This window comes from Streptomyces sp. NPDC034049 (assembly GCF_055575575.1).
The window spans coordinates 1-82,132 of the sequence record NZ_JBVISJ010000024.1; the positions used below are offsets into that span (position 1 = coordinate 1).

The 82,132-nt window shown below is 71.9% G+C and carries 70 protein-coding genes and 1 pseudogene; 30 read left to right on the forward strand and 41 right to left on the reverse strand.

Annotated features, from left to right (window positions below; genetic code table 11):
- Together ACZ52C_RS39425 and ACZ52C_RS39430 are read right to left on the reverse strand one after the other, a co-directional pair.
- Nucleotides 1-623 (reverse strand): ABC transporter permease (locus tag ACZ52C_RS39425; RefSeq protein WP_469079350.1); only part of this gene is annotated, 623 nt, incomplete at its 3' end.
- Between the two features lie 7 nt (nucleotides 624-630).
- The gene (locus ACZ52C_RS39430) at nucleotides 631-1,650 is read right to left on the reverse strand and encodes a sugar ABC transporter substrate-binding protein (RefSeq protein WP_469079351.1); all 1,020 of its coding nucleotides are present in this window, start codon (nucleotides 1,648-1,650) and stop codon (nucleotides 631-633) included.
- A 338-nt stretch (nucleotides 1,651-1,988) separates the two neighbouring features.
- Here ACZ52C_RS39430 and ACZ52C_RS39435 point away from each other — a divergent pair, with 338 nt between their 5' ends.
- From ACZ52C_RS39435 to ACZ52C_RS39455, 5 genes are all read left to right on the forward strand, one after another.
- A complete protein-coding gene (locus ACZ52C_RS39435; RefSeq protein ID WP_469079352.1) occupies nucleotides 1,989-2,957 on the forward strand; it encodes a LacI family DNA-binding transcriptional regulator in 969 nt (322 codons plus the stop codon).
- 318 nt (nucleotides 2,958-3,275) lie between these two features.
- On the forward strand, nucleotides 3,276-4,313 hold the full coding sequence (locus ACZ52C_RS39440) for a LacI family DNA-binding transcriptional regulator (RefSeq protein WP_469079353.1): 1,038 nt from the start codon (nucleotides 3,276-3,278) through the stop codon (nucleotides 4,311-4,313).
- Nucleotides 4,314-4,715: 402 nt separating this feature from the next.
- The gene (locus ACZ52C_RS39445; protein ID WP_469079354.1) at nucleotides 4,716-5,804 is read left to right on the forward strand and encodes a sugar ABC transporter substrate-binding protein; all 1,089 of its coding nucleotides are present in this window, start codon (nucleotides 4,716-4,718) and stop codon (nucleotides 5,802-5,804) included.
- 96 nt (nucleotides 5,805-5,900) lie between these two features.
- Complete coding sequence (locus ACZ52C_RS39450) at nucleotides 5,901-6,962, forward strand: ABC transporter permease (RefSeq protein WP_469079355.1); 1,062 nt, start codon at nucleotides 5,901-5,903, stop codon at nucleotides 6,960-6,962.
- Between the two features lie 2 nt (nucleotides 6,963-6,964).
- Nucleotides 6,965-7,756 carry an ATP-binding cassette domain-containing protein gene (locus ACZ52C_RS39455; RefSeq protein WP_469079356.1) on the forward strand — a complete coding sequence of 264 codons (792 nt, stop codon included), beginning with the start codon at nucleotides 6,965-6,967 and terminating at the stop codon, nucleotides 7,754-7,756.
- Nucleotides 7,757-9,032: 1,276 nt separating this feature from the next.
- Here ACZ52C_RS39455 and ACZ52C_RS39460 read toward each other — a convergent pair.
- The 3 genes from ACZ52C_RS39460 to ACZ52C_RS39470 form a co-directional block, all read right to left on the reverse strand.
- Nucleotides 9,033-9,200 carry a hypothetical protein gene (locus ACZ52C_RS39460; RefSeq protein ID WP_469079357.1) on the reverse strand — a complete coding sequence of 56 codons (168 nt, stop codon included), beginning with the start codon at nucleotides 9,198-9,200 and terminating at the stop codon, nucleotides 9,033-9,035.
- 322 nt (nucleotides 9,201-9,522) lie between these two features.
- Nucleotides 9,523-10,278: a class I SAM-dependent methyltransferase gene (locus ACZ52C_RS39465; protein WP_469079411.1), complete on the reverse strand. Its 756-nt coding sequence runs from the start codon at nucleotides 10,276-10,278 to the stop codon at nucleotides 9,523-9,525.
- 204 nt (nucleotides 10,279-10,482) lie between these two features.
- A complete protein-coding gene (locus ACZ52C_RS39470; RefSeq protein ID WP_469079358.1) occupies nucleotides 10,483-11,694 on the reverse strand; it encodes a hypothetical protein in 1,212 nt (403 codons plus the stop codon).
- A 31-nt stretch (nucleotides 11,695-11,725) separates the two neighbouring features.
- Between ACZ52C_RS39470 and ACZ52C_RS39475 the strand changes: the two genes are divergently transcribed.
- From ACZ52C_RS39475 to ACZ52C_RS39490, 4 genes are all read left to right on the forward strand, one after another.
- Entirely contained in the window at nucleotides 11,726-12,448 is a 723-nt protein-coding gene (locus tag ACZ52C_RS39475) for a tyrosine-type recombinase/integrase (protein WP_469079359.1), read from the forward strand.
- Between the two features lie 216 nt (nucleotides 12,449-12,664).
- Nucleotides 12,665-14,341, forward strand: a complete 1,677-nt coding sequence (locus tag ACZ52C_RS39480) for an MFS transporter (RefSeq protein ID WP_469079412.1) — start codon at nucleotides 12,665-12,667, stop codon at nucleotides 14,339-14,341.
- A 123-nt stretch (nucleotides 14,342-14,464) separates the two neighbouring features.
- The gene (locus tag ACZ52C_RS39485; RefSeq protein ID WP_469079360.1) at nucleotides 14,465-14,950 is read left to right on the forward strand and encodes a hypothetical protein; all 486 of its coding nucleotides are present in this window, start codon (nucleotides 14,465-14,467) and stop codon (nucleotides 14,948-14,950) included.
- Nucleotides 14,951-15,117: 167 nt separating this feature from the next.
- Entirely contained in the window at nucleotides 15,118-15,315 is a 198-nt protein-coding gene (locus tag ACZ52C_RS39490; RefSeq protein WP_045560456.1) for a hypothetical protein, read from the forward strand.
- 290 nt (nucleotides 15,316-15,605) lie between these two features.
- Here the strand turns inward: ACZ52C_RS39490 and ACZ52C_RS39495 are convergent, their stop codons facing one another.
- On the reverse strand, nucleotides 15,606-17,021 hold the full coding sequence (locus ACZ52C_RS39495; RefSeq protein ID WP_469079361.1) for a DUF2252 domain-containing protein: 1,416 nt from the start codon (nucleotides 17,019-17,021) through the stop codon (nucleotides 15,606-15,608).
- 203 nt (nucleotides 17,022-17,224) lie between these two features.
- On the opposite strand from ACZ52C_RS39495, the gene ACZ52C_RS39500 reads away from it, so the two are divergent.
- The 5 genes from ACZ52C_RS39500 to ACZ52C_RS39520 all read left to right on the forward strand — a co-directional run bounded on the left by ACZ52C_RS39500 (nucleotide 17,225) and on the right by ACZ52C_RS39520 (nucleotide 22,177).
- Entirely contained in the window at nucleotides 17,225-17,935 is a 711-nt protein-coding gene (locus tag ACZ52C_RS39500) for an HdeD family acid-resistance protein (RefSeq protein ID WP_469079362.1), read from the forward strand.
- Nucleotides 17,936-17,961: 26 nt separating this feature from the next.
- Entirely contained in the window at nucleotides 17,962-19,386 is a 1,425-nt protein-coding gene (locus ACZ52C_RS39505; RefSeq protein WP_469079363.1) for a hypothetical protein, read from the forward strand.
- Nucleotides 19,387-19,499: 113 nt separating this feature from the next.
- Entirely contained in the window at nucleotides 19,500-19,973 is a 474-nt protein-coding gene (locus tag ACZ52C_RS39510) for an SHOCT domain-containing protein (protein ID WP_086803931.1), read from the forward strand.
- 43 nt (nucleotides 19,974-20,016) lie between these two features.
- A complete protein-coding gene (locus tag ACZ52C_RS39515) occupies nucleotides 20,017-20,430 on the forward strand; it encodes a DUF7144 family membrane protein (RefSeq protein ID WP_469079364.1) in 414 nt (137 codons plus the stop codon).
- Nucleotides 20,431-20,791: 361 nt separating this feature from the next.
- Nucleotides 20,792-22,177: an LCP family protein gene (locus ACZ52C_RS39520; protein WP_456340140.1), complete on the forward strand. Its 1,386-nt coding sequence runs from the start codon at nucleotides 20,792-20,794 to the stop codon at nucleotides 22,175-22,177.
- 59 nt (nucleotides 22,178-22,236) lie between these two features.
- Here ACZ52C_RS39520 and ACZ52C_RS39525 read toward each other — a convergent pair whose 3' ends face one another.
- Complete coding sequence (locus tag ACZ52C_RS39525; protein ID WP_469079365.1) at nucleotides 22,237-23,127, reverse strand: DUF4394 domain-containing protein; 891 nt, start codon at nucleotides 23,125-23,127, stop codon at nucleotides 22,237-22,239.
- Between the two features lie 333 nt (nucleotides 23,128-23,460).
- Here ACZ52C_RS39525 and ACZ52C_RS39530 point away from each other — a divergent pair, with 333 nt between their 5' ends.
- The 3 genes from ACZ52C_RS39530 (at nucleotide 23,461) to ACZ52C_RS39540 (ending at nucleotide 27,054) form a co-directional block, all read left to right on the forward strand.
- Nucleotides 23,461-24,705, forward strand: a complete 1,245-nt coding sequence (locus tag ACZ52C_RS39530) for a PucR family transcriptional regulator (protein WP_469079366.1) — start codon at nucleotides 23,461-23,463, stop codon at nucleotides 24,703-24,705.
- 154 nt (nucleotides 24,706-24,859) lie between these two features.
- Nucleotides 24,860-25,477, forward strand: a complete 618-nt coding sequence (locus ACZ52C_RS39535) for a phosphoribosylanthranilate isomerase (RefSeq protein ID WP_469079367.1) — start codon at nucleotides 24,860-24,862, stop codon at nucleotides 25,475-25,477.
- A 161-nt stretch (nucleotides 25,478-25,638) separates the two neighbouring features.
- Nucleotides 25,639-27,054, forward strand: a complete 1,416-nt coding sequence (locus ACZ52C_RS39540; protein WP_469079368.1) for a cytochrome P450 — start codon at nucleotides 25,639-25,641, stop codon at nucleotides 27,052-27,054.
- Nucleotides 27,055-27,244: 190 nt separating this feature from the next.
- On the opposite strand, the gene ACZ52C_RS39545 is transcribed toward ACZ52C_RS39540, so the two are convergent.
- Nucleotides 27,245-28,150 carry an amidohydrolase family protein gene (locus ACZ52C_RS39545; RefSeq protein WP_469079369.1) on the reverse strand — a complete coding sequence of 302 codons (906 nt, stop codon included), beginning with the start codon at nucleotides 28,148-28,150 and terminating at the stop codon, nucleotides 27,245-27,247.
- A gap of 269 nt (nucleotides 28,151-28,419) precedes the next feature.
- On the opposite strand from ACZ52C_RS39545, the gene ACZ52C_RS39550 reads away from it, so the two are divergent.
- The 5 genes from ACZ52C_RS39550 to ACZ52C_RS39570 all read left to right on the forward strand — a co-directional run bounded on the left by ACZ52C_RS39550 (nucleotide 28,420) and on the right by ACZ52C_RS39570 (nucleotide 32,912).
- Nucleotides 28,420-29,646 (forward strand): ABC transporter ATP-binding protein, encoded by a 1,227-nt coding sequence (locus ACZ52C_RS39550; RefSeq protein ID WP_469079370.1) that lies wholly within the window; start codon nucleotides 28,420-28,422, stop codon nucleotides 29,644-29,646.
- Nucleotides 29,643-30,308, forward strand: coding sequence for an ABC transporter permease (locus tag ACZ52C_RS39555; RefSeq protein ID WP_469079371.1), 666 nt, complete (start codon nucleotides 29,643-29,645; stop codon nucleotides 30,306-30,308). The genes ACZ52C_RS39550 and ACZ52C_RS39555 overlap by 4 nt, the downstream gene beginning before the upstream one ends.
- Nucleotides 30,305-30,994 (forward strand): ABC transporter permease, encoded by a 690-nt coding sequence (locus ACZ52C_RS39560; RefSeq protein ID WP_469079372.1) that lies wholly within the window; start codon nucleotides 30,305-30,307, stop codon nucleotides 30,992-30,994. The genes ACZ52C_RS39555 and ACZ52C_RS39560 overlap by 4 nt, the downstream gene beginning before the upstream one ends.
- A gap of 17 nt (nucleotides 30,995-31,011) precedes the next feature.
- The gene (locus tag ACZ52C_RS39565) at nucleotides 31,012-31,950 is read left to right on the forward strand and encodes an ABC transporter substrate-binding protein (protein ID WP_469079373.1); all 939 of its coding nucleotides are present in this window, start codon (nucleotides 31,012-31,014) and stop codon (nucleotides 31,948-31,950) included.
- A gap of 119 nt (nucleotides 31,951-32,069) precedes the next feature.
- Entirely contained in the window at nucleotides 32,070-32,912 is an 843-nt protein-coding gene (locus ACZ52C_RS39570; protein WP_469079374.1) for a MurR/RpiR family transcriptional regulator, read from the forward strand.
- Nucleotides 32,913-32,961: 49 nt separating this feature from the next.
- Here the strand turns inward: ACZ52C_RS39570 and ACZ52C_RS39575 are convergent, their stop codons facing one another.
- From ACZ52C_RS39575 to ACZ52C_RS39590, 4 genes are read right to left on the reverse strand one after another with little or no spacing between them, the layout of a single operon-like run.
- A complete protein-coding gene (locus ACZ52C_RS39575; protein ID WP_469079375.1) occupies nucleotides 32,962-34,899 on the reverse strand; it encodes a protein kinase domain-containing protein in 1,938 nt (645 codons plus the stop codon).
- A 53-nt stretch (nucleotides 34,900-34,952) separates the two neighbouring features.
- A complete protein-coding gene (locus ACZ52C_RS39580) occupies nucleotides 34,953-35,558 on the reverse strand; it encodes a hypothetical protein (protein WP_469079413.1) in 606 nt (201 codons plus the stop codon).
- On the reverse strand, nucleotides 35,450-36,274 hold the full coding sequence (locus tag ACZ52C_RS39585) for a family 78 glycoside hydrolase catalytic domain (protein ID WP_469079376.1): 825 nt from the start codon (nucleotides 36,272-36,274) through the stop codon (nucleotides 35,450-35,452). Before ACZ52C_RS39585 ends, ACZ52C_RS39580 begins: the two co-directional genes overlap by 109 nt.
- A complete protein-coding gene (locus ACZ52C_RS39590) occupies nucleotides 36,271-36,495 on the reverse strand; it encodes a hypothetical protein (RefSeq protein ID WP_469079377.1) in 225 nt (74 codons plus the stop codon). The genes ACZ52C_RS39585 and ACZ52C_RS39590 overlap by 4 nt, the downstream gene beginning before the upstream one ends.
- Before the next feature lie 330 nt (nucleotides 36,496-36,825).
- Here ACZ52C_RS39590 and ACZ52C_RS39595 point away from each other — a divergent pair, with 330 nt between their 5' ends.
- Complete coding sequence (locus ACZ52C_RS39595; protein WP_469079378.1) at nucleotides 36,826-40,200, forward strand: pyruvate carboxylase; 3,375 nt, start codon at nucleotides 36,826-36,828, stop codon at nucleotides 40,198-40,200.
- Between the two features lie 74 nt (nucleotides 40,201-40,274).
- Here the strand turns inward: ACZ52C_RS39595 and ACZ52C_RS39600 are convergent, their stop codons facing one another.
- The 14 genes from ACZ52C_RS39600 to ACZ52C_RS39665 form a co-directional block, all read right to left on the reverse strand.
- A complete protein-coding gene (locus tag ACZ52C_RS39600) occupies nucleotides 40,275-40,802 on the reverse strand; it encodes a hypothetical protein (RefSeq protein ID WP_469079379.1) in 528 nt (175 codons plus the stop codon).
- Between the two features lie 108 nt (nucleotides 40,803-40,910).
- Complete coding sequence (locus ACZ52C_RS39605) at nucleotides 40,911-42,659, reverse strand: ABC transporter ATP-binding protein (RefSeq protein WP_469079380.1); 1,749 nt, start codon at nucleotides 42,657-42,659, stop codon at nucleotides 40,911-40,913.
- Nucleotides 42,656-43,528: an ABC transporter permease gene (locus ACZ52C_RS39610; protein ID WP_469079381.1), complete on the reverse strand. Its 873-nt coding sequence runs from the start codon at nucleotides 43,526-43,528 to the stop codon at nucleotides 42,656-42,658. Before ACZ52C_RS39610 ends, ACZ52C_RS39605 begins: the two co-directional genes overlap by 4 nt.
- Nucleotides 43,525-44,457, reverse strand: coding sequence for an ABC transporter permease (locus ACZ52C_RS39615; RefSeq protein WP_045560555.1), 933 nt, complete (start codon nucleotides 44,455-44,457; stop codon nucleotides 43,525-43,527). Before ACZ52C_RS39615 ends, ACZ52C_RS39610 begins: the two co-directional genes overlap by 4 nt.
- A gap of 92 nt (nucleotides 44,458-44,549) precedes the next feature.
- Nucleotides 44,550-46,136 (reverse strand): ABC transporter substrate-binding protein, encoded by a 1,587-nt coding sequence (locus ACZ52C_RS39620; RefSeq protein ID WP_469079382.1) that lies wholly within the window; start codon nucleotides 46,134-46,136, stop codon nucleotides 44,550-44,552.
- 92 nt (nucleotides 46,137-46,228) lie between these two features.
- Nucleotides 46,229-47,023, reverse strand: a complete 795-nt coding sequence (locus ACZ52C_RS39625; protein ID WP_469079383.1) for a class I SAM-dependent DNA methyltransferase — start codon at nucleotides 47,021-47,023, stop codon at nucleotides 46,229-46,231.
- Entirely contained in the window at nucleotides 47,020-48,282 is a 1,263-nt protein-coding gene (locus tag ACZ52C_RS39630; RefSeq protein ID WP_469079384.1) for an MFS transporter, read from the reverse strand. The genes ACZ52C_RS39625 and ACZ52C_RS39630 overlap by 4 nt, the downstream gene beginning before the upstream one ends.
- A complete protein-coding gene (locus ACZ52C_RS39635) occupies nucleotides 48,266-49,351 on the reverse strand; it encodes a mandelate racemase/muconate lactonizing enzyme family protein (RefSeq protein WP_469079385.1) in 1,086 nt (361 codons plus the stop codon). The genes ACZ52C_RS39630 and ACZ52C_RS39635 overlap by 17 nt, the downstream gene beginning before the upstream one ends.
- Nucleotides 49,348-50,436 (reverse strand): PLP-dependent cysteine synthase family protein, encoded by a 1,089-nt coding sequence (locus ACZ52C_RS39640; protein WP_469079386.1) that lies wholly within the window; start codon nucleotides 50,434-50,436, stop codon nucleotides 49,348-49,350. Before ACZ52C_RS39640 ends, ACZ52C_RS39635 begins: the two co-directional genes overlap by 4 nt.
- Nucleotides 50,433-51,320, reverse strand: coding sequence for a Rossmann-like domain-containing protein (locus ACZ52C_RS39645; protein ID WP_469079387.1), 888 nt, complete (start codon nucleotides 51,318-51,320; stop codon nucleotides 50,433-50,435). The genes ACZ52C_RS39640 and ACZ52C_RS39645 overlap by 4 nt, the downstream gene beginning before the upstream one ends.
- Nucleotides 51,317-52,573: an ATP-grasp domain-containing protein gene (locus tag ACZ52C_RS39650; protein ID WP_469079388.1), complete on the reverse strand. Its 1,257-nt coding sequence runs from the start codon at nucleotides 52,571-52,573 to the stop codon at nucleotides 51,317-51,319. Before ACZ52C_RS39650 ends, ACZ52C_RS39645 begins: the two co-directional genes overlap by 4 nt.
- Nucleotides 52,574-52,745: 172 nt before the next feature.
- Nucleotides 52,746-53,990: a vWA domain-containing protein gene (locus tag ACZ52C_RS39655; protein WP_469079389.1), complete on the reverse strand. Its 1,245-nt coding sequence runs from the start codon at nucleotides 53,988-53,990 to the stop codon at nucleotides 52,746-52,748.
- Nucleotides 53,987-55,240, reverse strand: a complete 1,254-nt coding sequence (locus ACZ52C_RS39660) for an AAA family ATPase (protein ID WP_469079390.1) — start codon at nucleotides 55,238-55,240, stop codon at nucleotides 53,987-53,989. Before ACZ52C_RS39660 ends, ACZ52C_RS39655 begins: the two co-directional genes overlap by 4 nt.
- Before the next feature lie 55 nt (nucleotides 55,241-55,295).
- The gene (locus tag ACZ52C_RS39665) at nucleotides 55,296-56,801 is read right to left on the reverse strand and encodes a hypothetical protein (protein WP_469079391.1); all 1,506 of its coding nucleotides are present in this window, start codon (nucleotides 56,799-56,801) and stop codon (nucleotides 55,296-55,298) included.
- Between the two features lie 358 nt (nucleotides 56,802-57,159).
- On the opposite strand from ACZ52C_RS39665, the gene ACZ52C_RS39670 reads away from it, so the two are divergent.
- A complete protein-coding gene (locus ACZ52C_RS39670; RefSeq protein WP_469079392.1) occupies nucleotides 57,160-58,647 on the forward strand; it encodes an MFS transporter in 1,488 nt (495 codons plus the stop codon).
- 37 nt (nucleotides 58,648-58,684) lie between these two features.
- On the opposite strand, the gene ACZ52C_RS39675 is transcribed toward ACZ52C_RS39670, so the two are convergent.
- The gene (locus tag ACZ52C_RS39675) at nucleotides 58,685-60,322 is read right to left on the reverse strand and encodes a cellulase family glycosylhydrolase (RefSeq protein ID WP_469079393.1); all 1,638 of its coding nucleotides are present in this window, start codon (nucleotides 60,320-60,322) and stop codon (nucleotides 58,685-58,687) included.
- Nucleotides 60,323-60,401: 79 nt separating this feature from the next.
- Nucleotides 60,402-61,508, reverse strand: coding sequence for a GDSL-type esterase/lipase family protein (locus ACZ52C_RS39680; RefSeq protein ID WP_469079394.1), 1,107 nt, complete (start codon nucleotides 61,506-61,508; stop codon nucleotides 60,402-60,404).
- 161 nt (nucleotides 61,509-61,669) lie between these two features.
- On the opposite strand from ACZ52C_RS39680, the gene ACZ52C_RS39685 reads away from it, so the two are divergent.
- From ACZ52C_RS39685 to ACZ52C_RS39695, 3 genes are all read left to right on the forward strand, one after another.
- Nucleotides 61,670-62,533, forward strand: a complete 864-nt coding sequence (locus ACZ52C_RS39685; RefSeq protein WP_469079395.1) for a hypothetical protein — start codon at nucleotides 61,670-61,672, stop codon at nucleotides 62,531-62,533.
- A gap of 117 nt (nucleotides 62,534-62,650) precedes the next feature.
- Nucleotides 62,651-62,923: a hypothetical protein gene (locus tag ACZ52C_RS39690; protein WP_469079396.1), complete on the forward strand. Its 273-nt coding sequence runs from the start codon at nucleotides 62,651-62,653 to the stop codon at nucleotides 62,921-62,923.
- 176 nt (nucleotides 62,924-63,099) lie between these two features.
- Nucleotides 63,100-63,420 carry a hypothetical protein gene (locus ACZ52C_RS39695; protein WP_469079397.1) on the forward strand — a complete coding sequence of 107 codons (321 nt, stop codon included), beginning with the start codon at nucleotides 63,100-63,102 and terminating at the stop codon, nucleotides 63,418-63,420.
- Here the strand turns inward: ACZ52C_RS39695 and ACZ52C_RS39700 are convergent.
- Nucleotides 63,364-64,761, reverse strand: coding sequence for an RICIN domain-containing protein (locus tag ACZ52C_RS39700; RefSeq protein ID WP_469079398.1), 1,398 nt, complete (start codon nucleotides 64,759-64,761; stop codon nucleotides 63,364-63,366). The two genes, ACZ52C_RS39695 and ACZ52C_RS39700, sit on opposite strands and share 57 nt — an antisense overlap.
- A gap of 239 nt (nucleotides 64,762-65,000) precedes the next feature.
- Between ACZ52C_RS39700 and ACZ52C_RS39705 the strand changes: the two genes are divergently transcribed.
- Entirely contained in the window at nucleotides 65,001-65,972 is a 972-nt protein-coding gene (locus ACZ52C_RS39705) for a peptidoglycan-binding domain-containing protein (RefSeq protein WP_469079399.1), read from the forward strand.
- Between the two features lie 51 nt (nucleotides 65,973-66,023).
- On the opposite strand, the gene ACZ52C_RS39710 is transcribed toward ACZ52C_RS39705, so the two are convergent.
- The 10 genes from ACZ52C_RS39710 to ACZ52C_RS39755 all read right to left on the reverse strand — a co-directional run bounded on the left by ACZ52C_RS39710 (nucleotide 66,024) and on the right by ACZ52C_RS39755 (nucleotide 76,709).
- Nucleotides 66,024-66,323 carry a tetratricopeptide repeat protein gene (locus ACZ52C_RS39710; RefSeq protein WP_469079400.1) on the reverse strand — a complete coding sequence of 100 codons (300 nt, stop codon included), beginning with the start codon at nucleotides 66,321-66,323 and terminating at the stop codon, nucleotides 66,024-66,026.
- Nucleotides 66,320-66,541 carry a hypothetical protein gene (locus tag ACZ52C_RS39715; protein WP_469079401.1) on the reverse strand — a complete coding sequence of 74 codons (222 nt, stop codon included), beginning with the start codon at nucleotides 66,539-66,541 and terminating at the stop codon, nucleotides 66,320-66,322. Before ACZ52C_RS39715 ends, ACZ52C_RS39710 begins: the two co-directional genes overlap by 4 nt.
- A 32-nt stretch (nucleotides 66,542-66,573) precedes the next feature.
- Nucleotides 66,574-67,767: a hypothetical protein gene (locus ACZ52C_RS39720; RefSeq protein WP_469079402.1), complete on the reverse strand. Its 1,194-nt coding sequence runs from the start codon at nucleotides 67,765-67,767 to the stop codon at nucleotides 66,574-66,576.
- Nucleotides 67,768-68,209: 442 nt separating this feature from the next.
- A complete protein-coding gene (locus ACZ52C_RS39725; protein WP_469079414.1) occupies nucleotides 68,210-69,265 on the reverse strand; it encodes a family 2 encapsulin nanocompartment cargo protein terpene cyclase in 1,056 nt (351 codons plus the stop codon).
- 140 nt (nucleotides 69,266-69,405) lie between these two features.
- Nucleotides 69,406-70,833 carry a family 2B encapsulin nanocompartment shell protein gene (locus tag ACZ52C_RS39730; protein ID WP_469079403.1) on the reverse strand — a complete coding sequence of 476 codons (1,428 nt, stop codon included), beginning with the start codon at nucleotides 70,831-70,833 and terminating at the stop codon, nucleotides 69,406-69,408.
- 472 nt (nucleotides 70,834-71,305) lie between these two features.
- Complete coding sequence (locus ACZ52C_RS39735; protein WP_469079404.1) at nucleotides 71,306-72,565, reverse strand: glucarate dehydratase family protein; 1,260 nt, start codon at nucleotides 72,563-72,565, stop codon at nucleotides 71,306-71,308.
- Entirely contained in the window at nucleotides 72,562-73,470 is a 909-nt protein-coding gene (locus tag ACZ52C_RS39740) for a 5-dehydro-4-deoxyglucarate dehydratase (RefSeq protein ID WP_469079405.1), read from the reverse strand. Before ACZ52C_RS39740 ends, ACZ52C_RS39735 begins: the two co-directional genes overlap by 4 nt.
- A gap of 25 nt (nucleotides 73,471-73,495) precedes the next feature.
- A complete protein-coding gene (locus ACZ52C_RS39745) occupies nucleotides 73,496-74,449 on the reverse strand; it encodes a carbohydrate ABC transporter permease (protein ID WP_469079406.1) in 954 nt (317 codons plus the stop codon).
- Nucleotides 74,446-75,387: a carbohydrate ABC transporter permease gene (locus ACZ52C_RS39750; protein ID WP_469079407.1), complete on the reverse strand. Its 942-nt coding sequence runs from the start codon at nucleotides 75,385-75,387 to the stop codon at nucleotides 74,446-74,448. Before ACZ52C_RS39750 ends, ACZ52C_RS39745 begins: the two co-directional genes overlap by 4 nt.
- Nucleotides 75,384-76,709: a sugar ABC transporter substrate-binding protein gene (locus ACZ52C_RS39755; RefSeq protein ID WP_469079408.1), complete on the reverse strand. Its 1,326-nt coding sequence runs from the start codon at nucleotides 76,707-76,709 to the stop codon at nucleotides 75,384-75,386. The genes ACZ52C_RS39750 and ACZ52C_RS39755 overlap by 4 nt, the downstream gene beginning before the upstream one ends.
- 203 nt (nucleotides 76,710-76,912) lie before the next feature.
- Here ACZ52C_RS39755 and ACZ52C_RS39760 point away from each other — a divergent pair, with 203 nt between their 5' ends.
- Complete coding sequence (locus ACZ52C_RS39760) at nucleotides 76,913-77,776, forward strand: fructosamine kinase family protein (RefSeq protein ID WP_469079409.1); 864 nt, start codon at nucleotides 76,913-76,915, stop codon at nucleotides 77,774-77,776.
- 168 nt (nucleotides 77,777-77,944) lie between these two features.
- Here ACZ52C_RS39760 and ACZ52C_RS39765 read toward each other — a convergent pair whose 3' ends face one another.
- Both ACZ52C_RS39765 and paaK read right to left on the reverse strand, forming a co-directional pair.
- Nucleotides 77,945-80,116: a TerD family protein gene (locus tag ACZ52C_RS39765; protein ID WP_469079415.1), complete on the reverse strand. Its 2,172-nt coding sequence runs from the start codon at nucleotides 80,114-80,116 to the stop codon at nucleotides 77,945-77,947.
- Nucleotides 80,117-80,445: 329 nt separating this feature from the next.
- Nucleotides 80,446-81,765 (reverse strand): phenylacetate--CoA ligase PaaK, encoded by a 1,320-nt coding sequence (paaK, locus tag ACZ52C_RS39770; RefSeq protein ID WP_469079410.1) that lies wholly within the window; start codon nucleotides 81,763-81,765, stop codon nucleotides 80,446-80,448.
- A gap of 196 nt (nucleotides 81,766-81,961) precedes the next feature.
- Here paaK and ACZ52C_RS39775 point away from each other — a divergent pair.
- Nucleotides 81,962-82,132 (forward strand): annotated as a pseudogene (locus tag ACZ52C_RS39775) (1,2-phenylacetyl-CoA epoxidase subunit PaaA); the annotation flags it as partial.

Sequence of the window (82,132 nt, forward strand, 5' to 3'; positions counted from 1 at the left end):
AAGATCGTGATCTTGAAGTCGACGCCGCCGATGGTGATCTCGGAGGCGAAGATGCTCTTGGCCTGGTCGAAGCCGTCCATGTCGGCGATCGAGTCCGACGCCACATTGTCCGTGAAGATCTTCGTCACCGCCAGGTTGGAGCCCTGGAGGATCAGGAACGACCCCAGCGTGACCAGGAAGCTCGGCAGACCCGTCCGGATCAGCAGCCAGCCGTTGAACGCCCCCACCGCCAGCGACACGACCAGCGCGACGATCACACCGGTCCACACGTTCACCGTCAGCTGGAAACTCAGGATCGCCGCCGTCAGCGCGGACGTCGTCACCGCGACACCGGCGGACAGGTCGAACTCCCCGCCGATCATCAGCAGCGCCACCGGCAGCGCCATGATGCCCATGACCGACGCCTGGTAGAGCACCGTCGCCAGCGAGGACGCCTCACGGAACGAGGGCGCCACGGCGAAGAAGAAGGCGTAGACACCGATCGCGGCGATGAGCGCGCCGACCTCGGGGCGGGCCAACAGGCGTCGGCCCAGGGAGCGTTGGGCGGTCCGGCCGTCCTTCTGGGCGGCTGGCGGAGCCGGCGACGAGGAGGACCCCGTCGCCGGTGCCGTTGCTTGGGTCATGATCGGATCACCGGGTGCCCTTCGCGGCGAACTTGGCGATCGCGTCGACATTGCTCTTGTCGACGAACGCGGGACCGGTCAGGACCGGCGCCTCACCACCGCCGCTGTAGTTGCCGTTGTTCTTGTAGAGCCACAGCGAGTCCACTGACAGGTAGCCCTGGAGGTACGGCTGCTGGTCGACGGCGAACTCGATGTCGCCCGCCTTGATCGCGGCCGTCAGCTCCTTGTTGAGGTCGAACGTCGCGACCTTCGCCTTGCTGTTCGACTCCGACGCCGACTCCACCGCCGTGAGCGCGAACGGGGCGCCCAGGGTGACGATCTGGTCGATCGAGGAGTCCTGCTTGAGCTTGGCCGAGATCGTCGACTTGGTCGCGGGCATGTCGTTGCCGTTGACGTAGAGGTTCTCGGTCTCGCCCTTGAAGGTCTTCTTCACCCCGGCGCAGCGCGCCTCCAGGCCCACGTGTCCCTGGACCTGGACGACACAGAGAGCGTGCTTCGCGCCGGTCTCGTTGAGCTTCTCGCCGAAGGCCTGGCCGGAGACCGACTCGTCCTGTCCGAAGAAGGAGAGCAGGCCCTGCTCCTTCCAGACGTCCATGCCGGAGTTGAAGCCGACGACGGGGATGCCGGCCTTGTCCGCCTTGGCGATGGCGTCCTTGAGGGCGTCCGGCTTGGCGAGGGTGACGGCGATGCCGTCGACCTTCTGGTCGATCGCGTTCTGGATCAGGGTCGCCTGGCCGCTGGCGCTCTCGTCGTTGGAGTAGATCAGCTCGACGTTGTCCTTCGCGGCGGCGGCCTCGGCGCCCTTGCGGATGATGTCCCAGAAGGTGTCGCCGGAGGGCGCGTGGGTGACCATCGCGATCTTCATGCGGGGCGTGTCGGCCTTGCCGGCCGCGGCGTCCGCCCCGCCTTCCTCGGCCTCCTTGCCCCCGGAGTCGCTGGAACAGCCCGCGAGGACCAGGGTGGCCGCGGCGGCCACGGCCACGACGGAGGCGGTTCTGCGGGAACGGGGGAGGAACGTGCGCTTCATGATGCGTGCACCTCACTGTGCAACTGGGAGTGGAGCGGGAGCGTGGATCGCAAGCCGTCGCCCGTTCATCGGGCGGTAGGGGTGGGCCTGGCGGAAGCGGAGCGTGCGAGCAGTGCGGGTGGCTGTCGCGCTCTGAAGACTGCTTCGTTGCTCTTGAGCGTGGTTCGTTGGAACAACAGGACAATTTAAAACGCTTTAATTGCTGGTACTATCAACCTTGTTTCGTGAGTGTGTCAAGGGTGTGGCGCAAGGAGATTTGCCCCGGGGAGGCACAGGTGGACCACAGCGATACCGCGCGTCACCGGAATGGCGCGCGCCGGCGCCCGAGGCTCGACGACGTGGCCACCCGCGTCGGCCTGTCCTCGGCGACCGTGTCCCTGGTGCTGCGCGGCGTGCCCGGCCCGAGCGAACGGACCAGGCAGCGCGTTCTGAAGGCGGCTGCCGACCTCGGCTACCAGGTGGACCGCACGGCCAGCGCGCTGGCCAGCAGGCGGAGCCGACTGCTCGGTGTCATGGTCGACATTCGCAGCCCGTTCCATGCCGAACTGGTCGAGCATCTGCACGTCGCCGCCGAAGGCGTCGGTTACGACCTGGTGCTCAGCACCCTCACGCGGACCCGTGACGAGAGCACCGCCGTCGAGACGCTGCTGGCCTTCCGTAGCGAGGCGTTGATCCTGCTCGGACCGACATCTTCCGTCGACGCGCTCGCCGTCCTCGACAACAAGGCCCCCGTGATCGCCGTCGGCCGCCGGATCGCCGACGCGGTGCTGGATGTCGTACGCAGCGCGGACGACGACGGCGTCGGGCAGATCATGGACCACCTCGTCGCCCTCGGGCACCGCGAGATCGCCTACGTCGACGGCGGCAAGGGTGTGATCGCCACCGACCGGCGCCGGGGCTACCGCACCGCCATGCGCCGCCATGGCCTTGACGACCGGATCCAGGTTCTCGCCGGGGACAACACCGAAGCCGCCGGTGAACGTGCGGCCCGACATCTCCTGGGCGGAGTCCGCCTGCCCACCGCGGTCGTCGCCTACAACGACCAGTGCGCCATTGGTGTCATGACCGCCCTCGCCCGCGCCGGCATCGACGTCCCCGGCCGGGTCTCCGTGGTCGGCTACGACGACGACACGCTCTCCCGGCTGAGCTGCTTCAACCTCACCACGGTCAGCCAGGGCGCCCGCGAGCAGGCCCAATATGCCGTGGGCGCCGCCGTCGAACGCCTCGACCAGGAGCGCACCGAGCCCCGCGAGGTCGTCCTCACCCCGCACCTGGTCGTGCGCGGCACCACGGCGGCACCCGCCTGAAACCAGGTTCGCGTCTGATCGTTTCGCTCCTGTGCCGCTGGGCGGCGTCCTCCTGCGGCGGCTCGGCGGACCGGATCGCCGACCGGTACATGTGTGACGGGTGCGCCGGGTGAGAAACGTCCTCGCGTCCGTGCGGCAAGGATTCGACGCGGGTGGTCACCGGCTGCTCGTACGGCGTGGTGCCGGAGGCCGGCAATGTGTCGACGATTCCGCGGAAGGATTCCACGCGGAGCGAGTTAAAACGATTTAAGTACTGTTACTATCGGCGTCCTCGCAGGGGCATGTCAAGGGTGGTGTCGTAAATCGACAGGAGACCAAATGGACGACCTCGACTCCGCTTCCCCGGCGCGCGGCGGTGACGCGACCGCCCGCCCCCGGCTGGAGGATGTCGCCGCGCGCGTCGGCCTCTCCATGGCGTCGGTGTCCCTGGTGCTGCGCAATGTGGCTGGGCCCAGTGAGCGCACCCGGCAGCGTGTCCTGAGGGCAGCCGCCGAACTGGGCTACCGCCCTGATCGCACGGCCAGTGCGCTGGCCAGCAGGCGCAGCCGGCTACTCGGTGTCACGGTCGACATTCGCAGCCCGTTCCAGGCCGAGCTGGTCGAGCATCTGCACATCGCGGCCGAGGCCGTCGGCTACGACCTCGTCCTCAGCGCCCTGACGCGCAGCCGTGGCGAGAGCGCGGCCGTCGAGACGCTGCTCGCCTTCCGGTGCGAGGCGCTGATCCTGCTCGGCTCGGTGTCCTCCGCCCCGGCTCTCGCGGAACTGGACCGCCAGGCCCCCGTGATCTCCGTGGGGCGCCGGATCGCCGAGGCCGATCTCGATGTCGTACGTACCGCCGATGGCGACGGGGTCGGTCAGATCGTCGCCCACCTGGTGGGTTTGGCGCACCGGCGCATCGTCTACGTCGACGGCGGCAGGGGGGCCATCGCCACCGACCGGCGGCGTGGCTATCGGGACGCCATGCGTCGCCACGGTCTCGACGAGTACATCAGGGTGCTGCAGGGGGATCGCACCGAGGCGGCGGGCGAGCGGGCGGGCCGGCACCTGCTGGCGAGTGGTGACCTTCCCACCGCGGTCGTCGCATACAACGACCAGAGCGCGATCGGGCTCCTGACGGCCTTGCGGCGGGCCGGAGTCGATGTCCCCGGCACCGTTTCCGTCGCCGGCTACGACGATGACGCGCTGTCCCGGTTGGCCTGCTTCGACCTGACCACCGTGAGTCAGAACGCCGAGGAGCAGGCCCGCCAGGCCGTGACGGCGGTCATCGAACGCATCGACCACAGCCGCACCGAGCCTCGCGAGATCGTCCTCGCGCCCTCTCTGGTCGTACGCGGGACCACGGCCCGCACCAGCTGACCCTCCCACGGTGCGTGAAGTGGCGGTCGAGGCATCCAATTCGGAGCGAACCCTTGACACGTTCCTGAAACGCAAGCATGCTCTGCGCACCACTTAAAGCGATTTAAAGCAATGGTGGGGCGAATGGCTTCCCCTTTGCCGCGAGCGGTGTCGGGACACACCCGGAAAACAGTCCCGACGTAACGAATGGGCCACACCGCAGGCCCGCCCCACGGACGGCTCGCGACACCACCGTCCTCGCCCCATCAGTCACTGAGGATCTCTCCGCCTCGGGGCGCAGCCCCTTCCCCCCGCGCTGTTGCGTCCCGCACTGCCCGACGACGTCTCACGGCACCACCGCACCGACACGGTCGGGCACCCGCTCCCCGCCATCCAGGCATCGCACGAAGGAGTACCCAGCACATGGAACGCAAGCAGCCCGGCCGACCGCTCGGCCGCCGTCTTTCCCGAAGAGTTCTGACCGGGGTGAGCCTGCTCGCCGTGACGGGGGCCGCTCTGACCGGCTGCGCCAGCGGCAAGGCCACCGGAGGCGACAGCGAGGCGACGGCGTCGGCCGCTGAGGGTGGATCGGCGTCCGGCTCGGGCGGCGGCAAGAACTCCATCTACGTCATCGGTGGCAAGGCCGACGACCCGTTCTGGTCCGCGATCAAGCGAGGCGGCGAGGACGCGGCCAAGGTCGTGAAAGAGGATGGCGGGAAGGTGACGTTCCTCGGTCCGCAGAACTACGACAACCTCGGCCCGGACGCCGCCAAGCTGACGCTCACCGCGCTGTCGCAGAACCCGTCGGCGATCCTGGTGCCGGACTGGGTGCCCGAGAACCAGGACGCCGCGATCAAGCAGGCCATCGCCAAGGGCGTCAAGGTGTTCATCTACAACTCCGGCGGCGTCGACGCGGCCGAGCGGACCGGCGCCGTCAAGTACATCGGGTCGGACGACTACGAGGCCGGCAAGGCCGGCGGCGCCAAGTTCGCCGAAGAGGGCGCCAAGAACATCCTGTGCGTCAACACCGTGCCCGGCTCGGCCAACCAGGAGGCCCGCTGCAAGGGCATCAAGGACGGCGCCGAGAGCAAGGGCGCCAAGTCCAAGCAACTGCCCCTGCCCTCCTCCAACTTCGGCAACCCGTCGGCCGTCACTCAGGCGATCAAGGGCGCGTTGCTGAAGGACGACAGCATCGACGGTCTCGTCACGATCGGTGTCCAGGACGCGGACAGCGCCGCGGCGGCCATCGAGCAGGCCAAGGCAGAGGACAAGGTCGAGCTGGGCACCTTCGACCTCTCTCAGAGCCAGCTCGACCGGATCAAGGACGGCAAGCAACTGTTCGCCATCGACCAGCAGCCCTACCTCCAGGGCTTCTACGCGGTGTCGATAGCCAACCAGTACCTGTCCTACGGCGTGCTCCTGCCACAGAACCCGCTCCTGACCGGCCCGCTCCTTGTCACCAAGGACAACGTGGCCGCGGCGATCGCGGGCACCAAGGCCGGCGTTCGCTGATCCACCCGAGGGGTGTCGGGCCCGGGCCGGGCCCGACACCCTCCCCGAGCCATCCCCTCGCACCACATCCGGATCCACGAAGGTGACAGCACTCCGATGACAACCTCAACTTCCGAGACGACGGCGGAGAAAGAGACCGCCGCCGTACCCCCCAAGCAGTCCGAGAGCCCGCTGGGGCAGCTGCGACACCGGCCCGAGGTCGGCGCGCTCATCGGAACGATCAGCGTCTTCGTCTTCTTCGCGATCTTCGGAGGGGAGAAGTTCCTTGCCCCGGCGGGTGCGGCAAGCTGGCTGAACATCGCCGCCGAACTCGGCATCATCGCCATCCCCGTCGGGCTGCTGATGATCGCCGGTGAACTCGACGTGTCCGTGGGCTCGGTACTGGCCGGCAGCTCGATGACCCTGGCCATCGTCTCCGGCCACTGGGGCGCCCCGATGATCGTCGGGATCGTCTGCGCGCTGGGGCTCGGTCTGCTGGTCGGCCTGCTCAACGGGATCCTCGTCACCCGTACCAATGTGCACTCACTGGTCGTCACCCTGGCCACGCTGTCCGGCCTGGCAGGCCTCACCCTGGGGTTGTCCCGGGTGACGACCGGTACCACGAGCGTCGCGGTCAGCCCCGACCCGCTGTCGAAGGCGCTGTTCGGGACGCTGATCGCCGGCCAGTTCGAGGTCGCGATCTTCTGGTGGGTGGGCCTCGCGGCGCTTGTCACGGTGGTGCTCCAGGCGATGAAGTACGGCAACTGGATCTTCGCGATCGGCGGTGACAAGGAGAGCGCCCGCGCCACCGGCATCCCGGTCGACCGGGTGAAGATCGCCCTCTACATGGCCAGCGGGTTCGGTGCCGCCCTGGTCGGCGTGATCCAGACGATCCTCTACAACGGCGCCCAGGTCGCCAACGGCCAGTCCTTCGTCTTCAACTCGATCATCGCCGTGGTCATCGGCGGTGTGCTGCTGACCGGCGGCTACGGTTCCGTGGTGGGTGTCGTGCTGGGCACGCTGACCTTCGCCATCGTCAACCAGGGCATCTACTACACCGGTTGGAACTCGGACTGGGCCAGCCTGATCCTCGGCATCCTCATCCTCGCGGCGGTGCTGATGAACAACACCTTCCGCCGCCTCGCCCTGTCCTACAAGCCCCGCACGAAGAAGGCCTGACCATGACCGCACCCCTTCTGCGCCTGGAAGGCGTCAGCAAGTCCTTCCTCGGCACCCACGCGCTGCAGGACATCTCCCTCGAAGTCAACGCGGGGAAGGTTCTGTGCCTGCTCGGCGACAACGGCGCCGGCAAGTCCACCCTGATCAAGATCCTCGCCGGGTTCCACAAGCCGACCACCGGCACCATCGAGATCAACGGCGAGCCGATCGTCTTCGACAGCCCCCGCGACGCGTCCGCGCACGGCATCGCCACCGTCCACCAGTTCGGCGGCACCTTCCCGCTGATGGGCGTCGGCCGCTGCTTCTTCGTCGGCGCCGAACCCACCAAGGGCTTCGGCCCGTTCAAGCTGTTCGACAAGAAGCTCGCCGGTGAGATCGCCGTCCGTGAGATGCAGTCCCTCGGCATCACCCGCGTCACCGACGGCGCCCGACTCGTCGGCAGTCTGTCCGGTGGTGAACGGCAGGCCCTGGCCATCGCCCGCGCCGTCTACTTCGGCGCCAACGTCCTCATCCTCGACGAACCCACCGCCGCGCTCGGCGTCAAGGAGGCCGCCCACGTCCTGCGGATCGTCATGCAGGCCCGCGCCAAGGGCGTCGCCGTCATCCTCGTCACCCACAACGTCCGCCACGCCATGATGGTCGGCGACCACTTCGCCGTCCTCATCCGCGGTCAGAAGGCCGACGACTTCCGCAAGGGCGAACGCACCCGCGAGGAGATCACCGACCTCATGGCCGGTGGCGAGGCCATGGCCGATCTGGAAGCCGAACTGGCTCACCTGCAGGCCGACGCCTGACCATCTCGGCTGTTCGTACGCGGGGAGTCGCCACCGAAGCCCGGTGGCGACTCCCCGCGGGCCCGTGACCGACGTCGTATCGCTGTCGGCACTTGTGCGGAACCGGCCGGATCCCCCCTCGTCGTCGGACGGGCCGTCTCGGTGGGCAGGTCCACGACCAGCGCCGACAGCGGGTCCGCGCGGTCGCCGTCCGCCATCCGGCCGCAAGACCCGCTTGGGACCGGGAAGCCGAATCCCGGATCACGCGGTTCGAGGGCGAGGCGGTATTTCCATTCCGGACGACAGCGAACGGCGTCCGCCGCCTGCCATCCGGTGAGGTGCTTGCTGTACCGCGACATCGACACATCCGTGACGGGCGGGTGATCAGTGTCCTGCCCCCCACACCTCTCCGTGATGCCACAGGGCGCGTCATCCTGTCTGGCACGCGGTCCCTCATGGGGTTCGGCCCGGAGGCGACACACTGGCGTACGGCGTCCTCGCCCCCAGCCGGACCGCCGCCCGGCAACGCGTCGTCCTCTGGGCCCTGAGCCGCGAGCGCGCGCGGACCACCCTCGGCCTGCCTACGTCGGCGCCGGGGCGGGCCGAGGAGTCGGTCTGGCGCTGGACCCAGGCGGTCGCACCCTGTACACCGCGCGTGACACCGTCATCGGCAAGCGTGGGTACGAGGTGTGGGACACCGTCCGCCACCGGCGGACCGGCGTGTTCCCGTCGGACGGCGACAACCTGGCCGTCCGGCCGGACGGACGGCTCCTGGCAGGGAACGACCGCGTCATCCGTCTGCCGTCCGGGCCGGCCACCGGCAAGGTCCTCGCTCCGGGCGCGCAGACCAGTGCCATCACGTTCGCCCCCGACGGCACCCGCCTCGCGGTGGGCGACAACACCGGCCGAGTCGCCCTGTGGACCACGGCCATACGACACCGCACCGGTGTGCTGCGCAACGTGTTCCCCGCTCCGATCGACGAAACCCCCGAGGCGGCCGACGCCCTCACCGTCAGCCCTGACGGCCGTGCCCTCGCCGTGGGCGGCAGCGCCGGCACCCTCCAGCTCTGGGACATCCCCACCCAACAACCACTCGGCAGCCCGCTCGCCCCCGGTGACCCCGTCGGCTCTTCGCCTTCAGCGCCGACAGCACGACCCTCTACGCGGCCGGCGCCCATGTGCCGCTCCAGCGGTATCCCATCGACCCTGCTCGAGCAGTCACGCAGGTCTGCGCCCGGACCGGGAACGCCGGTCTCACGAAAACCCAGTCGCACACCTACATCTCCGACGCGCCCTACTACGGCATCTGCGGCGGCTGACCGGATGCCCAGCCGCGCGGTATCCGGGGCGACTCGAGCCGCGTCCAGCCGTGTTGTGCCGCGCGCCAGCCGAGCTGGATGCGGCTGTCCGCGCCCACGAGATCCATCAGGTGGCGGATTCTGCGGGTGACGGTACGCAGGGACACTCCGAGGTCGCCTGCGACGGCGCGGTCCGTGAGTCCGGCCAGCAGGAGGTCCAGGTTCCTGGCGTCGAGCGCGGGGAGGGGGCGGACCCGAGGCAGGGCCCTCGTTCGGGATCGGGACGCCGTTCGTGGCTGTGCTGGAGTTCAGGTGGTATGCCTCGTTCCATGTCTTCTCGACGAGCAATCGCGAGAAAGCCCGTCACCTAGGTGCTCCTCCCGACCGCCCTGGTCGCGTGCACCGGCATGTCATCCGAACCGCAGCGGCAGATCCTGCGCTGGAAATGCAGCAACCGCGCGGTCCGGCCAGGGACTGTGAGTCCGATGTTTATACCTTGCTCGCGACCACCATGTAGTTCTCGGCCTCAAGATCGAACGTGCTCAGTTCCGTCTGGAGTCCGACCCGGTGCAGCTCGACTTCGAGTTCCTCGTACCGGTAGGGCCAGCAGGACAGCAGTTCCGAGCGGACAAGAACCGGCCCCGTCGCATCAACTTGGGCGATCGCAATCTCGATATGGTGCTCATCCTCCCAATGCGGCGCAATCTCCCAGCGGTAAATTACGACGGCATCGCGACCGTTTCGGCGGACGAGTCGATCCCAGATGTCCAGCCGGGAACCTCTGGCCCTCACGAGTTCCCAAGTCCGGGATGTGAGCACCAAGCGCCCTCCCGGGCGCAGAAGCCGTGACATCGACTCCAGAGCAGCACCCCTGCCTGTCGCGCCCACGGCATGGTGAAGCGAGTTGCCAACGCAGAACACCATGTCGAACGTGTTGTCCTGGAAATGGTCGGGCAACTCTTCCCAGTTCGCCCGTACGGCCCGGACGGATGCCCCGAACTCCTCGGACAACTCTGCAGTCCGACGAACCATCGCCTCGCTGGCGTCAGTTGCGACAACCTGCATGCCACGACCGGCGAGGCCCACCGCCAACTGGCCGGTTCCGCACGAACAGTCGAGGACGTGAGCGTTCGACGGCAGGAGATTGAGGACGTCGTCGAACGACGCAGCGAACTCGGCCGGAGGCAACTTTGCATCCGAGATGAGCCATTCGTACACCTCGGCAAGCACGTCATAACCTGTCACAACCACTACCTCCGTCACGCGGCAGACCCAGGGCAGGACGTCAGTCCATCAGCGGAGCAAGCCGCTTACCAATGGTTTTCGCGGTCAAAGCCAGTCAGTAATTCGGTGTCGAAGTGCATGACGAATTCGGTGGCCGGGTGAGCGAGTGCTTCGCCGCCGGAGCGAGTGGGTCGGTGACGGGGACGCAGCCAGGGCGGTTGCCAGTCACGGCGTGTCCTCCTGGTCTTGGTCGGCCAAGGGGTCGCGGGTGTGTGGCCAGCGAGAGTGCCGGAGGTGGATGTAGTCGGCAGCGGCCTGACGGGTGAAGGCGTCGAGAGGGTGGTCGATGTCGCCGTGCATGAGCCGACCGCCGGTGAAGTCGAAGGCAGCCAAAGGCAATTCCCGGGCCTGGTGGGGGTAGCGCGCGTGAATGCCGATGAGGGCGATCAGCAGCTTCAGGGCGGGGTCGCCCTCGGCGGCCGCGGCCAATGTCTGGATCGCCTCGGGGCTCAGTGGCGTGGGCCCCGAGCCGGGCCTGGCCCCCAGGCTCAGGCCACGTGCGGGGTTGGCGAACAGTAGCCGTCGGCTCTTGAGCGTTTTGAACATGTTGCGCAGTGCGACGGCTTCGTTGTGCGGGGCCGCGCACTGGGACAGCCACTGCGTGAGGTCGGCGCGGGTGACCTGGCGAAGGGTGCGGTAGCGCTTCGAGCAGTCGAGGAGGAATGGGATCGAGGCATCGACCTGGTTTCGGACAGTGGCGGTCGAGCGGGGACGGCGGCGGGGCCCGCCGCGTCGGACGATGCGGATCCACACGAGGGCTTCTGTGCGGATCTCCGGGGGTACGTTGCTGAGCCGGCGTTGGATCCACGCGTCGAGCGGGTCGATGCGGTCGTCGTCGAGGAGGTCGAGGTGGGCGAGGACCTCGGTGACCCGGGTAATAGCGCGTTCGGCTCGCTGGCGCGGCAGCGTGGCGACAGTGCTGGCCTTGATGTTCTCGTGCGGGCCGTGGACGGCGGTCAGCAGATACAGGCTTCGCAGCACGCGCTCACGCAAGGCCGGTGACCAGCCTCGGGTCTCGGCGCTGGCCTCGGCTTGCGCCGAGACGTAGGCGGTGAAGGCGGGATCGATCGGCGCGACGTCGGGCACGGTGACTCGCGACATGTCCCGCTCGGCGATGAACAGGGGATCCTGACGCCACCGGGGCAACGCCCAGGAGGAGGCGCCGGCGGGCTGGTGCGCTTCGGGTGAGCCGCGCTCCCGCGGTCGGGCGGCGAGGTGGACCCGCCGGACCAGATCGGCGATGAACAGCTGCTGCCCGGTGGTGGCCGCCGTGGTGAGGTCTGGACGCTGCCAGGTCCGTGGAACGGCTTGGGCCTGGCAGCGGCACAGCCGGCATACCCCGTGCCCTATGCACGCGAGGTCCGTGCGGTGGCCCAAGGAGCCACAGGAACGTCGCGAGGCTTGGGCGTTGGACACGGCGTTGCGAGTTCGAGATGCCATCAACCCGCGATATCGCATAGCCGTTGTGCTCGGCTTGGGCTGTGGGCTCCGGCAAGGCGAGGTGTTCGGACTCGGCCCTGAGGACATCGATCATGTGAAGGGCGTGCTTCACGTCCGCCGCCAGGTCCAGTCGTTCAAGGGGAGGCTGTACTTCACCCTGCCGAAGGGAGGGAAGACCCGCGTTGTCGACATGCCGTCTTCGGTGGCGCGGGAGCTGAAGCGGCATGCAGAAACGTTTCCCTCTCTGGAGGTGGAGCTGCCGTGGGAGAAGCCGGAGGGGCGGCCGAGGAAGTGCCCCCTGGTACTCACCGCGCGATACGGCAACGCCATCGCGGTAGTCGGGTGGAACACCAACACGTGGAAGCCTGCGTCGGCTGAAGCCGGTGTCATCCCGCCGCGGCCCGCGGGGGCGAAGCCTTGGCAGTGGCAGGCGGCGCCGAGGGACGGCTTTCATGTGCTGCGGCATACGTACGCCTCGATCATGTTGGAGGCGGGGGAGTCCGTGGTGACCGTGCGCGGTGGCTCGGCCACTCCTCGCCGACCGTCACGCTTCGTTACTACGCTCACTTCATTCCGGAGGCGGGCAGGAAGGGGCGCACTGTCATCGACGGGCTGCTGGGGAGCCAGGGGAATCGGTCTGCCGGTCGAAACTCCCCAGATTCTCCCCAGGGCTGATCGTGACCGATTGTGAGGCGGTGCGGCGGACGCATGGGTCGCCGTCGTGGAGACCGGTTCATGGCTCCGACGGAGCGTCGTCATCGGGTGTGGGGAGTTGCTACCTCGCCCGTGGCGGGTGAGGCGGCGGCAGGGGTTCTGAGCTGGGATGGAGGGTGGCGGCCGGTCGGTGGCGGGCGCTGCTCGGATGGCGCTCGTCGGCGTCCCGGGCCGACTCGGCGAGGTGGATGCCGTGAAGCACTGGCGGGCTCTGATCGTGCTCGGGACGGCCCAGTTCCTGATGGTCCTGGACACGTCCGTCATGAACGTCTCGATCAGCCAGCTGGTCGAGGACTTCGACACCGAGGTCACCGCCATCCAGGCCGTCATCACGCTGTACGCGCTGGTCATGGCCGCCTTCATGATCATCGGAGGCAGGTTCGGCGACATCCTCGGCCGCCGTCGGCTCTTCTTCCTCGGCCTGGTGGTCTACGGCACCGGCTCGGCCCTGACCGCCGCCGCGCCCACCCTGTGGGTCCTCGCCCTCGGCTGGTCGGTCATCGAGGGCCTCGGCGCCGCGATGGTGCTCCCGGCCATGGCCGCCCTCGTCGCCGAGTCCTACCCGGGCCGGGACCGGGCCGTCGCCTACGGCGTCATCGGCGGGCTGGCCGGGGCCGGCATCGCCGTCGGCCCGCTGCTCGGCGGCTGGGTGACGACCTATCTCACCTGGCGGCTCGTCTTCGCCGGTGAGGTCGTGGTCGTCCTGGCCGTCCTGTGCTTCCGCCGCGTGATCACCGAAGCACCCCGCACCGGGCCCCGGCCCCGGATGGACGGCGTCGGCGCCGTGCTGTCGGCGGCGGGCCTGGGCCTGGGCGTGCTCGGTGTGCTGCAGAGCAGCACCTGGGGCTGGGTGCAGCCCCGCAACCCGCCCTTCACCGTCATGGGCTTCGCACCGACCCTCTTCGTCGTCGGCGCCGGAGTGATCGTCCTGGCCGCCTTCGCGCGCTGGGAGCACCGACGCACGGCCCACGGCACCGAACCCCTGGTCCACCTGCCCCTCCTGCACCTCCCCGCGCTGCGGTCGGGACTGCTGGCCCTGCTCAGCCAGAACCTGATCCTGCTCGGGCTGTTCTTCACCATCCCGCTCTACCTCCAGGTCGTGCAGGGCTTCAACGCCTTCCAGACCGGACTGCGGCTGCTCCCCGTGTCCATCACCATGCTCGTCGCCTCCTTGATCGCCTCCCGGCTGGGCCGACGGGCCGGACCCCGCCGCGTCGTCCGCTTGGCCCTGGTGACCCTGGCCGGGGCCATCGTGTGGCTGCTGTCCACCATCGACCCCGTCATCGACGACACCCAGTTCGCGCTGGCCATGGCCCTGCTCGGCATCGGCATGGGGCTCCTCGCCTCGCAGCTGGGCAACGTGGTGCAGTCCAGCGTGGGCGAGGAGGAACGCAGCGAGGTCGGCGGTTTGCAGTTCACGGCCCAGAACCTGGGCTCCGCCCTCGGCACCGCGCTCATCGGATCGCTGCTCATCGGCGCCCTGGCGCAGGCCTTCACCACCCAGGTCGAAGACGACCCCGCGCTCTCGCAGGAGGCCAAGCAGCAGACGAGTGTCGCGCTCCAGGCCGGGATCAGCTTCGTCCCCACCGATCAGGTGCGTACGGCGGCCGAGCGCGCCGGACTCCCTCCGTCCGAGGTCGACGCCCTCGCCGACTCCTACGCCTCGGCCCAGCTGGACGGCCTGAAGGCGGCGATCCTCGCCACCGGCGGCATCACCCTCGCCGCGTTCCTGGTCACACCACGACTGCCGGGCGGGCGGACGGACGGCCCGACGCCCTCCGCCGCCGACCGCCCGAAGCCGCCGGGCAAGGGGCGGTCCGTGCCACGCGGGACCGGCACTCCGGCCGCCCGGCGCCGCTCGGAACGCTGAGGTGGCGGCGGCACGGGGGCGTGCGGAAGCGGCCGGTCGGACCGTGCGCTCGTCGGGTCGGTCGGACCGTGCGCTCGTCGGGTCGGTCGGGGCGGCCCGGCGGGGCGAGAGGAGGCGATGAGGATGTCCACGACAGGGGAAACCGCGTCCGACTACACCGGCGGCGTCTACGGATCGATGCTCGCCTCCTCCGTGGTCGTCGGCGCCGGGACCCTCGGGGCGCACCCCCGTCTGGAACTCGTCCTTCTGCTGCTGCTCACCGGCCTGGTGTTCTGGATCGCGCATGTGCACGCCCAGCTCTTCGGGACCCGGCTGGCGCAGCGGTCCCTGGACCGCCGGATCGTGGGCGAGGTCTGCCGCGAGGAGTGGCCGATCGTCGAGGCCGCCGTCCCGCCGGCCGCCGCCGTCGCGGTCAGCCCGCTCCTCGGCCTCGATGTGCCGGGTGCCCTCTGGCTGGCGCTCGCGGTCGCCGTGGCGGGCCAGGTGGGGTGGTCGGTGGCGGCGGCACGCCGGGCCCACGCCCCGTGGGGTCTGGTCGTCATCACGGCCTCGGTGAACCTGCTGCTCGGCCTTCTGATCATCGCGGTCAAGCTCTATCTGACGCATTGATCCGGTGCCCCGCCGTTCCCCGAGCACCGTCCACCGACGTCCAGCCGTGCACGGTGGCCCGCGACTCACCTCCCCGGGGTGAGGCCAGGCCGGTGTCCCAGGACGGACGATCGCAGAGAGAGAAGGAGCGCAGTCCACCCGTACCCGGCCATGGGGGCACACCGCTCATGCGCTACGAGATTCGCGTCGACGGAAAGCTGTCGAAGGCGCTGACCGGTGCCTTCCCCGAACTGGACCATGTGGTGATGTCCGGCCACACCGTCCTGTTCGGGCACGTCGTCGACGAGGCGCATCTGTACGGGCTGCTGGCCCGTTGCCAGTCCCTGGGGCTGCGCGTCCTGGAGATGCGTCAGCTGCCGGAGTGAGCGGCAGCGGCTGCCCGGGGTGAGCCGGGAGCCGCTGCCGCTGGGGGGTTTCGAAAGTCCTGTGCGGTGCCCGCGGCGTCCGGTGCGTGCTCTCGGCGTGCCGGACGAAAGCCCTTGTACTGGACGTACTTGGGCTTTTGGCCGGTGCGGCGGTGGGGGCCCCTCCCGCTCGAGCGAAGCCGAGAGTGGGGGAGCGTGCCGGGCGCCGTGGGTGCTGTGCGGGACTTTCGAAACACCCCCGTAGGAGCGTCGGGCCGCTGGAACGTCGGTGGGAGCGACGGGAGGGCGATTCAGAGGGTTTCGGCGTGGACCCGGCCCGTGCGCGCGGCCACGCCCAGCGCCTCGAAGTCGCGGTCGTTCCGGTCGGCGTAGGACTGCGCGAACTCGGTGAGCGCACGGTCGAAGCGATCGCTGCCGCCCAGGTACGCGGCGATGGCGACGGGGTCGCCGGAGCGGGCGTGGGCCCGCGCCAGGCTGGCGCCGCACACCCGGGCGAAGAGCCGCAGCAGGCCCGGATCCATGGTCTCCGGGCGCGCGATGCCCTTCCAGTCACGCAACTGCCGTACGTAGAAGTCGCGTTCGCGCCCGTCCAGACCGACGACATGGGTCCAGCCCAGGAAGATGTCGCTGGTCGTCTGCATCAGTCGCTGCCCCGACACCACCCGGCGGCCCTGGTTGTCGTAGCTGTCGCCGCCGAGCTGGGCGGAGAGGACCGACTCCTGCGCCTCCTTGGCCTGGAGCAGCAGCGGGTCGGTGTCGTCGCGGCCGAGCAGCAGCACGATCCAGCAGCGCGTGCCGACGCTGCCGACGCCCACGACCTTCCGGGCCATGTCGACGACGTGGTAGCGGCGCAGCAGATGCCGGCGTTCGGACGACAGGGTCCGTACGTACTGCTCCAGCACGCTGTGCAGCTCCTTCTCCTGGCGCCCGCCGGAGGAGTCCGCCAGCAGGTCCCGCAGCGGGGTGATCAGCGGGGGGTCGGGTGCGATCCGCCGGCCCTCGGCCGTGACGCGGGTCAGTTTCTCGAAGGCCTGCATATGGGTGCGCGTACGGGCCTTCGCTGCCGCCTCGGCCGTACGGCGCCTGCTCTCCTTGTCCATCGACGAGGCCATCAGCTCCCGCAGTCGGTCGGCGTCGTCCTGGGCGTACCAGATGTCCAGGGTGCGCATGCCGGCGAACTCGCGCATACGGCGCCGGTACGTCTTCACGCACGTCCGCACCGCTCCGTTCTGCTCCTCGGTCGGGAAGCCGTTGGCACGGGCCGCGATCACGAAGCTGGCCGCCAGCCGTTTCACGTCCCATTCGAACGGCCCGGCCAGGGTCTCGTCGAAGTCGTTGATGTCGAAGACGAGATGGCGTTCGGGCGAGGCCAGCAGCCGGAAGTTCAGCAGATGGGCGTCACCGCAGAGCTGCACGGACAGACCGGTGTTGGGGAGCGGGCCGAGATCCGACGCCATGACGGCCGCCGCTCCCCGGTAGAAGCGGAACGGGGATTCGAGCATGCGGCCGTAGCGGATGGGCACCAACTCCGGCAGCCGGGTGACCGACTGACGCTCGATCACCTCGATCGGGTCGGTCCGGTCGGCGTCCGCGTCCGACTCGAACCAGCCGTGGCAGGAACGGGAGGCACGCTTGCGCGCCTCCCGTCCGTGCGCGGCCCTCTCGGCCACGGTCGGTGTCGCCGCGGATGCGCTCGCACTGGTCATGACACGTACCTCCTGAGCCGCCGACCGGCGTACCGTCCACCCTCCTCGGCCGGGCGGTGCGCGGGGATCACCCGCCGGGGGTGATCCGACGGGCGGGGCGGGGGCGGGACGCTGGCCGGGTGAGTCACCGCGCGCCGCCGCGCGCCGACGGTGCGGAAGCGGGCCGCGAGCACGCGAGGACCCGACGACGCTTGGAGGAAACCATGACCGAGTCCCCTGGCCCGGCACCGCGTACCGGGGCGGACGACCACAGGACCGGTGGGGCCGAGCGGGGGCCGGGGGCAGGGGAGCGTGCGCCCGGCGGGGAGGCCGCGGGGATGCCGGTTGACCCGGCGGAGGCACTGGGCAGGGTCGGGCGGTCCTGGAAGTGGATCCTCGGGTCGGCGCTGGCCACGCTCGTGCCGGGCGTCATCGTGCTGGTCTGGCCGGACGGGACCCTGCATGTTCTCGCGGTCCTGCTCGGGCTGTACCTGCTCGCGATGGGGGTGTTCCGGTTCGTCGACGTCTTCGCCCGGGAGGAACCCGGCGAGCGGTTGTCCGGGCTGCTCCTCGCGCTGCTGTACGTCCTGGCCGGCGTCCTGTGCCTGCGGAACCCGCTGCAGACCATCACGGCGCTCTCCCTGATCCTGGGGATCGTCTGGCTGGCGACGGGCATCCTCACGCTCCACACCGCCCTCGCCGCCAAGAACCTGCCCCACCGGGGCTTCGTCCTCGGCGTGGCGGTGCTCGGCATCGTCGCGGGGATCGTGGTGCTGGCCCTGCCGACCGAGTCGGCCACGGCACTGACCCGCCTGCTCGGGCTGTGGCTCGTCCTGCTGGGCCTCGCCGAGGCGACGGTCGCCCTCGCCTGGCGGGCCGCCCTCCGCCGGGCGGGCCTCACGGGCTCCCGGGCCCGGACCACGGACGCCGTCTGAGTCTCCCCACCACCCGAGGAGGAGCCATGTTCCCGGGCAACGACTCCGTACCACCGAACTCCGACCCGACCGACAGTACGGACCCGAAGGACGAGACCGGCCCGGGCGGCGGCACCGGAGCCGGTGAGGGGGCCGTTTCCGGTGGAGACGTGCTCAGCGCGGAGGAGCGGGACGAGTACGAGCGGTTGCGGCGGCATGCCGGGGTGCGGCATCGGCGGTTGCGCAAGGCGGGGGCCGCCGTACTGCTTGTGGTGACCCTGCTGCTCGCACCCCTCGCCGTCGTCGCGGCGTGGGTGCAGGACACCGTCGCCGACACCGACCGGTACGTCGAGACGGTCGCTCCGCTGGCGTCCGACCCGGCGGTCCAGAACGTCGTGATCGAGCGGCTGACCGACGAGGTCGTCAAGAACGTGGACGTCAAGGCGGTGACGGACGCCCTCACCAAGGTGCTCGCCGACAACGGCGCGCCACCGCAGGTCGTGGCGGGCGCCGGCGCCCTCGACGGCCCGCTGCGCTCCGTGGTCAGGACCGTCGTGGACCGCAACGTCACCCGCGTCATCACCAGCGAGTTCTTCCAGCAGGTCTGGGAGGGCTCGAACCGGCGGGCACACGCGGCCGTGGTGCACATGCTCACCGGCGAACGGGAGGGCGCGCTGCGTGCCACCGGCGACACCATCCAGCTCGACGTCGGCGCCGTCGTCGACCAGGTCAAGGAACGCCTCGTGGACGCCGGCTTCGACAAGGCATCCGCGATCCCCGACAGCGACCGCACGATCACGCTGTTCCACACCGACGAACTGGGCAAGGCCCAGGACGCCATGCGGCTGCTGAACATCCTCGGCACCTGGTTGCCCGTCATCGCGATCGCCTTCGCCGCCCTGGCGGTGTGGACAGCGCCCGGCCACCGGGTGATGCTGCTGATCACCTCCCTGGGCATCAGCGTGATGATGGCGGTGCTGCTCGTCGCGCTGGCCGTCGTCCGCCGCGTCTACCTGGACGCCGTCCCTGCCGCGACCCTGCCGCCCGACGCGGCCTCGGCCATCTTCGACACCTTCCTGCGGTTCCTGCGCGACAGCACACGCACCCTGCTCGTCCTCTTCCTGGCCACCGCCCTCGCCGCCTACCTCTACGGCCCCGGGCGGGTCGCCCGATGGGTGCGGGGCACGGCCGGGCGCGGCACCACGGCCGCCGGGCGGGCGCTGGGGCACGCCGGCCTGAGCACCGGGCGGACCGGACGCCTCCTGGCGGACCACCCCCGGTGGACCAACGGCGTCGTCCTCGGCGCGGGCGCGCTCGCGCTCCTGCTGTGGAACCGCCCCACGGTCGGCGCGGTCGTCCTCGTGGCGGTCCTGGTGGTGGCCGTACTGGCGCTCGTGGCGGTCGTCGCCGCGGCGACGGACGTCGCCCCGGACGAGGCTCCGGCCGACGCCGCTCTCACCCGCCCGGGGTGAGGCCGCGCGGCTGTGGTCGTGGGCACGCTGAGAACGGCGCCGACCGTGGCGCCGCGGGCGAGCCGAGGACGGCAGAACACCTGCCGGGCGAGCGCCCGGAACGGAGGAGAGACATGAGTGGTCCGACGTACCTCGCGTACGACTACCCGCTGCTGAGCGTCTTCTGGTCCATGCTCCTGCTGTTCCTGTGGATCATGTGGTTCGTGCTGCTCTTCCGGGTCGTCGTCGACATCTTCCGCGACGACGACATGAGCGGCTGGGCCAAGGCGGGCTGGCTGGTCCTCACGATCCTGCTGCCGTTCCTGGGCGTCTTCGTCTACGTGGTCGCCCGGGGCAAGAACATGGGCCGCCGCGAGGTGGCACAGGCACGTGCGCAGCAGGCGGCCTTCGACGACTACATCCGGCAGACGGCCAAGGGCGGCGAAGGACGCTCCACCAGCGTCGACGAGCTCGCCAGGCTGTCCGAGATCCGTTCACGCGGCGACATCACGGACGACGAGTTCCGCCGCGCGAAGGAACTGGTCCTGAGCGGCCACGGAGCCTCGGCGGGCACGGGCGTCGGCCCGACCGCCGCCGGGCACCGATGACGGACCCGACACCCACCGCACGACACCGAATCGAGGCAACGGTATGTCCGCCACACACACCGGACGCATGCGCATCACCAAGCGGTCACGGCCCTTCGCCGAGGGGCTGACGGCCTTCGCCGCCGTCATGCTCATGATCGCGGGCGTTCTCGACATCTGCCGGGGCATCATGGCCATCGCGGAGGACGACGTCTTCGTCGCCACCCGCGACTACGTCTTCCAGTTCGATCTCACCGGCTGGGGCTGGGTCCACCTCGCCCTCGGCGCCGTGGCCGTGCTCGTCAGCCTGGGCCTCTTCCAGGAGTCCCTGTGGGCCCGCGTCGCAGGCGTCGCCATCGCGGGCCTGATCATCATCGCCAACTTCCTGTCCCTGCCCTACTACCCCGTCTGGTCCATCGTGATGATCGCCTTCTCGGGGTTCATCATCTGGGCCCTGTGCGTGGTCAGGCGCGACTAGGAAGGACGCGATCGTCGGTCCGGTCCTCGGAGCGGAGGCCGCTCGACGGATGCCGTGCGTGTCATGGCGGCCTCCTCGGGCGGCCGCACCGCGTCGGGCGGCGACCCGGACACCTCCGTGACCGGGGCCGTGGGCACGGTCGTTGCGGTGGTGTTCCGCGGCGACTCGGCCGTGACGGCGGTCGTCCTTCTGTACGCTGCGACGCCTCTGTGTCGTTCGTGCGTGCGGGGAACGGTGAGTCGCGTGCGGCACCGATCCGTATATCTGCATGCATGTAGAGTCCTGCGGGTTCGGTGATCACGACCGCCGGACGTACAGGGGGAGTCGACCGGCCGAGTGCGGCCGAGGCGGGGGAGGGCCGGTGAGTGGTACGGGGAGGCGGCGCGCGGGTGCCGGAGGCGGGGGGACGCGTCTGACGCGGCGGGGCCGGACGGTGAGCTGGCTCGCCGGCGGCGCGGCACTGCTCGTCCTCGGCGTAGGTGGCGTCGGTGCCTGGATCTACAAGGACCTGGACGGCAACATCACGGGCGCCGACGTCGACAGCAAGCTCGGCGGGGACCGCCCGGTCAATCTGAGCCCTGGTTCGAAGAACATCATGGTGGTCGGCTCGGACAGCCGTGACGGGGCCAACGCCAAGTACGGCAAGGACCTGACCACCATGCAGTCCGACACGCTCATGGTGCTGCATCTGCCCGCGAACCGTGAGTGGGCCACCGTGGTGTCGTTCCCGCGTGACTCCTGGGTCGAGATAGCGGCGTGCGAGAAGGGCGACGGCAGCACGTCGGGCCCGCACCTGGCGAAGATCAACGAGGCGTTCGCGATCGGCGGTTCGGGCGGCGAGGTCGCCGGCGCGGCCGCCTGCTCGATCAGGACGGTCGAGGCCAACACGGGTCTGCGCATCGACAACTTCATGTCCGTCGACTTCCAGGGCTTCAAGGGCATGGTCGACGCCCTGGACGGCATAGAGGTCTGCCCCGAGCAGGCCATCAAGGACGACAACGCCCTCCTCGACATGGAGGCCGGCTGCCAGACCGTCGACGGTGAGACGGCACTGGGCTATGTGCGCACCCGCTACGCCGTCGGCGACGGGTCCGACATCGGGCGCATCGGCCGGCAGCAGGAGTTCATGGAGACGCTGGCGGCCAAGGCCAAGTCCCGGCTGACCAGCCCCACTTCGCTCTACGACTTCCTTCAGTCCGCCACCAAGTCGCTGACCACGGACGAGGATCTCGACGGCATCGATCCGCTCTACGACCTCGCCTCCCAGCTCAAGGGCATCCCGAGCGACCGGCTGACCTTCCTGACCGTGCCCAACTACCCCCGCGAGGCGGACGTCCCCGCCGACAGGGCCAACATCGTCTGGCAGTACCCGCAGGCCGCCGACCTGTTCACCTCCCTGGCCAACGACAAGGAGGTCGACAAGAAGAAGCTCCAGGCACAGGCCAAGGACGAGCTGATCTACGCCTCCGACGTGCGCGTCCAGGTCCTCAACGGCACCGGTGTCTCCGGGCGGGCCGCCGCCGTCGCCGAGGAGCTGCGCAAGGCGGGCTTCACCGTCGTCGGCACGGGCAACGCGCCCGAGAACACGGACACCACCACGGTCGCCCACCCTGCCGACCTCGCCCGGCAGGCGAAGGTCCTCGCCTCACGGCTGCCCGACGTCAAGGCCGCGCGTTCCGCGGACGCGGCGGCGGGCGTGGTGACCCTGGTCGTGGGCTCGGACCTCGACCTGGAGAAACTGCGGTAGCGGGACCGGACTCGCCGCGGCCGGTGGTGGCCGGGCCGCGGCGAGGGGGCGACGGGGTATCAGCTGCCGGTCAGCGAGACGGCCACGTCCGTGATGTTCAGGGGGAACTTGGACTTGGCGGCGTCGTTCACGAGCGTGGCCTGCCCGGTGAAGACGTTGAGGCTGTAGAGGGAGGGCGTGCTCGCGCCGGAGGCGGTGAGGCTGGCGAAGGCGATGTTGTCCACCGCTTTACCGCCGCTCAGGGTGCTGTAGATGTCCATGCCGGCGTTGATCTGGGCATCGAGGCCGAGGCCGCCGGTCGGGGCGAGCGTGCCGTTGTTGGCCGGGGACTGGATGACGACCTGGTCGCCGGTCGTGTTGATGTCGAACAGCGTGGTCGCGGTGGACCCGTCGAGGTCGTTGTTGGTGTAGGCGGCGGCGGAGACGCCCTTGGTCGTGCCCTCGGTCGGCGGGGTGGTGAGGTTCAGGTCCTGGATGGTCGTGTGGTCGTTCAGGTTGTGCCGCAGGTTCTGGCCGTTGTCGCTGATCACACGCAGCCGGTCGGCCGCCGGGTTGAAGTCGACGCCGAAGTTCGTGCCGTTCAGCGCGTACTGGAGCTGGGACACCTTGGTGACCACGACGTCCTGGGTGCCCGTCGGGATCTTGATCGTGTAGATGCCCCCCTTGTCGCCCACGCCGTACAGCGTGCCGTTCTGCACCCGGAAGTCGATGCCGATCAGGGCCGTGTCGCCGCTGAGGCCGGTGACGGCCCTGACCCAGTTGAGCACGTCCGCCCGGTCGGTCCAGAACGCGGCCATCAGGGTGCCGTCACCGGTGATCCCGTAGGCGCGCAGGCTGGGGGTGGCGGCGGGGGCGGCCGAACCGGTACCCGGTGCGGCGAGCATGAGCGCGCTCGACGTGACCACGACCACCAGCGCCGCCGTGATTCTCTTTCGCGTTCCTGCTTTCATCGGAGTTTCCCTCCCGTTTGGACGTGCGCCGATGTCCGACGCACGGCTGAGGAATTTCCGTACACCGGCCCGTACTGATTGTCGGAACCGCTCCGGAACCGGTCCGGAATGATGGCGACGCTCTTCCCCCACGGCCGGGTACGCGGCTCTCATTAAGGCTGCTTTACGACTCCTGCACAAGCGGAAGCGGTGACGGGAACGACCCGATCCGGGAATTTTGCGGACGGTGACAAAAACCCGGTCGGCCCCCTTGTCGCCGATTTATGCGGAGTGATGAACGCCGTCCGGATCTCGACTGTCGGCTCGTTCGTCCCGAATGACATGCTCGCCTCCATGGGGAGCCTCTTCGCCGAACTGGCCCGCCGGGCGTCGACCAACGCCCGCCGGGAGGTAGAGACGTACACACGCGAGATCGAGGAGTTCCGGTTCCTGGACAAGGACCCCCGGGCGCGGGCCGAGACGTTGGGCCACGCGGTCTGGCTCCGACACCGTACGGTCGAACTGTCGCCGCACAACGGCGAGTTGAGCGGCGACGATCTCGAGTACATCGCGTCCATGGGGGAGCTGCGGGCCGGCGCGGGCATGTCGCTCGACGCGCGGCAGCAGGTGCTGCGGGTGCACACCGCGCTCATGCTGCGCGAGATCAACGAGGCGACCGAGACCCAGCGCGGCTGCGGGGTGGACGAACTCATGCGGATGATGACCTGGTTCGCCCCACAGGGCGAGCGCGGCATCGTCGCCTACCGCCAGGGATTCGTCCGCGTACTGCGCCGTCGAATGCCGTACGTCGAACAGGTCGCCCTGCTGGCAAGGTCATTGCTGAACGGGGACCCGATTGCGGCGGAACTCGCCGAGGCCGTCGACATGGAACTGTCGGACCGGTATGCGGTGACGGTGTTCCGGCTGCCGGACCCGCCCCCTGTGGACCGCGTCCTGGAAAACGAGATCGAAACACTCGTGAAGAGTCACCGGACCCCGATCGTATGGGGTGCGCGGGGCGGTGACGGGAGCGGTGAGCTGATCGCTCTCGTCCCCGTGAATTCCGATGCCGCGCGGGTGGAGAACGGGCCGCCGCACACCGCGGTCGACCTCCTGCTCGACCTCGCCCCGGAGCATGTGTCGGACCTCGTGCGGGACGTGGCCCGGGCCCTCGGCCGGCCCTGCGCCGTCGGCACCGCCACCGCGCCGCTGCCCGAACTGTCCGAGGCGCTCGACGAGGCCCGTCGGATCAGTGACACCGCCCCGCTGCGACGGGCCCCGGCCCGACTGCGCCCGCACACCCTGGCGGACCTCTTCGTCGAACTCGCCGTCGCGGACGTGCCGTTCGTCGACGCCTGGCTGCGCGGGCTGTCCGACCGACTGGCGGCCGGCCCGGACCTGCTGGTCACGCTCGACATGTACTACCGCCACGACATGCGGCGCGGTGCCACGGCGACCGCACTCAACGTCCACACGCGCACCCTCGACTACCGTCTGCGCCGGGCCCGGGAACTCACCGGCATCGACCCGGGCTCGACCCGGGGCGTGCGCGCGCTCAGCGCGGCCGTCGCCCGGCGGCTGTCGGGAGCGTGGCGCTGACCGGAGCGGGGGCAGGACCGGGATCGTCGGGGCGCAGGAGCGGGACCGCGCCGGGGCCGGACCGGGGCCGTGCGGGAGCCGGACCGGGGCCGTGCGGGAGCCGCGCCCGACGGTCGCCGTTCCCGCGTCGGAGCGGATACGGCAGGCTGGGCCCGTGAGCAACAGTGACTCCCTCTTCATCAAGATCTGCGGTCTGAAGACCGAGCAGGACGTCGACACCGCCGTCGAGGCGGGCGCCGACGCCGTCGGCTTCGTCTTCTCGGCCAGCCCGCGCCGTATCGACGCCGCGACCGCCGCCCGGCTGAGCCGCCGCGTGCCCGAGCACGTCCTTACGGTGGGCGTCTTCCGCGAGGAGCCCCTGGACGACGTGCGGTCCCTGGCCGCCGAGTCGGGGATCCGGGCGATCCAGCTGCACGGCCCCGACGACCGCGCCTACTACGACGAGCTGGCGACCGGGGACCGGACGCTGATCCGTGCCGCCGCGTTCGGCGACTCCGTACCGCGCTGCGGCGAGTTCGGGGAGGACATGCTCCTCCTCGACGCACCCGTCCCCGGGTCGGGCATCGCCTGGGACTGGGCGAGCAAGCCGCTCGCGGCCGCCGGGGAGAAGTGGCTTCTCGCCGGCGGTCTCACCCCGGAGAACGTGGGGGGCGCCGTCGCCGCCGCCGACCCTTGGGGTGTCGACGTCTCCAGCGGTGTGGAGCGGCAGCGAGGCGTCAAGGACCACGCTCTGATCAGGGAGTTCATCAGGGCGGCCCGCTCGGCGAGGTGACGGACGACGGCGGTGGTGCCGCGCGCACGGCTGTGGGTGGCGAGGCCGGAGCTGTGAGTGATGCCGCCCGGCGTTCCCCCGGAAGTGACCCTGGGGTAGGGTCCGAGCGTTCCGGCTACCGGCTGAAGGTGGGCGGGTACGGGGAGTGTCGGAGGGGCGGCATGGTGAGGGAAACCCAGTCGGGTGAGGGTGTGTCCGTGGAGCTGGACGGTGCGGGGCTGGAGCAGTTGTCTCCCGAACCGTTGCTGACCCGGGACTACGAGACGCGGCCGTCGTTGGTGTACGAGCGGCTGCGGCAGCGGCACGGCGCGGTGGCGCCGGTCGATCTGCTGGGCGTTCCCGCCTGGCTGGTGCTGGGCTACCGCGAGGCGCTCCAGGTGCTCCAGGACGACGCCGGCTGGCCCAAGGGTCTGGAGAACTGGCGGGCCAGGACCGAGGGGCGGGTCCCCGCCGACTGGCCGCTCGGCCCTTCCCTGGAGGTCAACCACGTCCTCATCCAGGGCGGCCCCGGCTACCGGACCCTGCGGACCGCGTGGGACCAGGCGCTCAAGCCGTTCCAGGACCCGCGCAACCCCCAGGCCAAGCGGCTGAAGGCGGCCGTCACCGTCTACGCCGACGAGCTGATCACGCTCATGGGCCAGGCGGGCGGCACCGGGCTGGCGGACCTGTCCGCCCAGTTCTCCCGGCCCCTGCCGCTGATGGTGGCCAGCCATCTGCTGGGCTTCCCCGGCTCGCAGGGCGACGACGCGCTGATGGACATGTGGCGGGTGCTGGACGCGGGGCCCGACGCGGGGCCCGCCCTGGACCGGCTGCTGGGCGCGCTGGCGGAGCTCGCCGAGCTGAAGCTGAAGACGCCGGGCGAGGACTTCCCGTCCTATCTGCTGGCCGCCCACCCGGACCTCTCGCTCGACGAGCTGGCCCGCGAGTTGTTCATGCTGCTCGGTATGACCTCCGACCATGTCGGCATCCTCGTCTCCAACACGGTCGTCGAGGTCCTCTCCGGCGAGGACAGCGTGCGCGCCAGCCTCTCCGCCGGCATGGTCCGGGAAGCCATGAACCGGGTCGTCATGCGCAAACCGCCGCTGGTGAACTTCGTGCCGAGGTTCGCCGCGGAGGACACGAAGCTCGGGGAGTACACCATCCGCGCGGGTGACCCGGTCTGGGTCTCCTCGGCGGCGGCGCACGCCGACCCGCTCTTCGCCGACCATGTGGCGCCCAGCACCACCGTCAGCACCCGGGCGCACCTGTCCTGGGGCGCCGGCCCGCGCCAGTGCCCCGCCCGTGAGCTGGCGTCGACGGTCGCGGCCGTCGGGGTGGGCCGGCTGTTCGAGCGGTTCGCCGACCTGGACCTCGCGCTGCCCGTCGACCAACTGCCGTGGCGTTCCTCGCCCTTCATGCGGGGCCTGCGCTCGCTGCCCGTACGGTACGAACTCGCGCCGACGGCGGACCTGACGGTGCCGGAGCCGACGGAGCCCGACACGGACACGACGACGCGGGCGGTGCCACCGGACCCGTCCGCCCGCCAGCGTTCCTCCCTGTGGCGCTACCTCACGGACCTGATCCGCCCCGGCCGCTGACCGCCCCCCCACCGCCCACGCCGGTGTGGCGGAGGGGTTGCGGGGCGTCTGGTGAGAGGACGCGGGCGCGGGCGTAGGTCGGTGGGGTGTGTTGGAGGGGCTCTGTGCGCCGCGGACGTCAGGGCGGCGAGGGAGGCGCCCTGCTGTTCGGCTCCCCACCTCACCCCCCGTGCCGTTCCGCCGCCCGTTCTCAGCCCCCCGTGCCCGTCAGCAAGCGGCGTGGGTTCGTGATGCGGAAGGCGTACGCGGCTGCTCCGCCCAGGCCGAAGCCGGGCTGCTGGGGTGGTTCGGCGTAGGGGCGGTCGGAGCCCTGGACCACGGCGTCGACGCCCAGGGCGCGCACCACCGCTTCGACGGCCGTGGGCCCGTACGAGGACGTCTCCACGAACACGCCCGGGTCCACCCCGGCGTCACGGCCGTCGCCGCGGGCGGCGAAGCGCTCGCCGTGGAGCGGGGCGAGCCCGGCCAGCAGGGCGAAGCAGACCCGCAAGCGGGGGTGGCGGGGCCGGCCGAAGGCGCGGAAGGCGAACCACGCGGCGTGCATCTGCTGGACGTAGGGGACCATCGCGGGCCACCAGCCGGGCCCCTCGGCGCCGCCGGGCGCGGGGCCCGGATGGACGAACAGCGGGAGGTCGCGCTCTTCGAGGAGGTCGAGCAGCGGGGCGCAGCGCGCATGACCGGCCGCGTCGGCGAGGGCGTTCGCCGGGAGCTGGAGGCCCACGAAGCCCTGGTCGAGCGCCTCGGCGGTCGCCTTCGCGTCGATGTCCCGTACACAGGCGGCGGCCCACGCGCCGAACGGCTCCGGGAGCGCCGCGGAGCCCTCGTGGTAGGCGTCGAGCAGGGGACGCGCCTCCGCCGCGGGCAGCCACTCCACACCGATCGGGGAGGAGAGCGAGACCAGGGCCCGCCCCAGGCCGTCGCTCTCGGCCAGCGACGTACGGCGGGCGATGTCATGGTCGGCGGGCGGGAGCGCGTAGGGCGGCTCGCCGTCGAGGAAGAGGGTCCAGCCGTCCAGGAACGGCGGTTCGCGGCGTGACCTGAGAGCCGCCACCAGCGCGGGGGTCCACAGATGCTGGTGCACGTCGCAGTTGGTCATGACGCTCCTCCCACCAAGGCCGGCGCCTCCCTGGTCAGGGCGCGCGCGGGGACCGACCACCCGGTAGCGGGCTCGCGCCGAACGGTACCTCCCCGATGCCGTCGCCGTGGCCCCTCACCCAGGGGAGCAAAGGCGCGGAAGACGGGTGAATCAGACGCCCCTGGATGCGGTTCGGTGTGAACGTAACGTGCCGTTCACGTAATTCCATTGACTGTCATTCAGGCACCGACAACTCTGCATGACCATATGCAGTCGGGTAAGGGGCAGTCTTGATCAGATTCGACACGGTGAGCAAAAAGTATCCCAACGGCACCACGGCGGTGGACGACCTGTCCCTGGAACTGGCCGAGGGCGGCATCACGGTCCTGGTCGGTCCTTCCGGCTGCGGCAAGACCACCACCCTGCGCATGATCAACCGCATGGTGGAGCCGACCACCGGCACGGTGAGCCTGCGCGGCCGGGACATCCGGGAGGTCGACGCGCCCGAGCTGCGCCGGGGCATCGGATACGTGATCCAGCACGCGGGGCTGTTCCCGCACCGCACGATCCTGGACAACATAGCCACGGTTCCGCTGCTGCTGGGCTGGGGCCGCAAGAAGGCCCGCGCCCGGGCCGCGGAACTCCTCGAACTCGTGGGCCTGCCCGCCGAGATGGCCAAGCGCTACCCCAACCACCTCTCCGGCGGGCAGCAGCAGCGTGTGGGAGTCGCCCGGGCGCTGGGCGCCGACCCGCCGGTGCTGCTCATGGACGAGCCGTTCAGCGCGGTCGACCCGATCGTGCGGGCGGAGTTGCAGGCGGAGTTCGTCCGGCTGCAGAAGGAGCTGCACAAGACGATCGTGTTCGTCACCCACGACATCGACGAGGCGATCAAGCTCGGCGACAACATCGCGGTGTTCCGCACCGGCGGCAGACTCGCCCAGTTCGACACCCCCGAGCGGCTGCTCGGCAGCCCCGCCGACGACTTCGTGGCCGACTTCGTGGGTCAGGACCGGGGCATCCGGCGGCTCTCCTTCGTCGACGCGGCCCGACTGCCGCTGCGCGACGGCCCGGTGCTGCCGTCCGGGGCCGGCGTCGCCGAGGCGCGGGCGGCGGACGCGCCCTGGGTGCTCGTCGTCGACGACGAGCGACGACCGCTCGGCTGGGCCGCCACCGTCGGCCTCCCGTCGGCCGGCACCCTCGCCGACGCCCCCCTGACCCCCCTCGGCCACACCTTCAGCCTGGACGGCGACTCCGCGCGGGCCGCCCTCGACTCGGCCCTCCTCTCACCCGCCCGCCTCGCCGTCGCCGTCGACGCGAAGGGCGCGGTCGCGGGAGTCGTCGACGCGCACGAACTCTCCACCGCGGCGAGCACGGCGACCGCTACGACCGCGGAGAGCACGGAGAGCACGGCGACCGCGGCGACCGCGACCGGTTCGGCCGGGACGGCGACGCGGAAGTCGAAGCCGTCGGCCGGGGCCGAGTCCGCCCCCGACGCCCGGGGCGGTGGTGACCGATGACCGGTGACGAGCCGCTCGTCCGGTGGCAGTGGATCGCCGACCACACCGGCGAACTCGCCGAGTACACCGGCATCCATCTCCGACTCGGCCTGCTGCCCGTGCTGTTCGGACTGATCGTCTCCGTGCCGCTCGGTGTCCTGTGCCACCGCTGGCGGTGGCTCTACCCGCCGGTGCTGACCGTGTCCAACATCCTGTACTCGATCCCGTCACTCGCCCTGTTCATGATCTTCGTCCGGTACACGGGGCTGAGCGAACAGACCGTGATGATCCCGCTGACGCTCTACACCCTGTCCGTGCTGGTCCCCAACGTCGTCGACGGTCTCGCCTCGGTGCCCGAACCGGTACGGCTCGCCGCGACCGCGATGGGCTTCGGCGCCGTACGCAGGGTCGTCCAGGTCGAGCTGCCGATCGCCGTCCCCGTCGTCATCGCCGGTGTGCGCGTCGCCGCGGTCTCCTCCATCAGCCTCGTCGCCGTGGGACAGCTGATCGGGCAGGGCGGCCTCGGGTACTACATCACCCGCGGCCTCCAGCTCGACTTCCCCACCCCGATCGTCACCGCGATCGTGCTGATCATGCTGCTGGCGCTCACCACCGACGCGTTGCTGGTCCTGGCGCAGCGACTGCTCACCCCGTGGTCCCGGAACAAGGTGACGTCGGCATGAACGACTTTGTGAACCAGATGCGGCTCGTGGGGGACTGGCTGACCTCCTCGGCGCAGTGGCACGGCGACGACGGCATCCCCCGGCGGCTGCTGGAGCATCTCACCTACAGCGGACTGTCGTTGCTGTTCGCCGCCCTGGTCGGGCTGACCTTCGGACTGCTCGTCGGACACACCGGCCGGGGCGCCTTCGCCGTGGCCACCGTGGCGAACCTCGCCCGCGCGATCCCCACCTTCGGCCTGGTCGTCCTCGTCGTCACGCTCGCCGGGCTCAGCACCACGCCCGTCCTGGTCGCCCTCGTCGCGCTCGCGGTGCCGCCGATCCTCATCAACACCTTCGAGGGCGTACGGGGAGTGGACCCCGCCACACGGGACGCCGCGCGCGGTGTCGGCATGACCGAGTGGGAGGTCCTGACCCGGGTGGAGGTGCCGATGGCGCTGCCCCTGATCCTCCTCGGTCTGCGGGTCGCCGCGATCCAGGTCGTGGCCACCGCGACCGTCGCCGCGTATCCCGGTCTGGGCGGTCTGGGCCGCTACATCGTCGACGGACTCTCCCGCAACGACTACGAGTTGGTCATCGGCGGCTCCACGGTCGTCGTCGTCCTCGCGCTCGTCGTCCAGGTCGTGTTCACCGCGTTGCGACGCGTCGTAGTCTCGCCGGGCCTGCGGGCCTCGGCTTCGAAGTCCTGAACCAGAGAGGAACATCCATGCGAGGCAAGTCCCGAGGCGCCGCGTTCGGCCTCATCACCGCGCTCACGCTCACGCTCACCGCCTGCGGCGGGGGCGGCGGCAGCGACGACAACCCGCTGAACGAGGGCGGCGACAGCGGCGGAGGCAAGTCGATCGTCGTCGGCTCGGCGAACTTCCCCGAGAACCAGCTGCTCGCCGAGATCTACGCGCAGGCCCTGGAGAGCAAGGGCCTGAAGGTGACCCGCAAGTTCGACATCGGGGCCCGCGAGGTCTACTACGACCAGGTCGTCAAGGGCGGCATAGGCGTCTTCCCCGAGTACAACGGGGCCCTGCTGTCGGTGGCGGTCGACAAGAACAGCACCGCGACCACCACCGAGGACATCAACGCCGAACTGAAGGAGAAACTCCCCTCGTCGGTGGAGATCCTCGACTCCGCCGCCGCCGAGGACAAGGACTCGGTGACCGTCACCGCCGAGACCGCCGCCAAGTACAAGCTCAAGACCCTCGCCGACCTCAAGCCCGTCGCGGGCGACCTGACGCTCGGCGCCGGATCGGAGTTCAAGACCCGTACGCAGGGCGGCGTCGGCCTGGAGAAGGTCTACGGCGTCAAGTTCGGCAAGTTCCAGCCGCTCGACGCCGGGGCCCAGACCACCCTGGTGAAACTGCTCAAGGACGACAAGGTGCAGGCCGCCAACCTGTACACCACCGACCCCGCCATCGTCGCGGACAAGCTGGTGGTCCTGGAGGACCCGAAGAACCTCTTCTCCTCGCAGAACGTCACCCCGCTGGTCTACAAGGACGCCGTGGACGACAAGGCGAAGGGGGCGCTCAACGCCGTCTCCGCCAAGCTCACCACCGACGACCTGCTGGCGATGATGAAGAAGCTCGTCAACGACAAGGAGGACGCCGACACCGTCGCCGAGGACTGGCTGACCTCCGCCGGCCTCGTCGGCTGAACCGGGGCGCGGCCGACCGGCTCGGCGGCGCCCCCACCGTCCGCCCCGCCCTGCCCGGCACCACGTACCCCGCCGGGCAGGGGGAGGGGACCGAGCACGACGACCGGCTGGAGGACCGTATGACGGACGCCGACGGCGCGGCCGCGCGTCTTCAGCGGCTCTTCGAGGGCCGTCGGCTCACCCCGACCCAGCGCCGCATCGCGCGCTGCCTGGTCCGGCAGGCCGCGGACGTGCCCTACCTGTCCAGCGTGGAAATGGCCCGTCTGGCCGGGGTCAGCCAGCCGTCCGTGACCCGCTTCGCGGTCGCCCTCGGCTTCGACACCTACCCGGCCCTGCGTGACCACCTGCGGGCGGTCGCACCCCCCGGGCACCCCGTCGACGGGCGGCCCGCCAACGTCTACCAGCGCGCCGTGCGGGCCGAGATCGACAATCTGCGGCACCTGGCGTCCCTGCTCACCGACCCCGCGCCCGTCGAGCGCGCCGGCCGTCTGCTCGCCGCGTCCCGGCCCCTCCCGGTGCTCGGCCTGCGCGCCTCCGCGGCCCACGCGCGCGGCTTCGCCCACTTCGCGGCGAAGATCCACCCCGACGTACGACTCCTCGACGAGGGCGGCTCCCTGCTCGCCGACCACGTCGACGCCGCCCACCGGGCCGGCGCGAGCGCGCTGCTGTGCTTCTCGCTGCCCCGCCATCCGCGTGAACTCCTCGACACGCTCGCCCACGCCCGGACCGTCGGCCTGACGGTCGTGACCGTCGCCGACGGCACCTTCGCCCCGGTGGCCGCCCACAGCGACCTGCTGCTTCCCGCGGCCGTCGGCACCGGACTGGTCTTCGACACCGCCGGTGCTCCGCTGCTGCTGGGCCAGGTCCTCCTGGAGGCGATGTGCGACGCCCTCCCGGGCGCCCGGACCCACCTGGAGGACTTCGACGCCCGGGCCGCCGCGCGCGGCCTGTTCGTCGACTGACGGGCCCGGCCGCGCCGGTGGACGGGCCCGGCACCGCGAGCGGCACGGCTCACTCGGTGGAGCGCAACGCCTTCCAGACGGGCGGTCGTACGACACCGTCGGCGGCCGGGAGCCCCTTGTCCTGCTGGAAGCTCTGCACCGCGGCTTCGGTGTCGGCGTCGAACTCGCCGTCCACATCGACGTCGTACCCGCGCTTGCTCAGCATGCACTGCGCCTGGAGGACGCGGTCGCCGCTGTCCCCGAGGCGGGTGCGGCCGTTGCCGTAGTAGTACGTGCAGTCCGTGAGCCAGGCCGGGGTCGAGGGCTCGGTGGACGCGTCGGTCGGCTCCTCGGACGGCTCCGTGGGGGCGCCGCTCCCGGAAGCGGGCGCGGACGGGTCGGATCGCGGGTCGTCGTCCGCGTCGGCGCCCTTGCCGGAGCCGGGGTCGGAGGCCGTCGCGTCGGGGCGCGCGGGATCGCCGTCGACGGAGGTCCGTTCGTCCTTGCCGGACACCTCCGAGTCGCTGGAGCCGCCGTCCGGGGCGGCGTCCGCGCCGTCCTGGCGCGAGGCCGCCGAGACCGAGGCGTCGTCGTCGGGGAGGGCATCGGCGGACCGTGTCGTACCCCGCTGCGGCGAGGCGGTGGTCGTGGCGGGGCTCAGCAGGGTGAGGACGACGACACCGGCGGTCGCCGTGCAGACGGCGACACCGGCGGCCCCGACCAGCACCCGCTTGCTGCGCAGCCGGGAGCGGAGCGGTGCCGGAGCCGGCGGCTGCGCCGAGGGGTCGGCGGAGGGACCCGACGGCGGGTCGGTGACCGGAGCCTGTCCGACGGCTCGCGCCGGGCCGGGTTGTTCCAGGGGGAGGCGGCGCAGTGTCTCGTAGGCCCGCTGGCGGGCGAGGACCCGGCCGGCCAGCGGTTCGGGCCAGTCGAACGCGCCGGGCGGGCGGGGGCCCTGGGCGGCCGGTGTCTCGGACGCGGATTTCTCGCCCCCGCCGCCCCTACCCGTCCCGTCCCTCAGGGGCTGTACCCCTTCGACCCCCCTGTGCGGGTTCGGCAGGGGCTGGTCGCGCAGTTCCCCGCGCCCCTCCGGGAGCAGGGGCTGCGCCCCGCTCCCGGAGGGGGCCAGGTCCTCGAGCAGTTGGCGCGGTGTCGGCCGCTGTTCCGGCTCCTTGGCCAGGCACGCGGCGAGCAGGGCGGCGAGCGGGGCGTCGGCCTCCGCGATCTCGGCGAGAACCTTCGGGTTGGGCTCCTCGAACGCCACCCGGTGCATGACGTCGACGCCGGTGCCGTCACCGAACGGGGCGCTGCCGGTCGCCGCGAAGACCAGCGCGCAGGCCAGCGAGAACACGTCCGAGGCCGTGTCGCAGGCGCCCGTGCGCAGATACTCCGGCGACATGTAGGCCGGGGTGCCGACCCGGTTGCCCGTGCCGGTGATCGCGCTCGCGTCGGCCGCCTTCGCGATACCGAAGTCGATGACGTGCGCGCCCCACGCGGACAGCAGGATGTTGGACGGCTTCAGGTCCCGGTGCACGATCCCGGCGGCGGAGAGGTCGGCGAGGGCGCGTCCCAGCTCCGCCACCAGCCGCCGCACGGCGACGACGGGCAGCGGACCGTCCTCGTGCACGGCCGCCGCCAGATCCAGCCCCGGCAGGAACTCGGTGGCCATCCACAGCAGTTCGTCCCGGAAGCCCGTCCCGGCCAGCCGCGGCATGCGCGGCGTGCGCACCCGGCCGTGGACCGCCGCCTCCCGTTCGAACCGGCGGCGGAACCGCTCGTCCTCCGCGTACTCGGGCCGGATCACCTTCACCGCGACCAGGTCGGGGCCGCCGTCGGCGGGACGCGCCAGATAGACGCGCCCCATACCGCCGCTGCCGAGCAGCCCCAGCGACACATACGGACCGATCCGGTCCGGGTCGCCGGGACGCAGAGGCAGCGCCCCCGCCTGCCGCAGCGCCGGAACCCTGTCCGCCGAACCCGGTGGCGGCACCGGCCGCTGGTCTGACACAACACCCCCGAAATAACTTTTGGCGTACGCCAGTTCGCCCCCAGAAGCTGAGGCTAGCTCAGCGAGGGCTCGCGGTCCGGGTTTCGGTCACTTCCGGCCCACCGGCGGCTCAGGATCCCGTGCGTCGCAACCCCCGTCGTCTCCCCGAGCCGACCGGACCGCTCCGCAGCACCCTCCCCGTGAGATCGGTGAACGACTCGACCCGCACCCGGCCCCCTCCGCCCGGCGCGGTGCCCTTCACCCGGTACGCCGCCGGGTCGGCGTCCCCGATCTCGACCTCCACGACGGCACGGGAGTTCGGCGGCACGGTCACCCGTGTGAAGTGCGTGTCCGCGGAGCGGCGCACCAGGACCGACACCGGTCCGCGCACGGACGTCGTAGTCCCTGGCGAGCTGCCGGTCGTCGTTGGTGGCGAGATGGTCCTCCCACGCGGAGATCGCGCACATCAGCCGGTACTCGGTGGGCCAGGTGCCCTTGCGGACCAGATAGTCGTTGGAGAAGCGGGCGCGGGCGCAGGAACGCTGGACGCCGTGCTCCGAGAGCTGGTTGATCAGCGCGTCGCCCTCGTACGGGCCGCGCTCGCGGGTGGGGGTGTCCGTGTAGAGGTCGCCCCGGGTGGCCTCGACGGAGTAGCGGCACAGCTCCCAGACCCGGTCCAGGTCGGCGTCGGAGCTGCGGAACGAGGCGTGCGAGTCGTCCCGGTCGAGCTTCCAGGCGCGGCCGGTGACGACGGCCTTCGACAGGTCGAGCGTGGTGCGCAGTTCGGCCCAGCGGAAGCCGCGGTAACCCGAGTGCTCGAAGCGCTGCTCGCCGTCGCGCAGGTCCACACCTCGTGGTAGGTGTTGGTGGCGCGCAGCTGGTACCGCACGGTGCCGTCCCTGTTCAGCTCCTCGCCGAGCCGCACCTCGACCGTGTCGCCCGCCTCACCGGTGACCTCCAGGGCCGGCCCGCCGACGATCCCCCGGCCGAGGCCGACCAGCCAGCGCCCGTCGGCGACCTGGGTGACGGAGGCGGGGGTGACGCCGTGCGTCCGTACTGCCTCGATCAGCGCGGGCACGAGACCGTCGATCGCCGTACGGACGGCGGGTGTCAGCCAGTCGCCGTCGTCGAAGCCGGGCCGCGTCCAGCCCACCGGCTCGCGGCGCAGGTCCCAGTACTCCTGCGGAACGGTGAAGTAGCTGCTGCCCGCACTGCCCTTCGCGGGCAGCAGCCCGGCCTGGCGGCGCGCCCTCCAGTGATACCCGGAGGCGATGGTCGACCGGCTGCCGTCGGTGTACGTGATCTCGAGCTGGGCCAGGAACTTCTGCTGCGAGGTGGTCCAGCACAGCGCGGCGAGCGCGTTGGGCTTCCCGTCCGCCCGCAGTGTGGAGGTCACGTCGAAGGCCTGTAGGCGGTTCCCTCGCCGGAGCGGACGGATGCGTAGCCGACCGTGGTGCCATTGCTCCACACCTTCGCGACGTACTGCCGGGCCGGATCGGGCGAGGTGGCCGCGACATAGAGGATCGCGGCGGCCATCTGCTTGCCGGAGGCCGTCTCGTACTCGTGGCGCAGCAACGCCCAGGTGTCGTCGGCCCCGTAGGAGGAGAGCGAGGTCACGAGTGGGCCGAGGGGATCCGCGTCTTCCGCTGTGTCGCGGCGGCGCGGACCGATGACGGCGAGAAGACGGGCAGCCGGTTCGCGGTGGGGAGTTGACGGGAAAACGGCGCAAGGAGGCGACTCGTGTGGCACTGAGGGTCACGCGAGGTGCAAGGCTGCGATGGCGCGATCGTCCCCGGGCGCGCCGACTGGGTGGAATGTCCGGCAGTCGTACAGTCTGGGCTCAGGAAGTGACTGGGCTCACATGGCACTGAGTGACACGATTGCTGTGGTGTGACGGCATCATTGCCGGAACCATGGTGTCCTCATGGCAGCTCGAAGGGATCAGGGATGCTCCGCAAGGTACTGGTCGCCAACCGTGGCGAGATCGCCATCCGCGCGTTCCGCGCGGGCTACGAAGTGGGCGCGCGGACGGTCGCCGTCTTCCCCCACGAGGACCGCAACTCGCTGCACCGGCTCAAGGCCGACGAGGCCTACGAGATCGGCGAACCGGGTCACCCCGTGCGGGCGTACCTCTCCGTCGAGGAGATCATGCGCGCCGCCCGGCTGGCCGGCGCCGACGCCGTCTACCCGGGCTACGGCTTCCTCTCCGAGAACCCCGAGCTGGCCCGTGCGTGCGAGGAGGCCGGCATCACCTTCGTCGGCCCCAGCGCCCACATCCTGGAGCTGACCGGCAACAAGGCGCGCGCGGTGGCCGCCGCCCGCGCCGCCGGCGTACCGGTCCTCGGCTCGTCCGAGCCCTCCACCGACGTCGACGAACTCGTCCGCGCCGCCGAGGAGGTCGGCTTCCCCGTCTTCGTCAAGGCCGTAGCGGGCGGTGGCGGTCGCGGCATGCGCCGCGTCGAGGACCCGGCGACCCTGCGCGAGTCCATCGAGGCGGCGTCCCGCGAGGCGGCCTCCGCCTTCGGCGACCCGACCGTCTTCCTCGAGAAGGCCGTCGTCGAGCCCCGTCACATCGAGGTGCAGATCCTCGCCGACGGCCACGGCAACGTCATCCACCTCTTCGAACGCGACTGTTCGGTGCAGCGCCGCCACCAGAAGGTCATCGAGCTGGCCCCGGCCCCGAACCTCGACCCCGCCCTGCGCGAGCGGATCTGCGCCGACGCCGTCCGCTTCGCCCGCGAGATCGGCTACCGCAACGCGGGCACCGTCGAGTTCCTCCTCGACCGCGACGGCAACCACGTCTTCATCGAGATGAACCCCCGCATCCAGGTCGAACACACGGTCACCGAAGAGGTCACCGACGTCGACCTCGTGCAGTCCCAGCTCCGCATCGCCGCCGGGGCCACCCTCGCCGACCTCGGGCTCTCCCAGGAGACCGTCACCCTGCGGGGCGCGGCCCTCCAGTGCCGCATCACCACCGAGGACCCCGCCAACGGCTTCCGCCCGGACACCGGACGCATCAGCGCCTACCGTTCGCCCGGCGGCTCCGGCATCCGCCTCGACGGCGGCACCACCCACGCCGGTACGGAGATCAGCGCCCACTTCGACTCCATGCTGGTCAAACTGACCTGCCGGGGCCGGGACTTCACCACCGCCGTCAACCGGGCCCGCCGCGCGGTCGCCGAGTTCCGCATCCGGGGCGTCGCCACGAACATCCCGTTCCTCCAGGCCGTCCTCGACGACCCGGACTTCCAGGCCGGTCAGGTCACCACCTCGTTCATCGAGCAGCGCCCGCACCTGCTGACCTCCCGGCACTCCGCCGACCGGGGCACCAAGCTGCTCACCTATCTGGCCGACGTGACGGTCAACAAGCCGAACGGCCCGCGCCCCGACCTGATCGACCCCGCCACCAAGCTCCCGAGGCCCACCGCCGCCGAACCCCCGGCCGGCTCCAAGCAGAAGCTCGTCGAACTCGGCCCCGAGGGCTTCGCCCGCTGGCTGCGCGAGTCGCCGACCATCGGCGTCACCGACACCACCTTCCGCGACGCCCACCAGTCGCTGCTCGCCACCCGGGTCCGCACGAAGGACATGCTCGCCGTCGCCCCCGTCGTGGCCCGGACCCTGCCGCAGCTGCTCTCCCTGGAGTGCTGGGGCGGCGCCACCTACGACGTCGCCCTCCGCTTCCTCGCCGAGGACCCCTGGGAGCGGCTGGCCGCCTTCCGGGCCGCCGCCCCCAACATCTGCCTCCAGATGCTGCTGCGCGGCCGCAACACCGTCGGCTACACGCCGTACCCGACCGAGGTGACCGACGCCTTCGTCCAGGAGGCCACCGAGACCGGCATCGACATCTTCCGGATCTTCGACGCGCTCAACGACGTCGGCCAGATGCGGCCCGCCATCGACGCCGTACGCGCCACCGGAACGGCCGTCGCCGAGGTCGCCCTCTGCTACACCTCGGACCTCTCCAACCCCGCCGAGCAGCTCTACACCCTCGACTACTACCTCCGGCTCGCCGAGCAGATCGTCGAGGCGGGCGCCCACGTCCTCGCCGTCAAGGACATGGCGGGCCTGCTGCGCGCCCCGGCCGCCACCAAGCTCGTGACCGCCCTGCGCCGCGAGTTCGACCTGCCGGTGCACATCCACACCCACGACACCGCGGGCGGCCAGCTCGCCACCTACCTCGCCGCGATCCAGGCCGGCGCCGACGCGGTCGACGGGGCCGTGGCCTCGATGGCGGGCACCACCTCCCAGCCGTCGCTGTCGGCGATCGTCGCCGCCACCGACTACTCCGACCGCCCCACCGGCCTCGACCTCACGGCCGTCGGCGACCTGGAGCCGTACTGGGAGAGCGTCCGCCGTATCTACGCCCCCTTCGAGGCGGGCCTCGCCTCCCCGACCGGCCGCGTCTACGACCACGAGATCCCCGGCGGCCAGCTCTCCAACCTGCGCACCCAGGCCGTCGCGCTCGGCCTCGGCGACCGCTTCGAGGACATCGAGGCGATGTACACCGCCGCCGACCGCATTCTCGGCCACCTGGTGAAGGTCACCCCCTCCTCCAAGGTGGTCGGTGACCTCGCCCTGCACCTCGTCGGCGCCGGAGTGACCCCCGCCGACTTCGAGGCCACCCCGGACCGGTTCGACATTCCCGACTCCGTCATCGGCTTCCTCCGCGGCGAGCTGGGCACCCCGCCCGGCGGCTGGCCCGAGCCGTTCCGCAGCAAGGCTCTCCAGGGCCGCGCCGACGCCAAGCCCGTCCAGGACCTCGGCGCCGAGGACCGCGCCGGGCTGGAGAAGGACCGCCGCGCCACCCTCAACCGGCTGCTGTTCCCCGGCCCGACCCGCGAGTTCGAGACCCACCGCCAGACCTACGGCGACACCAGCGTCCTCGACAGCAAGGACTTCTTCTACGGTCTCGGCCCCGGCAAGGAGTACGCCGTCGACCTGGAGCCCGGGGTGCGGCTCCTCATCGGTCTGGAGGCCGTCGGCGAGGCCGACGAACGCGGGATGCGCACGGTGATGTCGACCCTGAACGGCCAGTTGCGGCCGATCCAGATCCGCGACAAGGCCGCCTCCTCCGACCTCCCCGTCACCGAGAAGGCCGACCGCTCCAACCCCGGGCACGTCGCCGCCCCGTTCGCCGGGGTGGTCACCCTCGCGGTCGCCGAGGGCGACGAGGTCGCGGCCGGTGCCACGGTCGCCACCATCGAGGCCATGAAGATGGAGGCCACCATCACCGTCCCGAAGGCCGGCCGGGTCTCCCGCCTCGCCATCAACAAGATCCAGCAGGTGGAGGGCGGCGACCTGCTCGTCGAGATCGTCTGACACCACATGAGGCCGAGGCCCCCATGCCCTGGGCAGGGCATGGGCGCCTCCGCTGTTCGTCCGCGCCCGACCGATCAGGCGCGGGGGAAGAACTCCAGCACCGCCGTGCCGCCCTTGAGGGACTTCACGCGGAAACCGAGGCCGTTGAGACCGCCGGTGCCACCTTCGCCGATCGAGGAGCTGAGGTGCGTACCGGCTCCCGAGGACTGGAGCACGACGGTGTCGGCGGTGACCTCCGTGACGCGGAGATCGCCGACGCCGAAACGGCTGTCCACATCGATGGACAGGGGCCCGGACACGGTGAGTTCACACCGGCCGTCGAAGCATGCCCCCGTGCCGGTGCCGGTGCCGGTGGCGTCGGCCGCGCCTCTGCCGCCGTCGTGGTCGCCCTTCTCGGCGGGGGCGTCGTCGCCGTCGTCGGCTTCGGGCTCGGCGGCCGTCGCGGTGGTTGGGGTCGTCGTCGGCTGCTGTCGGGCCTCCGACGGTGGCCTGCCGCTGCCGCCGGAGCCGTCGTCCTGCACGCCGTTCCCGCCGCAGCCGGTGAGCGCCCATGCCAGGGACGCCGCCACCGCGACGCCGATCCGGCCCCTGCCCGTGCCCATACGCCAGCTCTTCAACTCGTACGCCCCCACGCTCTGTTGATCCCCTTTGGCGGGACCCGTCCCTTTATACGGGGTGCGCGGGCTCGTACGGTCCGTCGTGGTCGAACCTCACCCTTGGGGGACGGGCGGCCGGGAGACCGTGGCGACGAGCGAGGCCGTGAAGGGGTGCCGTGGTGCGGTGAGGATCCGTCGGGCGGGGCCTTGTTCGACGATCTCCCCCGCGTCCATGACGGCGATGCGATCGGCGACGGAGGCGGTGTCCAGGTCGTGGGTGATCAGGACCAGCGCCGGTGCGGCGGGAGCCGTTCCGGTGTCCGCGCCGGTGCCGAGCAGGCCCGTGAGGACGTCGAGGATGCCGCGCCGGCTGACCGTGTCCAGGCCGGAGGTGATCTCGTCGCAGATCAGCACACGGGGGTGGGCGAGGAGCGCGCGGGCCAGGGCGGCGCGCTGGAGTTCGCCGCCCGACAGCCGGCCGGGGTGGCGGTGGGCCAGTTCCGGGAGGAGGCCCAGGCGGCTCAGCGTCGCCAGCGCCTCGGTCTCGGCGGTCCCGGCGTCGACTCCGCGCAGCCGGACCGCCGTGCGGGCGACCTGCCGCAGGACCGTGCGGTGTTCGTCGAACGCGGCGCGGGCGTCCTGGAAGACGTACTGTACGGCCGCCAACTGCCCCCGGGTGCGGGCGCGCAGGCTGCGGGGCAGTGGCGTGCCGTCGAGGAGGACCTCGCCGTCGTGGTCGCGGTGGAGCCCCGCGAGACAGCGGGCCAGCGTGGTCTTGCCGCTGCCCGAGCGGCCGACGACGGCCAGCAACCGCCCGGCGTGCAGGTCCAGTTCGGGGGCACGCACGGTCACCGGTGCGCCGCGTGCGCCGTCGCGGTGGTGGGCGACGAGGTCACGTACGCGCAGCACCGGCCGGGCGTCGTACGCGGTCACCGTGCCGTCTCGACCGGCGGAGGCCGTCGGTGCCGTCGAGGTCATCGAGGCCGTCGGCATGGTCGTCGCAGGGGCCGTTGTCGTCGCTGCCCCCGTGTCCCTCTCGCTGTCCACCTGCCCGGCCGCCGCGCCCAGGTCGGTGAACGAGGCGTGTGCGTCCAGGAGTCGGCGGGTCCAGGGGTGCCGGGGCGCCGACCACACGTGCTCGGTCGGGCCCGACTCCACGACCCGTCCCGCGCGCATGACATGGACCTCGTCGGCGAGCGCGCGGACGACGTCGAGGTCATGACTGAGCAGGACGACCGCGATGCCGCGCGCCGCGATCGTCGCCAGCTGCTCGACGACGAGGCCCTTGGTCAGCGCGTCCTGGCCGGTGGTGGGCTCGTCGGCGACGACGACCTCGGCGCCGAGCAGGAGGGCCTGGGCGAGGACGACACGTTGCTGCTGGCCGCCGGAGAGCTGGTGCGGGTGGCGGCGCAACAGGGTCTCGGCGTCCGGGAGCCGGGCGTCGGCCAGTGCTCGGAGCACCTGTGCCCGCGCGGCGGCCCGGCGCCGGCCGAGAGACAGATGACGTACCCGTGGGCGGGCGATGTCCGTCAGGAGTGCGCTGATCCGGCGGGCGGGGTTCAGGACGGAGGCCGGATGCTGGGGCACGTACCCGACGAGGCCCCCGGCCCCGCCGAGCCGTTCGGCGGCTCGCCGGACCTCGCCGGTGACGCGCGCGCCCGCCGGGAACTCGCCGAGCAGCGCCAGCCCGGTGGTCGTCTTCCCGCTGCCCGATGCACCCACCAGCGCGGTGACCCTGCCGGGCAGCACCCGCAGACTCACCCCGTCCACGATCGCCCGCCCGCCCACCTCGACCCGGAGGTCCGTGAGTTCGGCCAGGGGTGCCGGGGCGGCCGTGCCGCTCCCGTCGTCGTACCGCGTCACGAACGTCGTTCCTTCCGTGCCTGTCGCCCACCGGGCTTCTCCAGCGCCGCGTCGAAGAGGAGGTTCGTGCCCGTGGTGAGCGCGACGATCAGCAGGGCGGGCACGACCACGGCCCACGGCTGCACGAACAGGCCGGTGCGGTTGCGGTCGACCATCACCGCCCAGTCGGCCGCGTCCGGGGTCACCCCGACGCCTAGGAAGGCGGCCGTGGCGACCAGGTACAGCACCCCGGTCAGCCGGGTGCCGGCGTCGGCGCCGAGGGTGCGCAGGATCGTCCGGCCGACGTAGCCGACGGCCGTGCGCCACCAGCTCTCGCCCTGGAGTCGGAGCGCCTCGACGACCGGCCGGGCGGCGGCCTCCGTGGCGGCGGCGCGCACGAGGCGGGCCGCGTCGGGCACGTTGACCAGCGCGACGAGCAGGGCGAGGCCGACGGCTCCGGTGGTGAGCACCGACGCGACCAGCAGGATCAGCAGCAGCGACGGGACGGCGATCAGGATGTCCAGCGGACGCATCAGCAACTCCTCCAGCCACCGCCGGTGCGTCAGCGCGGCGACCAGACCGACCGGCAGGGCGACGAGATAGGCCAGCGCTCCGGCGCCGAGCGCGGTCAGCACGACCGGCCGGCCGCCGTGGAGCACCTGCTGCCACACGTCCCGGCCCACGAAGTCCGTGCCGAGCCAGTGCCCGTCGCCGAGGGTGAAGGACGCGGCCCGTGCGGTCGGTTCCCCCGCGAACACCGGTCCCAGCAGGGCGAGAAGGAGGGGGACGGCGACGACCGCGAGGCCGAGCGCGAAACGGCCGGTGGGCCGCCACAGGGTGCGCGGGGCGGTGTCCGTGCCGGGCGGGCCGGTGTCCGTGGCCGTCGTCATGCCGCCACCTCCGCCCGGGGCGCCAGCCGTCGGGCGACCACGTCCGCGCCCAGGTTGAGCACGACGGTCAGGACGCCGAAGACCACGGCGAGGCCCTGGACCACGGGGACGTCGCGTTCGGCGACGGCGTTGAGGAGGACGGTGCCGAGTCCGGGAATCACGAAGAGGGCCTCCACGACGATGACGCCGCACAGCAACCAGTCGATGGTGCGAGCGAGTTGCTGGGCGGCGGGGGCGAGGGCGTTCGGGAGGGCGTGGGTGTAGCGGACGCGGGCGCCGGACACGCCGTACCGGCGGGCGTGGGCGACGTACGGTGAGGCGAGGGCGTCGACCATGCCGGCCCGGACCAGCCGGACGAGGGAGCAGACCGGCCGGGACAGCAGGACGAGGACGGGCAGGACGAGGGCGGCCGGGTGGGCCAGGAGGTCGGTGCCGTAGCCGACGGCGGTCGGCGGCAGCCAGCCCAGTCGCAGCGCGAACACGGTCACCAGCAGCACCCCGAGCGCGAACTCGGGGACCGCGTACACGGCGAGCGTCAGGGAGCTGACCAGCCGGTCGACCGGCCCGCCCTCGTGGCGGGCGGCCAGCACGCCGAGGCCGAAGCCGAGCGGGACGAGCAGTGCCACGGTGAGCGCGGCCAGCAGCAGGGTCGGCCCGAAGCCGTCGGCGATGTACTGGGTGACCGGGCGGCCCGAGGTCAGCGAGGTGCCGAAGTCGCCGTGCAGCAGGCCCGTCGCCCAGTCGGCCAGCCGTTCGTGCACCGGCCGGTCGAGGTGCATCGCCTCGCGGATGGCGGCGATGCGCGCCGGGTCGGGCTGGTCGCCGGCCAGCGCGACCGCGGCGTCGCCCGGCAGCGCCTCGGTGAGCGCGAAGACCAGCAGGACGACGGCCACGGTCTGGGCCGCGCCGAGCAGGAGGCGCCGGGCCACGAAGGGGAGACGGGGCGTCGGGCGAGTGCCGCGCCGTCGTGGCCGCTCGCGCGGTTCCCCGCGCCCCTTCGAGGCGCCGTCGGACTCTGGAATCACGCCAGCCACACCTTGTCGAAGCGGGCCCAGTCGAGGGTGTTGGCGGGGGCCTTGGTCTCCACTCCCTTCACCGTCTTGGCGGTGCCGAGGATCCAGTCGGCGAACCCCCAGATCAGGAAGCCGCCCTCGGCGTAGAGCCGGCGCTGCATCCGCTCGTAGACGGCGGCCCGCTCCGTCTTGTCCCGTGTCGACTGGGCCTGCTGGTACAGGGCGTCGAAGTCCTTGTGCTGCCACTTGGTGGCATTGGTGGTGGAGTCGGTGAGCAGCCGCTGCGAGATGTGGGCCTCGATGGGCATGGCGCCGGACCGGTAGCAGGCCAGGGTGCCGGAGTCGAGGATGTCGCTCCAGTACGAGTCCTTGCTGCCCATCCGCACGTCGACGGTGACGCCCGCCTTCGCGGCCTGGTCCTTGAAGATGCTGGCGGCCTCGGTGAACCCGGCGGCCACGGCCGAGGTGTCCAGGGTGACCTTCAGCTTCTCCGCGCCGGCCTGCTTCAGCAGGGCCCTGGCCCGGTCGAGGTCCTGCTCGCGCTGCGGGAGGTCGGCGGCGTAGTACTCGTAGCCCTTGCCGAACAGGTCGTTGCCGACGACGCCCGCGCCGGACAGGGCGCCGTCGACGAGTTCCTGCCGGTCGGCGACCAGGAAGAACGCCTCGCGGACCCGCTTGTCGTCGAAGGGCGGCCGGTCGGTCTTCATGCAGAACGCCTGCATGGCGCTGCCCCGCAGCCGGACGATCTCGATCTGCCCCTTGCCCTCGTGGGCGCGGGCGGTGGTGGGGTTGAGCTCGTGGGCGTACTCGACCTGGCCGCCGAGGAGCGCGTTGACCCGGGCCGACTCCTCGTTGGCGACGACGAACTCCAGTTCGTCGAGGTGCGGCGCCCCCTCCCAGTAGGCGTCGTGGCGGCGGAAGACGGCCGAGCGGCCGGGGGAGAAGGAGACGAAGCGGAAGGGACCGGAGCCGATCGGCTTCCTGTCGAAGTCGCCGGCGTTCTTCCCGGCGTTCTCCGGCACGATGTACGCGCCGAACGCGGCCAGCACATTGGGGAATTCGGCGGTCGGCCGCTTCAGCACGAACTCGATGGACCGCTCGCCGGTGGCCCGGCTCGCGTCGAGGTCGATGGGCTCCAGGGACGCCTTCGCGCGGAACGCCTTCTCGGGGTCGGCGATCCTGCGGTAGCTGTAGAGGACGTCCTTCGCGGTGACCGGCCGGCCGTCGTGGAAGGTGGCCTCGCGGAGCGTGACCTGCCAGCGGTCCAGGGTCTTGTTCGACTCCCACTTGGTCGCCAGGCGGGGGCGCGCGGACAGATCGGCGCCGTAGTCGGCGAGCTTGTCGTAGAGGGCCTTGGCCCGGGCGACGTCGGCGAACAGGTTGGCCAGGTGCGGATCGAGGGTCTCGCTCGCGCCGCCGCCCGCGAACGCGGCCCGCAGCCGTCCGCCCCGCTTCGGGGCGCCGTCGTCGCCGCTCGGTGCGGAGTCGGTGCCGTCCGCGCCGCACGCGGTCAGGGCGAGAGCGCCGAGCGTGGCGGCGCCCGTGGCGGCGAGGAAGCCGCGTCGGCGCAGACCGGGGAAACGTTCGTCGTGCATGAGGGTTCCTTGGGTGTCGAGAGGGAGGAGAGGGCGAGGAGGGATCAGTGGGTCGGGGAGGGGCCAGTGAGTCGGGGAGGGGGCGAGGAGGGTCAGTGGGTGGGGGAGGCGAGGCGCGCGACGACGTGCAGCCGGTCCGCGTCCGCCGTGTCTCCCGGCAACCGGCCTTCCTGCCACGGCGGTTCGGTGCGCGGGCCCGGTCCGTCGTGCAGTTCGAGCACCTCGAAGCCGTGCGCGGTCAGGAAGTGGCGCAGCTCCTGCGGGAGCAACAGCCGCCAGGCGGACCGCTGTTCGACGGGGGGTGCCCCGTCGTCCGAGGTCCAGACGCGGACACGGCGCAGCAGTTGGGCGGTGCGGTCCACGGTGAGGGTGGTGGTGGACCGGTAGGCGGTGCCCTGCCAGGTGAAGGCGTTCACGGCCGGGGTGTCGAGCAGGTCGGTACGGCCCAGGAAGTAGGCGCCGTTGCGCATCTCGGCGACCAGCAGTCCGCCGGGTGCCAGCGCCCGACGGCAGGAGGAGAGGAAGCCGTCGAGTTCGGCGTTGGTGTGGCAGTACAGCGGGGAGCTGTCAAGGCAGACCACCGCGTCGAAGGCCGCCCGGCCCAGGTCGAAGCCGTGCAGATCGGCCCGTACGTAGGCGGGACCGGGATGCCGGGCGCGGGCGTGCGCGAGCATCGCCTCCGAGAGGTCGGCGCCGGTCACCGTACGTCCGGCCGCGTGCAGGTGGGCGGCGTCGCGCCCGGTGCCGCAGCCCAGGTCCAGGACCCGCCGCCCGGCCCCGTGGCGCCGCAGACAGTCCTCGGCCCAGCGCCCGGCCAGCCGATCGGGGTCGGGGAAGCGGGCCTCGTACAGCTCCGGGTTGTCGGTGAGGAGGTTGGCGTCCGTCATGCGCTGCTCTTCTCGCCGGCCATGGCGGGGGCGGCGGTTTCCGGGGTCGCGGGCAGCGCGCCCAGCCGGCGCAGCCAGCCGACACCGGCCGCCGACATCAGGCCGAACACGGCACAGCACACCCACGGCAGCCACGCGTGGCCGCCGCGCTCCCCGGTGTCCATGGCCCACCCGACGACGGTGTTGCCGACGGCGGCCGCGACGCCGGAGACCACGTAGAAGATCCCGAAGTACGTGCCGGTCAGCTCCGGCCGGCCGAAGCGGGGGATCAGCTCCATCACGAACGGCGAGGCGATCATGAGGCCCAGGTAGAGGAGCAGCGCGCCGAGGAGCACGGGTACGGCGGCGGTCCAGCCGGAGGCACCGAGCCCGCTCCCCAGGGCCGGCGGCAGGAACGCCAGACCGGTCACGGCGAGCCCGGCGCCGATCCAACGGGCCCGGTCACCGCGTGACTTGAGCGCCTTGGTGATGCGCAGCTGCAGCGCGAGGTTGGCGAGGGTGCCCACCAGGAAGACGAGACCGGCGGCCCCCTCCCAGCCGGTCGCCTCCCGGGCCCCGGCCGGCAGCAGCAGGTACAGCTGGTTCTCCAGGGTGAACATGCCGACCATGGCGAGCGCGAAGGCCAGGAAGGCCCGGTTGCCGAGCACCTCCCGCCAGTCCCCGAGGACACCGCCGCCGCTCGGCGCGACCTTCCGCGCCGGCAGGACGAGGGCCTGGGCGACAGTGAGGACGGCGAAGATCCCGGCGGCCGTGAGCGCGGACGTACGGAAGTCCACCAGCAGCAGGACGCTGCCCAGCAGCGGCCCGATCAGCGCACCGGTCGTCGCGAACACGTTGAACAGCGCGAACGCCTCCGCCTTGCGCTCCCCGGCCTCCTGCGCCAGATACGCCCGCACCGCCGGGTTGAACAACGCCCCGGCGAGCCCGCTGAGCACCGACGCGGCGAGCAGCACCGTCAGTCCGTCGCCGAGCGCGAACAGTCCGAACCCGACGGTCCGCAGGGCGCACCCGGCGATGATGACGCCCCGCGCGCCGAGCCGGTCCGAGGCGGAGCCGCCGATGATGAACAGGCCCTGCTGACTGAGGTTGCGGATGCCCAGGACGACGCCGACGACGGCCGCCGACATGCCCAGGTTCTCGGTGAGGTGCGTGGCGAGGTAGGGGATCAGCAGGTAGAACCCGATGTTGACGCCGAGCTGGTTGATCAGCAGCAGGCGGACCGCGAACGGGAAGCGGCGTATCTCATGCCACGTCCGCACGGTGCGCCTCCCCCGTCTCGTGGGCCGCGCGGAGCCGAACTCCGAGGCCGGGCGCGTCCGTCGTGCGTACGACGCCGTCGGTGCCGCCGATGCCGGTCCACGGGTCGTCGGCGAGCAGGAGGTGCCCGTCGAGGTCCACCCAGCGGGCGCGGTCGGCGAGATGGACGGCCGGGGCGAGGCCGAGGCTGCTGGCGGTGAGGCAGCCGAGCATCAGCTCGGTCCCGCTGCCCTCGATCAGCTCGGCGATCCGCAACGCCGCGTGGACGCCGCCGCACTTGGCGAGCTTGACGTTGACCCCGTGCACCCGACCCGCGAGCCGCCGGACGTCCTCCAGCCCCACGGCGTCCTCGTCGGCGACGACCGGCAGCGGGGAGCGTTCGGCGAGGGCGGCCAGCGCGTCCGGGTCGCCCGGGGCCAGCGGCTGCTCGACGGCCTCCACGCCCAGCTCGGCGAAGCGCGGCAGCAGCGTGTCCGCCTGGGCCGGCGTCCAGGCGCCGTTGGGGTCGAGGAGGAGCCGGACCCGGGGCGCGGCCTCGCGGACGGCCCGTACCCGTTCGACGTCGCTCTCGGGGTCGGGGGCCCCGGCCTTGACCTTGACGACCTGGAAACCGCTCGCGGCGAGGCGGCGCGCCTCGGCCGCGGCCCGGGCCGGCGAGCTGATGCCGATGGTCCGGGCGGTCGCGGCCGCAGGCGCGCTCGGCGCGCCCAGCAGACGGTGCGCCGGGGCTCCGGCCCGCTTGCCGACGAGATCGAGGAGCGCCGCGTCGACGGCGGCGGTCACGGCCGGGGGAACGTCCAGATCACCGGCGGGTCGGCCGCTCCGCAGGGCCTCCAGGGCGCTCTCCGGATCGGGGTACCGCCGCAGGCCGGCGGCGGCGTCCGCGAGGAGCCGGTCCAGCGTGTCGGTGTCGAGGCCGTAGTAGACGCTGGTGACGGCCTCGCCGTGGCCCTGGACCCCGTCGTCGTCCCGCACGGTGAGCCACACCGCGTCCCGTGCGGCCATGGTGGAGCGGGAGATGCGCAACGGCTCGGTGAGTTCGAGGCGTACGGTGCGCCGGCTTGCCTTCACAGTCTCTCTTCCGAAGGGGGGACGTCGAGGGGGTCGGCGACCCTGCCGCACCGCACCCAGCCGACGGCCTCGGCCGCGCGGGGATGGGGGATCTCGACGGGCCGCGCGGCGGCGGAGGCCGGGTCGAGGCCGTGGGCGGTGGCGAAGTCGTCGTCGAAGACGCTGCCGAGGTAGCGGTGCGGGCCGTCCGGGAAGACGGTGGCGACGACGGCGCCCGGGTGGACGCGGGCCGCCCAGGCGGCGACGAGCGCGACCGCGCCGGTGCTCCAGCCGCCGCTGACGAAGCTGCCGCGGGCCAGACGGCGACAGCTGTCGACGGCCTCCGCCGGGCCGACCCAGTGCACCTCGTCGAAGGCGTCGTAGGCGACGTTGCGGGGATGGATGCTGCTGCCGAGGCCGCGCATCAGCCTGGGCCGGGCCGGCTGGCCGAAGATCGTCGAGCCGGTGGAGTCGACGCCGATGAGGCGCAGCGCGGGCCAGTGCCGGCGCAGCGGGCCGATGATGCCCGCGCTGTGGCCGCCGGTGCCGACACTGCACACCAGGATGTCCAAGTGGTCGAGCTGCACGGCGAGTTCGGCGGCGAGCGAGGCGTAACCGGCGGTGTTGTCGGGGTTGTTGTACTGGTCGGGCCAGTACGCCCCGGGCAGTACGGTGAGCAGTTCCCGCAGCCGGGCGAGGCGTGCCGCCTGCCAGCCGCCCCGTGCCGCCGGGCGGTCCACCAGCTCCAGCCGTACGCCGTACGAGCGCAGCAACTGCCGCATGGACGGCTCCAGTTCGCTGTCGCCGACCAGCACGACCGGATGGCCGAGGGCCTGTCCGGCGAAGGCGAGCCCGATGCCCAGGGTGCCGGACGTCGACTCCACCACCGGTGCGCCGGGCCGCAGTTCACCACGCTCCCGGGCGCCCATCAGCATGGACACGGCGGCCCGTGCCTTCATCCCGCCGGCCGCGAGCCCTTCCAGCTTGGCCCAGAACCCCGGCTGCGGACCGGGCAGATCGGCGGTGATGCGCGCGAGCGGTGTCCGTCCGACGAGGGACAGCAGCTCCGGTCGGGCGACGGTGCGCAGGACGGTCGACGAGGTCACCGGCCCACCCCTGACACCGGACAGGACGCCGCACCGGCTGTCGCCGTGGAGCGGGGCTCGTCCTGGCGGTAGCGGTGCAGCGTGCCCGCGCCCGCGTCCAGCCAGAAGAACGGATAGGGCTCCGCGCACACCGCGCTCACCCCGTGCCCGAGGAACCGGGGCAGCACCGCGCTGCCCGTCTGCGCGAACATCACCAGCTGCTTGCCGTGTGACAGGGCGTGGCGCCGCAACGGCTCGAACGTGCCGTTGCTCAGTGTCATCCCGGAGACCAGCAGCGCGTCACAGCGCCCGGCCGCGCCCAGCGCGTCGGTGACGACCTCCTCGCCCCACTCGGTGACCCCGCCCTTCAGATCGCACGGCACATAGCGCAGTCCACGCGAACGCAGCGCCTCCAGAAGGGAGTTGACGACGCCGACGACGAGCACGGTCGCGTCCGGCGGCAGGTCGAGCAGTTCGACGACGGCCCGCGCCCGCGCCCGCGACTTCTCCAGCGACGTACCGGCCGGGAGGGGGTACGGCTGTGCCCCGTTCCCGGGGGTGTGCGGGCGGACGTGCATCAGATAGGCGTCCAGCGCGGCGACCCGCACCGGCGGCAGCGGATGGTCCAGGAGCCGGGCGACATCGGCGCCGACGCACGTGTCGATCGCCGCGTCCGGCAGGGCCCCGGGCTCGACCGCGCAGGACCCCACCGCACCGGCGAGACGCAGACTGAGCACCTCGTTGCGGTAGCCGGTGCCCCGCCCGTCGTGCCGCACGGCCTGCCGGGTCACGAACGCCACCGCGATGCGCAGCGTCGCGGGATCCGGGCCGAGCAGGCCGGCGCGGGCCCGCTCCAGCAGCTCGTCGTAGGTGACCGCCCCGGTCACCGGCGCGACGGTGCTCACCGGATCACCAGCCCGGCGCTCAACTCGGCCGACAGCGCCTCGACATGAGCGCGGGCGCCGAGGCCGGTGGGGTCCCCGGCCATGACGTGGCCGAGGTACTCGTTGTTGCTGCCGGCCGACCTGACCTGCCGGCCCGGCTCGGCGAGCTGCACCTCCAGCACGTTCTCGGCGTCGGCGAGGTCACCGCCGTCCAGGGACACGAGGGTGCCCGAGGTCTCCGGCACCAGGAAGGCGACGGCGGCGCTGCGCAGGCCGGTCTCCCGCCGCCGCAGGTCGGGTGCGCGGCCGAGGGCGACGTCCACGGCGGCCGCGGCGAGGTCGATGCCGGTGACGTGGCGGACCAGTTCGGTGATGCGGTTCCCGGCGGGCCGGGGGTTGACCTCGACCACCCGCGGGCCGTCCGGGGTCAGCTTGATCTCGGTGTGGGCGACGACGCCGTCGGTCAGCCCGAGCGCCTTGAGCGCGCCCAGCGCGGTCTGTTCGGCCGCCTCGGTGTCGGCGCCCGTCAGCGCGGCGGGGAACATGTGCCCGGTCTCGATGAACGCGGGCGCCCCGCCGACGCTCTTGTCGGTCACGCCCACGACGTGCGCCGCTCCCGCGTGGGACACGGTCTCGACGCTCACCTCGGGGCCGGTCAGCAGCTCTTCGAGGAGGACGGCGGGCACCCTCCGCTGTCCGCGGGCGTTCAGCGGGAAGTCCGCCAACGCCCGTACCGCTGAGGCGAGTTCGGCCTCGTCGTCCACTCTCCGCACATACATGCCCGCACACAGGTCGACAGGTTTGACGACCAGCGGGTAGCCGATCTCCCGTGCCGCGCGGGCGATGTCGGCCCACTCCTCGTGGAGGGCGAAACGGGGTCCGGGCACACCTGCGTCGGCGAGGACCCGGCGGGTGGCGTCCTTGCGGCAGGCGTCCGCGACGGCCTGCGGGCCGGGCCCGGGGAGTCCGAGGTGCCCGGCGATGCGGGCCACTGTCGGCAGGTAGTAGTCGCAGGAGGAGATCACCCCGTCGAAGCCGAACACCGCGTGCAGGCGCTCGGTCTCCGGCAGCAGGGTGTCGAGGTCGTTGGTGTCGGCCGTGACCACGTTCCGCGCGCCCAGCAGCGGATGGGACGTGCCCTCGGGGGCCGAGCGCAGATAGTGGTGCAGGTCGCGGGTGAGGAACGTGAACTCGTGTCCGCCCTCCCGGATGGCCCGTGGGAGCAGCCTGCTCATCGATCCGACCCAGCTCTCGACCACCAACAGATGAGCCACAGCTCCCCTTTTCGTGCGGTGCGTTCAGGCGTCAGGGCAGCCCGACGGCACCTCGACAAGGAGGTGCCCGGCTTGACATGTGCACCTTATCGATAATCGTTTTCATTGTCATGGGGGGATCGTGGCGGATCGTGAAGGAAGCCGGGAGCGGACGCCGAGGTGGGTCTCCGGCCTAACCGATGTGGACCACGCGGGCCCAGTCGGGCGGTGAGTCCGGTACGTAGTCGGGGTCGTCCTCGTCCCACGTGGTGTGCTCGTGGTGCCGGGGGAACAGGCCGACCACCGTCCGGCACGGGGGCCGGGAGTCGGGCCAGGGGGTCTGGCCGTCGGTGAGGACCACGACGACATCGGGCCTGGGGTGGCTGCGGAGCGCCTTGGCGAACCCGGCGCGCAGGTTCGTACCGCCGCCGCCCAGGAGCGGGATGCCCTCCGCCCGGCACAGCGGATGGGCGATCCGGGCCGCCGCGTCGCACGGCACGACGGTGACGAGGTCGCGCCGCCCTCCCACGGCCCGCGAGATCGCGGCGACCTCCAGCAGCGCGCTGCCCAGCTCCGCGTCGCTGACCGACCCCGAGGTGTCGATGATCACGGAGACATGGGGCGGGCGGCGCCGCAGGCTCGGCAGCACCGTGCCCGGTACACCGGCGGAGCGCCGCGAGGGCCGGCCGTAGCTGTAGTCCTCACCGGCGCCCGGCGCGGAGGCCGCCGACCGGACCGCCGCACCCAGCAGCGCCCGCCACGGCTGCGGCGGATGGAACGCCTCGTCCGCCCAGCGCTGCCAGCCCTCGGGCGCGGACCCCGGACGGCCCTTGATGCCCTGGGCCACCCGGAACCGGACCGCGTCCCGCTCCTGCTCGCTCAGGGCGTGCGCCCCGTCCGGACCCAGCTCCCACTCCCGCTCCAGACCGTCGGCACCGCTGCCGCAGTCCAGCCACGCCAACTTCATGGTGCGGGCACCGAGCCGGAACTCCCACAGGTAGTCCTCCATCAGCTGTCCCGTGGGCAGCTTCAGGGACGACGGCAGCACGGCCCCCGCGGGCGTGACCAGTCCGTCGCCGAACGCGTCGTCGTTGATCTCGCAGTCGGCGGCGATGTTCATCCGCAGCCGGTCACCGGGGCCGGTCAGGTCCCGTTCCCTGGCGACCCGGTCGCTGCGCCCGTGATGGTCCCGCAGCAGATGCGACACCTCGTGCACCCACACCGAGGCCAGCTCCTCCACCGGAGTACGGTCCACGAAGCTCGGCGAGACGTAGCACCGCCAGTACCGGTCCACGCCCATGGTGGGCACCTGCCGGGACTCGACGGTGTGCAGCGCGAACAGCGCCGTCGCCAGATACGGCCGGGCCCGCGCCGCCTGGAGCCGGGCGGTGAAGAGCTTGTCGAGGTCGAGGGTGCCCTCGTGGCCGGCGGTGCTCATCGGCGGACCTTCGTCGCCGTCTTCACACGGGCCGCCGCCTCGTCCGCACGCCGGGAGAGCAGGACGACCCCGGCGAGGTTCTCGATCTCCGTCGGGACGTCCCAGTCGTCGCGGCGCAGCGAGGCCAGGGTGGTGGCGGGGACGACCACCAGGTCCGGCGCCCCCGTCTCCAGTGCCCGGACCAGCACCGCCCAAGCCGCGTCCCAGCGCGCCCGGTCCGGCCGCGACCGCACCGCCGCCACCACCCCGTCGAGCACCGCCTGGCGCAGATCCCCGCGCTGGGGCAGTTCCTCCGCCTGGGGGTCGGCGAGCAGCACCTCGGGATCGGGCAGGTCCAGCCGGTCCAGGGCGGCCAGCAGCTCCAGTCCGGGACCGTCGCCCACCGTGCCCCTGACCAGGAGGGACAGCACGTCGCGCGAGACACCGGAGGCGGTCGCGAAGGCGATCAGACGCAGCGTCATCTCCCAGCTTCGCGGCGACGGCCAGGGCCCGCCGCGCCGGCTCTCGCTGTTCGGCAGCTGATGCACCAGCTTGGGGCGCGCGGCCAGCAGTGTGCACACCGCGCGCCGGGCGAACTCCACCGCCTCCGCCAGCCGTTCCGGTGCCAGCCGCGGCAGGGTGGCCCGCGGCCAGGTTCCCCCGAGACCCCGCACGACGACCTCGTGGTCGTGGGTCCACTGCAGATGGACGAACCGGTTGGCCAGCGGCGGGCTCAGCTCCCAGCCGTCGGCCGCCGAGGACCTGGGGTTGGCGGCGGCCACGATCCGCACCTCGGGCGGCAGTTGGAGCGTGCCGATCCGGCGCTCCAGCACCAGCCGCAGCAGCGCGGCCTGGACGGCGGGCGGCGCCGTCGACAGCTCGTCCAGGAACAGCAGCCCCCGGCCGGCCCGCACCAGGCGCACCGCCCAGTCCGGCGGTGCCATGGGGACGCCCTGCTCGGCGGGATCGTCCCCCACGATCGGCAGGCCCGAGAAGTCGGACGGCTCGTGCACGCTGGCGATCACGGTCGTCAGCGGGAGATCCAGGGAGGCCGCGAGCTGTGTCAGCGCGGCGGTCTTGCCGATGCCCGGCTCACCCCACAGCAGGACGGGCAGGTCCGCGGCGACGGCCAGGGTCAGCGCCTCCAGCTGGACGTCGGGGCGCGGTTCGGTGGTGGTGGTCCGCAGAAGGCTCAACAGGTCGGCAGCCACGTCGAGTTGGGAGAGCGGGACGGTGTCGGAGGGCATGGCGAAAGGAGCGCGTGTGGGCATGTGTGATCACCTTGGGGTGTAGTGGGCTGAAGTCGGACGCGCGCGAGGTGCGCGGTCAGAAGAAGGTCGCCGTCCGGGGACGGCGCTGACGGGAGGGGCGACGGCCGACGTTGGAGCGGACCCGGCCGGGCAGGGGCTCGGCGAGACCGGCGCGGTAGAGGCCGTAGGCGATCCTCCGCTGTGCGGCGGACTCCAGCTCGTCCCGCAGGGGGCCGTCACGCAGGACCGCCTCGGGACCGAGGAGCCCTTCGACAACCGCGAGCGCGCCGTCCACGTCCCCGTGGTCCAGCCGTTCGCGCACACCGGACAGACAGTCCGGACGGCGATGCGCCTCGTCGATGGCCCGCAGACAGGGGAGCGGGGTACCGGTCAGCGCGACCAGCAGTTCCTCGCGCCGGAGTTCGGCCGGGTCGTGGTCGAGGGCCACCAGCACCCCGCCGACCAGGCCGATCCGATGACGCTCTCCCCGGCACTCCACGATCCGCGGCTGCCCCGCCCGGTCCGGCGCCTCGGCCGGAGCCGACGGCACATGATCCGGTACGAGCGCCGACGCGACCAGCGGATGCAGCCGCCCGGCGTCGATCACCCCGGCCCGGATCAGCTCCAGGTCCGGCAGCACCCAGGTCGCGGCCTCGGGCAGCACCGGCAGCGCGCCGAGGGCACCGTCGTCGCCGTGCACGGCCGTGATCCGCGGCACCGCCGGCCGGGTGCCGTCGTCCGCGTCCGGGTGGACGTCCTCGGCCGGGCCCCGGCCCCTGACGGTGTCCGGGCCCAGGTCCAGCAGGAGCCGCCGTCGGGCGCCGCATCGTACGAGGACGGAGCCGGTGGACCGCCCTTCGGCACGCAGCACGATCTCCGCTTCCGCCGCCCACCGCCCCACGTCACCACCGCGCTCCGCCGCCCACGCCCACAACTCGTCCGAAGCCGTCGGCGGCGTCGGGTGCGCGCCCGGGTGCGGGAGCGAGTACGCGTGTGGGTGCGGCGGTGGTGCGCCGGTGGCGGCCGGACGGTCCGCTCCGGCACGGGCCCGCAGTTCAGGGGCCCTGCGCGCATCCCAGAGATGGCGGTGCAGATCGAACCGGTGACGACGGCTGGGCCGTGGATGCGGATGACCACGGGCGTCGGGCCCGGACCGGGAACCCTCCCACACGGCGAGCCCGATCCGCTGACCGGCGTCCGCCCAGGCCGGCGGAGTGCGGGCCACCAGATGCACGGGCCCCGGCCCGGCACCGCCCGCCGCCCCGTAGGTGGCCAGGGTGAGGGTCAGGCCCGGGCGCAGCAGGCCGTCGGGGGCGATCCGCGGCATGTGCCACCGCAGCAGGTCGGGCGCCAAGTGCCGTAGATCCGCCCGGACTCGGGACACCAGCGCCGAGCCGTGACGGCCGGCCAGGGAACGCAGGTCGAAGTCGATGTCGACGGCTGCGGCGGCACACGCACCGGCCCAGTCGCCGACGGCACGGCGGGCGGCCGCCGTCTCGATCATGGAGGGTGGCACGGCGAACTCGCGCACGCGCAACCAGAAGGAAAGCCGGGGATCCCCGTTCGCGACGTCGGTGAGCATCAGCACTCACCTTGCGCGGACGGGACCCCCATTCTGCTGAGGGAAGGAGTAGTCATCGCGGGGATCGTAACGCCACCCCGCTCCCTTGCACACCCGTTTTTCGATCGGGTGCGCGATCGGGTGCACCCGCGCAGCCTTCCGACACCCCGGACGGGCCGGCGTTCGCGCCGCCGCCCAAGTGGTGCGGGCACGGGTGGCGGCGTACGGTCGAACAGTGAACGCGGCGGTGGGCGCGACCGTCCGCCGCACCCTGCCTCGGTGACACGTCACCCTGCCTTTGCGACACGTCATGAGCGAATCGCAGCCGACCTCCCCAGCGCGGACCACCACCCCGGAATCAGGTGGTGGCGGAAGCGCGATGGCGCTGTTCGTCATCGCCTCGTGCCAGTTGATGGTGGTGCTGGACATCACCATCGTGAACATCGCGCTGCCGGACATCCAGCGGTCGCTGGACTTCTCCACGACGAGCCTGGCGTGGGTGGTGAACGCCTATACACTCACCTTCGGCGGGCTGTTGCTGCTGGGTGGACGGGCCGGCGACATCCTCGGCCGGCGGCGGGTGTTCATCTTCGGTGTGCTGCTGTTCGTGCTGGCCTCCCTGCTCGGCGGTCTCGCCCAGAACGAGGCCCAACTCCTCGCCGCCCGCGCCCTCCAGGGCGTCGGCGGCGCCATCGCGTCCCCGACCTCGCTGGCACTGATCAGCACGACGTTCCGTGAAGGACCCGAACGCAACCGGGCGTTCGGGGTGTTCGCGGCCGTCTCGGCGGGCGGCGGCGCGATCGGGCTGCTCGCGGGAGGCATCCTCGTGGAGTGGCTGAACTGGCGGTGGGTGCTGTTCGTCAACGTGCCGATCGGACTGCTGATCGCGCTGGCCACGCCCCGCTGGATCAAGGAGTCCGAACGCCACCCCGGTCACTTCGACATCACCGGCGCCCTGACCTCCACCCTGGGCATGGTGCTCCTGGTGTACGGCTTCATCCGGGCCGCGCAGGAGGGCTGGCGGGACGGGCTGACGCTGGCGTCGTTCGCCGGAGCCGTCGTGCTGCTCGTGGTGTTCGTGCTGGTGGAGCGGCGGTCCCGGCAGCCGATCACCCCGCTGCACATGTTCGCCGACCGCAACCGTGCCGGCACCTACGGGATCATGCTGTGCCTGGCCGCCGCGATCTTCGGCATGTTCTTCTTCCTGACGCTCTTCACCCAGAACGTCCTCGGCTTCAGCCCGCTGGCCACGGGCTTCGCGTTCCTGCCGGTCAGCGCGGTCATCGCGGTCGGCGCCGGACTGACCTCACGGTTCCTGCCCGTGTACGGGCCCAAGCCGTTCATGGTGGTGGGCGCGATCCTCGCGGCGGCCGGCCTGGGCTGGCTGACCCTGACCGACGTCCACTCCACCTACGCCGGCAGCGTGCTCGGGCCGATGCTCGTCTTCAGCCTGGGCATGGGCATGGAGTTCGTGGCGCTGACCCTGATGGCGCTCTCCAATGTCACCCCCGCGGAGACCGGCGCCGCCTCCGGGCTCCTCAACGCCACCCAGCAGGTCGGCGGTTCCCTCGGTCTCTCCATCCTCGTGACGATGTTCGGCACGGCCAGCACCAACGAGGCCGAGAAGCAGGTCCCGGACTTCCTCTCCCAGGCGACCCCCGCCGAGCGACTGGAGTTCCAGCGGACCGGGCAGTTGCCGCCGCCCTGGTCCGACGAGGTGCTCACCGCGGGTGTCTCGGCCGCCTTCGTCATGGCCGCCATCTTCACCGTGATCGCGGCCCTGATCGCCGTGCTGGCCATCCAGGTCCGGCCCTCGGACCTGGAGCGGCTCAAGGGCGGGGCGGGCCCCGGCGCGCCACCTGGCTGAGGCGCGGTACGCCGGCGCACTCCATGCCGCCTGCATGTCAACTCGACGTGCAGGCAGCCCCGTTGAGCGTGAACGCGGTCGGTGCCGGGTTGGTGGAGCCACGGGTCGCGGTGAAGCCGAGGGTCACCGAACCCGACGCGGGGATGTTCGCGGTGTAGGTGGCCGCGGTGACGGTCACGTCCGCGCCGGACTGGGTCGCCGTACCGCCCCAGAGGTTGGAGACGCGCTGACCGCCGGCGAAGGACCAGCGCAGGGTCCAGCCGTTGATCGCCGAGGTGCCGGTGTTGCGGAGGACGAGCTCGCCCTGGAAGCCGCCGGACCACTCGCCCGTCACCCGGTAGCCGACGGCGCAGGCCGCGGTGGAACCGCCGGAGGACGTCGTGAGGGTCACCGTTCCCGAGCGCGGCGAGCGGTTGCCGGCCGCGTCACGGGCGTAGACGGCGAAGGTGTACGACGTCGCGGGAGCCAGGCCCGTGAGTGTGGCGGAGGTGCCCGTGGTGGTCGTCGCGGCGGACTCGGACGTGCCGTTGACACGGACCACGTCGTAGCCGGTGACGCCGGTCGCGTCGGTGGCGGCGGCCCAGGTCAGCGTCGCCGACGACGAGGTCACCCCGGAGGCGGCCGGGGTGCCGGGCGCGGTCGGGGCAGTGGTGTCCCCGCCGGAGGCGGAGTAGATCGCGGCCTCCTTCGAGGTGGCGGCGATGCCGTTGGCGCCGTTGAAGAGGCGCTGCCCCCAGTCGGTCAGCTGGTTCGGGTCGAAGCCCGTGACCATGTCCAGGTACTCGACGCCGCCGCCGTTGCCGCTCCAGGACCAGCCGAGGTAACCGAGGCCGAGGCGCTGGGCGGTGGCGAGGATCGCGTCCTCGTCGGGGTTGCCGTCGGAGTGGTCGTGCCCGAACTCGCCGATCACGAGGGGGAGTTTCGCGGCGACGAACCGGTTGAGGTAGTCGCTCACCTCGGCCGCCGTGTCGAAGACGCCGTACATGTGGATGGAGAAGACCGTGTTGGCGTCCGGGTCGGCGGCGAAGACCGACGCCGCGTTGTCGCGCATCGTGAACGCCCAGTCCTGGCCCCAGTTGGGGGCGTCGACCATGAGGGTGTGACGGAATCCGGCGGCACGCAGCTTCTGGATGGCCGCCTTGGTGTCGGCGGTCCAGCCCGCGTAGTTGTTGTTGCCGTACGGCTCGTTGCCGATGTTGACGATGACGTGGTCCTCCTGGCCGGTGAGCGCGCTCTGCACACCGATCCAGTAGTCGGCGGCCCGCGACAGCGTGACGGCCCCGCTCTGTTCGCCGTAGCCAGTGGTGTCGTGCACCTCCAGGACACAGATGAGCCGGTTGCGCTTGCACTGCGCCACGACGTTCGCCACGTCGGCGGTGTCGTTCCGGGTCCAGCGGTCACCGCTGGCGAGCACCACGCGGACCGTGTTGGCGCCCTTGGCCTTGATGTGGGCCAGTGCGCCGATCTGGTTCGGATACCAGGTGTGGGCGTGGTTCACGCCCCGCATCACGAAGTCGTTGCCGGAGCGCTCCAGCAGGCGGCCGTTCTCGACGCGGAAGCCGGCGGGGGCGGCCTGCGCGGGTGAGCCGGACATCATCAACAGGGGCAGGAGCAGCCCGAGGAGGGCTGCGGCGACCGTGGCCGCACGGCGGACGGTCGGCGTACGGGATCTCATCGCGGCTCCAGACGGGGTGGGGGGAGAGCGGTGCGGGGCCGGGCGTGTCGTGCGGAGGGGCGTCCGACGGGCACGGCCGTCACGGAGCGGCGGCGGTCCGCACCGTGCAGGTGACGGTCGCCGACGGCGTCCCGGTCGTCGACGGGGTCTCGGCGATGAAGCCGAACGTGGCGCGGGCGCCCGGAGCGAGCGTGCCGTTCCAGCCGGCGTCGGAGACGGTGGCCGTCCCGTCGGCGGCCGAGCCCAGCGTTCCGTTCCAGACCTGGGTCAGCCGGGCCCCGCCGGCCAGTCGGACGGCCGCGGTCCAGCCCGGGACGGCGGAGGCGGACGTGTTGGTCACCGTCACCTCGCCCTGGTAGCCGCCCTGCCAGACGTTGGTGGCGCGGAAGGCCGCCGCGCACGAACCGTTGCCCGGGTCACCGGGATCGCCCGGGTCTCCCGGCTCCAGCAGCGCGCTCAGCGCCGGATACCAGCGAGCGGCGATCTTGTCGTCACCGGCGGCGTTCGGGTGCACTCCGTCATAGGTGTCGGCGGCCGTGTCGAAGCCCGTCCACTGGTCGACCACGGTCACCGGCGAACGGCTGGTGGTCGTCGCCTGTGCCCAGGCCGGGATCCGCGCGTTGAAGTCGACGACGCGCTGCGCGCAGCCCGTGCAACTGCCGGGATTCATGGGGATGATCTGCGCGACCAGGATCTTCATGTCGGGGTTGGAGGCCCGCATCTGCCCGACGAGCTTGGTGTAGGCGGCGAGGATGCGGTCGGGGGAGATGCTGCTCCAGACATCGTTCGTGCCGAAGTGCATGACAACGATGTCCGGAAGGGTCGCGGCGAGTCGTCCCGGCAGCAGGTTCTGGTCGGCCACGTTGGTGACGAGTTCACCGCCGTGGCCCTCGTTGTCGCCGTCGTGCGGCTGTCCGCAGCCCTGGGGGCCCAGCGTGCCGACGAAGTCGACGTCCGTGTAGCCGGCGTTCTGCAAGCGGTTCCACAGAACGGCCCTCCAGCAGCCGGGCGAGCCGGTGATGGAGTCGCCCAGCGGCATGACGCGCACCGGGTCCGCGGCCGTCTCCCGCGCCGTGGCCGCGGTGGCCGGCGGCGCGAGGGCCATCGTGACGGGGAGGAGCAGCGCGGCCAGGAGGAGGCCGAGCAGCGGAGGGATCCGTGAGGAGGAGTGGCGGGTGCTGCGCATGTTGTTCCCTTCCCTGGTGAGATGGGAGCGCTCCCAGGGGAACATGCCACTCTTGTCAATCACGAGTCAAGATGCGTGCGCCCAGTGGCCTGATTCCCGTGCGGCCAGAGGGAGTTGACCCTTCTGGAAAGGAGCTCCGGCACCGGGCGCCGGACCACTGGGTGGCGCCGTCCACCACCCGCGCCGGGGACGCCCGGTACACGGCGTACTTCCGTGAGGACCTCGCCGAGGGCTATGTGTACGACAAGGTGCCCGACGGCGCCCCCGACGACGGCGTCTACTCCTGCCCCACGGCCACCGGGCCGGTGTACCACCTCACCGCCTTCCGTGAGGGCCGTGTCCCCGCCGACCTCACCGGACGGGTCCGGGACGCCGGGCTCGCGCGTACGGAGGCGCGTTGCACCGCGGCCGAGCAGTCCGGGGCCTTCGACCGGCCCTTCCCGCTGAAGGCGAAGTCCGCCATCGCGACCGTGCGGGGCGTCCCGGCCGGCGGACGCCGCGTCAACGTTCCCTCGCCGGGCACCCGAACCGAGTTCTTCACCGCGTCGAAGGGCGTCGCCTGGGCGCAGGAACTGCGGTGGAGCCGGCAGAACGCGGACGGCCTCGACCCGCTCGAACACCGTGCGCTGTTCACCGAGCCCCAGGTCTTCCGGCCGGGTCCCCGCACCGAGCACTGGAACCGTCCGGCGGGCACTCCCGCGCTCGCGGCCGACGGCCGGCAGCTCACCCGGACCGGCGACACCGTCACCGTGGACCTGCCGCTGGACGGCGACTCGGACCCGCGGCACCTGTTCACCTACGACGACCTCTACGCCGACTGCACCTACACCCTCAGCCGCGACGGCCGGCAGCTCGCCAAGAGCCGGGACGGTGCCGAGGAGTTCCCGCGCGACACCGCGCTCGCCGCCTGGGACGTGCCGGCGGACACCGGCGCGTACACGCTCAGAGCCCACGCCGACCGCTCCCGGTGGAACAACGTGAGCACCGAGGTCGAGGGGGTGTGGACGTTCCCTCCGGCGGGATGAACTCGGGGCGGGTCGCCGACGGACGGACGGCCGCGTTGCCCCTGACCGGGGTGAGCTTCGCGCCGCCGGTCGACCGGTGGTCGCGGGCGGCGGACGGCGGACGGCCGTACGGTGGCCGTGCCGTTCACGATCCGGCGGACGGGGGACCAGGCGCGGGGCACGGTGCGTGCGCTGACCGTCGAGGCGTCCTTCGGCGGCGGTGCGACCTGGCGGCGGGTGCCGGTGAGCGAGAACCGGGCGCTGACAGCGCATCCGGCGCTCGCCACGCTGCCCGCCGAGCACATCGACCGCAACGGGCACGGATATGTCAGCCTCAGGGTCAAGGGCGCCGACCGGGCGTCGACCTTCGAACCGACCGTGAACAAGGCGTACAGACTCAAGAAGTTCTGACCCGGTGAACCGGTGGACCGATGGAGGGCCGTCGCGCACCCGCGCGGCCCTCCATCGGTGTTTCATGCCGCCGCGTCCCGGCGACAGGCGGTACCGGGCGCCCTGAGTATCTCGGACGGGGCGACTGAGTATGTGGTCGGATGCCCGGCGCCCCGGCCCGGTGATGCACTGTCGTCATGGACACGCACACCTCGCGCCCACGCCCCCTCCGCCAGGTCACCGCAACGGCCACCGCCACCGGTTCGGCCCTCGCGGTGGTGCTGCTGCCGCTGGTGGTCGGGGCGCTGGTGGCGCGGACGGCCGGCGCCGACCCGATGGCGTCGGTCAACGCCCTGATCGCGGGCGGCGGCGAGCGCGCGAAGCTCTCCCGGAGCCATCTGCCCGTCCTGCGGGACATGCGCTCGGCGCCCCGCAGGGTGGGCGCGCGGCTGACCCGGCGGCTACTGGCCGGGCGTGAGGACGTACGTGTTGAGGTTCCCGACGGTCGTGAGCGGTGACGGTGAACCCAGCTCGTAGCGGTCCACGGCGAGGTAGTTGGGCTTCTTGCGCGCGGCCGGGGTGCAGAAGTTCTGCGCCCGGTTGCCCAGTTTGGCGTTGTCCGTCTCCGCCGTGCCGCTGATCGTGTAGTCGCGGAAGTGGTTCATCACGAACAGAGGACGGAAGGCGGACGACTCCGTGGTGAGCGGTCTGGCCGTGCCCCAGCGGCTGTAGCAGGACCAGTCGGAGCCGCCGAGCCCGCCGCCCATGGACCAGTAGTTCTCGACGGTCCACTCGCGCTGGTACATCACGCCGAAGGTGTCACGGGTGACGTACCCGGCGGAGGTGTCGCTCGCGCGGGTGCGGTCGCTGAAGATCAGCAGCTGCTTGCCCCGGGCCGCGAGGTCCGCCATCCTCGGCCAGCCGCTCGTCGCCACCCCCTCCTGGTCCGGGCGGTACAGCACGTCGGACAGGCCGCTCACGTCGGCCAGCGACGACTTGAGCACGTCGGAGGAGGTGTAGTCCTCCAGGAAGACAGTGACGAACTGGCCCGGGTTGGCCTTGAGGAAAGTGACCATCCGCTGGAGGTCGGTGGCCAGCGGGACCGGACTGCTCACCCCGTCACAGCTGTTGTGGCAGAGCATCGCCCGCCCCGACACGGTGTAGGCGTCCAGCATGAACCCCCGGACCCCGTCGGTGAGTTGTTGGCTCACGCCGCGCGCCTGGTTGGGGAAGAGGCTGACGGGGAACGAGGCGAAGTCGCCGTCGGCGCCGTTCGCGTAGGCGTTGTGCGAGGTGAGGAAGGAGACCTGGTCGAGGGTGCGGGTGTCGGCGGAGGGCATGGCCGACGTCGCGTAGGAGACCGGGGTGAGGTGCCAGCGGGCGTAGGAGCCGCTGGATCCGAGCTGTACGAGGGAGGCGTCGGAGGACGTACCCGTCAGGTACTGCGAGGTGCCCGGTACGCCGATGGTGTACGTGCCGTTCCCGGCCTCGGTGACCGTCCACGTGGTGCCGTCCGCTCCGCAGTCCGCGGTCACCGCGGAGGTGCCGCCGCGGCCCAGGCAGATCCCCGACCGGTCGGCGCTGCGCAGCTGGTGGCCACCGGAGACCGCGACGGGCGTCCACTGCTGGTGGTCCTCGTTGCCCTTGGGGTTGTGCGCGGCGACCGTACCGCCGCTGTCCGCCGCGTTGAGGCCGGTGACGGAGTTCTGTAGGTACACCGCGTACGTGGGGACGGCCGCCGTGGCGGGGCCCGGGAACGCGACGGGCACGCCGAGCGCCAGCGCGGCGACCGCGCCGAGGGCGCGGGCGCGGACACGCGGGCGGGAACGGGGACGGGGGCGGGGACGGCTCTGACTCACGGGGTTCCTTCCACTCCGGGCACACCGGGCGCGGCGCGTTTGATGTCAGAGGCATGACACACCGAAGGCCGGGTCGTGCACCAGACCCGACGCAAGAAGTCCTCATGGGCGTGAACGCGCCGTTCTGTGGCGGGACTTGAGTCAGCCTCACTCCCTGGTTCGGGTTTCAAGCAATTCTTGGCGATTCCGTGGAGAAGATCTGTTTGAATTCTGAAAACCCGTTCGAAGAGAGACCGCGCGTGAGTGAACCGACAGCCCCCGTCTGCCCACGATGCGCGACGCCCCGGGCGGCGGACGGCACCCCGGCCTGTTCCTGCGGCCGCCTCGCGTCGGAGGCTCACCGGGACGTCCGGGCGGCACAGGCCGAGGCCGTGGAGGACTTCGACCCGGTACGCATACGCCCGTTCGTCCAGGTCGGAGGCGACGGCGAGCCGCACGGCACACCGCACATGGAGGGCGGGCCGCGTGGGGCCGCGGAGGAGGCCGAGGCGCCGGCCGGCGAGCAGGACCTGGCCGATGAACGGGACGTCGCCGACGAACGGGTCGGGGCGGGGGAGCCCGTCGCGCGCGACGCGTCCACCGCGGACGACGCACAGCTCTCGGACGGGCCCGCCCCGGGTGGTCGGCGGCGGCGCAGGGTCGCGCTGGCCGCGGGAGTGGGCGCCGCCGCGGCCGCCGTCCTGGTGACGGGCGGGATCATCGGAGGCCTCTTCTCGTACGAGGCTCCCTCGCGCGACGGCTCCGGCACCGACGACATCAGGGGCGGCCTTCCCGAGGCGGCGGGCGCCCAGGAGGCGTCGCGGTCGGCGACCCCGTCCCCCACGGGCTCCACGGCGTCCCCGTCCGGCACCGCGAGCGCCTCGCCGGAGGCCGCCCCGACCCCGACCCGGACCACTCCCACCCCGTCGGCCGGCCCGACCAGGGCCCCCTCCGGCAGCGACACCACCGTGACGGCGGCCCCCGCGCCGACCGCCCCCGACGGGCCGCCGCCCGTCCTCGGGCTCGGCGACCGGGGCGCGGAGGTCACCGAACTCCAGCTCCGGCTCCGCCAGGCCGGCCTCTACAACGGCGACGCCGACGGCGACTACGACCGCGAGGTCGAGAGCGCGGTCCGCGGCTACCAGCTGACCCGTGTCCTGCTGGAGGACGAGTCGGGCGTGTACGGCGAGACCACCCGCGCCGCCCTCGAATCCGAGACCTCGGAACCATGACCCCCACCCCCGGGCCACGAGCCGACGACCGGGGCGTGAGCGCGGCCGGCCTCACGGGGACGCGGCGGTGAGGTGGCGGCGGGCCTGGTCCGCCGTCTCGCCGTGGGGGGACTGCTCGGCGATCTGCTGCCAGACGTCGCGGGCCCGGTCCACGCCCTCGGGATCGTCACGCGCTTCGAGGGCCAGGGCGAGGTGGGCCCACTGAGAGGCATGGCCGCCGGAGTGCTCGACGGCGTCCTGGAGGAGGTCGACGGCCTCCTCCAGACGCCCCTGGCGATAGGCGACCCAACCGCAGGCGTCCTCGCACAGGGCCATCCGGCCGGGCTCCAGCACCTGCCGCGCACTCTTCACGAGCGCAGTGCGACGATCGCGTCGTCCGAACGGCCCAGCAGATCGAGGACGTCGGCCAGCTCCTCGTGCATCCGGGCCTCCAGGTCCGCGCTCAGCGACGCCTCCAGCGTGGCGTCGACCAACTCCTCCCGCGCCCGCTCCAGCAGTCCGGCACGCTCGTCGCCCTGCGTGGTCTCCGCCCGCCGGCGATGGGTGACGGCCAGTTCGAGGCGCGCCAAATCCCGCTGCTCCCCGGCCGGGAGCAGCTCGATCAGCCGCAGCAGTTCTGCTCCGCCAGGTCGTACTGGGCCCGCTGGTCGCGGTACAGCCGCGCCAGCGTGAACCGGGGATACGCATACAACGGCGCCGGCTTCAGCGCGTCCCGGCACTCCCGCACGGCGTCGCCGGCCCGCCCCTGCGGTACGTACACCGTGGCGCGCCCCGCCAGGGCCCGTGCCCGGGTGGGCAGGTCCGAAGGCTCGGCGGACAGCTCCGTCAGCCGCTCATGGCCCCGGCACCCCGAACGGTAGCGGGGGCACACGGTCTTCGGCGGCCGGTCCAGGACCGCGTCGTACTGCCCGCCGGCCCGCCGGTAGTGCTCCGCGGCCGACTCCCGGTGGTCGGCGTCGGACAGCGAGTCGCCGAGGGCAGCGAACGCGTCGCCCAGATCGACGTTCCACTGCGGCGGTGCCTCCAGCCCCGCCGGCAGGCCCTCGCGGACCGCGCGGGCCAACTCCTCGACCGCCACCGCCCAGTGGTGACGCGGCCGGTCGGAGGGCCGGATCAGTCCGGCGAGCGCGCCCTGCAACACCCCGATCTCCCGTGCCGCCAGGGCGATTTCGGGAGCGCGGGCGCCCGGAGCGGCCCGTAGCGACGCGATCTCGTCCAGTGCCTCCCGCAGCCCGCCCTCGTCGAAATGCTGCTGCGCCTCCCGGGCATGGGCCAAGGCCCGCGCCCAGCGCAGCATGAAGGGCTTCCTCCGGACCGGTGCCGCACCACGCGGTCGGCTTCGCCACGATGGCCCCCGTCGGTCCCGCCATGGCCGTCGGCCTCGGCATGGCCGCCGGTCGCGCCACGATCGTCGGCCTCGGCACGGCCGCCGTGCGGCGACGGCCATTTTCGGGGCCTCGACGTCGGGGTTGCTCGGCCTGTTCGAGCGCGGCTCTGGCGAGCTGGATGCGGGCGGGGCGAGCGTCGGGTCGAGGGTGACGGCCTTCTGCCACATCAGCGTGGCCGCGCTGCGCACCACGGCCGAGGCCCGGAGCCCGATGTCAGTGCGGATGCGCCGGTGTTCGCGGTAGACGAGCCCGAGGTCGTGATAGGCGGCGGCGTAGCCGGGGCTGTGCGAGAGAGCGGCGCGGAAGTGCTCCCCTGCCGCGTCGAGATGGTGCGGCAGGCCTTCGCGCTGGAAGCGCTGGTAGCTCTCCAGACCGTCCACCAGACGCTGGAAACCGTCGACACCCACGTCGGCGCCCGACTCCGAGGCGCCGGGCCGGCCTCGGAGAGGTCCTGGATCACCCCCGTCACGGCGAGGACGACCAACGCGACGGCGAGCGGCACGACGGCCGAGTTGGCGCTGAGCGCGGTCCTGAACCGTCCGGCGATCCGCCGTGCCCGCCGTGCTCCGGCCGGGGGCCACGACCGTGGGACACGGCCGGTCTCCCGGGCGAGATGTCTGACCGAGGGCATGGCGTCGCGCCCTTCTGCCGGCGCCCCGAGAGCCCTCCTCCTTCCAGGCTGCCCCCGGAACCCCCGCCCGGCAATTCGCTCCGGCGTTTTCCGCGCCCCCGCCGCCCCTTGCCCTTCCCGCCCCCAGGCCTTTCAGGGGCGCGGGGAACTGCGCGAGAAGCCCCACCGGACGGACGTGTGGGGGGCGAAGGGGCGAAGCCCCTTCGGGACGGGACGCGCTACCAATAGTCGGGCAGGCTGTAGCGGTCGGTGTGGGTGGCGTGCCATTCGTGGTTTCCCGCCATCCAGGCCGCGAGACCGGCGGCATAGCGCCCCACCGGCGGTGAGCTCGCGGACAGCGCCGCGGACTCCTCCTCGAACGCCTCCATGATCCGGTTGTGGATCTCGACGGCCTCCAGATACGCGGCCCTCAGCCCGCACCGCTCGTTCGCGGCGATGACGACGGGCAGATTGAGATGGCCCGCGTCGTTCGACAGCTCCCTGGTGAAGGAGTACAGGTCGTTGACGATCGTGGCCGCGTTCCCGGCCAGCGCGGTGATCCGCTGCACCTCGGGCCGGGCGTAGAGGGGCTCCGGCAGCTCCCAGCCGTCCACCGCGTCGACCACCGACAGACAGGGCCGGAAGTTGTTGAACTGCCGCATCACCAGGTACTCCCAGACCTGCGGCACATGGTCCGTCTCGGCCCAGGCCGCCTCACCGAGGTAGCCCAGATGCAACCGGGCGAGGTCGTGCAGGAGCCGGTCGGTCTGGCTGGGCGTGGCGAGGGCGGCGTAGTCGCGCAGCGCGAAGTGGTACGACCGCAGCGGACCGTCGGCCCGTACGCCCCGCCTCCACCGCTCCTCCGCCCCCGGGGTGCTGTGCAGCGGGTCGAGCGCCGACTGGGCCGCCAGCAGCCGGGCACCGAGACCGCGCGGCGAGCCGCCCTTGCCCTCGTCGACCTCGCAGTAGACGTTGTCGACCAGATGCTCCGCGAGCAGCAGCTTCCCGGCGGCCGTCAGGTGGTCGAGGCCGGCCCCGCCCGGATGCGCCAGCACGATCGCCCGGCCCAGGCCGAAGCGGGCGAACTGCCCCCGCCACTCCCGGGGGAACAGGTCGAGGCGCTCCGCCCAGGTCTCCAGCAGGCGGTCCACCTCCGCGACCCGCGCCGGATCGGCGGGCATGGCCGGCTGGTACCGCAGCCCGGGAACAACGCCCGACCGCCGGGCCTGCCGCGCCCGCACGGGACTGGCCGGACCCGGCAGCCCCGTACGGGCGGTACTCGGAGGGCCCGGCAGTCCCGTACGGGCGCTACTCGGAGGGCCCGGCAGCCCCGTACGCGGGACACTTGCAGGCCCCGGCAGCCCCGGACGCGCGGAACCCGGCGGTTCCGGCGGCCGACTGTCGCGGGAGGGCACTGCGGCCATGGACGGCTCGTTCATTCCGGCATCCACCCCACCTGCACGTTCTCCAGGATCCCGGCCGCGTCGGGCACCAGGACGGCCATCGAGTAGTAGGCGGTGACCAGATAGCTCATGATCGCCGTGGTGTCGACGCCCATGAAGCGCACGTTGAGGGAGGGCTCGTACTCCTCGGGGATCCCCGTCTGGTGCAGCCCGACGACCCCCTGGTCCTTCTCGCCCGTGCGCAGCGCGATGATGCTCGTGGTGTGCTGCGGGGTGATCGGGATCTTGCTGCACGGGAGGAGCGGCACCCCGCGCCAGGCCGGCATCTCGTGGCCTTCGACGTTCACCGTGCCGGGCACCAGGCCCCGCCGGTTGCACTGCCGGAAGAACGCCGCGATCGCCTTCGGATGGGCCAGATAGAGGCGCGTCTTGCGGCGCATCGACAGCAGTTCGTCCAGGTCGTCGGGGGTCGGCGGCCCGGAGAAGGTGCTGATGCGCTGGCCGTAGTCGATGTTGTGCAGCAGCCCGAACTCACGGTTGTTGACCAGCTCCCACTCCTGGCGTTCGCGGATCTCCTCGATGGTCAGGCGGAGTTGCTGCTCCGTCTGGTCCATCGGGTGGTTGTAGAGGTCCGCGACCCGGGTGTGGACCCGCAACACGGTCTGGGTGAGGGAGAGTTCGTACTCGCGGGGCGCGAGGTCGTAGTCGACGAAGCCACCCGGCAGCGTCAGCTCGCCCACATGACCGGCCTCCAGGGGGACATCCGCCTCGCCCTTGCGGTTCATCGGCTTGCGCTGCTGCTCGGCGAAGACCTCGAACTGGGCCGCGAGGGAGGGCGTGCGCTCCACGAACGCCATCAGCACGTCCCAGTTGAGCGCCAGCACCACCCCGGCCGTCTCGGCCCGCACCGAGCTGAGCCAGAGCGGGTCGGCGTGTCCGATGGCCTCGTCTCCCAGCCCGTCGCCGTCGCTGATGACGCCGAGGACCTCCTCCTCGCCGTACTTGCCGGTGGTGTACCGGGTGAACCTGCCGTGCACCACGAGATACGCCTCGGTCACCGGCTGCCCCGCGTCCACCAGCACCTGGCCGGCGCGCACCTCCCGCACCCGGAAGCGGGCGGAGACCTCCCTGAGGGCCGGGAGGTCGGAGTAGCCGCGCAGCGCCGGGAGTTCGGTCAGGGTCTCCGGGATGACCTTGACGTCGTCGGCGCCGTTCTGGTCGAACTGCACCCGGCCGCGCCCGATCCGCAGCTGGAGCCGGCGGTTGACCCGATAGGTGCCGCCCTTGACGTCCACCCACGGCAGTGTCCTGAGCAGCCAGCGCGAGGTGATGGCCTGCATCTGTGGTTCGGACTTGGTGGTCGTCGCGAGCTGCCGCGCGGCCCGGGTGCTGAGACTGGTGAAGTGCTGCTCGTCGGCGGGCTCGGGTGTGCTTTCCGAGGAGCTTACGGGGGCGGTCACATTCCCTCCCGAGGGGTTGAGCGGACGTGCGGGACGTACGAGGGCGCGCCCGGACAGGGGCGGACGCCGGATGCGGTCGAGACGAGACAGGGGACTCGGGTGGCGCGCGTACGACGTGGCCATGGGCGGATTCCGAGAGGATTCCGAGACGAAGGACGTCGGCGAGGCGGCGAAGAGAGGGGGGACACGCGGCTGGGCGGCGTGTGTCGCAGGTCAAGCCAAACAGGCGGGGTGGCGGTCGGGCACCGCGTGAAAGGGGCGGCTTCGCCTCCCGGGGATGCGGAAACCAACGACTGAGGCAGAGCACCGGCGGAGCCGCGCTTCCACGCCCGTCGCCCACCTCCCACGACCGGCGCGAAGGGCGCACGAGGCGGGTGGTGAGCAGGGCGCACGCCCCGCCGACACGATCAGGGGCCGCCCGAAGGCGGCCCCTGATCAGCGGCGGTTCACCGGTGTCTCCGCCCCGGCCGGCTCACCAGCGCGGCAGGCGCAGCTCGTACCCCGGCTGGATCCGGCGCATGTACCCGGTGTCGTCGCGGGAGCGCATCCCCGAGTCGACGTACAGCCGGTGCAGCCGGTCGAGGGCGTCGTGGTCCAGCTCCACGCCCAGCCCGGGCCCTGTCGGCACCGCGATCTCCCCGTCCCGGAACTCCAGCACGCCCGGCACGATCACGTCGTCCGCCGAGTTCCACGGGTAGTGCGTGTCGCAGGAGTGGTCGAGATTCGGGATGGCGGCCGCGACATGGGTCATCGCGGCCAGGCTGATGCCGAGGTGCGAGTTGGAGTGCATGGACAGCGCGAGCCCGAACGCCTCGCAGACGGCGGCCAGTTCACGGGTGCGGCGCAGCCCTCCCCAGTAGTGGTGGTCGGTGAGCAGCACCTGCACGGCGTTCCGCTCGACGGCCGGCCTCAGATGCTCCCAGGCCACCACGCACATATTGGTCGCGAGCGGCATCGGCGACTCCTCGGCCACCTCCGCCATACCGGGGATGCCGGCGGTTGGGTCCTCCAGGTACTCCAGCACGCCGGCCAGCCGGCGCGCGACGTACTTCGAGGTCTCCACCGTCCAGGCAGTGTTGGGGTCCAGACGCAGGGGCTGCCCGGGGAAGGCCTCCGCCAGCGCCTCCACGGCGGCGATCTCCTCGTCCGGCGGGAAGACACCTCCCTTCAGCTTGAACGACCGGAAGCCGTACCGCTGTTGCATCAGCCGGGCCTGTGCGACGACTCCGGCCGGGTCGAGGGCCTCGCCCCAGTCGTCGCCGATCGCCGGGCGGCCGTCGAGGGCGGGGTGTTCGGCCCACTTGTAGAAGAGGTACGCGGCGAACGGCACGGTGTCGCGGACCCGGCCGCCGAGCAGGTCGCTGACCGGGCGGCCGAGCAGTCTGCCCTGCGCGTCGAGACAGGCGACCTCGACCGCCGAGGTGGTCCAGCCGCGCTCGTGGGAGCCGGGCACGGTGGGCCGCAGGGCGGTGTCGATCGCGGCCGTGACGGCGGTCGTGTCGAAGACGTCCAGACCGACCACCGCCTTCGCGGCGATGTCGAGCCGCTCCAGGCGGACGGTGCCGCCCGTCGACTCGCCGAGCCCCACCGTGCCGTCCTCCAGCACGAGTTGGAGGACGGTCCGCAGCGCGAGGGGCTCGTGGACGCCGTTGGAGTTCAGCAGCGGCGGGTCGCGGAAGGCGATCGGGGTGACGATCAGCTCGCGGATCCGGGTGCCGGGCGTGCCGGTCATGCGCCCACCACCCCCAGCCCGTGGTCGATCAGTTTCGCGAGCCGGGCCACGTGCTCCGGCGTCGGATCGACCAACGGCGCCCGTACGCCGCCGACGTCGAGCCCGCGCAGGGTCACCCCGGCCTTGATCAACGCCACGGCGTAACCGGGCACCTCGTCGCGCAGCTCCACGAGCGGGCCGTAGAACTCGTCGAGGAGCGTGGCGACCAGCGTCTCGTCGTGCTCGGCGAGGGCCCGGTGGAAGGCGAGGGCGATCTCCGGGGCGAAGGCGAACACGGCGGAGGAGTAGAGGCCGACGCCGATGCCTCGGTAGGCGGGTGCGGTCATCTCGGCGGTGGGCAGCCCGTTGAAGAACTGGAAGTCCTCCGTGCCCGGCACGGCCCGTACCGCGCGGACGACGCGGTGCATGCGTTCGATGTCTCCGATGCCGTCCTTGAGGCCGACCACTCCGGGCAGCGCGGCGATCTCGGCGGCGGTGTCCGGGGTGAGACGGGCGGTCCCGCGCTGGTAGAAGACGACCGGCAGGGCTGTGGCGTCCGTGACCTCCCGCACGTACCGGACCAGGCCCTGCTGCGGCGCGCTCACCAGATACGGCGGCAGCAGCAGGATGCCGTCGGCGCCGGCGCGTTCGACGCGGGCGGCCTGGTCGCGGGCGACCGGCGGTGGGCCACCGGCGGCGGACAGGACCGGGACCCGCCCGGCCGTGGCCGTCACCGCGACCCGGGTGGCCCGCTCGATCTCCTCGGGCGTCAGCGCGTGGAACTCGCCGGTGCCGCAGGCGACGAACACGCCGCCGGCCCCGGCCGCGACCCCCGCCTCGATGTGCTGTGCGAGCCGTTCCTCATCCACCGAACCGTCCGGAGCGAACGGTGTGACCGGAAAGAACAGCACTCCTTGGAACTTCATGTCTCCCTCGAATGTGGGGGTCGGGTCAGCCCTTGGTGGCGCCGGCGGCGATGCCGGTGACCAGCGAGCGCTGGAGAAGCAGATAGACGATCAGACTGGGGACGAGGGCGATGACCGCGCCGGCGAGGACGACGCCCGAACCGACCTCGGGGTCGGTGCGCAGGATGGACAGGGCCACGGTGACCGTGTAGTCGGTCGGGTCCTTCGCGGCGATCAGCGGCAGCAGGTACTGGTCCCAGATCATGATGAAGCCGAGCACCCCCGCCACACCGAGCGCGGGCTTGCACAGCGGCAGGACGACCTGCCACAGCATCCGCAGCTCGCCGACACCGTCGAGGCGTGCGGCCTCCTCGATCTCGCCGGGGATGTCCTTCATGAACTCGGTCAGCAGCATCACCGAGAAGCCCCAGGCACCGAGCGGCAGGATGACGCCCCAGACGGTGCCCTTCAGGTCGATGCCGACCACCGGGACGTGGCCGAGGACCAGCGACAGCGGGATCGCGATGACCTCCTCGGGGAGCATCATCGTCAGCATGAACAGGGTCATGACCAGGGCTTGGCCGCGGAAGCGGTGCCGGGCCAGCGCGTACGCCGCGAGCACGCACACCGCGAGCTGCAGGAGCAGTCCGCCGCCCGCTATGACGAGCGAGTTGGTGAAGTAGTCCCAGATGCCGCGCTCCCCGGCCACCCGGAGGTTGAGCAGCGTGCTGTCGTGCGGGACGAACGTCAGCGACGAGCCGCTGGGGTGGGTGCTCAGGGCGCCCGAGACGATCGTCAGGAAGGGCGCGGCGAAGATGCCGAGCGCCAGCGCGCACAGCAGGATCCGCAGGACCCAGGAGACGCCGGGGCGGTCGTTCCAGCCGAGCGCGGTGTCGAAGCGGGCGGGCGTCGCCCGGGCCCGCTCGGCGGTTCTCCCGGACGAGACGACGGCCTCGTCGGACGACGGCGTCCGGACGGGGTCGAGGGCGGGTGCGCTCATCGCGCGTCTCCCCTCTTGCGGAAGTGGTTGACGGAGACGGTGAGCAGCAGCGTCACCGCGAGGAGGACGACGGAGGCCGCCGACGCGCCGCCGATGTCGTTGCGGGTGAAACCGAGGGTGTAGGCCCGGGTCATCCAGACCTCGGTGGACCCGGCCGGGCCGCCGCCCGTGAGGACGTACACCTCGGTGAAGACCCGCAGACCGCGGATGGCGGCCAGGGTGAGGACGATGCCGAGGGCCGGGCGGATCGCCGGCAGGGTGACGTACCGCAGCCGCTGCCACAGCGACACCCCGTCCATCGCGGCGGCCTCGTACAGCGTGCGGTCCACGCCCGCGAGTCCGGCGAGGATGATCACCATGTTGTAGGGGGCGGTCATCCAGATGCCCATGACCATCGTGGCCCACAGCGCGGTGTCCGGGTTGTCGAGGAACGGGGTCGGGCCGAGGCCGAGGAAGCCGAGGGCGCTGTTCACCAGGCCGTCGGAGGTGGGGTGGTACATCAGCCGCCACAGCTCGCCGACGACGGCGGTCGCGGTGACGACCGGCAGGAAGACGGCCGTGCGGATGAGCTTCAGCGAGCGGGCCTGGCCCTCCAGGAGCAGCGCCAGGAGGAAGCCGACGGCGATCGCGCCGAGCGACTGCCCGATGCCGAGGAGCAGGGTGTGGCCGACCGCGTCCTGGAAGCGGTGGTCGGTCAGGACCCGGGTGTAGTTGTCGAGGCCGACCCACTTGTCGCCGAGGAACGGCCGCACGTCGAAGAAGCTGAGCCAGATGCCCTTGCCCATCGGCAGGAACTTGAAGACGAGGGCGAGCAGCAGGCCGGGGGCCAGGAACAGCCACGGGAGGACGGTCTTCCTGCGGAAGAGCCGCCGGGTGAGGCCTCCGCGCCGGTCGGGCGCGACGGCGGACGGGGTGGTCGCGGTGGTCGCGGTGGTCATTTCAGCAGGTCCTGGTCCTTGAGGTCGCCGGCGAGGGTGTCGTCGAGTTCCTTGAGCCCGGCGCCGACATCGCTGCCGCAGTAGGTGAAGACCGCGTTGAGCGCGTCGGCGGTGTCCTGTTTGATCGGGGCGAAGTCGGGCGCGTTGGGGAACTGCTCGGAGGCGTCCTCGTAGGCCTTCTGCACGACGCTCCAGCGCGGGTCGTCGCGCACCTGGGCCGCGTCGAGCGTCGTGTTGACGGGGATGCGGACCACGGGCTGGTTCTTGCCCGTCATGGCGAGGCGCTGGCCCTCGGGGGAGATCAGGAAGGCGGCGAGCGCCCGTTCCTGCTTCGTCTTGCCGGTCCGTGCGCCGAAGTAGATGTTCTCGCCGTCGGCCAGCACGGTGGACCCGGCCGGGCCCGCCGGGAAGGGGACGACTTCGTACGTGTCCTTGCCGGGCGTGGTGTCGTAGGTGGCGATGTTGTACGGGCCGGTGAGGTACATCCCGGCGTTGCCGTCCTGGAAGTTGGTGGCGGTGCCGGTGACGGCGCTGATGGCGCCGGGCTGGATGACACCGTTGTCACCGCAGAAGAGGTTGTCCTTCATCCAGGTGACGGTGCGTACGGCGGCGGCCGAGCCCATGGCGGGGCGGTAGCCCGTGCCGTCCCTCTCGATGATCTTCGCGCCGCCGGACCAGAGGAAGCTGGCGCCCCACCAGGCGGCGTAGCCGTTCTGGGCGCTGCCGGGGACGACCATGCCGTAGGTGTCCCTCTTGCCGTTGCCGTCCGGGTCGCGCTCGGCGAAGGCCTTCGCCACGGAGAGCATCTCCGCCCAGGTGGTCGGCGCCTTCAGCCCGAGCCTGCGCAGCCAGTCCGAACGGATCATCAGGGTCTGGGCCTGGCGGGAGTACGGGATGCCGTAGTGCCGGCCGTCGATGCCCACGGTGGAGGCCCAGGTCTTGTCGGTGATGTGGTCGTGGCCGTCGATCGAGGCCGGACCGATCGGCTTCAGCAGGCCCTGGCCCTGGTAACTGCCCATCAGCGCCGTGTCGTTGATCATCACGTCCGGGAGGTCCTTGGTGGACGCCCGGCTCTGGAGCTGCTGGTCGAAGTTGATGACCGGCTGATAGTCGATCTTGATGCCGGTCTTGGCGGTGAAAGCGGCGAACACCCGCTCGTACGTGGCGGCCGGGTCCGGGTTGCTCCGGGTCCAGACCTCCAGCGTGTTCGGGTCAGCGCTTCCGGCGCTGTCGGATCCCGGTCCGCAGGCCGCCGCCCCGAACGTGAGTCCCGCGACGGTGATCATGGCGGCCAGGCGGCGACTTCGTCGGCGAACGCCCATCGGCACACTCCGTTGTTCCTCCGGGCCGTCCGCCCGGCTGTTCATATCCGTGAACGTGCTTCACGAATCTAAATGATCGGCCAAGCTACGGAGCGTTTCGTTTGCATGTCAAGACATGGGTAGGAGATTTCACCGGTGCCACACCCCGCCTCTGCGGGATCCTGTGGAGCGCCTGAGGAGATCGGATCGGGAGGTGGTTCGCCGTGGCCGAGCGCACGGCACCGAGTGCCCTGGCGGCCCGGCTCACCGGCCGTACGGCGACCGGTGCACGCCGGCTGTCCGGCTCGCTCACCGAGGTCGCCCTCGACGACGGCCGGAAGGTCCTCGTCAAGCTGGGCGACGGCCCCGGCGCGGCCCGGGCCGAGGCGGCCGGACTGCGCTGGCTCGCCGAGGCGGACGCGGTCCGCGTCCCGACGGTCCACGGCCACGACGGGAACCGCCTGGTGATCGACCTGGTGCGGCAAGGGGCACCGAGTGCCGGGGCGGCGGCCCGCCTCGGCGCCGGACTCGCCGCCCTGCACCGCGCCGGCGCGCCCGCCTTCGGCGCCCCACCGCCGGGCGGCCCCGCGGACGCGTACATCGGACGCGCGCCCCTGCGGAACGTCCCCGGCGGCGACTGGCCCGCCTGGTACGCCGAGCACCGCGTCCTGCCGTATCTGCGCCGCGCGGTCGACGACCGCGTCATCCGCCCCGCCGAGGCCGGCCCGATCGAGGAGGTCTGCGCCCGGCTGCCGGACCTGGCCGGCCCCGCCGAGCCGCCCGCCCGGCTGCACGGCGACCTCTGGAACGGCAACGTCCTGTGGGGCGCCGACGGCCACGCCCACCTCATCGACCCGGCCGCGCACGGCGGCCACCGCGAGACCGACCTGGCGATGCTGGCGCTCTTCGGCTGCCCCCACCTGGCCCACGTCCTGGACGGCTACCAGGAGGCGGCCCCCCTCGCCGACGGCTGGCAGGACCGCGTCGGCCTCCACCAGCTCTTCCCGCTGCTGGTGCACACGGTCCTCTTCGGCCGGGGCTACGCGGAACAGGCCCTGGCGGCGGCGCGGACGGCCCTGGGGAAGTGAGTCACCCCGGTGCGCCGCGTCGCGGCGGCCGCACACACACCACCGGGAGGCGCCGCGCGGGCGCCTCCCGGTGGAAGCGGAGGGCGAGGAGAGCGAAGGAACTCGGTTTCATTTGGAGTGAATGAGAAGGAAGCCCCTTCATGGCCTCGCCGCAGGCCACGCTAGCACTCAGCCCGGCACCAGGTCGCGCAGATTTTCGAGGGTGACGACCCGGGAGTCCGGGTGCAGCCCCTCGGGCCGTTCGAGACCGATGTACGTCACGGGCTCGTCCGGCACCGACCCGCCGTCCCACAGGTCCACGACCGTGGCCTCACGCGTCATCAGGTCGACCAGATACCCCACCGTCAGCTGCTCGCGCTCCACGACGGCCCGCACCAGCCTGGACACGGACGCCTGGTTCTCCTCGACCCGGTTGGCCGACGCGATGCCCTTCAGGTAGAGGTGCAGCCACTTGGCGTGCCACCGGCCGTCCTCCCCGCGCCGGAACACCAGCGGCAGGGCCACCCTGCCCACGCCGCGCAGCTCCGACTTCATCCGCACCGTGCGCGGCTCGAACGGCCGGCCCTGCTGCGCTCCCTCGCGCACCATGAACCCGAAGAACGACTCCTCGACCTCCTCGAAGCCCTCGCCCGCGTAGATGTTGACCTGCGGCACGATGAACGTGCCGCGCACCCGGTCCAGGCTCAGCTCGATGAACTCCGAGGCACCGTCGGGCGCCTCGGTGACATCGCCCGAGTGCCGGCCCCCGACAGCGGTGAGGGAGGTGTAGGAGAGCCAGGAGTCGGTGCTGTAGTCGCTGTGCAGGAGCAGCGCCGAGAGGTCGTAGTCGGTGCGGTGCTCGGTCTGCTTCCAGTACACGAAGAAGCGCAGCCGTTCGCCCTCCACCTCCGAGACCGACCCCCGCGGCAGCACACCGAGCCCGGCCGCCGTCGCCCGGCCGCTGAGCGGGAGCGCCACGTCCAGGACGTCGGGGTCGAGCAGCAGCCGGCCCGGCACCGGGAGCCGGCGGCGCAGCTCCTCGTCGAGCGCGGCGACCAGCCGGTCACGGTCGGCGGCCGGTACCGGCGGCCGGACGTCGGGGGTCACCCAGGCGCGGCCCCGGCGGTTGACGAAGACACGGAGCTCGTCGCTCTCCCGCTCCCGGTTGTGGAAGTGCTCGCGCACCGAGAGCACGACCCGGCCGGAGACCTCGGGCGCGACCCGCACCGCGGCGGCCACCACCGCGTCCCGCTCCGCCTGGTCGGCGGCCACGCGCAGCAGCAGGTCCAGGGCGCGGAACAGCTTGCCGGGGGCGGACTCCAGCAGCCGCGCCGCACCGCGCACGTCGAACGCGTCGAGCGCCTGCTCCACGCGGCTGTCGAAGGACCGCGCCTCCTTCTCGCCCCGCGCGACCGCGAAGACGTCGGCGGCGTGGGGCCAGCGGGGGTACTCGTGCGGGTGGAGGCGCTCGCCGAGCCGCTTGAAGGGCTCCCGGTGGGCGTGCACGTCGGCGAGCTTCGCGGGGCTCGCCGCGACCACGGCGTCGAGGCCCGCGAGCAGCGCCCGGCGCACCGGACGCGACAGCGACCGGAACCGGGTCGGCTCCTGGAGCGTCACGTCGCCGCCCGACAGCGCCGCGGCCAGCCGCAGCACATCGGTGACGGTGTCGAGGAGCAGGTCCGCGCCGGCGGCGAGCCGTGCCTGGTTGACGACGGCCCGGTTCTCCCGCACCGGGATCCGCTCCGGCTGGGGGCCGAGCGCGCACCGCTCCGCGAGGATGCCGAGGTCGCGCAGGTCGTCCTCGCCGAGCGGGGTCGTGCTGCCCGCCAGGGCCAGATACAGATCGGTGAGTTCGTCGTCCAGGTCCCGGCCCAGGTGCAGCACGGTGACCCGGTCGCCCGCCGACGCGATCAGCTCGTCCTGCGCGGCGAGCATCTCCTCGTAGGTGTGCTGGTACCGGCCGTACGTGGGGAGGCTGAGCAGGTCCAGCACCCCGTTCGCCAGCTGGGTCAGCACGCCCTCGCGCGCCTTCTCGTCGCCGAGGGCCCGCGCCACGCACCGCGTCCAGAACTCCTCGGTGCTCGGGACGCCGGCGGGGAAGTCGATGAAGTAGGAGTTGTGCCGGACGTGGTCGCCGACCATCTCGGCGACCGTGCGCAGGGTCCGCCGGGCGGTGTGCACGACGGCGGCCCCGGAGAGCCCCGACAGCCTCTCCAGCAGCTCGGCCGAGAGCTTGAAGCCCACGTCCATCAACGCGGCGTCGAACTGCCGCGCGGCGGCCGCGCCGTCACCGGCGGAACCCTTCGGCACGGGCAGACGGTGCGTGTGCCGGACGATCAGCGATTCGAGACTCTGCGCCATTCCCGGATGATCGCAGAGGTGTGCGAATCGACGCACGGGAGTTTTCCCGTACGCCGCCCGGCCCCGGCCCGGCCGGCCCGGCCCGCTCCGGCCCACCTTCGCGCGCGTCTCCAGCCGGTGCCGCGCGGGTGCGAGGAAACGGTCGAGGGCCAGCTCGAAGGCGGCGAGGTCCAGGGCCGAGCCGACGACGTATTGGTCGAGGACACACCGGGTCGAGCACATCGAGTCGGTGCCGGACGATCTGGTGGCGCGGGCCTGGCGGCTGCGCGACCTGCGGGCCGACGGGGGCTGATCGCGCAGTTCCCCGTCCCCCTGACAGGGCGCGGGGGTCAGACCTCGGCGTCGCGGAGGTCCTGCACCCGCTTCAGTTTGCCGACCGAGCGTTCCAGGGTCTCCGGGTCGACGATCGTCACCTCCACCGTGACGCCCACACCGTCCTTGACGGCCCGGGCGATCGCCGAAGCCGCCGAGGCCCGCTGCTCCGCGGCGGTGTCCGGCCGGGCCTCCACCCTGACCGTCATGTGGTCCAGGTGGCCCCGGCGCGTCAACCGGATCTGGAAGTGCGGGGCCACGGCGGGCGTCCGCAGCACGATCTCCTCGATCTGGCTGGGGAACACGTTCACTCCGCGCAGGATGATCATGTCGTCGCAGCGGCCGGTGACCTTGCGCATCCGGCGGAAGGCGGGGCGGGCGGTGCCGGGCAGCAACCGGGTCAGGTCACGGGTGCGGTAGCGGATGATCGGGAGGGCCTCCTTGGTGAGGGACGTGAAGACGATCTCGCCCTCCTCGCCCTCGGGCAGGACGGTGTCCGTCAGCGGATCGACGACCTCCGGGTAGAAGTGGTCCTCCCAGATGTGCAGACCGTCCTTGGTCTCCACGCACTCCTGGGCGACACCGGGGCCGATCACCTCGGAGAGCCCGTATATGTCCACGGCGTGGAGGTCCGCCCGCTCCTCGATCTCCCGGCGCATCTCCTCCGTCCACGGCTCGGCCCCGAAGATGCCCACCTTCAGGGAGCTGCTGCGCGGGTCGATCCCCTGCTTCTCGAACTCGTCGAGCAGTGTGAGCATGTAGGACGGGGTCACCATGATGATCTCGGGGCGGAAGTCCTGGATGAGCTGCACCTGGCGGGCGGTCATGCCGCCGGAGGCCGGGATCACCGTGCATCCGGCGCGCTCGGCCCCGTAGTGCGCGCCGAGGCCGCCGGTGAACAGTCCGTACCCGTAGGAGATGTGCACCTTGTGCCCTGGACGGCCGCCGGCGGCCCGGATCGAGCGAGCGACCACGTCCGCCCACACCGACAGGTCGTTCTCCGTGTAGCCGACCACCGTGGGCCGCCCCGTGGTGCCGCTGGAGGCGTGGACGCGTCGCACGTCGGCCATGGGCACGGCGAACATGCCGAAGGGGTAGGTGTCGCGGAGATCGGCCTTCGTGGTGAAGGGGAACCGGGCGAGGTCGCCGAGCGAGCGACAGTCGTCGGGGCCGACTCCGGCCGCGTCGAACTTCTTCCGGTACAGCTCCACGTTGTCGTAGGCGTGCCGCAGCGTGGCCCGCAACCGGTTCAGTTGCAGGCCGCGCAGGTCTTCCGGGGTGAGCCGTTCGCCGCTGTCCAGGAGGTCGCGGGGGAGGGGTTCGCCCAGGGTGCTCATCGCGACTCCTTCGCGCTCACCGATGGGTGAGCCGACCGACCATTCGGTTGCTGTGCGTCATGGTCATGTAACCCAGCCGTGTCGGCGCCTGTCAAGGAGTCGCCGGGGGTGCGAGGAGGGCGTGAGGGTCTTGCCCGACCGCTCGAATCGCGTCACACTGGTACCGAACGAATGGTCGGTTGGGAAGCTGGTATCGATGACGACGACAGACTCCGCCGGGGCGCCGTCCCGGGGCACCGAAGGGACCCCGCCCGCCGAGGACGCCCTCCGGCAGCACTTCGAGGTGACGATCGCGCGGGACCAGCGGATCGAGCCGCGTGACTGGATGCCGGAGGGTTATCGCAGGACGTTGGTCCGGCAGATCGCG

Bases quoted from the DNA above. Each gene is read 5' to 3' on its own strand.
- ACZ52C_RS39430 (WP_469079351.1), bottom strand. From the start codon at position 1,650: ATGAAGCGCACGTTCCTCCCCCGTTCCCGCAGAACCGCCTCCGTCGTG.
- ACZ52C_RS39440 (WP_469079353.1), top strand. From the start codon at position 3,276: ATGGACGACCTCGACTCCGCTTCCCCGGCGCGCGGCGGTGACGCGACC.
- ACZ52C_RS39445 (WP_469079354.1), top strand. From the start codon at position 4,716: ATGGAACGCAAGCAGCCCGGCCGACCGCTCGGCCGCCGTCTTTCCCGA.
- ACZ52C_RS39450 (WP_469079355.1), top strand. From the start codon at position 5,901: ATGACAACCTCAACTTCCGAGACGACGGCGGAGAAAGAGACCGCCGCC.
- ACZ52C_RS39455 (WP_469079356.1), top strand. From the start codon at position 6,965: ATGACCGCACCCCTTCTGCGCCTGGAAGGCGTCAGCAAGTCCTTCCTC.
- ACZ52C_RS39485 (WP_469079360.1), top strand. From the start codon at position 14,465: ATGTCCACGACAGGGGAAACCGCGTCCGACTACACCGGCGGCGTCTAC.
- ACZ52C_RS39490 (WP_045560456.1), top strand. From the start codon at position 15,118: ATGCGCTACGAGATTCGCGTCGACGGAAAGCTGTCGAAGGCGCTGACC.
- ACZ52C_RS39495 (WP_469079361.1), bottom strand. From the start codon at position 17,021: ATGACCAGTGCGAGCGCATCCGCGGCGACACCGACCGTGGCCGAGAGG.
- ACZ52C_RS39500 (WP_469079362.1), top strand. From the start codon at position 17,225: ATGACCGAGTCCCCTGGCCCGGCACCGCGTACCGGGGCGGACGACCAC.
- ACZ52C_RS39505 (WP_469079363.1), top strand. From the start codon at position 17,962: ATGTTCCCGGGCAACGACTCCGTACCACCGAACTCCGACCCGACCGAC.
- ACZ52C_RS39510 (WP_086803931.1), top strand. From the start codon at position 19,500: ATGAGTGGTCCGACGTACCTCGCGTACGACTACCCGCTGCTGAGCGTC.
- ACZ52C_RS39515 (WP_469079364.1), top strand. From the start codon at position 20,017: ATGTCCGCCACACACACCGGACGCATGCGCATCACCAAGCGGTCACGG.
- ACZ52C_RS39525 (WP_469079365.1), bottom strand. From the start codon at position 23,127: ATGAAAGCAGGAACGCGAAAGAGAATCACGGCGGCGCTGGTGGTCGTG.
- ACZ52C_RS39530 (WP_469079366.1), top strand. From the start codon at position 23,461: ATGGGGAGCCTCTTCGCCGAACTGGCCCGCCGGGCGTCGACCAACGCC.
- ACZ52C_RS39540 (WP_469079368.1), top strand. From the start codon at position 25,639: ATGGTGAGGGAAACCCAGTCGGGTGAGGGTGTGTCCGTGGAGCTGGAC.
- ACZ52C_RS39545 (WP_469079369.1), bottom strand. From the start codon at position 28,150: ATGACCAACTGCGACGTGCACCAGCATCTGTGGACCCCCGCGCTGGTG.
- ACZ52C_RS39555 (WP_469079371.1), top strand. From the start codon at position 29,643: ATGACCGGTGACGAGCCGCTCGTCCGGTGGCAGTGGATCGCCGACCAC.
- ACZ52C_RS39560 (WP_469079372.1), top strand. From the start codon at position 30,305: ATGAACGACTTTGTGAACCAGATGCGGCTCGTGGGGGACTGGCTGACC.
- ACZ52C_RS39565 (WP_469079373.1), top strand. From the start codon at position 31,012: ATGCGAGGCAAGTCCCGAGGCGCCGCGTTCGGCCTCATCACCGCGCTC.
- ACZ52C_RS39570 (WP_469079374.1), top strand. From the start codon at position 32,070: ATGACGGACGCCGACGGCGCGGCCGCGCGTCTTCAGCGGCTCTTCGAG.
- ACZ52C_RS39595 (WP_469079378.1), top strand. From the start codon at position 36,826: ATGCTCCGCAAGGTACTGGTCGCCAACCGTGGCGAGATCGCCATCCGC.
- ACZ52C_RS39600 (WP_469079379.1), bottom strand. From the start codon at position 40,802: ATGGGCACGGGCAGGGGCCGGATCGGCGTCGCGGTGGCGGCGTCCCTG.
- ACZ52C_RS39610 (WP_469079381.1), bottom strand. From the start codon at position 43,528: ATGACGACGGCCACGGACACCGGCCCGCCCGGCACGGACACCGCCCCG.
- ACZ52C_RS39620 (WP_469079382.1), bottom strand. From the start codon at position 46,136: ATGCACGACGAACGTTTCCCCGGTCTGCGCCGACGCGGCTTCCTCGCC.
- ACZ52C_RS39625 (WP_469079383.1), bottom strand. From the start codon at position 47,023: ATGACGGACGCCAACCTCCTCACCGACAACCCGGAGCTGTACGAGGCC.
- ACZ52C_RS39655 (WP_469079389.1), bottom strand. From the start codon at position 53,990: ATGAGCACCGCCGGCCACGAGGGCACCCTCGACCTCGACAAGCTCTTC.
- ACZ52C_RS39660 (WP_469079390.1), bottom strand. From the start codon at position 55,240: ATGCCCACACGCGCTCCTTTCGCCATGCCCTCCGACACCGTCCCGCTC.
- ACZ52C_RS39665 (WP_469079391.1), bottom strand. From the start codon at position 56,801: ATGCTCACCGACGTCGCGAACGGGGATCCCCGGCTTTCCTTCTGGTTG.
- ACZ52C_RS39670 (WP_469079392.1), top strand. From the start codon at position 57,160: ATGGCGCTGTTCGTCATCGCCTCGTGCCAGTTGATGGTGGTGCTGGAC.
- ACZ52C_RS39675 (WP_469079393.1), bottom strand. From the start codon at position 60,322: ATGAGATCCCGTACGCCGACCGTCCGCCGTGCGGCCACGGTCGCCGCA.
- ACZ52C_RS39680 (WP_469079394.1), bottom strand. From the start codon at position 61,508: ATGCGCAGCACCCGCCACTCCTCCTCACGGATCCCTCCGCTGCTCGGC.
- ACZ52C_RS39695 (WP_469079397.1), top strand. From the start codon at position 63,100: ATGGACACGCACACCTCGCGCCCACGCCCCCTCCGCCAGGTCACCGCA.
- ACZ52C_RS39735 (WP_469079404.1), bottom strand. From the start codon at position 72,565: ATGACCGGCACGCCCGGCACCCGGATCCGCGAGCTGATCGTCACCCCG.
- ACZ52C_RS39740 (WP_469079405.1), bottom strand. From the start codon at position 73,470: ATGAAGTTCCAAGGAGTGCTGTTCTTTCCGGTCACACCGTTCGCTCCG.
- ACZ52C_RS39745 (WP_469079406.1), bottom strand. From the start codon at position 74,449: ATGAGCGCACCCGCCCTCGACCCCGTCCGGACGCCGTCGTCCGACGAG.
- ACZ52C_RS39750 (WP_469079407.1), bottom strand. From the start codon at position 75,387: ATGACCACCGCGACCACCGCGACCACCCCGTCCGCCGTCGCGCCCGAC.
- ACZ52C_RS39755 (WP_469079408.1), bottom strand. From the start codon at position 76,709: ATGGGCGTTCGCCGACGAAGTCGCCGCCTGGCCGCCATGATCACCGTC.
- ACZ52C_RS39765 (WP_469079415.1), bottom strand. From the start codon at position 80,116: ATGGCGCAGAGTCTCGAATCGCTGATCGTCCGGCACACGCACCGTCTG.
- paaK (WP_469079410.1), bottom strand. From the start codon at position 81,765: ATGAGCACCCTGGGCGAACCCCTCCCCCGCGACCTCCTGGACAGCGGC.